Consider the following 114,606-nt stretch of genomic DNA (forward strand, 5'->3'; position numbering starts at 1 on the left):
ACGAGACCCTACACATCCAATCGAGTCGTTTGACATCGAACCCAGCCGTTTCGACTTCTCTGACAGTGAATCTAGTCGTGAGGGCTGAGCAGGCTGGGGGTGCCGTATGTCGGTATCGGCTGAGGCCATCCTGTGACTGCGGATAGCGCCGACGGGCAGCCACGATCCGCGGGCGCTTCCGGAAGGTCGCGTAAGCCCGCGATCTGCCGACTCTGGTGTGGCCGGCGGGATTGCTGATGAGGGAGCAGCGTTCCGAGTCTGCGCTATCGGGGGATGGTGACCAGGATGCGGCCGTGGCCACCGCCGGCGTCGACGTGGTCGTGGGCCTTGGCGATGTCGTCCAGCGCGTAGCGCTCGCGGACGTCGACGGTGAGTGCGCCGACGGCGGCTGCGGAGGTGAGGTCGCGGGCGGCCTGGCGCTTGGCCTCGGCAGGGAAGTCGTCGCTGCCGAGCAGCCGCAGGGTGACGTTGTTGAACAGCAGGGGCCAGAAACGGATCTCGGTGCGGTCCGCGCGGGTGGCGTAGGCGGCGATGACGGCCTCGTTGGCGGCGACGGCGTTGTCGAGGTCGGCGTTGTCGGACAGCGCGACCTCGATGATCCGGTCGACGCCGCGCGACGCGTACGAGCGGATGGCAGCGGCGGGGTCGCCGGTGTCCAGGGCGACGGCGTGGGAGACGACGGCCGGGTCGACGCGCTCGAGGTCCGCGGTTCGGCGGACGGTGGCGATCACGGTGGCGCCGGCCCAGTGGGCGAGTTGGGCGGCCAGGGAGCCGACGCCGCCGAGAACTCCGTGGACCAGGACCAGTTGGCCGTCGACCGGGCCGTCGGCGAAGACGGTGCGGTGGGCGGTGATACCGGGGATGCCGAGGCTCGCGCCCAGATCGTCGCCGAGGTGGTCGGGTAGCGGGACGGCCAGATCCGCAGGGACGACGGTGTACTGGGCGGCGGTGCCGAAGGGGCGGTAGGACTGGGCCCCGTACACCCAGACCCGTTGCCCGACGCGGCGGGCGTCGACTCCGGTGCCCACGGCGTCGATGACTCCGGCGGCGTCGCTGTGCGGGATCACCCGCGGGTAGGGCATGGACGAGCCGAGCCAGCCGCGCCGCTTTTTGGTGTCGCCGGGGTTGACGCCCGAGACGGTGACACGGACGCGGACCTCGCCAGGACCGGGGATGGGATCAGGAAGTTCGCCGACGTGCAGGACATCGGCGGCGGGCCCCTGGTCGTCGTACCAGGAAGCAAGCATGGAGATACCTCCGTGTGCGGTCAGCCCGCGGGAGCGGCGGGCGCATGCGGATCGCTGTCGTTGCATCCGGTGTCGAATGCGGGCGGTGTCTCGCCGAGGGTCTCGCGCAGCCAGGTCCGTTCGGCGCGGCTGGTGGCGCGGGCGGTGAGCAGCATGCCGCGCCGGTAGGGGTCGGCGATCTCTTCGGCACGCAGGGGCCGGTCGTCGTCGTAGAAGAAGCTCGCCGGTTCTTCCAGGAACTCCAGCCGTCTGCGCAGCACCGCGTGCTGTTCGGCCACGTCGGGCAGGTGGGAGAGGAATGCCAGGACGATGTAGAACCGGGTGAAGTCGGTGATCTCGTGGTCGGCGGGCTTGCGCAGGCGCTGAAGCATGTCGGCCCGCCCGGCCGGGGTCAGGCTGAGCACGTACCGGGCCGCCCCCGCGGCCGGGTCGGCGCGCCGCTCGATCAAGCCCGCCTTGGTCAGACGGTTGATCGCCGGATACAGGCTGCCGTCGCTGACCGGCCGAGTGTAGCCGGTCAGCTGTGAGACGCGGCGGCGCAGCTCGTGTCCGGGCATGGGTCCCTCGGCCAGGAAACCGAGTATCGCGAGTTCGAGCATGAGTCCATCTTCGCATGACTGCATCGAATCGATGTAAACATCGATTCGATGTTACGCTCCTGGACATCACCCATCGTCTTTGGAGAGGCACAGCACGATGCCGGCGCAGTCCAGCGAGTCAGTGATGAACCGCTTCGTCGAGTTCATCAACACGGGCGACGAGGGTCTCGCTCGCGAGGTCATTTCTCCGGACGCGGTGTTCCACGCACCCAGTCACCCGGAACCGCTGCGGGGGCCCGAGGGGTACATGGAAGTCCTCGGGATGATGCGCAGCGGCTTCCCGGACGTCCAGTGGACGCTGGAGGAGACGGTCACCGAAGGCGACACGGTCGCCGCGCGGTTCACCATGCGGGGAACCCACGACGGTGAATTCTTCGGGGTCCCCGCGAGCGGCAACAAGATCTCGGTGCAGGCCATGAACTTCTACTATCTGGCCGACGGCCGGATCGTCGGCGAACGCGGTCAGCCCGACCTCCTCGGCGTGATGCTGCAGATCGGTGCCGTACCGGCGCCATGAACCCAGGCGGGCTGCGTACCTTCTTTCGCGCGGAAATACCGCCGTCGGGAAGGGCCCGTACGTCGCCATGGCGGAGGGCGAAGGCACACACGGGGATGCGGGCGCCCGGCGCGGGTTCACCGCAAGAGGTCGGTCTTCTTCGAGTAGCCGGCGGCGGCGCCCACAGAGACAGCGTTGGCGGTGACAATCACGGCGATGGCCAGCCACGATGCCGCACCAAGGCGCTGGTCCAGGACGAGTACGCCGATCAGAGCGGCGAACACCGGGTTGACGCTCATGAAGATCCCGAAGAAGCGGGCGGGGACCCGGCGCAGCGCGAGCAGGTCGGCGAGAAACGGCCATCTCATCCGCCACAACACCCCCACCGGCGGCCTCGCCGAGGGCCTGTGCGACCTGGCCGTCCTCCGAACCCCCTGCGACACCCGCCGCTACGCCCACGCCCTCGTCGGCCACGAACGCCGCTACGTCGCCCTCGCCTCCGACGACCCATGGGCCAAGCGACGGTCAGGGCACCCCGCTCGCCGTGTCCCTGACCGGCGCAAACCGCAACGACGTCACTCGACTGTTGCCCTTGCTCGCGAAGGTTCCGGCTGTTGCCAGCCTGGTCGGCCGCGCTGCCGCCCCGACATGCTGCTGGCCGACCACGGCTACGACCACGGCAACTTCCGCCACCTCGTCTGGGCCCAGGGTGTAAACCGGTGATCGCCCGCCGCAGTGTCCCCCCATGGCTCCGGCCTCAGAGTGTTCCGATGGGTCGTTGAGCGGACCATCGCCTGGCTCTGCACGGATTCCGACGCCTACGCGTTCGATGGGAACGACGAGACGACATCCACGAAGCCTTCCTTGGCCTCGCCACCTGCCTCATCACCCACCGACACGTCCAACGCCCTTGTTAGACCTCTAAAGGTTGGCGCATGTAGTGCCCGGCGAATTACAGGTGAGGTTGCAGGTCGTCGCTGTGTTGCCTTTCGACGAGCCGTAAGGAAGTGGCAGCTGAGCTGCAGGTACTCGGCGGGTCCCCGGTTTCGGTAACCGCGGCCCCGTCCCTAAACTGCCGCCGCCTTACACGCCTTCTTCACGGCTTCGTGCCCCTGAGGAAACAGATCTGCACCGCCCGACGATGCCGATCCTCTAGACGAAGAGGGGAGGCGTCTGGCTTGAAGCTGTTCCACACGAGCGGCGTGAGTGCTGATGGTCAGCGGGCGTTGAGGAAATAGCGGTCCGCATCAGTAAGGGCCTGTCCCAACAGATCGACGATGTGGTCGAGTTCGTCACGGGTGGAGATCAGGGGTGGTGCGATCTGCACGACCGGGTCGCCGCGGTCGTCCGCGCGGGCCAGGAGTCCGAGGCCGCGCATGCGTGCGGGAAGGAACTGCTTGACGAGTTCGTCCTGGCGCTCAGGGGTGAAGCGTCGGCCGTCCGCTCCGGCGACGAGTTCGAGGGCCCAGAAGAAGCCGTCACCGCGTACGTCGCCCACGATGCTCAGATCGGTCAGTTCGGCGAGCCGCTTGTGGAGGTGGCCGGTCAGGCCACGGACGTTGTCCAGGACACCGTCTCGTTCGAAGATGTCGAGATTGGTCAGGGCCGTGGCGGCGGCGACCGGATGCCCGGCGAAGGTCAGCCCGTGCAGAAGGGTCACGCCGTCGTTGAAGAATGGCGCGGAGACCTTGTCGGACACCAGGACGGCGCCGAGCGCGGCGTAGGACGAGGCGAGGCCCTTGGCTGTGGTGATCATGTCGGGGATCGCGCCGTACTTGCTCACGGCGAAGTATTCGCCGATGCGGCCGAAACCGGTGATGACCTCGTCGGCGACCAGGAGGAAACCGTGTCGGTCTGCCATCGCCCGGAGTCCGGCCCAGTAGCCTGCCGGAGGCGTGAAGCAGCCTCCGGAGTTCTGCACGGGCTCGGCGATGAGCATGGCCACGTTCTCCGGGCCGGCCTCCAGTACCGCCGCTTCGGTTTCGGCCAGCAGCCGCCGGGTGAAGGCGTCCTCGTCGGTGTCGGTGGTGCGGTAGCGGTTGGTGTTGGGTGCGTGGATGACTTCGAAGGCCGGCGCGCCGAACGGCTCCTTGAGTGCCGGGATCCCCGTGAGCGCGAGGGCGCCCATGGTCACGCCGTGGTAGGCGGTGCGGCGGGCGATGGCTTTGGTGCGCTGAGGCTGGCCTTGGGCGACGTGGTACATGCGGGCGAGCTTCCACGCGGACTCCACGGACTCCGAGCCGCCGGAGGTGAAGAACACGCGATTGATTCCGTCGGGTGCCAGAGCGGCGAGCCGCTCGGCCAGCTCGATGGCGGCGGGGTGCGCGGTGTTCCACAGAGTGCTGAACGGCAGGCGGTTGAGCTGCTGTTCGGCCGTCTTGGCGAACTCGGGGCCGTAGGAGTAGCCGAGCTGTGCGCAGAACAGGGCGGACAGGCCGTCGATATAGCGGGTTCCGGTCGCGTCGTAGACGTAGACGCCGTCGGCCCGGTCGGGCAGGAACATTCCCTGACCGCCGCGCAGGCTCGCGTGTTGGCCGAAGTGCAGGAGCAGGTGCTTGCCGGCTGCTTCGCGCAGCCGGTCGGCCTGGTGTGTAGTGGCGAGGTGGTCGGGCATGGTGTTCTCCGGGGAGGTCAGCGGGCACATGAGGGGCAGACGGCAGGCCCGGCGGAGCGACTGGGCGGACCCGGGCGCAATGGGCGGCCACATCTCGTGAAGCAGCTGCCGACCGCTGGAGCGGTATCTGAACGGCGGCTCGGGGAGGGCTCGGCAACGGAGACTCGGCGCCCGCTGCCGAGCCGGTCGTCAGGCGCCGGGCTGTCGGTCGCGACCGCGGGACCTCTGGGTGTCTCAGGCTCCTGTCGATCCGGCCCGGGCGGGATGCAGCGGGCCGAGACCGGTCATGATCTGACCCTTGTCGTAGCCCTCGGTGGCGGGCGGGAAGGGGGGCGGGGCGTCGCGCAGTTGCTTCCACAGCGGGTTCAGGCCGAGGGTGCCGCGTTCACGGGTGGTGGCCACGAGGTCGAGGTCGAGGTGGAAGGTGAGGAACTCCTCGCCTGCTCCGCCCTGGGCCAGTACGCGGCCTTCGGGGTCGGTGGCGATGCTGCGGCCGGTGCCGAAGAGGCCGCCGATGTTCGGGTTGAGGACGTACACCTGGTTGGTGATGGCGTTGGCGCGGGCGAGGACCAGTTCCTGTTCGCGGTCGGAGGTGCGTGTGTAGGTGGGCTGGATGATGACCTCGGCGCCCATCCAGGCGAGGGTGCGGGAGATCTCCGGTACCCAGCCGTCGTAGCAGATCGCCAGGCCGAAGCGGCCTACCTGGGGAATGTCGAAGGTGACGTAGGTGTCGCCGGGCACGGAGGTCTCGTACGGCATCCAGGGGAAGATCTTGCGGTACGAGGCCACCACTTCGCCCTGCGGGGAGATGGCGACGGCCGTGTTGTGGACGCCCTTGGCCGATCGCTCCGGGATGCTGCCGGGGACGATCCACAGCCCGGTGTCGGCCGCGAGCCGGCACACCGCGTCGGTGGTGGGGCCCGGGATCGGTTCGGCGAGGCGGTCGAGGTAGCCGGCCGGGTGGCGGGCGTCGAAGCTGCCGAAGGCACTCAGGTACAGCTCGGGGAAGACCACCAGGTCGATGGACGGGGAGAGGGCTTTGAGGGAGCGCACCTCGCGGCTGAACTTCGCGAATGTGGCCTGGGGGTCGCCGGTCACGGGTGCGACCTGGGCGAGGGCGACGCCGAGGATTCGGCTCACTGGAGAGCTCCTTGTGCGGTGGCGGCTGCGGGTGTGCTCGGCGGGGTGTCGTCCGGTGGGCGGAGCCCGGGGACGGCGTCGAGCAGCCTGCGGGTGTAGGGGTGCTGGGGGGAGTCCAGGACCTGGGCGGTGGGCCCGGTCTCGACGAGTTCGCCGTGCAGCATGACGCTGACCCGGTCCGCGATGTGCCGGACCACGCCCAGGTCGTGGGTGATGAGGAGGAAGGCGAGGTCGCTGTGCTCGCGCAGGTCGAGCAGCAGGTTGAGGATCTGGGCCTGGACGGAGACGTCGAGGGCGGAGGTGGGTTCGTCCAGCACCAGCAGCGAGGGCCCGACGGCGAGGGCGCGGGCGATGGCGACGCGCTGGCACTGGCCGCCGGAGAGCTGGTGGGGATAGCGGGTGAGGACAGTGGCGGGCAGGCCGACGCGCGCGAGTTCCGCAGTGACGTCGGTGACAGGCCGGCCGGCTTCGCGCAGTGGCTCGGCGATGAGTTGCCGGACGGTCATCCGGGGGTTGAGGGCGGCGTAGGGGTTCTGGAAGACGATCTGTACCTGGTGGCGCAGCCGCCGCAACTCCTTGCGGCGCAGCCCGGCGAGCGGGCGGCCCGCGATGTGCACGGTGCCGGAGGTGGGCGGGATCAGGCCCAGCACGCAGCGCGCGAGGGTGGTCTTGCCCGACCCCGACTCACCTACCAGCGCGTGTACTTCTCCTGCGGTGATGTTGAGGTCGACGCCGGCGACAGCGGTGTGCGAGCCGAAGGTCTTGACGAGCTGCTGTACGTCGAGGATCACGCGGGGACTCCCTTCGGCTGGGTGAGGTGGCAGGCGCTTGCCCGCGCTCCGGCGGCGTTGAGAGGCGGCGGGGTGGCGCATGCCTCGGTGGTGTGGGCACAGCGGTCGGCGAAGGGGCAGCCGGTGAGGAGGTCGGGGCGGTCAGGCACGCTGCCGGGGATGGAGGGCAGCGCTTTGCCGGGGGCGGCCCGGTCGGGGAGGGCGGCGAGCAGGGCGCGGGTGTAGGGGTGATCCGGGGTGTCCAGTACGTCAGCCACCGGGCCTGATTCGACGACCTGACCGGCGTAGAGCACGTACATCCGGCTGCACAGTTCGCGGACCTCGCCCAGGTTGTGGGTGATGTACAGGACTCCGAAGCCGTGCTCGGCCTGCAGGCGGCGCAGCAGGGAGCGGAACTCCTTGGCCACGGTGACGTCCAGGGCGGTGGTCGGTTCGTCGGCGATGAGCAGATCGGGCCGGCACAGCAGAGCGGCGGCGATCATGACGCGCTGCAGCATGCCGCCGGAGAGCTGGTGGGGGTAGGAGCGTGTGACGCGCTCGGCGTCCAGGCCCACTTCCGTCAGTGCGGTGCTCACCTGCTGGGCCGCTTCGGTCCGGGTGCCGCCCTGGTGGAGGCGTACCAGTCGGTCGAGTTGGCGGCCGAGCGGTGTGACGGGGTCGAAGGAGGCGGCGGGGTTCTGGAAGACCATGGCCACCTTCCGGCCGCGGATCGTGTGGAAGCCGGCGGCCCGCAGGTCCTGGCCCTGGAGCCGGATGGCGCCGGAGGTTTCGGCTCCGGCGGGGAGCATGCCGAGGACACTGAGGGCGGTCAGGGACTTGCCGCAGCCGCTCTCGCCGACCACCCCCACGACCTCGCCCGCGCGCACGCGGAGGGAGACGTCGCGTACGACGGCGGCGTCGCCGATGGTGACGCGCAGCCGGGAGATCTCCAGCAAGGGTGCCGCCTGACCGTCTGCGCGCTGCTTGCCCGGGCCGGGCGCGGTCTCGTCCTCAGTGGCGGGCAGGGGGCTCGCCGCGTCGGTGTCCTTCCCCTCCGGCTGGCGCCGCAACAGAGCGGCGGCCTGCCCGGCCAGTGTGCGCAGGCCACGGCGCGCGGCGGCGGAGCGGGCTTCCGTGCGTGGGTCGAACACGTCACGCAGAGCGTCGCCGAAGAGGTTGAAGGCCAGCACGGTGAGGAGGATCGCCAGGCCCGGGAAGAGCGCCGCCCACCAGTGGGTCTGGAGGTCGCCGCGGGCCTCGGCGACCATCAGGCCCCAGTCCGCCTGCGGCGGGCGGGTGCCCAGGCCGAGGAAGGCCAGTGATCCGGCGGCCAGGATCACGGTGCCGATGTCGACGGTGGCCTGCACCAGAATCGGTGAGACGGCGTTGCGCAGAATGTGCCGGACCATGACGACTCGGTCCTTGAGCCCCAGGGCGCGCGCTCCCTCGACGAAGGGCCGCTCACGCATGGATGCGGTGATGCCCTGGACCAGCCGGGTGTACCAGGGCCACCAGGCGATGGCCAGCGCGAGGGCGGCGTGCTCCAGGCCGGGGCCGAGGGTGGCCACGATGGCCATGGCGAGCAGCAGGGGCGGGAAGGCCAGGAACATGTCGCACAGCCGCATGATCGCCTCGCCCACGCGCCCGCCGCGGAAGCCTGCGATCAGCCCCAGCGGTACGCCCACCAGCACGGCGAGCCCGACCACGAGGAGCGGTACGGTCAGCGCCGGCCGGGCACCGTAGATGATGCGGCTGAGCACGTCGCGGCCGAGGTTGTCGGTGCCGAGCAGGTGGCCGGCGCCGGGTGGCAGGTGGCGGGCGGCGACCTCGGCGGCTCCGGCGCCCTGATCAGGGTGCGGGGCGAGCCAGGGGCTGAGCAGGGCGGCGGCGACCAGGGCCGCGAGCAGCACCAGGCCGAGGACGGCGAGCGGGTCGCGGAGCAGGGCGGTGAAGCGGGCGCTGCGCGGCGGGATGGTCTGCGGGCTGTGGCTCATGCCGGCCTCACTCGCGGGTCGAGGCGCGCGTGGACGAGGTCCACCGCGAGGTTGACGAGGACGTAGGCGACGGCGCCGATGAGGGTGACGCCCATGACCGCCGGGTAGTCCAGGCTCAGCAGGCCGGAGGAGGCGTACTGGCCGAGGCCCGGCCAGTCGAAGACCACTTCGACGAAGAAGGCGCCGGTCAGGGCGTAGGCGGCGGTCAGGCCGAGCACCGTGACGGTGGGTGGGAGGGCGTTGCGCAGGGCGACGCGCCAGACGAGGGTGCGTTCGGGGACGCCGTAGGCGCGGCCGACGCGGATGTGGTCTTGCTGGAGCGCCTCCAGCATGCTGGTGCGGGTCATGCGGGCCACGACGCCGAGCGGGTAGGCGGCCAGTGTGAGGGCCGGCAGGATCAGGTGCGCCGAGGCGCTGGCCAGCGCCGCCCCGTTGCCGGTGAGCAGCGCGTCCACCGTGTTCAGTCCGGTGATCGAGTGGATCGGCGCGGTGAACTCCAGATCGCTGTCGATGCGTCCGGTGGGCGGCAGCAGTCCCAGGCGGCCGAAGACCAGCAGCTGGAGCAGCAGCCCGAGCCAGAAGGCGGGCACCGATACGCCCGCGATGGACAGCAGCCGCACCGCCTGGTCGATCAGCCTGCCGGGCCGCACCGCGGCTATGCAGCCGAGCGTGACGCCCAGCACCAGCGCGACCGCCATGGCGGCGCCGACTAGTTCGAGGGTGGCGGGCAGCCGGTCGCCGAGCTCGCCGAGGACCGGCTGCTTGGTGGCGATGGAGGTGCCCCAGTCCCCTGTCAGCACATTGCGCAGATACGACAGGTACTGCACCGGCAGAGGCTGGTCGAGGCCGAGGGCGTGTGTCACCCGTTCTACTTCCTCGGGCGTCGCCTTGGCGCCGACGTAGGTGAGGGCGGGGTTGGAGGGGATCACCCGGGCTATGACGAAGGTGATCGCGCTGACCCCGAGCAGGACGAGCAGGGAGCCTCGCAGTCGGCGCAGTAGGAAGCGCGGCATCAGCTGGCTCCGCGGTGCAGCTGGTGGAAGGGGATGGAGAAGGAGTAGTTCGGGTTGCAGGCGAAGCCCTTGACCTCGCTGTTCATCACGACGGGGGTGCGCATGTCGTAGAGGAACGCGCCGGGGGCCTGCTCCAGCAGCCGCCGCTGCGCCTGGCCGTACAGAGCGGCGGCCTTGTCCTGGTCGGTGGCGGTGTGGGCGCCGGCCTCGTCGACGAGCTTGTCGTACGTGGCGTCCTTCCAGTAGCTGAGGTTGAAGAAGGGCTTGTCGCTGCTGCGGAAGAGCGAGACCAGGTTGTCCGAGCCGGCGTCGGAATAGGTCGGCCAGTACATCAGCAGGAAGATGTCCTGCGCCTTGGCCGGGTCCGCCTTGGCCTTCTCCCACTGCTGGTTGAACAGGATCGGCTGCAGCTCGACCGACACGCCCACCTTGGCGAAGGAGTCCTTGATCAGCGGGGCGTACTTGGCCTGCTGTGCGTTCTCCGCCGCGTAGCTGAGGGTCAGCTTCAGGCCCTTGCCGCCCTCGTATCCGGCCTCTGTGAGCAGCCGACGGGCGGCCTCCAGGTCGTACGGCGTCTGCGGCAGCTGCTCGTCGTAGGGGAAGGCGCCGGCCGGTACGGCACCGCGAGCCCGGGCGCCGAAGCCTTCGGCGCCCACCTTGACGATGTCGTCGTACGGGATCGCCTGCGCCAGCGCCTGGCGTACCTTCACGTTCTTCAGCGGGCCCTTGGTGGTGTTGAAGAAGGCCGTGTGGCTCTGGAAGGTGGGACACTCGGTGACGGTGTAGCGCTTGTCCTTCTTCAACCGGGCGACGTTCTCCAGTGGCAGCGCGGCGGCGTAGTCGACCTGGCCGGACTGGAGCATCTGCTCCTGCGCGGTCGGCTCGGCGGTGATCCTGGCGACGACCGTGCGGTAGCGCTCGCCCTTCCAGCCGCCCCAGTACTTGTCGTACGCCTTCAGTACGACCCTCTTCTTGGCCTGGTACTCCGAGACCCGGTACGGGCCGGTGCCTGCGTCAACGCCCTTGGCGAAGTAGTCCTCGCCCCTGGCCAGGGCCTTGGGGCTGACGATCCATGCCCCGTACATGGACGAGGCGATCATGTCGACCGGGGCGGCGCTCTTCAGCTTGAGCACGACCGTGTGCTCGTCCGGTGTCTCGATGGTGTCCAGTGTCGACCAGATGAAGGCTGCGCCGCCGTCCTTGGCGGAGGCTTCCAGGGACGCCTTGACCGCCGCGGCGTTCATCGGCTCGCCGTCGTGGAAGGTGACCCCCTTGCGCAGATGGAAGGTCCACGTCCTGGCGTCGGCGGAGGACGCCCAGCGCTCGGCGAGGGCGGGGCGGAAGCGCTCCTTCGAGCCGGGCGGGTTCATCCACAGCAGCGGCTCGTAGACGTTGCTGAGGTAGTAGACCTCGGTGGAGAAGGACTTCACCGGATTCCAGGTCGTCACCTCGGCGGTGGTCGCCACATTGAGGATCTGCCCGGTGCCGCTGTCGGTGCCGCTGCCGCTACCGCTGCATGCGGACGCGAGCAGACCGCAGGCCACCAGAGCGGCGGCGGCGGGTGTTCTTCGGGACGTGGCCATGAGTTCGCTCCTCGGGAAGGCGCATTCGCCGGCTGTTCACAGTGAGGCAACAATGGGCCGGGTGAGCTATAACCTCAAATACTTGATGGGATTGACTTTCATGCCTGTGAGGCATGGGTTGGAGGTTCGCTGTGGAGCTGAGGGTGCTGCGCTACTTCCTGGCGGTCGTCGAGAGCGGCTCGGTGACCAGGGCGGCAGCCGAAGTCCATATCGCCCAGCCCTCGCTCTCCCGCCAACTGCGTGGACTTGAGGCGTCCCTGGGAGTGACACTGTTCGACCGCACGGGCAATCGGATGGAACTCACGGCGGCCGGCCGCCGATTCCTGCCCCTCGCCCGGGACCTGGTGACCCGCGCCGACACCGCCCTCGCCGCGGCCAGCTCGCTGGCGTCCGGGCGGGCGATGCGGCTCACCGTGGCGGCCCCCGCCACCACCATCACCGATGTGATCGCCCCGTTCCTGGCCACCTGGGGTCCAGAGGATCCCCTGGTCACGGTGCAGGCGGAGAACCCGGTACGCGCCTACCAGGCCCTCACCCGGGGCGCCGACGTGGCGATCTCCTCAGCCCCGCCGCGCCACCGCTACGCCGGGCTGCCCGTAGCCCGTCTGCCGCTGTGGGCCTACGTGCCGCCCACACACCCCTGGGCAGGCCGGGACCGGATCACCATCCAGGAGCTGACCGGTGAGCCGCTGATCGTCCTCACCCTCGCGCACGGCACCCGCCGCATCCTGGACCAGGCGGTACAGGACGCGGGCAGCTCCCTCGACATCGTCCTGGAGTGCGACACCCCGCAGGTCGCCCAGGCGATGACCGCCTCCGGTCACGGCATCGCCGTCGTCTCCGACGACCCCCGCTTCGGCCTGCACCCCCTGCTGATCCTCGACCGGCACGGGGAGCCCCTGCAGATCCGGCTGCACGCGGCCTGGGACGCCGGCCACTACGCGCTCCGCACCATCGAGTCCTTCGCCACCGGCCTGGCACGCTTCTGCGTCGAGCAGTACGGGCCGCAGGCAGCGGGGAGCTGAACCTGCCGGCATTGGGCCGTTCTGGTGCGAAAGCCGTTCAGGAGTCGTGGCCGGCTCGGGATGGTGTCTGGTCCAGCCGGCCCCGCGACAGAGGGAGACGGCCGGACCGGAACACAGCGCGCTGCTCGCAGACCCATCGCTCGACCTGATCCACGATTCCGGCACGCGCTGGTCCGTGGTGTCGAGCAGGTGGCTGCACCATCGCCGGTCGTCGGCGCTCCACCCCGTCCAGCGGTGCCGGGCACATACGGACCCGGCTGCCGTCGTCGATGACGGCGTCGGTTCGGGATCGGGAATCCTCCGCCTGCTTGCTGTGCCAGGCGGCCCAGCCGAGGCCGGCACCAACCACCGGAACATCCCCGCGACCCTCGCACGGTGAGCCTGCTCAGGAGGTCGACGTCCCGGTCCTGGTACTCCAGCGCACGACGCACCCGCCTCTCGGTCATGCGGTTGCGCCACCGGCGATCGGCGCCTTCCGGTACACCGAGCTCGTCGAAGACATGCACAGCGAGCCGCCCAGCCGCTTGCCGACCCCGCAGGCCGGCGTGGTCTCGCCCGGACAGCTGGACCCGGCGATTCGAGCAGCATCCGATCTGGGTGGCAGGTCAGCTGTGGCGTTCTCGGCGAGTTCACGCGGACCTGGCTTCTCGTCCACCGACCCGCGATGCGGCGTACTCCGCCAAAGAACCTGGCCCGATGCTTTTAAGACACCATGGCCAGTCCTGACAGGCATTGGACAGCTCTCGCTGCGCGCACCCACCATGCCGCAACAACAGACCCCGCCCGGAAGAGGGACATCCATGACCTCCAGTCCGCCCACCCGCCGCCCACGCGGTATGCGATGTCTTGCAACAGCCACGGCACTGCTCACCGTGCTGCTCGCCGGCGTGTTCACCATTCCATCCCCCGCGCTCGCCGAAAGCGCGGCCCCCGTGCCGGGCGACCCCCTCACCGGCAATGGCGCCGTGCCCCGCGCGGTCCTCACCGCGGCTCAGCTCTCCAGCGCCACCCCCACCGACACCGTCGTAGACAGCGCCTTCGCTCTGCCCGCCGAGGCGGCCCCGCCCGCACACACCTTCGAGGGCACTCTGACCCTCAACGGCACCGCCACGGCCGGCGGCTACCGCAAGCTGAAGGACCCCAACGGCTACTCCCGCACCGAGGCCACCAAGCACCTCCCCCCGTTCAGCGCCACCCTCGTGCAGAACGGCAGCCACCTCATCCCCACCGTGCGCGGGCTGCGCTACACCGGGAACGCCTCCTGGAACCTCGCCGTGGGGGCCGGCCGGGCCTGGCAGGAAGACGGCGACGGCGGCCGCACGCGCGCCGCGCTGCCCTTCGCACTGGTCGAACGGAACGCCAACTGCGTGCACAACGGGGTGCTCTCCTTCCTCTTCGACGCATCCTCCATCTCCCAGGTCCGCTACCAGATCACCGCGGAAACCTGCGCCTACCACCAGTTCGACATGTGGGGCCAGGTGGCCGCCACCTACCAGCCGGGCACCGTTCCCGACGGCGAAGCCGCACGCGCCGCCTACGCGGCCGAGGTCGCAGGCCGGCTGCCCACCAAACCCATCGCGCAGCTCGCCACCGACCACCCCGGCGCCGGCGTGGACACCTCGAAGTTCGGCGCGGGTATCACCCCCACCGCGCTCAGCACCTACGGCTTCTACTACGACGGCGTGAACTACGTCGGCGGCTGCCAGACCAGGCGGGGCCAGTACCCGTTCTGCGGGCAGATGCTGCTGCCCTCCTACTCCACCGCCAAGTCCGCCTTCGCCGGCACCGCCCTGCTCCGGCTCGCCCAGCGCTACGGCACCGGTGTCGCGGACCAGCGCCTGACCGACCTGATACCGGAAACCGCCGGGAAGAGCGCCTGGTCGAATGTCACCGTCGACCACGCCCTGGACATGACCACCGGCAACTACACCTCGGCGCGCTACGAGACCGACGAGGCGGGCAGCACCATGACCGCCTTCTTCCTCGCCGAGCCCTACGCCACCAAGATGGACAAGGCGCTGTCCTTCTCACGCAAGGCCACCCCGGGCAGCAAGTGGGTCTACCACTCCTCCGACACCTTCCTGGCGGCCCGCGCCATGAACAACTACCTCCAGAACAAGGCAGGTTCCGGCGCGGACCTGTTCCACATGCTCCGCGACGAGGTCCTCACCCCGATCGGCATCAGCCCGGACGCCCGCGTCTCCTCCCGTACGGACAACAGCGCGGTCGGCGTCCCCTTCGGCGGGTACGGGATGTTCTGGACCAAGGATGATGTCGCCAAGTTCGCCAAGTTCCTGAACAACGATGCCGGCGCGGTGGCCGGCACCCAGGTGCTGCACCCGGGCCTGCTGGCCGACTCCATGCAGCAGAACCCGTCAGAACGCGGCGCCACCACGACCGGCAGCACACCGATGCGCTACCAGAACGGTTTCTGGGGCCGGGAGTTCACGGCCGCAGACAACCCCGCCTACACCCAGCCGTTCCACGTACCGTTCATGTCCGGATACGGAGGCATCACCATCGCGATGATGCCCAACGGCTCCACGTACTACTACTTCAGCGACAACAACGAATTCTCCTGGATCGCGGCAGTATCCGAGTCCAACAAGCTCGCCCCCATGGCCTCACTGCAGAGTCCTTCCTGATCGACGAAGCCACCTTCCGCGTGAACTGACTGAACACCTCCGGTCAAGGGGCGGACGCCGAGCTCAGACAGCTTGATCGATTCTCGGTCGCCGCACAGTTTCGACCAGTCGTCGCGGCCGAAGGCCGCGTTCCAGTGGAGCTGCGGAGCGGAGCGCCATCGCGGCCACGAGAGCGCCAATGGCGTACTTGTGGCCGTGCAGGCCGCCGGCATCACTCATCAGCTGCACCGCAGTAAAGCTGTCCACTTGGGTGACGTCGTGGACCTGAACCGGAATAGCACCCAGCGCAGCCGGGCGGTACCTGTCTTCCCGAAGACGGCTCCACCACCGTCAGGGCCGACACGAGGACGGGCACGCCTACGCGCCGGGCGGCCTCGATCCGGATGACCATCTGTCGGTCGTTGCGCAGGAGCAGCGACCGACAGCGCCTGGGAGTCCAAAACCAGGGACCTGGCCGCGGCTCCCTTCCTGCGGCGCTGTCGCCGGATGCGTACGGCGCCGGTGCGTCACCGAACAGGTCGCGTTGCCCGGCCTGAACTTCGGTCTCGCTCAGCGGTTCGTGCTCGGCTTCGCAGGAAGCCACAATCTCGGCGAGGCCGTCCATCGCCGGCTGGGGCCGGACTGCTGCGGTCACGTAGGCGGACACGCCGCGCTTGCCGGTGCGCGTGCGCAGAGCACCGAGGAGTTCCGAGGGCATCGAGACGGAGATGCTCGGCAACACCTTCTCGTCAGACCAGCCTTCGTGGTGCCTGGCCGGGAAGACCCGCATACGGTCCGCGAGCCGGGCGGACTGCGACTCACGCCCGCCGAGGCCGGAGTCCTCGTCATCTTCCGGGCGCCGTACCCATGGCAGGTTCCCGCTCCAGCCAGTCTCAGCAGTCCGGTGATGTTGTCGCCTGGCCGTCGTCGTGTACGTCCTGGGCGTACTCCACGGCATGGACCAGGAACGGCGGGTCCAGGACTACCTCATCGCCCTGTACCACTACGACGACCTGTCGACCGAGGAACTCTGGCTCGGCGAGCACGACCTAGCAGTCTGAGCAGCGCCCCCAGTCTCTCCCGAGGCTGGGGCGCCTCTTCGTGCCCGCCGGCATCACTGGTCGGTGCAGGACGCGCATATGGTCATGATCAGAAGCTACTTCGAGGGGAAATCCGGACTGTTCGCTGCGCTGGTGGCAGTGCTAGTGCTGTGACCGGGATGGTTCACCGTGGTCGGAGGACGGCTCACGGGACGAGCGCGTTCCGCGAGACGACTGGTATTACTGGTGCATGCAGGAAGAGACCGCGCGGTCCGCGATCGACACGTTCATCTCCGCGTTCAACGCCTCGGACGACAGCTATGTGACTGCGTTGCTCTCCCAGGCCCTCACCTCGGACGTGGTCTTCTGGGGACCGTTGGGCCGCAGTGAGGGGATCGAGGCGGTCGAGCGGTTCGTGCTGGACATCCGGCGCCACCCCGCGGGGACCGGCACGATGGTGCGCTGTTCGGCGGTGGACATGCCGGACGAGTGGGCCCGGTACCAGTGGGTCTTCACGACGCCGGATGGAGGCCCCCGCCTGGCGGGAACGGACGTCGTCCATCTGCGGCGGAGCCTCATCGACCAGGTCATCGTCTTCGCGGGGGAGATCGAGCCGTCCGCCTCCTGAGCCATTCTCCTCTGGCGCCGTCCTTCTCCTGAACCGGCCCCGTTCGGGGCTCCGGATCTGCCCAGCCGAGATCATCTTCACAACGCTTCGGTCGTCCGCGCTTGGCCACGAGCGGACCGATGATGCGCTGTGGCTGTGTAAGTTCGCGGTTGGTCAGGCTGCGGTGTTGAGGGGGCGTCCGCCCCAACGGATGCCCTTCTCGCTTCGGATGCGGGCGCGTTCACCCGGTCGGGGTGTTTCCGCTCGGCCCAGCCCGAGCTTGCGGTGGGCCGGATCCCGAGTGGGCCGAACTCGTCGAACGCGAAGACCCGGTCGGGGAAACGGTCCAGGACGTGCTCGATCCGGTCCAGCTTCGCCTCGCGGTCGGAGTCGGTGGATTCCTTCCATGTCTTGGTGCGCTGGAAGGTGACTCCGCGGCGGGCGAGCAGGCCGCGTAACGCCTCGCGGCCGATACGGATCACTCGGCCGTGGACTGTGCGCAGGTAGGCGACGAGTTTGCGTAGCGACCAGCGAGTGAAAGGCTGGCCGAGCTTGGTGGGGCGGGTGGTGGCCGTCTGGACAACGAAGTCCTCGTCGTCATCGCTGAGCAGGCGGGGACGGCCTCCCGCCCACCGAGGGCCCAGGCAGGCCAGGCCGATCTCGTTGAACCGGTGGATCACATCGCGCACGGTGTCCTCGTCGGCCGCCACCAGCTGGGCGATCACCGGCACCCGATTCCCGCCGGCCGAGGCCAGCAGCATCATCGCGCGCCGATAGCGCACCGAGTTGGTGCTGCCCCGGCGCACGATCTGCTTCAGCCGCTGCCCCTCCCGGTCGGTCAGTCTGCGCACACGGACAGGCTCGGCCACCGCGCCTCCAGCGGTTGGATCGGACGTCACCGCACATCCAACCGCCACGACAACCAACCCGGCGAACCTATGCGGTCACAGCACTAGCGATCGTCGGTGGTCTCGTTGGCAGCGTGCTGGGGCGAAGATTCAGGCGAATGGTGGTCGGGATCAGGCGAGGGCCGCGATGCAGCATAGATATCCGCCGAGGCTCAATACGTGGCTGCCCTCTGGTCTGTCAGGCAGGCCCAGGCGGCCGACTTCATTCAGTCCGTCCACGCGTCGCATAGCGAGCAGGTACTGCACTCCCGGCGCGCGACGGTTCTGTCCTGGCTCGGCTGGTGCCGAGAGCGCGGCTACGACGGTCCCGCAGTCCCGGCCTGGACCAAGCGGCTGGCGGTGCCGAACTCCGAGACCCCGGCCCGCTCGCGCATGACGATCGACGACGTGCTGGAGCTGGGAGCCGGGCACGGCCGCGACCCGCTGTTCTTCGCCCACAAAGGCTTCACCGTCCAGGCAACCGACTTCAGCCCCGCCGGGCTGGAGCAGCTGCGTAACGTCGCCCGCTCCCAGGGCGTCGAGGAGCGGATGACCACCGCGGTGCACGACGTGCGCGAGCCGCTGGCGCTGCCTGGCGACTCGATGGACGCGGTCTTCGCGCACATGCTGCTGTGCATGGCGCTGTCGACGGCGGAGATCCGCGCCCTGGTCGGCGAGGTCCACCGTGTCCCGCGGCCCGACGGGGCGTTCGTCTACACCGTGCGGCAGGCCGGCGACGACTTCTACGAGCACGGCGGCTTCGCCGTCCATTTCTTCGGCCGCGACCTGGTCGACGCCGTCGCCGACGGCTGGACCCTCGAAGAGATCCACGACTTCGAGGAAGGCGACCTGCCCCGCCGCCTGTGTCGCGTCACCCGGACCTTGCCCCTTTGACCGAGACCCCCGCGCCGCCGGCGGACATCACCGTCGACGGCACCGGTCTGCTGTGCGTCACCCTCTTGCTGAGGCTGCGCGCCCGCATTGCCGACACAGCGGCGGGCACGGTCGTCCACGTCATCGCCACCGACCCCGCCGCCCCGCTCGATCTGCCCGCCTGGTGCCACATGACCGCGTCTCTGACTCAGCGCCCCGTGACAGTCCGATGGCTCCGCAGTTGACGCCGAGCGGATGGGCGAAGAATCGTCGGCCGAGATGGTGTCGCGTGAGGTCGAGAGGGGTCATCGACGAGGGCCTGCTGGAAGGGTGAGGATAGCGATGACGATCTTTCCGTACTCGGTCTCCTCGACCGACCAGGCGCTGGCGAGGCTGTCCACGATGAACAGGCCGCGCCCGCTGGCAGCCACCGTCCCTTCGTCAACAGATGAGTTCGAAGGTCGCGCAGGGACGGCAGTGATGTCGGCCCCGCGGTCGACGACGCCCAACGCCGCACCGAACTCGTAGACCTCAACCCTTATGAGGACCGCACCGCTGCTGTGCTGGATGGCGTTGGCGATGAGCTCGCTGGCCACCAGCATGGCATCGAAGAGCTGATCCTCCGCCTTGCCGTCCAGGACGTCGACCAGGACGGTACGGGCGGCGCGCTGCGGGGTATCGAGTCCGTCGAGCACCACATCACGGTGGATCAACAGGTCTCCGAGGCTCTGGTCATGGACCAGTTCAGCAGTTGTCGTGGACATCCTCGTCTCCTCACATCGGGAGGGAGCTACGCGGTGGCTCTGTCCGTGACCGCGGTGTCGTCGTCGAAGGTCATCTCCGGTGCGGGTCGGCGGAAGCCCTTGGTCAGGACGGCCAGGTAGACGACGCCGATCGCCAGCCAGACGCCGCCGATCTGGAGTGCGACGTCATCGAGCCTCGTGAGCAGGTAGAGAGAGACGCCAACGCCGATGGCCGGCATCACCAGGAAGGAGAAGAGGTTGGGGGTGCGGCCGTCTCTGCGCTCTCGGACCAGGTGGGCGATCACGCAGACGTTCACCAGGGCGAAGCCGAGGAAGGCGCCGAAGTTGATGAACGAGGTGGCTGTGGTCAGGTCGAGTTTCATGGCGATGACACCGGCGGCCGCGGTCAGCAGCAGGTTCAGGACGGGCGTGCCGGTCTTCCCCGACAGCTTGCCGAAGACGGCCTTGGGCAGTGCGCCGTCGCGTCCCATGACGTACATGAGGCGGGCGGCGGAGGCTTGCAGGGCGATACAGGAGGCGATGGATCCGGCGATGGTAACGAAGTTGATCATCTCGGCGTACGTCTCGCCACCGACCAGGACCTTCAGGTGGTAGGCGGCCGCGTCGACGTCGACGAACGTCGCGCCGGGGTGAACCAGTTGCATCACGAAGGACAGCACGATGAAGATCGCTCCGGCGGCGATGACGCAGCCGATGATGCCGCGGCCGATCGTCCTCGCCCCGCCCCTGGCCTCCTCGCCCAGTGTGGAGACGGCGTCGAAGCCGAGGAAGGAGTACGCGGCGATGGCAGCGGCCGCAGTGACCGCGCCGATCGAAGTGCCGGAGTTCCACAGAGCGTCCGTGACGGGGGCGGACGAGCCGTGCTTGCCGAGGAAAACGACACACAGGGTGGCGAAGAGGACCAGCGACCCCAGAGCAATGAACATCAGGACCTTGTTGACGCGGTCCGCGAGCTTCATGCCGAAGACGTTGATGGCGGTGGTGATGCCCACCGAGACGATCAGCCAGACCCACTTGGGTATGGCAGGGAACTGGGCGTTGAAGTAGATCGCGGTGATCAGCCAGCCGACCATCGGGATGAAGAAGTAGTCGAGCAGCATCGCCCAGCCGGACAGGAAACCGATGCGGCTGTCGAGCATCTTGCGGGCGTAGGTGTAGACCGATCCCGCGCCGGGCACAGCGCGTGCCATCTTCGCGTAACTCAGCCCGGTGAGCAGCATCGCGAGGGTGGCGACGGCGAAGGCGGTGGGGGCCACGCCGCCGCTGGTGGCGGCGACCACGCCGAACATGGTGACGACGATGCCAGGGGAGATGTAGGCCAGGCCGAACAGGACGACGGAGAAGAGGCTCAGGTCGCCCTTCAGTCTCATGTTGTTCCCCGTGGTCTCGCTGTTCATCGTGGCTCCTCGGTGGTGGGGGCGGGGTTCCAGGTGGCGGGGTCGATGCGGCCCCCGTACAGCGGGAGGTCGAGGGCTGGGTCGCCGGGGCGGAATTGGTCCCAGATCCGGTTGAGACCGGCGGTGCCGTAGCGGCGGACGTTGCTGACCTCGTCGAGATCGATCACGTCGGTGAGGGTGGAGTCGCTGGCATCGACGGTTTCGGCGCGCACCGTGCCCTGGGGGTCGATGACGAGGCTGCGGCCGATCCCGGAGGGGGCAGCGGAATTGACGCTGGCGACGAAGACCTGATTGGCGATGGCATTGGCGCGGTTGAGGACGACTTCCTGTGCGCGATCGCTCGTCGGCGTGCGGACCACGTTGACGATCAGCTCGGCGCCCATCCAGGCCAGATGGCGGGAGATCTCCGGGAACCAGGTGTCGTAGCAGATGGACAGTCCGATGCGGCCGACCCCGGCGAGGTCGACGACCTCGAACCGGTTGCCGGGTGTGGTCGTCTCGTACGGGCGCCACGGACAGATCTTGCGGTACGCGGCAAGGCGCTCACCCCGTGGCGAATAGACCGGTGTCGTGTTGTGGACGCGGTCGCCGTCTCCTCGCTCGTAGACGCTGCCGGGTACCAGCCAGATGCCCAGATCCCCCGCGAGCTCGGCGAAGACCGCGTCGCGTTTGCCGTCGAGCGGCTCGGCCGCCTGCCCCGGGTCGGCCGGGACGCCGGGGGCGCTCTCGCCGAGGTGCAGTTCGGGGTAGACGACGAGGGCACCGGTTGCGCGTAGTTTCACGCGCCGCTCCACGTCGGCGGTAAAGCCCGCGAGGTCGTCGGCCGGGCGGCCGGGCGCCTGGGCGAGGATCAGGGGCAGGGGGCGGGCCATGCGAGAACACCAGCCAATCGAAGGGTGCATTTTACCCGGAGAAGTCGACGGAGATTCGGGCTCCGATAACCAAAAGTTCCGGTGAAATAAGAATGCGCCCCATCAGCCATAGCCTCAAATACTTGGAAGGGCTGATTACCATGCCCTTGAGGCATGAAGGTGCCATGCTTCCCGCGCCTCCCGAGGGACTACCCCCACGGAGATCCGAGTGCTGCGCTCATTCCTGAGCATTGTGGAGACCGTTCCGCCACCAAGGCTGCCGAGGCGGTCCGCGTCGCCCTGCCCTCGCTGTCGCGCCAACTGCACAGTTGGTGAAGGGCCTCAAAGGTGACGATCTTCGACCACGGTGGCTGGCCAGCACTTCCTTCCCCTGGCCCGCGCCCCGGCCGCCCGTGCGGACACCACCGAGGCCGCAGTCGATGCACTGACCGCCGGCCGCGCCACGCGGATCACCGCGGTGGCGCCGCCCGTCACCATCACCGGCATGATCACGCCGTTCCTGGCCACCTGGGGTCCGGGCGCACCCGCCTCACCATACCGAAGAGTAACGGCTAGATCGCATAGTGTAATCGGTAGCGATCTCAGCGCACACCTTGCGTCACGGCTCGTAACCTCTAGCCTCCGTGCATGGCATTTCTCTCAAGTCGCCGCAGACGGGCACGCCTTTCCCTGGAACTCGACGACGCCGCCCTCGGCCGGCTGCTGAAGTCCCTTCAGTCGACGCCGAATACGGGCGCGATCGGGACGACAGACCTGTACATGGCCCAGATATCCCGTCTCTTGAACCAGAGCCGGGCCGACTGGGACCGCCGCACCCATCAGCTCTCCGTGCTGGCGTACCGCCTGTCGGAATCGCACGGGCCCCGCGCCTGGGCCTCTCGCGAGCCGCGCAACGCGAGCGCGCTCGTCCTCTCCGCATGGGCGCAGCTCGAACGCGGACGTTCCCGGGGGTACTTGGAGGACGCGGCCGGCATCGCCGACAGCTGTCGGCGCGCCGCCGAATTGGCGCCGGAGGACCCCACTCCCTGGGTGGTCATGCTGGGGCTCTCACGGCTGGAGCGCCGCAGTCAGCCGGAGGTGTTCGGCCTGTGGAACGAGGTACTGGCCCGCGACCGCTGGAACCGCGAGGTGTATCTGAGCATGCTGTGCTATCTGGGGCCGGAGGAGATGGGATCGCGCAGCCAGGTACTGGACTTCGTCGACGCGATCCGCGCCCGCGTACCCACAAACGCGCCCTGCGCGGCCACCGAGCTCACCGCCCAGGTTATGCAGTACCACTCCGTCCTCGCCCTGGGCGGAGTCGAGGCGCTGATGGCACGCAACCACTGGTCCCACGCATCGGCCGCCCAGGCCCTCGACCGTGCGGCACACGCTTGGGCCCAGCCCGGGTTCTTCCACCACGCGGCGGCCCTCGCCGACCTGAACGTGCTGGCCTACGCGCTGATGGCCGCCGAGCGGCGCGGCGAGGCCCGTCCGGTCTTCGAGGCGATCAACGGTACGGTCGCGGCCTGGCCCTGGAGCGTCGGAGGTGACCCGGTGTCCGAGTTCGAGAAGGCGCGGATCAGGAGCGGGACCGGCGTGTGAGTTGCAGGGACCCCTCGGCAAGGCGAGCCGGACAGCTCTTGACGGCAGAGCAACGTGGGAGGGAGCCCGGCATCTGCCGGGCCCCCTCCCACGAGTCGCCAGTGGTAGACGTCAACCGCAGATGATGTTCACGGCCTCGAGGGTCCTCCTGGCCGCTGGACGGCACCCGGCCTCGGGCCGGGGCTGGAGCACGCGTCCGCCGAGCTGGTCCGCTCGCTGCGTGACGGCCGGTTCCTGTCCGCCGCGGTGGTGGTGGTGAACTTCGTCGTGGTCCCGCTGGTGGTCGCCGCGAAGTTCACCTTCCTGTCGCCGACCAGGCCGTCCGCCTCGGATTCCTGCTGGTGCTGCTGTGCCCGTGCGTGGACTACGTCATCGTCTTCTCCGGGCTCGCCAGCGGCTCCAGCCGCCGTCTGCCCGCCGCGACCCCAGCGCTGCTGGTCGCGCAGATGTTGCTTCTCCCGGGGTTCCTCTACCTGTTGGGCTTGGAGCTGGCCGACATCGTCGAGGTCGGCCCGTTCGTCGAGGCGTTCATCGTCCTGATCGTCATCCCGCTCGTCTTCGCGTGGGCCCCGCAGGCGTGGGCGGCCCGCCGGGTCGGACAGAAGGTCTCAGACGCCGCGACCACCACGATGGTGCCGCTGATGGCCGGTACCCTGCTGGTCGTGGTCGCCTCCCAGGTGCCCATGCTCGGCGACAGCCTCGCCGATGTCGCCCCGTCGTCCCGCCCTACGCGGCGTTCCTCGTGGTCATGGCGTTCGCCGGCAAGGCAGTGGTCCACCTGCTCCTCCTGGAGGCTCAAAAAGGTTGGGCGATCGTCTTCACCGGCGCGACCCGCAACTCCCTCGTCGTCCTGCCTCTGGCTCTGACCCTGGCCGTCGCCGCTGTCGTTGTGGTCACCCAGGCCCTGGTCGAGGTCCTCGGCATGGTCGCCGATGTCCGGCTGGTGCCCCGCCTGGTCCCCGCCACCTCCCGCGCTGGGGACATTCCCGTCGGGCCGTGACGGTTGGCCGGGCGGGAGACGGCAGACGGCCGCAGGGTTGTAGTGGGCGAACCCACGTCAGGTTCTTCCCCGTAGAGGAAGAACCGCGACCGGTTCCCGGGAGGAGCCCCACGAGATTCAGCGAACTCGTCGGTTTCCGGTTAGCGGTTAGCGGTTAGCGGTTAGCGGTTAGCGGTTAGCGGTTAGCGCATGGTGTGCCCGCAGATCTGAGATGGCCACCTCATCGCCGTCCGACCTCAGCTCGATCTGGCGCGGCTTGGCGGCAGTCTTCTCTGCAAGTACGAAGCTTCAGTGCGCGCTGACCGTGGCCTTCGCCCGCCAACCCGCAAGTGCGCCGTAACTGGTCGATCCGCTTGCCCAGGGCATGCGCCATCCGCGTCAGCTCCAGCCCGTCCCCGAAACGCCCACATCAGCCTCGCGCGTCAGCGCCGGCTCACGGATGCCCTGGGCCCACTCGGCGTCGTGGCGCCAGGGCGTGCCGAGCCCGGTCCGTCGATCGACAACACGAGGAAGTGCCACGTGCGTGAGACTGAGCAGCGGCGCCCTCGGTGTGAGGCAGCGGAAGGAACGGCTGGTCGGCGAGCACGTCCTGTGCCACGAGGGGCGAAACCGTACAACATCCAATCAAGGCGTTTGACATCGACCCCAGTCGACCAAGGCGAGCGGAGCGGGCCCGCATCCGTGGCCTGGTCAGGCCGCGGATGCGGGCCCCGGCGGCAGATGGACGGTCATGATCAGATGGCAGGGCTCGTCGCCCACCCCGCGATAGGTATGGGGGGCGTCACCGTCGAACGTGGCGGTCTGCCCGGCTTCGACGGGGTGCTCCGCGCCGTCGACGACCAGGACCATGCGCCCCGCGGTGACACTGACGGTCTCCACGACGCCGGCCTGATGGGGGTGGCTGGGGTACTCCTCGCCCGGCTCGAGACGCCAGCGCCACACCTCGACCGGAGCGGGGCCCGAGGTCGTCAGCATGAGCCGGGCCTCGCTGCCCCGCTCGCCCGCCCACAGCGGCATCACGGCGCTGGCCGAGACCACGCGGACGCGCCCTTCGGTCGGACCTTCCATTAGCGCGGAGACCGAGACACCCAGCGTGTCGGCCAGCCGGACCAGGGTCGCGAAGTTCGGATTGCCCTGCGCCTTCTCCAGCCCGACCAGGGCCCCCTTGCTGACCTTGGCCCGGCGGCCAAGCTCGTCCAGGGACAGGCCAGCGCGAGTGCGAGCTGAGCGGACGTTGTGCGCGAGCGTGCGCAGGGCCGCGTCTGTTTCGGTCACCTGGTCACCATCCCCATCGGTCGGTCAATGGAATGCATCCCCCGGTCGTTCGGTTGACAGAGGGCGGTCGTTCCGTTGTACGGTCTAGTCGTTCCACTGTAATCGTAAGGGATCGCCTCGTGATAGCTCTACTGCTGGCCCTGGGCAGCTCACTGGCTTACGGATGCGCCGACTTCCTCGGCGGCCTGGGCGCCCGTAAGGCCCACGTACTCCGCACTGTGATGGTCGCCGCGCCGGCCAGCCTGGCGGTCGAGCTGCTGTTGTGGCCCGTGCTCGGTGCCTCGTTCAGCCCCGCCGCTCTCGGCTGGGGCGCCGCCTCCGGCTTGGCCTCGGCCGCCGCGTTCGCCCTGCTCTACAAGACCCTCGCCATCGGCCCGATGAACGTGCTCTCCCCGGTCACCGCGCTGGTGTCCGCCGTGCTCCCGGTCACGGTGGGCCTCATGCAGGGCGAGCACCTGGGGATGGCCGGCCTTTTGGGTCTGCCGCTCGCGCTGGTCGCGGTCGTGCTGGTCAGCGCCGGACACGGGACGGGCTCGTCCCGGCCGTCGCGTACGGCGCTGCTGCTGGCCCTCGGCGCGGGCGCGGCCATCGCGCTGCAGCTGATCTTCCTGCACCAGGCTCCGTCCGACAGCGGCGTGGCGCCGTTGATCATCGGCAGAGCGGTCGCCTCGGTTGTCACACTGACCGCGGCCGGACTCCTGTACCGCAGGCTCGGCCCCGAGAAGCCCGCCTACGCTCTGTCGGCCACCGCCGGTGTGCTGGACTCGCTGGCGAACCTGCTGTTCCTGCTCGCCGCACGCAGCGGCGACCTCACCGTCGTCGCCGTGATCACCGCCCTCTATCCGGCCGGCACGGTCCTGCTCGCCCGCAGCGTGCTCGCCGAACGCATCCACAAGGGGCAGGTCGTCGGCCTGGGCGCAGCCGCGGTCGCCGTCAGCCTCCTCGCCCTCACCTGATCGCCCTGCGCACCTCAAGGAGCCCCGCATGTTCATCCAGCCCTGGGACGCGGCCCTGGACGAGGCCGAATGGCAGACCTGGATCGCCGACGGCCACGACTTCGGACTGCTCAGCGTCAACGGCCTGCTCGGCCACGCGCCAACCACCGTACCCACCCACTTCGTCCCCGACGGCAATCAGCTGCTGATCCATCTGGCCCGCCCGAACCCGGTCTGGGAGTCGATCGAGGACGACCCGAACGTCACCTTCACCGTGATCGGCGATTACGCCTTCGTCCCCGGCCCCTGGCGCGCCAAGCCCGACACGCCTCCCACCGACGGCGTGCCCACCAGTTACTACGCGGCCGTCCAGTTCATCTGCCAGGCCCACATCGTCGACGAGCCGGAAGCCAAGGCCGAGCTACTGCGCCGACAGATGGCCCAATTTCAGCCCGACGGCGACCACGCCCCCATCGAGGTCGACCAGGCGCCGTACGGGCGGATGCTGCCCGGCATCCGCGGTCTGACGCTGGAGGTGACGGAGGTCCGGGCCAAGTTCAAGTACGACGACCACAAGCCCGTAGAGCACCGCGCCACCGTCGCCGAGCGCCTCACCGACCGCAAGCAGGCCCTCGACGAGCCCACGGCCCGCCAGCAGCGGCGCCGCCTGGACCGCATCGGCCCCTGGAAACCCTGACCCCGCCCACCCCGCACCACCTCGGAACGGAGCTCTACCCATGACCGCCTTCCGCATCACCCCCGCCGTCGCCAACGCCTTCCCCGACACTCTCATCGCCGTGGTCACCGCCAGCGGACTGCGCGGCCACGAGCCCTGGCCCGACACCGCCGCTGCACTCGACGGCCTTGAGCAGCAGCTGGCCGCCGGCGCCTGGGCCCCGGCCGACGAGAGCGACCCTCGGATCGAGGCGTGGCACACCGCCTACCGCTCTTTCGGCACCAACCCCCGCCGTATCCGCCCCAGTGTTGACGCCCTGGGGCGCCGCATGGCCAAGAAGGGCACCCTGCCGCGCATCAATCCGGCCGTCGACTCGTACAACGCCGTCTCCGTCCACCACGGCCTGCCCGCAGGAGCCTTCGACCTCGACCACGTCTCCGGCGCCGTCGAGATCCGATACGCGGACGGCACCGAGGAGTTCACCGCGCTCGGTGAACCCGACATCACTGAGAACCCCAAGCCCGGCGAGATCATCTACACCGACGCCGCCGGCGTGCTGACCCGGCACTGGAACCACCGCGACGCCCACCGCACTCGCGTCACCGAGGACTCCACCCGCGTCGCCTTCGTCCTCGAAACCCTCCACGCCACCCGCGACGGCCACCTGCTCAAGATCGCCGCCGAGGAGCTGCACGGCCTGCTGATGCTCCACGCCGAGCAGACGCGCGTGCACTACCTCAGCCCGGAACATCCGGAAGTCACAGCGTGAGCCCGCTAGGACATAGAAGCCGAAACGGCTGGGTTCGCTGTCAACCGCCTCGATTGAATGACAAGGGACAAACTGAATCCGTACGTCGCCTGTAAGGTCTCAGATTTCGATGCACAGCCTCATCCGCGATACTCCCTGGTCGTAATCGCCCCATCGAATCGAACCGTCTGCGACGGTCGGTAGCATTCATCCTGCCGGGATCGAATAAGTCCGGACTAATCTGCCGATTTCCCGTAGTGCCAGTCTGCGCACTTCGTAAATCGGCGGGTACATGCTGTCCATGGTGATCGGCTTATCCAGAGCCTTCAGGCGGTCACGCAGCCCGCGTTTCCATTGCTTCTTGATTCGCACGGTCCAAGCTTTGGCCGGCCACTTGGCGCCGAGGGCTGCATTCTTCGGGAAGAAGATACTGAGGTTGGAAGTCTCATCCAATTGTTGTGCGGTGAGCCGCTTTCCCTTGAACGTCATGGTTCGATCGGGATAGATGGCGGTCAGGCCGCCGACGAGGAAGCGGCCCCGCTGAGCGCGCATGCGGGGGTCAAGGTCGTTGGGGTGGATCACGGCAACCCGGTTCGTCCAGGTGGACTTGGCGTAGTGGGGGCCGAGCGCGGCGCCCTCCCACTCCAGTGCGTCCTGGGCCGTGAGGTCGATGGTGTCGGGCCGACCGTTCTTCACGGCGGGGAGTTCGATGATGAAGAGGCGGCCTTCGGTGTCCTCCGCACGGTCGACGGCGAAGAAGAGGGCTTCGAACAGTCCGGCGGAAACGTCGATGAGCCGGGTGGGGATTCCGTGGTGCTGGAGGACGGCGAGGAGTTCACCGTCTGTCATCAGCCGTCCGAGCCCTTCGCCGTACTTCAGCGCCCTCAGAAGGTGCTGCTCAGCGTTCTGCATTTTACTCTCGGTCACGGCGCGGTCATTCACCCATATTTCCCGGAAGAGCCTGGAGACGAGTGCATAGCCATCATCGGGCTGGCCACGGTAAAATGTCCGCTCGGACTCCGGAAGAAGAGGCACACTTCCCTCTGGGCGGGGAGGCTGTGCGCCTGCTTCCATCCACTCCCACAGGGTCTTTTCGGAGTTGATTCCGACCTTCTCGTTAATTTCACGGTCCCGGAAGAAACGTCCGGGCGAATATCGCTGGGGAGCGTCCATGGCGCACTCCTTACACAGGGTGCCCGTTCCGCTGCGGGCCTGCGTGGATCGAGCGTGGCACATGGTCCGCGGGCGCGCACGGCAGCGGGGCGCAGCCGCGCTCGCGGTACGGCAGGAGTACGACCAGTGGACCCGCGCAGAGCACGCCGTGATCTCGGGAGCCTGACGCCCAGACCCGAACCCCGCCTCCCGGAACTGGTGACGCTCGCCAGCGGCGGCTGGAGGCTGGGCGGCATGAGCGACGAGCAGCAGGCGCTCTCCCACCTACACGGCGGCGACCCCGACGAACCCGCTCGGGCTGCAACTGGGCTGCACCTACGCCGAGCTGACCAGTGGACCGCTAGGCAGAACGCCACGTTCGTGAGACTGAGCGGCTGCGCCATCTACCTGAGACAGCGGAAGAAGTGCTGGCGACGAGCACAACCTGCACCACGAGCTGCGAGAACCTACATCGCCTTGTGGGGCCTCAATTCCGTGACCAGATCTCAGACTGTTTGGCCACGAGTCCGAGACAACCACGTCAGCGGCATCACTCGCTCGAGCGTCACCTGGCCTCGGCTCTTCCCAGCCCCTGTCCGGGGTTCGTCTCGTACATGCGGACCGCCACCACCAGCCCGGAGGCGGCGGTGAGGGCGGCGATGGCCCAGATCGCGGTCGTCAGGCCGTAAGCGTCGGCAAGGACGCCGGCGAGGAGGGCCCCGACGGCGAAGCCGCCGTCGCGCCACAGGCGGTAGACGCCGACGGCGCGGGCGCGCCAGGCGGGGTGGGCGACGTCGCCGATGACGGCGAGGAGGGTGGGGTAGACAAGGGCGGTGCCGATGCCGAGGAGGACTTGGGCAGTGGTCCTATCCGGCCGGGGGGGGAAGGCGTCTGGTGGCCGTCGAGCCGGAACGCGACTGCCCCCATGGACCGGAGGCACCCCATGACCAACGCACAAGACGGGCCCGAGTCCGCCGTCCTCGAAGACCTGACGTCGGCCCACGCATCCGTCACCCTGCTGGAACGCCTGGCAGACAAGCTCGGTGGCCGTGCTTCCGTGGCCGCCGTCCACGGCGAGCCCGCCGTGGGTCAGGGCGTCACCATCATCCCGGTCGCCCGCATCGGCTTCGCCTTCGGCGGCGGCACGGGCCGTGAAGTCAACACCTCAAGAATCGGCGAGGGCGGTGGAGGTGGTGGAGGAGCCGGAGCCCAGCCCCTCGGCTTCATTGAGATCAGGAACGGCATCGCCACATACAAGCCCATCCGCGACCCGTGGGTGGGCGTCGTCGTCCCGCTCGCCGCGCTCCTCTCGGCTATCGCCGCCCCTCGGCTGGCACGTCGCCTCGTCAAGCGCCGCACCCCCTGACTGCCCAGTCCGCATGAAGCCGTTCAGCTGCCGAACCTACGCCGCTCACCAGAGACGGCCGTCGTATGGCATGACGTGAGATGGAGACGAATACCCAGGTCACAGCATCGGGAATCGAGGCCGAGGATCCTACGGTGAGCTGCCACCTCGGCACGCCCAACTCGACTAAACATGTGGAACGTTAGCCACCGCTGGGTGATGCTGTTCTGTTGCCCAGAAGCAAGGAGCGTTCCGTGGAGATCCGGCCGTTGCAGGAACTGCAGGCCGCCGACGAACTGTCGTTGGCCTTCAACCCGTTCGGACTCGGGGGCCGGATGCGTCCGGAGGATGCCGCCGAGTTCCAACAGAGCCAGATCGCCGGGCTCGTGCTGTCGGACCGAGTCGCCGAGGGGACCCGTCGGTCCTTCGAGCGCCTCCGAAACGTCTTCGCCTACGGCGTGCTCTGCTACGACATGTACACGCTGGTAAGTGACGCGGCCCTCCTGGCATTCGAACAGGCCCTGCGCGACCGCTTCATGGAGTGGTGTGCCGGCACTGTCACCTTCTCCCTCGCCGAGCCGGAGGAGACCGGCTCCTTCACCGTCACGTCGTTCGAGGACGTGACTGGCTTGACTAAACGGCTGAGACGACGCAAGCCCCGTCTCCTGGTGAACGGAACGCCCATCGCGTTCAACGGAATGCTCGGCGGCCTGCGGCGGTGGGCGCGTACCGCAGGGCTGCTCCGTGGCAGGCGAAGCATCGGCATCGAGGATTCCTTGGCCGACCTGCGCAACCACGTCGCCCACCCGACGCACCACCAGGTCGACACCCCCGTCGACGCAGCCCGCACGCTTTCCGATCTCGCCGAGTTCGTCAACCAGCTGTGGGGGGAGCCCACCGTCGGGGGGCGGCATTTCCCTGCGCCTCTCCGGCGCGAGATCCTGGCGCTGAGCTGGGGCCCCGATGGGCGGATAGGACTGGAATCAGCAGACGCGCTGCGCGAACAGCCACACTCTGCTGACGGCGCCGAGTACGTGCTGATCAGGGCCTTCCACCGGGACCGAACTGGCCGCCGCCAAGAGCTTCACTGGATGAACTTCGACAGCCGCTATGAGCTCACCCAGTACCCGGTGGACTACCTCTGGGGCCCCGGCAGCCGGGATGAAGCACTCGCATGGCACGCGGAGCATCGCCCTCAGGAGGACACGACCGACTTCGTCGACCGCGTATTCCTGCTCCGCGAAGTCGACGGACGGAGCCAGCACCCGATGCGACCGGAGGTGGCCGCCGGGTTGCTCGGGGACGAGCGCATCGGCACATGGCACGCGCTACGGGCCGACTACCCGAGCGACGCCTTCGTTCACGCCCGCGATCGAGGCGAGTCCGGCGCCGGACACACAGTCCGGCCCGGCGACTGCACCGCGTGCTCCGTCGAGGTCATCGGCTCAGGTGACCTCGACCAACTGCTCCTCGTTGCTGGTGTCGCCCCCGGAGACTTGCGGCCCATTCACCCGCCTGCCCTCCGAAGCCCACTCGCATTGGATGCAGCCCAACGCCTCTGATCCCCCTTGACCGCACCCTCGCCAAGCGTGCTGGCCTCACCCAGGAAGGGCCTCCCGTTGGGTAGGCGCGCGCCTCTGACGGCGCAGGTCCTCCTCGTTTCATGGCCGGTGCGCTTCGCCATGGCCAGCTCGATGTGCGGTCATACGACCAAGAGGCCCCGTGGAACGGTCCACGGGGCCTGCCCTGAGAGCAGGGGGTGAGTCAGTTGGTCTCGCCGGTGGCCTCCTTGCCAGACACAGAGAGCGCGCGACGGCGAGCGGCGACGACTACACCGATGCCGCCAGCAAGCAGGAGTCCGGCTCCGCCGAGAACCCAGGGAGTCACGCCGGCACCCGTCTGGGCGAGAGCACCCGTCGGTGCATCCGCCGAGACGAAGCCGGATCCGGCAGCGGTCGGCGACAGCGCAGAGCGGGTGCCAGCGGTGAGAGCGTCGGGCTTCGGATGCCCCGAGGTGATCTCGGTTGGCATACCGGTAGGTGTGAGCGGTCTGTTGGTGGGCTGGTGCGTCGGCCTCCGGCTCGGGGTGGGCTTGGGGGCCACGGCGGTCTTGGCGTTAGTGACGGTCACGGTGACCGGTGCGCCGAGGCCGGCGGTGAAGATCTTCGCTGGCTTGTAGAGGTCGTAGCCTTCGGGGGCCTTGACCTGCTTGACCCAGAACTCGCTCTTCCTGCTGGCTACTGGCAACTTCGCGGCGGCAGTGCCCTTGGGGCCGGTGGTCAGCGTCAGCAAGACCTCGTTGCCGATGCCGATGTTGACGGTTGAGCCGGGAAGGAGCCTGCCCGTCCTATCGTCCTTGGCACGGAGGACAACCTGGGCGGGCTTGAAGGGGTCGGTGATCGTCAGCGGCGTCGGCTCTGGGGGTGACGATGACGTCCTGGTCAGCGACCACGTCGTGAATCGGGCTGCCGCTGGAGATCTCCCGCAGGCGGTAGATGCCGGCGGCAAGGTCGACGAAGGCCAGCTGGCCCTCTGCGTTGGTCGTGCCGTGGGCCGTCTCTTTGCCAGTGGCGTCGGCGAGGGTGAACGCGGCGCCCGCGAGCAGGGCACCTTCCGGATCCTGCTTGAGAATCCGTACGCCTCCGGTGCCGACCTCGGATGCAGCGCGCGCGGTCGGTGCGGACGGGGCGGGGTCGGTCTGTCCGGTGCTGTGGGCGGTGGCGGACGGGGCCCCGGCAAGGGCGCCGGTGATGGCTGCGGCGAGTGCGATGACCATCGCCGAGATCGAGCGGCGGGGAGAGCGGAACGTCAGGGACATGATGAACTCCTAGGGAATCGACGCAAGTAGACGAGGGATCGTCAGTCGACAGTGCCCTCCATGGCCCGCCGCCGGCGACGGGCGGTCAGGTAAAGGGCACCGCCGATGCCGAGCAGGCTGCCCGCTCCTGCCAGGAGCCAAGTCGTGGTCTCGGCGCCGGTGTGGGCGAGGCTGCCGGACGGCGGGATCGACGGGGGCTGCTCGGTGGCCGGTGCCGGGGGTGTGATGGGCGGCGTACTCGGCGGGATGGCGATGTCCGTGAGGCTGACGGTGACGCGCTCGCCGGGCTTGGCGGTGAAGGCGACGGGCTGCGAATCACGCTGGTAGCCCTTGGGGGCGGTGGTCTCGGTGGCCCAGTAGCGGGTACCGGCCTTGAGGGTGACATCGAGCTTCGCTGTGGCGGTGCCGTCCTTGCCGGTGGTCAGGGCGAGGAGCTGCTTGCCGGGCTGGTGCTCGCCGTTCGGGCCGACCTCGTCCATACGGATGTTGATGACCGCGCCCGGCAGTGTCTCGCCGGTGGCCTTGTCCGTCTTGCGGAGGAGGAGCTCGGCCTTCTTGAAGGGGTCGATGACTACGAGCGGGTTGGCGTGGGCCGTGCGGCTCTCGGTGATGGTTACGTCCTGGTCCGGGACGAGGTCGTGGATCGTGTCGCCCGTGGATGTTTCCCGCAGCCGGTAGGTGCCAGGCGCGATGCCGTCGAGGAGGAGCATGCCCTTCGCGTCGGTCTTGCCCTCGGCGACGACCTTGTCGGCGGAGTCGAGGAGCTGGAAGGCCGCCCCGGTGAGGACGGAGCCTTCGGGGTCCTTCTTGTGGATCTCCACGCCGCCGGGCGCTGCGGTGACGTCCACGGTGGCGGTGTCCTCGGCCGTCGTGGTGTCGCCGGCCAGCAGCATGCGCTGCGCGGCGGGGTTCTGCGGGGTGAGGACCTTCAGCTGGGAGCCGGGCAGGCCGGTGGCAGTGGCCCGCAGGGTGGCGTTCCCGGTCTCCCCTGCAGTGAACTCCCAGGCCCCGGAACCCTGCTGGTCCGTTGTGACCCTGCCAGTGGCGGTGCCGGAGCCGGACTCGGCGAGCTGCACTGTGACGCCCGGGACGGCGGCGCCGGTGAGCGTGGAGGTGACCTTCACCGCCACGGTGACCTTCTGGCCGGTGTGCGTCTTCGTGACCGACGGGCTGATGTGCAGGGCGTACGGGCCGGCGTACCGCTTGGCCTCGTCGATGTACCGCAGCACGAGCGTGCGTGCGGTCGGCGAGACCACCGGGTAGGCGAGGCGCTGCTTGCCCCGGGTGCCGTCGATCCCGTACGTGCCTCCCGCGAGCCACTCGTAGACGGCCGCGTCGACCGCTGCGGCCTGGGCGTGGTCGCGGGTCTGCCCGTACCGGCCGATCACGTACGAGGCGTACGCCAGGTTCTCGCGGGGCATCGGCTTGCCCGTCACCGAGGACGTCCAAGACGTGACCACAGTCGGGTCGCTGTACCCGCCGGAGTCAGCTGGCCCTTGCGCTCGGGGTCCGCGCAGTAGGTCTCGGCGTTGCCGAAGACCTTTGGCCCGGGCGGGCCGTACGCGCCGATGTGCGAGGCGCCGACGTTGCCGTCCGAGTCCGGGATCGTGTATCCGGGGCCCAGCGGACTCGGCGCGGGGGCGGCCTGGGCAGGTGACCAGGCCAGAGTGCCGGCCGCACCTGCGGCGATGGCGACGGCCAGGGATCGGACGGCGACGCGGACGAAACGGGCGTGCACGAAGGTGGTGCTCCTTCATGAGGGAGGCGGGTCGGGGAAGTGGCGGGTCAGCGGACTCGGCTCGTCTGCGGACGTGTGGCTGTGGTCCACCGGGGGACGCTGCGTGTGGTGAGTGCCGGTGTGCGGCGAGCGGCAGCGGCTCGCTGCAGGTCGCGCGGGGTCGGTGCCGGGGACCTGGGCGGCAACACTGGGGTGAGCTGGGCGTGCTCGGGCAGCGAGGACAGGATGCTGTCCTTCCAGCGCGGTACGGGCGACGGGTCGGAGACGCTGTCGGTGATGGCCCTGACGAGCGCGATCGGCGTATGTGTGGACGCTGTGGCGTACCAGCGGGCGTAGCTCGTCTTGGGGCCACCCCACAGGTACCACCGCGCCTCCAGGGTGGTGAGTTCCTTCTCGGCGTCGAGGTCGCCGGTGGTGTACTCGATGCCGGCCAGACCGTCGGGGGTCTGGAGTTCGAGGACGCCCCAGCGTGGGTGCTGGATCTTCCAGCCGCGCTGGATCAGCGGCACCATGGGCTGGAACGCGTCGAGTTCCTCGTTCTCGGGGCGGGGCGGGGCCAGGTACGTGTGCGGGCCGGCTGTGTACGCCTTGGCCAGGGCGGTGGTGAAGGCGGCGACGAACCGTTGACTGAACTAACTCGATCATTTTCGCAGGTCAGACGGCCTATCTGCTAGCTTCCGTGGATGCTTGGACGTGATCCCGAGAGGGAGTTAGCCAACTTCGTGCTGCCCGAGGTCGGACAGCTGGCGGAGACGGGAGATGTCTGGAGGCCGTTTGTCCTCCTGGACACGGACGGTGCCGAGATCGAACCCGTGGCCGCTTTCTTCGTGGAGCTGCTGGCTTGCGGCAAGTCAGCAGCCACGATCCGGTCGTACGGAATGGATCTCCTGCGTTGGTGGCGCTTCCTGTGGGGCTGGGGGGTCGCCTGGGATCGTGCAGCTCGGTCGGACGCTCGCGACTTCGCCCGGTGGATGCAGGTCGCAGACAAGTCCGCACCGCTGCACTGGCGCCACCGGCGGGCCATGCAGACGGGATCCGTGCCGAAACCAGCACCACAACAGCTGCCGGCTGGAATCCCCAATCCGATCACGGGAAAGTCATCTCCCGGTTCGAGGTACGCGCCAACAACGCGAGCACACAGTGAGACCGTCCTGCGGGCCTTCTACGACTTCCACCTCTCCGAAGGAACCGGGCCGATCCTGAACCCGTTTCCTCTGGATCGCTCCCGGCGCCACGGCAGGGCGCATGCTCACCACAATCCTGACGAGCAATTTCGTCACGAACGGCAGGGCCGCTACCGGCCGACCGTCCCGAAGCGAGCCCCTCGCCGGATCCCTGACGCAGGGTTCAACGCGCTCTTCGCAGCACTGAAGCACGATCGCGATAGAGCTCTGCTGGCGTTCTGGGTCTCCAACGGGGCTCGTGCCGAGGAACTACTCACCAGTCGGCAACGCGACGCGCTGCCCGGCCAGCAGCTCCTGGGTGTGGTCCGCAAGGGGAACCGCGCCTATCAACAACTCCCTTGCTCGTCCGACGCTTTCGTCTGGCTACGGCTCTACCAGGAGAGCGCCTGGCGGTCGGGGGTGCCCCGTGGACAGAACGAGGGGCTGTGGTGGACCTTGCGCCGTCCGTGGCGTCCCCTGAACTATGCGACCGCCCGGGCGATGTTCGACCGGGCCAACAGTCTGCTCGGCACGAACTGGACTCTTCACGATCTTCGGCACACCGCCGCCTATCGGTTGGCGAGGGATCCGAAGATGCCGCTGACCGACGTGCAGTGGGTCCTCGGCCATGCGCACCTGTCCACGACACAGCTCTATCTTCCGGCCGATCGGGACGAGGTGATCGAACACGTTCGAGCACACCATGCCCGCCGGGCCAAGACCGCCGAGCGGGTTCCCCCGCCTCCAGCGGCCGGTTACAACCCTGAATCCCTCAACAACCTTTTCGGGACTGCCTAGTGACACCTACAGAGACGATGTCCGTCGCGACGCATGTCGCACCTCCCACGTCCCTGAGCCTGGGCGGGGAGGCATTAAAAGCCGTCGCCCTGCGTTTCCCGCCCAGACCTGCCGAGGACGACTGGGTGGCCACGGCAGGCACGCAGGTCGACATCCTGGCTCGTCTGCAGCAGCCTCCCCTGCGGCCGGCGGACGTGAGGCTCCATCGAGCCCGGATCCGCGGAGCTCGGCAGATCTTGCAGTGGTTGGACACCTTCCCGGGGGCCACCTGGCAGCAGCGGTGGAACGCCAGCCCCGCCAGCACACGTCCTGGCAACGACTGGGCGCGATTGGCACCCGGCTGGATCGGAACCGCCGGCGGCCCCTCGCAACGGCAGACCTTGTCCGGCGGGCTACTGAGTCTGATCTGCGCAGACGTCATCAGGCCGACCCTCCCCTGGCTGCTTTCGCGAACCTCGGCCAACATGACCAGCCTGCGGATCGGGCTCATCCCTACCCGTGACCCGGAAGGGTTCGCACAGCTTGAAGCGATGGTCGAACCTGCCACGTGGTCTTCCAACGTTGGGCGCCATGCCCTGCACGCCCTGGTCAAGATCGTTGCCGCCAAGGGCGGCATCTTGGCCGACATCACCGTCGGCGACGCCGTGGAGTATCTCGCCGCGCTCAAGGCAGCGAATGACAGGTCCACCGGCTACACCCTCTTCTATGCCTGGCTGAAAGAGTTGGGCACCCTCCCCGCAGAAGCTCCCAGCTCGCTGCGCTACCTGGCCAACACCAGCGGGCAGGTGTCGATGGAACAGCTCATCGACCGTTTCGGCGTCCGCTACCGCCCCATCAGAGATCTTTTGGTGGACTACCTCAAAGAGCGGCAGCCCGGTCTCGACTACACGTCCCTGAACAATTTGTCCCGGCACTTGGCCAGTAACTTCTGGGGGGACCTGGAACAACATCATCCGGGAATCGACTCTCTCCACCTGGCACCCGAGGTGAGCGCGGCCTGGAAGCAGAGATGCCGGACCCGCATCGAACGTCGCCGCCAGCCCGACGGCACAGTGCGTGAAGTGGTAACCGCGCGCGTCAACATCGCCAGCATCATGATCTCTGTCCGGGCGTTCTATCTCGACATCGCCCAGTGGGCCATCGACGAGCCGACGCGCTGGGGACCCTGGGCGGTGCCGAGCCCGATCAAGGACGCAGATGTCGCCGTCGTGAAGGACAACAAGCGGCGCAAGGCCCGGATGGACCACCGGACACGGGAACGGCTACCGGCTCTGCCTGCCGTCGCCCGAGCGGCTTCATCATGCCTGAACGAGGCCAAAGCCCGGCTCCAGGCACTGAGGGACACCCCACCAGGCAACCAATTCACCTTCGCGGGCGAAACCTTCGCGCGAGCAGCGAAGGACGGAACGACCTGGGCGGTGAACATGGCCACCGGCCGACGCATCGACCTGCGCCTCGCGGAGAGCCGCGCCTTCTGGGCATGGGCAATGATCGAGTTTCTTCAGCACACCGGTGTCCGCATCGAGGAAATGCTGGAGGCCAGCCATCACAGCCTGATCCAATACAGGCTGCCCACGACCGGTGAGATTGTCCCCCTCCTGCAGATCGCGCCCTCCAAAACCGACGAGGAACGCGTCATCCTGGTCAGCCCAGAACTCGCCGACGTACTGAGCGCGATCATCGCCCGCATTCGCGACCCGCGCACCGGTGCCGTCCCCTACGTCTCCAGCTACGACATGGCTGAGAAGACCTGGAACCCGCAGATGCCACTGCTCTTCCAGTGGCGCCGCAGCGGCGAGAGTTCCCGCCTCTCCCCGAAGTTCTTGCGCGAAGCACTCCAAGAAGTACTGGCGTCTACGAACCTCACCGACTCGGCCGGACAGCCCTTAGATTTCTCGCCCCATGACTTCCGGCGAATCTTCATCACCGACGCCATCCGCAGCGGCCTCCCCCCGCACATCGCGCAGGTCATCGCCGGGCACACCAACATCAACACGACCATGGGATACAACGCCATCTACCCCAGCGAGGCCATCGAGGCCCATCGCGCGTTCATCGCCCGGCGCAGAGCACTCCGACCCAGCGAGGAGTACCGAACCCCAACCAACGAAGAATGGGACGCCTTCCTCGGGCACTTCGAGCGACGCAAACTGTCCATCGGAATCTGCGCTCGCGCTTTCGGAACTCCCTGCATCCACGAACACGCGTGCATTCGATGTTCCATGCTCCGACCGGATCCAGCTCAGAGACACCGCCTCGTCGAGATCCGCGACAACCTGAGCGCCCGAATCACCGAAGCAGAACAGGAAGGATGGCTCGGTGAGATCGAAGGACTTCAAGTCAGCCTCGCGAGCGCAGAGGAGAAACTCACCCAGCTCGATGCAGAGCAAGTCCGTCAATCCCAAGTGATCGATCTCGGCATGCCCCGCTTCAGCCAGATCGCGACACGAATCAGTACGGCAGGAGGACCCTCAAGTTAGCCGAGCCTCATCCACGCGGATAACCCCCTACGGGCGGCGAGCCAGCAAATGAGTGTCGAGGAAGCCCCGCTCGGACCCTGGGTCGTGGAGCAGCCGGGCGAACGTGACGAGGCCAGCCCCGGCCAGCAGCTCGGCGAACCGGTCCGCCGGCCAGCTATAGGCGGGCGCCACCTTGTGGTCGAAGCGGACCGGCTCCGCTTCCTCAGTCCCGAAGAAGGACACCAGGAGCAGGCCCCCTGATGCCAGAACACGCACCTGCTCGGTGAGCAACGCGGGCAATTCCCCAGGTGGGGTATGGATCATCGAGTAGTGGGCCAGCACTCCGCCGAGCGCGCCGTCCTCGACCGGCAGGGCTTCCATCCGCGCTTCGTCGAACCGCAGCGCCGGATGCGCCCGCCGGGCATGGGCGATCATGGCCGGGGAGAGGTCGAGCCCGAAGGCGTCCAGCCCCAAGTCGTTCAGCATGGCCGTCAGATGACCGGGTCCGCACCCGACATCGGCTGCCCGCAGGTTCCCCGTGCCACGCACAAGCTCGGCGAAGGTCCCGATCATGTTCCGCGCGAACGGCCGCGTCTCCAACTGACTAGAGAACATCGACGCATACAGGTCGACGACCCCGTCATAGGCCGCCCTGGTCTCCTCCTGGTGTTTTAACACGGGAAGGAAACTAACACCCGCACCGTTCGCAGTCGTTCTCCGGCTCCATGCCGGCCGACTGATCGTCCCGTCACCTGATCACGGGACCCTCTCGTTAGTTCAGAGAAGAACTCCGTGGGCGCCATGTCGTTGAAACACACGCCCCAGACGGGCGGACCGAATGTGTCGCGGTACGCGCTGATGCGCCACAGTCCGTCGTCCTCCCCCTCGGGGAGGAAGCCGAGCCGGACCTTGCGGTCAGGGGCGTTGACATAGGCGTTGCCGAGGTCGTCATGGCTGAGCTCCCAGCCCAGTACGAACAGGGGCTGAAGAGCGGGGTCCCCCGTCGCGGTGCTTCCGGCCAGGTAGCGGGGCGAGACGAAGACGTCTCCGTCGACCTCCCCTGCATCCTCGGTGCGGAGGTTCATCGGGCCGCCCAGGTCTCGACGGCGACCTCCTCGGCGACCTGGTCAAGATACTCGTTGACCTCGGCCGTGTCTCGGCCGGTGACGATGTAGAAGCCGGCGCGGCCGGTGAAGAGGTCGCCCTCGGGCGGCAGGACGAGCTGGTCGCCGACCTCGCGGATCCACGTCACCTCTCGCAGCCACGGGGTGTGGGCTGCGAACGACTGGGTGATCCGGCGCTCCGTGAGCACACCGGAGGCAGCCGGGTAGAGCATGCGGATGCCTGCGGCCCGGCGGTGGGCCGGCGTGAGGTCGGGGGCGCGTCCGGTGGCGAGGTCGGCGGCGATTCTCGGCAGGTCGATGCCCGTGGCGAGGTGCACGAGGTGGCCGATCATGTCGCCGCCGATGCGGGCGTTGACCTCGATCAGGCGGGGCCGGCCGTCGACGAGGCGTATCTCGACGTGCTGGATGCCGTCGGTGATTCCCAGAGCCTTGATCGCAGCGGCGGCGACAGGACCTACCTGGGGCAGGAGAGGGTCGTGGGCGTCGACGGTATGCCCGGTCTCCTCGAAATAGGGGGCCGGACCGAGGGACTTGCTGGTGACGGCAACGGCGGTGGTCACGCCGCGATGGGTGACGCACTCGACGGAGATCTCCGGGCCGTCGAGGTACTCCTCGACCAGGACCGCCGTGTCCTCCAGGCTCTGGTCGGCCCCGGCTGCAGCGAACTGGAAGGCATCGGGGAGGGCTTCGGCCCGGTCGACGCGGATCACACCGATACTTCCGGCGAAGGCGGCGGGCTTGATGACCACGGGGTACCCGATGGTCATCGTGGCGAGGCCGGCCTCGACCAGGGAGCGGGCCTTCATGGAAGCGGCCGACGGGACGCCGTGGCGGGCGAACAAGGTGCGGGCTGTGGCCTTGTTCCTACACGCCTGCATCACCTCCACCGAGTTCGTGGCGAGGCCGAGAGCGCGCGCGAGCCGGGCCGTGGGGACGAGGTGCCACTCCGACCAGGTGACGATGCCCGCGACCTCGTGGCGCTCGGCCAGGGCGCGGCCGGCGGCCATCAGAGCAGTGGTGTCGTCGAGATCGGCGACGACGTGGTCGACGATGAAGGGCTTCTCCCACGACGGCTCGGTGCCTGTGATCAGGACGATGTCGTACGCGGCCGCGACCTGCTCCAGGCAGTAGCCGCGGTAGGTGCGGTCACCAGGGGCGACGACGAGCACGACGGGACGAGCGGACAAGACGACTCCAGGTGTGCGACGGGAACGGCGTGAACGAGGGGGAAGTCAGGGGGTGCGGCGGCGGCGCAGCTCGAACGCGGAGGCCCACTCGGGGTGCTCGGCGATCAGCTGCCTGACGTAGAGGGCCGTGAAGTTGTTGTTCAGACCGTGCACTCCGAGCGGCAGCCGCCACCGGAGGGCTTCGAAGAGGGCCTTGAGGCTGATGCGTGTGACTCCCGCCGCCAGCCGCTCGCGGGTGAGTCGTTCCAGGGCCCGGTAGACGTGCGGGTTCTGTGCGTCGAAGGCGTGGAACTGCTCGGCAATCGTGAGGTGAGCCTCTCGGCGGCTCGAGGCCAGGCGGGTTACGGGCATCGGGGGAACTCCACGAGGACGGGGTGGGTCAGGCAGCCAGGGCCGGGTCGGTGCGCAGGCGAGCGAAGGCGATGGCCAGGCCGAGGGCCTGCAGGGCGGCGCAGGCGGTGATGACGTGGCCGAGCGCCCAGGACGGGGTCAGGGCGGTCAGGACGCCGGCCAGAGGGAAGGGCACCAGGAGGACGAGGATGGTGGCCGACAGGGTGCTGCCGAACACCACCGGGGGGATGAGGCGGGAGCGCAGGGTGCGCAGGACGACGGTCATGCCGCCTTCACCGGCCATCAGGACGGCGACGAGGACCAGGTAGGAGAGGTAGTCGGGAGCCTGGGAGACGGCGAGGCAGGCGAGCGAAGCGATGGCGGCGCAGGTCGCTCCCACCGGCCACAAGCCGAGGCGGTCAATGGCGAACCGGCAGACGGTGACGGCCAGCAGGGTGGCCCCGGCGGCGGCCGACCAGACGATGCCGACGGCCGTGGTGGACTGGCCGTATTGGTCGACGACGATCACGGGACCGGCGGCTTGGAGGAAGCCGGTCGCCAAGTTGGAGATCGTCAGGCCGGTCACGAGCCAACCGAGGGCGGGCAACGACCGGATGGTCCGCAAGCCGGTGATCAGCCCGGCGCTTGCGCGCTGCTTCGGCGCACGGGCGGGAGCGACCACCGACGGTGGAGTACTCAGGGCGAGCAGGGCGGCGAGCAGCGAAAGGGCTGCGATGACGGCCAGCATCCGGGGTGGTCCGGCAAGCAGCAGCAGCGCGCCGAGCGCCGGTCCGGCCAGCGTCGCGGTCTGGTCGATGCCCAGCAGGACGGCCTGGACACGGTGTGCACGCTCCCCAGCCACTCGGCCGGCGGCGGCACCCGCGGTCTCGGCGGCGATGTAGCTGAACTCGGTGAGCACTCCGGTCGAGGCGGCCAGGGCCATCACCGTCACAGTCGCCACGATGCCGACGGGGTGGAGGACGAGGATGATCGCGCCGGCGGCGATGACCAGGGCGCGGCCGAGGGAGGCGAGGAAGAAGACGACCGAGGCGCCACGGCGGTCCACGACCGCGCCCGCCCATCCGAACGCGGCCAGGCGGGGCACCCACTCCAGGGCGAACGCGATACCGGTCAGCGCGGCCGAGCGGGTGGTAGCGAGAACCAGGAGCGGGATGCCATACGTGGACATGGCGAAGGCAAGAGCGTCCACCGTGCGCGGCAGGTAGATACCGCGTAGCAGTCCTGCCGTGTGGAGGGCGTGCCGGGGTCCGGCGATCAGGTCGGTCATCGTCGCTTTCGTCAAGGAGCGCAGCCCGCCTCAGCGGGATGGAGGAAGAGAAGAGCCAGCCGGTCAGGCGAGGGACTGACGCATGCCCTGGGCGTATGCCACGCAGCTGCGGAGGCCGTCTTGAATCCGAGGTCGGAGCCCGTGTCGCTGGCCGGGCTACGCGGCCTGCCGTGCGCCGTCGAACGCCCCCCCCTGGCCGAGAGGTCGGCTCCGCCATGTCCGGCGATCCATGACTCCACGGCGGTCTTCGGACCGGTAAGGCTTTCGACGGCCGCCGGCGAGACCCCGAAACCGACCTCTCCGTTCCGTTCCTGGCACCGCCCGGATACGTCGCCGATGACCAGGAGCTGGAGGGTGGCCCGTACCCGTGTCACGAAGGTGCTGGTGACGCCCGGGTAGTTGTGGGCACGGGCCCAGCTGGCGGCTTCGTCGTAGACCTCGGCCAGCTGCGTACCGGACTCGGTGAGACTGAGGCCCTGTCGTGCACGGACGAGGCCGAGAGTGTGCGCCTGTTCGGTGGCGTGCCGGAGCTGATGCGGCGAGAGATCCGGGAGGGTACGTGCCAGGCCGCGGGGCGGGATGGAGCCGTTGTCGTCCATCTCGGTGATCAGTCGGATCAGTTCGGGTGAGGACAGGGCCGAGCAGGAACGCTCGAACTCGTCCCGGCGCGGTGTGGAAGTCATCGGCGCGCACCTCCCGCCCTGAGTGCCGTCTGCATGCGAGCCGGGTTGGCGTGGGAGAACAGGTCGCCATAGGCAGGGCGTGCCGGTCGGGTCGGCACGGCCGGCTGGGGAATGCGGGGCCGATGGCTGGTCCAGTGCTTCGGGGCCGTACGCGAAGCACGCTCCGCGTTCCCCCAGACCGGGTGCTGAGCGCCGGAGTCGAGGGTTCGACCGGCGGACCAGGCCGACAGCGCCCCGAAGACGCGCCCCAGGCCCTCGCCGGAGGTCGACAGCCGATAGGGCTGACCGGGACCGGCGCTCACCACGAGCCCGTCGTCAGCGAGCTGCCGCAGGGGCGGGTAGATGTTCGTCCAATACCCGTCGGGCATCACGATCCTGGCGACGGTCCGCGCACTGCTCTCCCCGCGGGACTTCAAAACCCACAGGATCGCGGCGGCATGCCGACGGGTGAACAAAGTGAGGCTGTCCTCGACGTGCTCGATCGCGGACAGGGGCTCGTCCGGCTTCTCCAGGAACTCCTCGGCCCAGGCGGCGATTACGGGCAGCACCGGCAGCAGCGCTGCGCCCCGATCGGTGAGACCGTACGTGACGTGCCGCGACGTGTGCTCCGTGCGCTCGGCGAGCCCTGCATCGCTGAGCGCCCGGAGCTTGGGGTGGAGCTGGCCGCTCAGGAGCCAGGGCATCTTGTCCGAGATCTCGGTGTAGCGGAGGGGACCGGAGCCCAGCGTCAGCAGGATCCGGACGTTCCATCGCGGGGTGATCATGCCGAGGGTTTCGGTGACGCGGGCGATGTCAGCGTCGCTACCCGCGGGCAGACCGGTGGTGGCCAAGGGAGTACTCCAGGGGTGAAGGGGCCGTGCCCGTTCGGCTCAGCGGCTCGGGGCTGTGGTCGCGGTCGCCGTCGGCGGCGCGGGAGCCACTGAGACGGCCGGGGGCTCGCAGGCGCGGACTCGTCCCAGGCTGTTCAGGACCGCTGCGGCGGTCTTGGCCTGGGCGTCCCGGGCGGCAACGGCTTCAGTGATGCGGCGAGCGCAGTCGAGAAGGTGGGACGCCTCATGGGCGCCGATGCCACGCTCGGGTTGGACCAGCTGCAGGAGCCGGTCACGGTGAAAGGTGATGGTCCGCTCGGCGAAGGCCAGGTCGTGGCGGCTACCGAGGAGGGCGGCGAGCATGCCCGGGAGCTGGGTCTGAGCGTGGGCTTCGAGTGTGGTGAGCGGGGCGCCGTACAAGTCCTCGATCCGTACGGCAAGCTCGGCGGACGTGAGCTTGGTCCGCACGCTCAGCGGACCGCCATCCGGGACGGCAGAGACGCACGTGCGGAACGCGTCGGCGGGTTGGTCGGTACGGCCGGTCCACGCCGCGTCGGGCGTACCGCCTCCACATCCTGCTTGCCGTCAGTGTTCGGCTCCAGCAGGAGTCGGAGGGCCACGGCCCGTCCGTCGCGGATCGTGACGGCGGCGTCGACGCGGTGAGCGAGATTCAGCGTCGGGTCGTCGACCTCGCTGGGCTGGGTACCCAGGGCGGCAAGGAGGTCGTCCTCCGCCCGCTCCAAGGCGGCCTGCGACTCGGTGAGCAGCCCATGCCAGCGCACGACAACGGTGGCCTCCCGACGGGCATTCGGAGCTGCTCCGACTGCGGCCGTGAGCGCGTCGATACTCAGGCCGAAGCGCTGCTCTATCTGCTCGGTGATCGAGCCCACGACATCCCCTATGTCGTCGGACACGGGCAATCCCTTCTGAAGAGAGCGGAATTCGACAGAGAAGGTCAGTCGAGGCACATGTAGACGTCGCGGTAGACGTAGGTGCCCGACACCCATCCCTTCACGCCGGTGGTCCGGTCGGTGATGTAGTGCCAGCCGCCGCTGCTCTTGTGGACGGTGAAGGATTGGCCCCGGTAGAGGATTCCGACGGCGGTGGACTTGGTGGTGGCCTTGGAGCGGATGGTGACGGCGCGAGCGCCGATGACCCATGGTCCGGGCCGGTCGCAGTCACGGATCGACGGCAGAGCGGCGTGCGCGTGGCTGCCGAGTGCCGCCGGTGCGGCGGTGACCGAGGCCGCGGCTACGAGTGGCAGAGCGACTGCTCCGAGCATCGCGGTGGTGATCGCAATTCGGGTGGAGCGCATGCGGAATGAACCTCCATGGAGGAATGGGAAAAGAGAGGGGCAGCGCGGGAGTTCCTCCCTCAGCGCCGGTACAAGAGTCCGCAGAATCGCCGGTTTGGCTAACCGGCGATCGTCGGCTATCTTTCGCCCGCCCCGGCCCGTGCGACGTCAACGGCGGCGGCTCGACGGGCGGCCGGCTGGGGCCGGCGGTACGGCTCCCCGCGTCTGGAGGGTGCGGGCCGTTGGTGTCACTGACGGCAGTGGGCCGGCGTTGCCGGCGAGGCGGTCCTCGTACCACTGCAGCGCGCTCTCGGCGGTGGCGAAGCCTCCTTCGCGCAGGGTGTGTGTCCAGGCGTCGGTGTCCACGTCCTCGTGCAGCAGGCGGAAGGGGGACGGGACTCGTTCGTCGAGCGCACGCAGGACGACGAGGGTGAGCATGGAGTCGGGGTCGTCGTTCGTGTAGCTGGCCAGGAGGGCAAAGCGGTCGCCGTCGCCCATGACCCGCTCTTCCAGCACGCGGGTCGTCTCGTCGGCCGGTGCCGTGCCTGTGCCGGGTGGCAGGCGGATGACGTCCGGCGGGCAGCCGCGGGAGATCAGCCAGGACTGGGCCATGACCGGCAGAGGAACATGGGTGTGCTCGAAGCGGAACGTCCTCGCCGCGAGATCGCGCTGGAGGTGGAGGGCGACTACCTGCGGCTCGCCGGGGATTCCGTAGGTGACGGCTCCGTTGTGCAGGACGTAGTAGCTGGCTGAGTCCTCGTCCGTGTGGTGCTCGGCGAGCACGGTGAGCATGTCCTGCTCGATCTCGATCGCGTGCCAGAACGCCTCGTCGGTCTGTTCGTCAGCGGCCTCGAAACCGTCGAGGCGGAGATCCAGTTCGAGTGGGGGCATCGGGCCTCTCGGTGAATCGGGTGAGGGTCATCGACGGCTGCGCGCCGCGCTCGGCCACGTCCCGGGCCGGGGTGCGGGCGACACTGCCGCCGCGCTGCTGCGGTGGCTGCTCGCCAGAGCCGCGCGGCCCGGCGCGGTGAGCGCGACCGGTTGTCCGGTGTGCACCGGGTGGCTCGTGTCTCGGGAGACAAGGCCCAGGGATTCGAGCTGCTGGAGCTGCGTGTACGGGATCCGGGTACCTGAGGCTGTGGCCACCGACATCCGGCCCGTCAGGAGGTGCTCGTGCAACTTGGCGCCGCCGGCGATGGCCAGCAGCGCGGCGTAGTCGGCGGCCGGCATCGGTTCACCGGCGGCCGGCTGTGCAGTGCGAGCGGAGCTCTCGATGGGCTCCAGGTCGGCGAGTACGAGCCGCGCGGCGGCCGCGTGCTCGTCGGCCGCCTCTTCCAGCTGGTCGACCGTACGGTCGATGCGCTGCAGCAGAGCGGCATCGACGGGGAATTCGCCGCTGGAGAGCCGATGCAACAGCGTGCGGTGGAAACTTACCGCGGTCTCGGCCTTGACCAGCGTGCGATGCCGGTCGACGAGAGCGGTGTGCCGCTCGTCGAGGATGCCTCGGTCGCGGTGGGCCCAGAGCGTGGCGACGCCGTGGCCGGTGGCTGCTTCGATGCGCAAGTCGAGCGACGAGACCGCACGTCGTGTCGCTCCCGGTGGAAGGTCAGGGGACATGAGGTTCCTGTCGTCATCGGACGTAGTGCTGCGTGACACCGAGGGCGGGGCGGGGCAGGCCCGGCATCGCGGAGGGCAGCGGCGCCGGCACACGTACGGGACCGCGGGTCGCGAGCTGGGGCGAACGCGAGCGGGAGGCGTGGGTCCGGGCACTCAGCGGCCGGCGAACCATCCCAAGGCGGTGCCCGACGGTGTCGTAGATGTCGTTGCGGACTCGTGGCCGTACGGCGACGACATGGACCTCGCTGGGGTGCTGGGCAGTCGATGGGGCCGGCCGCACGGCGTAGACAACCCTCCACTCCTTGCGGGAGTCGACGAGGAGCTTCCGGTAGCCCGACAGGTCGCCGGTCAGCTTCGTACCGAACAGCTGGGCGTTAACCACGTCTTGCAGCTGCGCCAGGGCGAGGTCGCGGATGTCTCCGGGGGCCTGGAGAAGGTCGGTAAGGGCGCGCGGGTCGAAGGACAGGCCGAAGGCTGGATGGTGCTCGGGCCCGGCCATCACGCCGCCAGGTCCAGGTCACCGCCGGGCTCGTCCGACTTGTCCGCGGTACGGGCCGAGGGCTTCGGGCCGGGCAGGAGACGGTGCGAGGGTCGGTCCGGGGAGGTCATGCAGGCCGACAGCGGACCGCCAGGGCCTCGGATCGCGGCGATGGCGTGAGTCAGGCAGTCCCGGTGCCACACGAGCATGCCGGACAGCCCGGTCTCCGGGTCCTTGTGCTGCTGGTAGGCGAGCCAGAGCGCATGGAGCCAGGCGACGACGTCGTGGTGCTCCTGCCACTGGAGGCACCACGGCGCCGCCGTGGTGACCTCGGCGCCGTAGACAGGAAGGAAGAAGTCGTCCACCCAGTCCGACAGCGCGTCGAGCTCATCCTCGTACGACTCGCCCTCCAGCTCCAGGATCGGCCGTGGCTGCGGCAGGAGAGCCGGTGCCGACCCGCTTGGTCCGGGCATCCCGAAGGCAGCGAACGGCGACGGCGTGGGCTCGGAGGCGAGGTCGTCGAGTTGCCGGGCCTGCTGCGCCGACTGCTCCATCAGCTTCCGGACGCTGGCCTCGATTCCTTCGAGATGGGAATCCGGAACGCGTATCGGTTCCCTTTCTCCGGCCTCTTCGGGGTACGCAAGTTCGGGCATGGAAGGGCGGCTCCTTGAAGGCCTCGACGAATAGCTGGAGTTGAAGGCGTCAGGCGGTCAGGCCGACGTCGTCCTTGGTGAGGGTCTGGCGGACGGTCTCGGCCAGACGGTCAGCGGCGATCCCCGCGTAGTGCGGGGTCTTCTCGACGCCGATGAATGCGCGGTCTTCCAGCACAGCGGCCACGCCCGTGGAACCGGATCCGGCGCAGAAGTCGAGGACCGTGCCACCCGGCGGGGCAATCTTGACCAGCTCCCGCATGACCTCGACGGGCTTCTGCGTGATGTGCTGCCGGGCCTTTCCCGACGGCTGCGACGCGCTGTACAGGCCCGGCAGGTAGACCGGGTTGCGAGAGCCGTCGATCGCTCCCTTCGATGCCCACACGATGAACTCGCAGTTCTGCGTGAACCGACCCTTCTGCGGCCTGGCCTGCGGCTTGTGCCAGGCCAGCACTCCGCGCCACAGCCAGCCGGCCGCCTGGATCGCATCCGTTGTGACAGGGAGCTGACGCCAGTCGGTGAACAGCAGCGCGGTCCCGCCGTCCTTCGTCAGCCGGTGGGACTCGGTCATGATCTGCGTGAGCCAGAAGCCGTAGCTGCGCTGGTCCATGTTCTCGCCGGTGAAGTCGGCGAGGGCGTGCGTGGCGTCGGCGGAGGTGTACTTCTGCTTCGCACTGCGGCTGGTGCGTTCCTTCGCGGTCCGGCCTCCGCTGTTGTACGGCGGGTCGGTGATGACGGAGTCGACGCAGCCATCCGGCAGACCGGCGAGGACGCTGAGAGCGTCGCCCTGATGGAAGGAAAAGGACAAAGGGGTACCCCGATTCGAGTGCGGTGAATGGCGAGATCACTCGCTCAGAGAAGGTCCCGCGGGGCCGGAGTTGGGCATGCAGAAGCCCAGGGCCACGGAAGCAGGAGGAGCGAGGAGAGTTCCAAAACTGTAGGTGCAGAACGCCGGTCGACCAAGAAGAGGATGGACGAGGGGTCGCGTTCCGACCCCTTGTTGCCGACTTTTTGGCCGACCGGTGTTTCGGCCCTACTGTTTTGGAACCGCCCGGCGCACACCGCCGATGGCCGCCCCTCCCTCATGCCTCCTGGGCTCTCCCTGCTCCGGCGTGCCTGAACCGATTCCGGCGCGTGCGAGCGGCAACTCGCCCGCACGCCCGGTCTCTCCTGATCATCCGCCTCCGGCCGCCGCGCCCCTTCCGACCGTCATCAGGCGTGCGCAGCAGGCCGGACCCTGCACCCTCAAGGACCGCTCTGTGACGCCTCGTTACCCGCCCACGCCCCCAACCCGACTCGGACGAGAGAACCGCTCCGGGTGAAGGTCGTCGCCGCCGGCATCGGCGTCGTCTTCCTCTCCCCTCTCCTCCTCGGTGGCACGGCCATGGCGATGGCCGCCTCCAGCGATGCCGTCCAGAGCACCGGCTCGATCGGCCAGTGCCTTCCTGACCTCGATACGGACAAGATCGCCGATCAGGTGACTCGCGTCCTCGACGGCGCGGACGCCTCCCACGTCCGCATCAAGGGCCTCGACCTGCCTGGCGAACAGATCCCCCACGCACAGACCATCGTCGCCACCGGCATCAGCCTCGACGTGCCCAAACGCGGGCAGATCATCGCCCTCGCCACCGCCATGCAGGAGTCCCGGCTGCGGAACCTCGCCTACGGCGACCGGGACTCGCTGGGGCTATTCCAGCAGCGGCCCAGCCAGGGCTGGGGCACCGCCGAGCAGATCCGCGACCCCGTCTACGCCTCGGAGCAGTTCTACAAGGCACTGCTGAAGGTGAACGGCTGGCAGCAGATGACGGTGACGCAGGCCGCACAGGCCGTACAGCGCTCTGGCTATCCGGACGCGTACGCCCAGTGGGAGCCGCTCGCCACCGCGCTGCAGAAGGCCGTCGCCGCCACATTCCCCGGCGCCGACCGCGACCGCCCCGGCAAGGGCACCGACGACAAGGGCATCCTCCCGGGCTGCGCTACGGCGGACGGCTCGTCGTTCGGGCCGATCCCCGAGGGTTCCGTCCCGAAGGGCTACACGATCCCGAAAGGCACCGCCCCGCGGGCCCGCACGGCAATCGTCTGGGCGATGCACCAGCTCGGCACGATGTACCAGTGGGGCGGCTCGTGCACGGCCCCGCACGGCCCCGACCCGATGGGCCGATGCGACTGCAGCTCACTGATGCAGCAGGCGTACGCCAAGGCTGGCCTCAAGCTGACCCGCACCACGTACACACAGGTCAACGAGGGCAAGCCTGTCTCGGCGAAGAGCCTGAAGCCCGGTGACCTGATCTTCTCCCGGGGCCCCGCCGCCCGGCCCGAGCACGTCGGCATGGCGATCGGCCAGGGCCTCGTGATCGAAGCGCCGAAGACCGGCAAGCCGGTACGGATCACACCCCTCGCCGACTGGGACGTCCTCGCCGTGCGTCGCGTCCTCTGACGTCGCGCCCGCGGTGTAGGTTCCGAATAGAGATGTCGTTGTCCAAGTGATTTGTCATCAACTTGTCGTCCCGACTCGTCCCGCTGAGTCTCTACTACGGCCTGGCCCGTGATCCGGTGACCGGGTCTTGGAGCCAGATGCGGATCGAGGCGACGCGAACGGTGCCCTGGCAGATGAGCTGGTGTTTGTCACCCCGCTCTAGGGGAGGCGGGCCAGCAAGTGGGCGTCGAGGAATCCCCGCTCGGAGGCCGGGTCGTGGATCAGCCGGGCGAACGTGGCGAGCCCAGCCCCGGCCAGCAATTCGGCGAACCGGTCCACCGGCCAGCTATAGGCAGGCGCCACCTTGTGGTCGAAGCGGACCGGCTCCGGTCCGTCGGTCGCGAAGAATGAGACCAGGAGCAGGCCCCCAGGCGCCAGGACACGCGCCTGCTCGGCAAGCAGCGCGGGCAGTTCCCCAGGCGGGGTATGGATCATTGAGTAGTGGGCAAGGACGCCGCCGAGCACGCCGTCCTCGACCGGCAGAGCCTCCATCCGCGCCTCGTCGAACCGCAGCGCCGGAAGGGCCCGCCGGGCGTGGTCGACCATGGCCGGGGAAAGGTCGAGTCCGAAGGCGTCCAGCCCCAAGTCATGCAGCATGCCCGTCAGATGTCCAGGTCCGCACCCGACGTCGGCCACACGCAGGGTCCCCGTCCCGCGCACCAGCTCGGCGAAGGTGCCGATCATGTTCCGCGCGAACGGCTGCGTCTCCAGCCGATTAGCAAACATCGACGCATACAGCTCGACGACTCCGTCGTAGGCCGCCCTGGTTTGTTCCTGGTGCTCCACCATGGGAAGGAAGCTAACATCCGCGCACCTTCATAGCTTCTCCGGCCCCGTGCCCCCGACCCACTGACTGCCCGGCACACGATCACAAGTCAGGCCCTAGGCACGGCGCCAGCGTCACGCTGGCAGTCCGCGGTCCAGCCTTTCGTTTGGTTTGTCCGCCTTCCCGCACGTTAGCGCTGGTGGTGGCCAGTGTCCTGGTGTCGGCAACATCGGGGCACAAAGGGGCGACCATGGGGACTGGTGCAGGCGACGCGGACGCGACAGATTGCCGGACAGTCCGGGTCACGTATCGGCGGGCCAACGGACGACTAGCCGAGGCTGAGCTCGACCGGATTCCGGTGGACGAAGTCGCTGGCGGACTTCCGGTACGCGAGTTCCGTTGGTACCGGGGCCGGAAGCACTATTCGGGCTGGTACCACGCCTCGACAACGGGCCGAATGGTGGCCTACGAGAGCCGGTTGGAGCTCGCCCGCATTCTGATCGCCGACTTCGCTGGTGACATCGCGGAGATCGCGGCCCAGCCCTTCCAACTGGTCGGCTCGGACGGTACGCGCATCCGCCGCCATGTTCCCGATCTGTTCCTCGTCCACGTCGACGGTCTGGTGACCGTCGTGGACGTCAAAGCCCCCTCTCGCATGAAGGATCCCAAGGTGATCGCACAGTTCGACTGGACACGCCAGGTGTGTTCGCGTCGCGGCTGGGTCTATGAGACCTGGTCGGGGGCCGAGCCTGCCGTCGTGGAGAACGTGCGCTTCCTAGCGGGCTACCGGCGCCGCGACCTGGTGGAGACCTCTCTCATCGCGCGTGTGATGGAGGCCGCCGCGGACCAGCCGACGATCGGCGGTGTCGAGGCCGCGCTGGCCGGACACCCGCATGAGATCGTCCGTCCGGTCGTCCTGCACCTGGTCTGGTCCGGCCAGCTCGTCACCGACCTGCGTTCTCCGCTGACCCGTGCGAGCCGCATCCGGGTGGCGGCATGAGTGCGTACGCGATGACCCTGTTTCCGGGGGCCCGGCTCTTCTTCGGCGGTGACGTCGTTGAGGTCGTGGACGTCGAGGGTCTGCACACGACGGTCCGCAACGAGCGGACGGGCGAGTACAGCTCCGTTCCGCTCGGCCGGCTGGCAGCCGGAGCCCGATCGATCGGTGCTCCCGCGCCGACCTCCTCAAACGGGGTTGGCCTGCTGCTGGCGAGCTTGTCGGCAGACCAGCGTCAGCGGCTGGAGGAACGGGCGGGGCACGTCCGGGAGGTGCTCAGCGGCTACCGGTCCGGGCACCCCGGCTGTGTTCTGCCGAGCGAACCCAGGCCCGCTTACGACCCCGATCTTCCGCTGAAGGACCGGACTGCGGCCAAGGCCGCTGACCTAGGTGTTTCGGCTCGCACGATTGAGCGGTGGCTGACCGCCTACCGGGAAAGTGGCGAGGCCGGTCTCGTCGATGCCCGCGCAGGGAGGGTCTCCAGCGTCGATCCCCGGTGGGAGGAGGCGGTGCGCCGGGTGATGGCGGACTCGGTGACCGGCTCGACCCCCACGCGGTCGGCTCTGCTACTGCGGGCCGAGGAACGGCTGACCAGCGAGTACGGCAAGGGGACTGTTCCGATTCCGTCCCGGAGCACGGCCTACGCCCGGCTCGCCTGGCTGGCCAAGGGCACGAACGCGGTCTCCGGCAGCGCCAAGGCACGCCGCTCGATCGCGGAGAGGCCGCAGGGCACCTACGGGCGGCTGCGGGCCACCCGGCCCGGTGAGTACGTCGTGCTCGACACCCAGGACCTGGACATCTACGCCATGGAGCCGGTGACCTGCCGCTGGGTTCCGCTCCAGCTCACCATCGCCCAGGACTTGTTCTCGCGCTGCGTCGTCGGCCTGCGGGTGACGGCCTGCTCCACGAAGGCGGTGGACGTCGCTGGCGTGTTGTTCGAGGCGGTCTGCCCTCCGCTGGAGGACACGGTCCGGCCCGCGCTCGCTCCTTACCACGGGCTGTGGGACGAGGTGGTGTTCACCGAGGACCAGCTCGTGCCGGGCGCCGGGCTGTGTCCGCCGGAGACGCTGGTCATCGACCATGGACGGGCGTTCATGTCCGCGCACGTGATCGGGGTCTGCACCCGGCTGGGGATGTCCATTCAGCCGGCCCAGCCGAAGAAGCCCACGGACAAGCCGACCGTCGAACGCTTCTTCCGCACCCTGCGGGAGGGGCTGATCCAGCACCTTCCTGCCTACAAGGGACCCGACGTCCACAGCCGCGGCCAGGCGGTCGAGAACACCGCGTTCTTCTTCATCCACGAGGTGGAGGAAGTCATCCGTGAGTGGATCACGGAGGTCTACCACCGTCGCGAGCACGACGGACTGGTCATCCCGCAGTGGCCGAAGCTGTCGGTGTCCCCGTTGGAGATGCTGCGCATCGGCCTGGCCCGCGCCGGGCGACTGCGCATGCCGGCCTCGGCGGACCTGGCCTTCCAGTTCCTCGCGGTCAAGCCGCGCACGATCCAGCACTACGGGGTCGAGGTCGATGGCCTGCGTTACAACGGGCCCGCGCTGGACGGCTACCGCAACGCGCCCAGCCCCTACGCCGGCCTCGGACGGCAGTGGCCGATTCACGTCAACCCTGACGACGTGCGGTTCGTCTACTTCCAGGACCCGGCCGACGACTCCTGGCATCCGCTGCACTGGGAGCACGCTCCTGCCCTGCAGATGGCCTTCAGCGGGGAGGCCGCCGCCTATGCCCGTCGTCTGGCCGCACGCGAAGGCCGGCACATCGACGCCTCGCAGGCCCTGTCGGATCTTCTGGCCCGCTGGGACCAGGGCATGGTCACCGACCGGCGCGAACGCCGCATCGCGGTGCGGCTGTCGGCAGAACGTGACGCCCTGTCCTTGCCGGTGCTGCCCGAGCAGTCCGGCCCCCTGACGCCTCCGGAGCTGAGGCTGGTGCCTGAGCTGCCGGTCGGGGACAGCGATGAGGAGGACGAGCTGTTCGACGCCCCCGAGGGCGACGACTTCTACGCCGACGCCTTCGAGGTGATCGAGTGAGGCAGCCCAACCTGTTCAGCCTCTCCCGCAAGGAGGGCTGGCGCCGCTTCGCCGACGCCGCACCGCGACTGCGGCCCGAGACACTGACCCGGACCCAACTGGCCGCGCTGGGCGAGGCGGCAGCCGAGGACTACAACGATTCCCGGCACGACTGGCACGCGAACTTCGGGATCGTGCAGACGCCGCAGCTCGCGGGCATCCACGACGAACTCGAACAGATCGTGGCCAGCAACCGACAGGACGGCGACCGCATTCGTTCCGCCGCCGTCATCGACGCGCTGCCGGGCCTGGGCAAGACCACGATCGCCAACCTGTTCGGCCGCGACTTCGACCGCCAGCAGATGCGCCGCCTGTCCACGGTCACCGAGGCCGGACACGAACGCATCCCCGTCTTCCGTGTCGGCCTGACCTCCAACACCACCCTGCGAACCCTGAACCGGATGATCTGCGAGTACTACGGCCACCCGGCCACCGACCGCGCGAACGCCGCCGCCCTGGCCAGTCACGCCCTGGACTGCGTCCTGTCCTGCGAGACCCAGCTCGGCATCATCGACGACATCCACTTCATCGACCTGGATCGACGCGACGGCCTGGCGGTGTCCAACCACCTCAAGTGGCTCGCCAACGAACTGCCGGTCACCTTCATCTATGTCGGTGTCGGCCTGGCCGAGCGTCGGTTCTTCGCGGACGGCCTGACCGGCAAGAACGTGGCTCTGGCCCAGACCGCCCGCCGCTGGACCCGACTGGGTGTCGATCCGTTCCGTCTCGACACCGACCAGGGCCGACGCCACTGGCGGAGCCTGATCAAGTCCACCGAACGCCAGCTCGTCCTGGCCGAGCACCGACCCGGAATGCTGCTGCGCAACGCCGACTACCTCTTCGAACGCACCAGCGGCCACATCGGGTCGTACTTCACGCTGCTCATGCGCGGCTGCTACCGCGCGATCCGCACCGGCACAGAATCCATCACTCGCGAGGTCCTCGACGGCATCCGCCTCGATGAGGCATCCGAGCAGGCACGCAAGCAGCTGGCCGCCACCATGGCCCACGCGAAGAACACCCCCGCGCTCGGCGATGCCTCGTGACCGAGACACGAGTGCTGCCCCTGCGGATCCCGATCCTGGACGGCGAGAGCCTGGACAGCTGGCTGGAGACGCTGGGCCGCCGCAACGGCCTGACCTTCTCCGCGTTCCTGCGCATCCTGGGCCTGCCGGGGAACTACTTCACCCGCTCGATGGTCAGCGACCTACCCGTCACCGTGCTGCGCGAGCTGGAGATCCGCACCGGCCTTCCAGCCGGCCGTCTCGATCAGGCGGTGATCGGCAGCGGATTCCCCTTCGGCCCCAGGCGGCAGCGACGATGCCGGTTTTGTCCCCAGTGCCTGGCCGAGCAGGAGGGACGCTGGCTGCTCAAGTGGTGGCTTCCCTGGACATTCGCCTGCACCACCCACGAAGCCCTGCTGCACGACACCTGCCCCGGCTGCGGCGAAGGAGTACGCGTCAGACTCCCCGGACACACTCTCCGGTTCCCGGCGGGAACCTGCACCATCGCGTCCCGGCTGGCGTCCGTCTGCGGCACCGACCTGACCAACGCCAAGCGTCTGCCGTTGGCCGCCGATCACCCGTTGCTCGCCGCCCAGCACCACGTCGACGTCCTGCTCGCCGACCCGTCCACCGCCTACACGGTCCTGGCCGACCTGAGCCAGTGCACGTCATGGCTGATGCACACGATCGACGACGACGACCTCCAGTCGATGGGCCGGGCGGTCCGAGAATGCTGGCGCCGCAGGCCGCTGGCCACGCGGACTCCTGCCGACCGGGTCAAGCCGCTCGGCGCCGCCGTGAGCGGTGTCGTCGCCCACGCGGCTCTGCCCTTCCTCGTCACACCCGACGACGCTTTGGCCGCCCATGCTGTCCACGGCCTGCGGGCCCGGCGCGACACCCCGAACAAGGTGATCCCCCGGGGCATGACCGCCGAGCAGTGGTCCCAGCTCTCACCAGGCACGCAGCGCCGGTTCCTGCAAGCCGGCGATCGGATCACGGGCGCCCTGGACCGCGTCCGCTTCTCCTCGTCCACCCCACGCGCCCGCGTTCCCGAACCCGGGGAGCACAGCGCGAGCGCACGCATCCGGCATCTTCCGCAGCTCCTCTGGCCTGGTTGGACAGTGCGACTCATGCCCCGGGAGGGAATGCAGGAGAACCTCTTCCGCGGCATCGCCGCCGCACTACTGCTCCTGCCCGGGGAGCCCGAACTACGGGCACGCGGCATCACCGATCGACTGGGACCGCACCTGCCGAGCGCCATGACCGTCACCTTGCAGCGAGCCCTCAAGTCCGGGCACCCGGACGTGCTCACCGCACTCTGCAACCTCGCCCACCATCTCGACGACCACGGCAGCCCCATCGACTACGAGCGCCGACGGCACCTCATCCCCGCGGCCCCGATCAGCCCCGACCAGTGGCGCGAGCTCTGTTTCCGCACGGGCACCCAGCCCGGTGAACAGCTCAGCACCAAGACCACGCAGGCCCCCCGCTACCTCAACGCCCAGCGCTACCTCCACCAGCTCCTCACCGGCGCCGACCTCACCGACCCCCGCCACCCCCTCGCCCTGCGATCGGCGCCCGACCGCTCCCGGTACTTCGCCTTCCCACCCTCCCTGACCCTCGACCAGCGAGATGCCCTCCACCAGCACGCGATCGGCATCCTGCACGACCTGAACATCAACGAGCCCCTGACCTGGGAACCGCCGCAAGAATGCGCCGACGGACTCGACCTCCCCGGCCGGCACCTCGGCGACATCGACCTGGAAGAAGTACGCCGCATCGTCATCACCGAACAACGCGCACCACGAGAAGCGGCCAAGGACCTGGACACCACCCTGACCCACATCCGGTTCACACTCGAACAGGTTCTCCGCGAGCCCCGCGAGTGGGCCAGGTCATCGAGCCTCGGCTCCTGGCGCCTCCACCAGCAGGCCAAAGAGGTCCTCACCACCACCTTCCTGCAACGCGAGTACATCGACGGCGACAAGACCCTGGCTCACATCGCCCAGGAAACCGGCATCCCCCGCCACATCGCCATCGCCCACGCCCGCACCCTCGGCTTCAGCATCCGCCGGACCCGCAAGCCCTTCCCCATCGACGAGCCCTGGCTGCGCGAGCAGTACCTCACCCGCAAGCGCTCGACCTACGACATCGCCGAAGAACTCGGCACCGAAGACGAGACGGTCCGCCGACGCCTCAAGCACCTGAAGATTCCCCTGCGGCCCCCAGGAGTGCACAGCCGCACCGTCATGACCAAGATCGACACCAGCCTCCCCCGCGACGTCCGATCCGCCGTCGAAGGCACCCTCCACGGCTGGCTCCGCCTCCACCGCTTCCAGATCGCCATGCGCTTCCCGTCCCTCGACAGCGCCGCCCGCCACCTGAAGACCGAACCCAACGCCCTGGTCACACAGTTCCGGCGACTGGAACGCGACATCGGTAAAAGCCTCTTCACCAGGGCGGCCTTCGGCCGCCCTCAACAGCCCACCCGGCAGGGCCGACGACTACTTCGAGACCTCGAAGCCGACCGCGTCGAGGCCCTGATGACCGCATCACTCCCGCACCACCACACCCCTGCCCCGCCCGATGACCACGTCCTGGAAGCCGCCCATGCCAAGTTCCAGACCCGCCGCAACCCCGGCCCGCCCACCCCCTTCGACGACATCGCTGTCGAGCGCATCCGCATCACAAGGCCAATGCTCGCCCTCCTGCACGATCTGCTCGCCCGACCGCAACAGGAGTTCTACGGCGCCGAGGTCATCGCACGCACCGGACTCGAACCAGGAAGCGTTTATCCCCAGCTCAAGAGGCTCGAACGAGCGGGCTGGCTCACCAGCCGACTCGAAGACGACATCACCTGGATGAACAGAGCCACCCCAGGCCGCGGACCCGGCAAACGCCGCACCTTCTACACCCTCACAGCCGAGGGCCACCGCGCCGCCCGACACGAAACCCAACACCGCACCGCAGCCTGAAGAATCCGACAGATCGGCCGGACAAAGCCCCGACAAGAAGCCTGGACAGCACCCCGAAACACCAGGTCACGTTGCCACCGGCCGACAGCTGAAATCGGAACCTACACGCGGCCGCCCTTCCGCTCCACGGGCGGCCCGGCCTCCGCGTGCGTCGCGCCTCTCCCCTTCTCCTTCCGCCCCCTTCCGGGCCCTCGGCCTGCGCCCTCAAGGAGCTTCCCCATACCCATGCCGTTCGCTGACCGCTTCCTCCACCTCGCTTACGACCCCGGCATCACCCCCAAGGGCGGCGGACTGCCCGGCCTGTCCGTCCTGAAGAACGTCGTCTCCAGCATCAACATGTTCGGCCTCATCGCCGTGGTCGGTGCGCTCGCCGTCTCGCTCGGCGTGTGGGCCTGGGGCCACCACACCGGCGGCCACCAGGCCGAGGCCAACGGCAAGAAGGGCGCGCTCGTCGCGGCGGGCGCCGCCCTCGGCCTGGGTGCTGCCAACGGCATCGTCACCTTCTTCAGCGCCCTGGGGTCGCAGGTCCACTGATGCTGAAACGATCCCTCTCCCGGTCGGCCTACGGCACGGGCTGGTCGTCCACCCGCAGGGCCCTGCTGATCGCCGCCATACTCCTCACCTTGATCGCCGTCTCCGGCCTGGCCGCCACGCTGACCGGTCAAGGCGACCGTCACTCCGATTCCGCCGACAGCCCCGCCCCGGCATCACCGAGCAGCCCGACGGCCCCGGCCAGCAGCGCGAATCCGCAGGCCGGTACGGGTTCGGTCCCTGCACCGCCACGGATCGCCGATCCCGTCGCCTTCGCCAAGCGCGCCGCAGCCATGCTCTGGTCCTACGACACCCGCGACACCAGCCGCGATGAGCAGATCGCCGGCATGGAGCGCTGGATGACAAAGGAGTCGCAGTACAGCGACTGGTTCTCGGTCTCCGCGCAGGTGCCGGACCCGACCCTTTGGTCGCGTATGGCCGACCAGCAGCAGCGCGCCAGCGCGGCCCTGGCCGAGGGCCACTATCCGGCGGCGTTCAAGCAGGCCCTCGCGGAGGATCCGGCCGCGATCACCAAGGCTTACATCTACGCCGTGACCGTCACCGGCAAGCAGCGGATCACATGGGCCAAGGGCGGCGGTGGGGCCGAGGACCGCTCCGTAACCCTCGCCGTGCAGTGTCGGCCGTCCCACGACTGCTCCTTGGTCGCCATCGCCCCGCGCGTCGCGCCCTGACCAGCCCTGACAGAAAGGAGGGACCACTTCCATGGGCTTTTGCGATCTTCCCCTCGCAGGCACCGTCTGCGCGGTCGGCGATGCGGTCGACTTCGCTTCCGACCCAGGCAAGGCGATCGGCGACTGGATGGCGAAGTCCGCCGGCGAACTCGCCGCCACCGCAGCCGACCTGGCCGCCAAGGCCGTCAATGCCACGACCAACGTGGACATTCGTGCCGGGTGGTTCGTCGACAACTACGAGCTGCTGCTCCCCATCGGCCTCGTCCTGTTGGTCGCCACGTTCTGCGCCCAGCTCATCCGGGCCGCGATCCGCCGCGACGGCCAGGCCCTCACCCAAGCGTTCACCGGAACCGCGAGCGGCGTGCTGTTCTCGTTCTGCGCCATCGCGTTCACCAGCGTGGCCATCGAGGTTGTCGACGCCCTCTCCGACGGCTTGTTCAAGGCAGCCCATCTGGACATCGAGTCCGCGGTTCGGCGGATCGTCAAGGTGGGTCAGATCGCTGCCCTTTCCGGGCTCGGCTGGCTCGTCACCGCTCTCGTCAGCCTCGGCGCCGCTATGGGTGCGCTCCTCTACTGGTGCGTGATGATGACCCGCAAGGTGGGCATTCTGCTGATGGTCACGCTGGCGGTGTTCGCGGGTGCCGGAGGCGGTTGGGAGGTGGCCCGCCGCTGGCGGCGCGGGTGGATCGAAGCCACCGCCACCCTCGTCGTCTCCAAGCTCTTGATGACGATCGTGTTCGTCCTCGGCATCGCAGCGATGGGCAAGACCGAAGCGGACGACGGCCTGGCCGCGCTCGCCGACGTCATGGCCGGCATCGTCATCATGGTGTTGATCCTGTTGTGCCCCTACGCGACCTTCAAGTTCGTCCACTGGGCCGCAGAGGGATCGGACGGAGAATCGCTCCATCGCGCCGGCGGAGCTGGCGCCCAACTCGCCAAGCAGCACGCGGAGAAGGCCACGCGCAAGGCCGCCCAGGTGGCGGCCACCGCCGGAACCGGTGGTGCCGCGGCCGGGGCAGGCGCTGCTCCTCAGGGGCCTGATTCAGTCCCTGGTGGGGGCGGATTCCCCGGCGACATCGCCTCCGACCCAACCGGCGGTCAGGAAGGCTCGCAGAGCAGCGGATCGGGCGTCTCGCTCGGTGGGGATGCCGCGCTGTCCAGCCTGGAGAAGGCAGTACAGCCCCCGCCGACCAGCGTCTCCGACGACACCGGCGGCCAGTTCGGCGGCAGCACGGGACCGCATGGCTCCGCGGCCGGCGCCGCAACCGGCCAGGGCGGCGGGTGGCAGTCCACACCGCCGTCGACCAGCCCGCCGCCACAGGGCGCCCCGTCCACGTCCGGCTCGGCGGCCGGGGCCGGATGGTCGGCTTCCCCACCCCCTCCGGCCGGCCTCTGAGCCTCTGATCCGCTTGCCTCGGGGCGGGAGGCATCCCACGCCTCCCGCCCCGGGGCGACCACCCCGCGCACGTCTGGACCGCCCACTTGTCTGATCTCTCCGTCGCCCCGGTCACGGTCAAATTCCCCCACCGGTCCCGCCGAGGCATTCTGCTCGGCCTGTCCCTTCCCCAGCTCGTCCTCGTCTCGGGAGCGCTAGCGCTCCTGCTGGTGACCGTGCTCTCCACCGGGCTGGTCGGCGCCATCGCCCTGGCTCCGCTGTGGGCCGCAGTCGCTGCCTTGGTCGCGGTCCGCCGCGACGGCCGGTCGCTCATCGACTGGGCCCCGGTCGTCGCCCGCTACGCTCACCGACGTCGTGCGGGACAGACGCTCTGGCTCGCCCGGCCCGTCTCCCGCCCCCGGCCGGACGGCGTCCTGCACCTGCCGGGCACAGACGCTTCCCTTAAGGTCGTGACCCCTGGTGACTCCGCCAACGGCGCCGCCGCCGTCCACGACCCCCACGGCCAGACCCTGACAGCCATCGCGCGGGTCTCCAGCCGCGCCTTCGCCCTGCTCGACCCCGCCACGCAGAACCACAACGTCTCCGCATGGGGCCGCGCGCTCGCCGGTATCGCCCGAACCGGTCATGTCGCCACCGTGCAGATCCTGGAGCGCACCGTGCCGGACTCGGGCGACACCCTCGCCCGTCACTGGGCGCAGTACGGGCAGGCCGACACCCCGGTCGCCGGGCAGGTGTACGCCGAGCTCGTCGCTTCCGCTGGCCCGGCCGCCGCCCCGCACGAGGCGTACCTCGCCATCTCCCTGGACCTCAAGGCCGCCAAGCGCCTCGTCTCTCAGGCCGGTGGCGGTCTGAACGGCGCTTTCACCGTCATGGAGCAGACCACCTCCTCGATCGCCCAGGCCGCCCGCAGCGCGGGCCTGACGGTTACCGGCTGGCTCAGCGCCCGGGAGATCGCCGCTGTCATCCGTACCGCCTACGACCCCAAGGCCCTCGGCGCCCTCCAGCAGTGGTCCGAGACAGGTCGCGCCGAGGCGGACGCCGCGGCCTCCGGCCCTGTCGTTCAGGTCGAGGAGTACGACCGGATCGCCACCGACTCCGCCCGTCACGCCACCTATTGGGTCGAGGACTGGCCGAGGACCGAAACCGGCGCCGGGTTCCTGCACGGGCTCATGTTCACGGCCGGAGTGCGGCGGACCCTGTCCCTTATCTACGTGCCGCAGGGGCTCGAGTCCGCACTGCGCGACGTCCAGCGGAAGAAGGCCGCGATCATCGCTGACGCCAGCGAGCGTTCACGGCGCGGGCAGGTCGACTCCGAGGCCGACTCCGTCGAGTACGCCGACGTCAAGCAGCGCGAGCGGCAACTGATCGCCGGACACGCCGATGTCGCTCTGACCGGACTGCTCACCGTCACCGCCGAGACTGACGCCCTCCTCGATGCGGCCTGCGCCCAGGTCGAAACCGCCGCCGTCACCGCCGGAGTAGACCTGCGCCGACTCCTCTACCAGCAGTCCGACGCCTTCGCCCTCGGTGCCCTGCCCCTCGCACGCACCGCCCTCTGACAGCGACGGCCTCGAACCGTCGCCGTTCCCTCGCCCTGTCCCCCGCCCGACAGGAAGGAATCCCTCTTTGCGCACAAGCTCGCGTCCCGACGACGCGCACCCCTACCTCCGGGCCGCCAGCGCGGGCGTCCGCCATCACACCCGCGCTCTCGCTCGGACCGTGCAGACGGCCGAACCCAGGACGGCGGTGGACCGCGCGCACCTCGACGTGCTGCACGCCCACCTCGCCCAGGTGCACCAGCTGCTCGACCAGCTGTCCGATGCTGTCCGTCCCCCGCACCCGGCAGCCGGCCGTCACCTCGCCTCCGCACGTACCCGGCTGTGGCAGGCCGTCGCCGAAGTCCACTCCGCCTTCCACCTCCTGCCCACCGTCTCCCGCGACCGCACCGACGCGTCGGAGTGCCACCCCGACCGTCTGCCGGAAGGCCCGCCGGTGCTGACCATCTGCCAGCGTCACCTCGCCGCCGGGCACAGCGTGCGCCGCAAGACCACCCCCACCGACCTCAGCAACCCGCTCCCCGCTCACACCACTGCGTGCGCTCGGTGAGCGGAGCACGCCGGAAAGAGGCCCCCGATGAACCACCGGCCCGCACGCCGAGCCCGCCGCGCCTCCGCTTCCCCACTGTTCACGCCCCACGCCGCTGACCGGGCCAGCCGCAGGACGGCACGTCGGCAGCTCGCCGAGGCTGCCGCCAAGGCCCGCGCCGAAGCGAGCTCCCACCCTGCCGGTACCGAGCCCGCCGAGCAGACGATGCCGTCTCCGCTCTATCCGCCGAGCGGGCGTCCAGGTCTCGCCTCCGCTCGTGGCGGGAAGCTGAAGCTGTCGGCGCACCGCATGACCACCGCCACCGCCTCCGGGGCATATCCGTTTCTCGCCGAGGGCGGTCTCGGCGCCGAGGGCATCTACATCGGCCGGGACGTCCACGCCGAAGCCTCCTTCGTGTTCGACCCGTTCGCCCTCTACGGCCGCGTCGAAGGCTTCACCAACCCGAATGTCCTTCTCGCCGGCGTGATCGGCCAGGGCAAGAGCGCCCTGGCGAAGAGCTTCGCGCTCCGGTCGGTCGCCTTCGGCTACGGGGTCTACGTCCCGTGTGATCCCAAGGGGGAATGGACGGCTGTCGCCTCCGCGCTCGGCGGTACGTCTGTCGCCCTCGGTCCTGGCCTGCCCGGCAGGCTCAACCCCCTCGATCCCGCCCCCAGACCGGCCTCCGTCCTGGAAGCAGACTGGGCGGGCGAGATCCGTAAGCGCCGCCTGCTGCTGCTCGGTTCGCTGGCCCGCACAGTTCTCGGGCGGGACCTGCTGCCGATGGAGCACACCGCGCTGGACGTCGCCCTCGACGCCGTCGTGGCACGAGCCTCTGCCATCGGACGGTCCCCGCTACTAGGCGACATCGCCGCCGCCCTCAACAATCCCGACCAGCTCGACTACGTGGCGGGCGTGATGTCCGGGCGACTCGGGGAAGCAGCCCGCGACCTCGCCCACGCCATGCGCCGCCTCGTCCACGGCGATCTGGCCGGCATGTTCGACGCCCCTTCCACCGTCGTCTTCGACCCGAACAGTCCGATGCTCACCATCGACCTGTCCCGGCTCGGCGGATCCGGCGACGACACCGCCCTCGTCCTCGCCATGACCTGCGCCTCCGCCTGGATGGAATCCGCCCTCACCGACCCACACGGCGGCAGGCGGTGGATCGTCTACGACGAGGCGTGGCGTCTCATGCGTCACCCCGGGCTTCTCCAGCGCATGCAGTCCCAGTGGAAACTGAGCCGCGGCCTCGGCATCGCCAACTTGATGGTGATCCACCGGCTTTCCGACCTGTTGGCCGCCGGCGACGCCGGATCCCAGGGCCGCGCCCTCGCGGAGGGCCTGCTGGCCGACTGCTCCACCCGCATCATCTACCGGCAGGAATCCGACCAACTCCGTGCCGCTGCTTCCCTGCTGGGCCTGACCAGCGTCGAGACCGAAGCCATCGCGCACCTCATTCGCGGGCGCGGCCTGTGGAAGGTCGCCGGCAGGAGCTTCATCGTCCAGCACCTCCTGCACCCCCATGAACGGGCCCTGTTCGACACCGACGCCCGCATGCACTGAGAACCGTCCGAGCAACACCCGCACTCACGAGTCCCGAGAAGTTCCGATCACCCACGGAACGAAGCCGGCTTCCCTCGCCGACAGCACCGCAGCCGAACCGGATGGCCGTACGTCTACGGTCGGGCCATCCTCGCCCTCACCGACTCAGATCCTCCAGCTCGTACGAAGAATGGCTTTGTCCACGAGAGCGGGCCTGGCTCCACAACCTGAGCCAGAACCCGTTCTCGTGAACGAAATCCAGACCCCAGACCCCCAGGCGAGAGTGACGGCTATGCGGAGCGTAGAGAGTCTTCGTCATCGCCGGCGGCTTGAGACTGGCGCCACTCTTCGATCGCCGGCTTCAGCAGAGCGCCGAGCAGGTCCCCGATCCACAGCCCCTTCGCATACGCCATCCGCTCCAGGTCTTCGTGATCAGCCTGGGGCAGCGTAAAGAACTCCACCCTGGAGCCCTTTTGGTGGTACCCGCAACACAGGATGCGCATACAGTGCTTCTCCGAGTGCCTGGCCTCCGGCGACTCCCACGGCGGGTAGGGAAAGCGCGTCAACGCCCTCGTGCACCGTGCGACCTCCTCGTGCTTCTCGCGCCGAAGTCGCGGTGTGCTCATGTGTCCGTAGTGACGTTCGAACCATGTACGCCGGGCAGCGTCCTGTATCTCGCGCTGGACCTGGGCTATGCGGTTCTTGATCCCTTCGACGGCGTGAAGCGGAAGGGCGTTGCGTACGAAGCCGACCTTCGGATGGTCGTGATGCAGCTTCATGTCGGCCGCCCACCTTGTCGCACTCTTCTTGCTCTTCCAGCCGTTGCACCGGTCGCAGGCAGGCACGAGGTTCCACCAGATATCCCGTCCTGCTTCGCTCGCCAACGGCGCCTCGTGCTCCAAGGTCTCCGACGGCTTCTCGTCGCAGTACACGCAGCGACCGGCATGGGCGGTTAGGACCATGAGCCACACCCACAGCGGCTGGCTTCCCCGGTCCCTACTCAGCGCTTCCTGCTCGGCTACTGCCACATCCACCCCTTTGTCGCACAGTCGGACGACATCGTATGGAGAGGCACTGACAGTCCTGTGCGGCGCCAAGTCGCTTGGCCGACAACGTACAGAGGGCCAGCTACGCAGCCCGCGGACCGTCAGGCAGGAAGAATCTACCCAGGCTCCTCTCTCCTGGTGTGGCGCCTCGCCCCTCGGCCCGCTACCCGAGGGGCTCGACTTCGGCGGTGGCGTTCACGGGCTCAGCGTCGCCGGATCAGGATGCGTCGCCAGCCTTTCCGTTCACGGCGCTGCTCTTCCCAGACCCGCCGCTCCTGGGCGATGGCGGCGATCTCCGGGTCCGTGCTCATGGCCTTCGCGAAGGGCTCCAGCCCTGCGGCGATGTTCTTGGCCGTCTTCTCCAGATAGAAGAGCTGGGTGTTGTACTCGTGGCTCGGCTCAGGCAGGCGGTCTCCACGTGCGGCGGCCGCAAGACAGTCGAGGGCATCCTGCGTCCACACCTTCTGGTTGTGCCGCGGTTTGGTCCTGCCCACCATCAGCGGCGCGTCTTGCACATAGCCCAGGTCGTCGACCACGCGCTTGCGGAGTTTGGCGTCGCGCAGGAGGACGGCCTGGCCTTCCAGCTTGCTGGCCTGCTCTCCGGCCTCGTGCCAGGTTCCCTCCCAGTCCCGCAGGCTGAGCAGTTCTGCGTGGAGCGCCTTTATCTGTGCAACGTCGTCGGTCTTCTGTTGCTGCTTGTGTGTGAACCTCTCCTGCCCGACATGCCCGAGGTACCCAACGGCTCCCGCCACGACCGCTACCACCAGTTCCATCATGAGGCGTGATTATCCGGCAGTCGTGACGCGCCACGGAGGTGATCGCGGGAGCACGTGGACCTGTACCCAACCGTGAGGACGACTTCGCGCGTCCCAGGTCACGCAAGGGCAGCGACCAGCAGTCGGTGACCAAGGGCGAGATGAGGCCGGTCAAGATCCCGAGCGCGGATCGCGACTGGCACCCGATCGCGCGCCGGCTGTGGGACTCCCTCAAGAGTTCCGGCCAGGCGGACTTCTCCAGAACTCCAACTGTGCGTTCGCGTACTCGCTGTGCGAAGACCTCTCCCGCTGCAAGAAGTCGGGCAAGCGGTCGAGGCAGACGCTCCAGACGATCTATTCCGCCGTCGAACGGCTTCTCGTCGCGGAAGGCGATAGCCGCCGTGTGCGCATCGAACTTCAGGAACCGGAGCTCGAAACGACGTCGGCCTCGGTTCTGGCCATCGCGGGCCACAGGAAGGATCTCGGGCTCTGGTAGTGAGCCCCGCTGGGGGGTCAGGGCTCCCCCCAGCGGGGCTCTCGATCACTCCCGACTGGCCTTCACTTCGTCGCGCACTGCGCGAACAGACCGAATCGCAGTGATCACTTTTGGAGAGAGCGCAGAGACCTGATCGACGAGGTGCCCCACAACAGTGAAGCCCCCGACGACCGCAGCGGCACCCACGGTCACCCATCCCGCCAGTTCCATGTAGCTCCTTTCAGAGAGGTACGGCGAAGGCACCGAGGTACCCGCCCCCGGCCCCCTTAACAGGGGCGGCGCTCACCGCGGTATCGCCTTATCAGCGCCGCGCTCTCATCACGAACTACACAGCCCTTAGGGCAACTTGAGTCTAGCGGCCTCGCCCCCGCCCTGTCCTAATCCCCTCGGAGGTGAGCCGCGGCTGCATCGCCGCTCACTCCGGAGGACACGCTGCCCCAGCCGCCGTACTCCGGGCCCCGATGTTTGTCACCTTGTCGTTCACGTACACCGACAGCACCGCCACGTCCGCACGGGACGGGAACAGCAGCTCCTCCAGCGGGAGCAACGTCCCTTCCACGACGCCGCACTGTCGGCCACACCAAGATCGGTACTGGTCATTTTCAGGCAAGTTCCCGAAGGTCGATCCGAGCGTCAGCCGTCACTCAGCATGACCGCTTCACGGAAAGCGAGCCAGAACCTGTTCTCGTGAACAAAGCCCCTGTGTTTCCGACACCGGCCGTACGCACTGAAGCGGCGGCAAAAGAGCCCGCCCTGCAGGCCCCCGGCCCCGTCCGCCGCTGGACCTCTGCTCCACGCGAACGAGGGCCCTACCGCCAGCCCGTGCGCCCCGCCGCTGAGCTACATCGTCGAGAAAGGCCCGCCCCCTTTTTTTGGATCCTGGCACCCACTTCATCTTCGGTACGCACGACGACCACGGCTTCGTCGCCTCGTTCACCTCGTCCGTGCCCTCGCATCTCGCTCACTGGTTCCTCGTCCGGGAGCAATTCGAGCCCGTGCCCGGTGAGCCCAGGCTCTTCCGGCTCACGGATCCCGAGCACGACGGATCGCGCCGCACTCGCCAAGCCGTCCACGACCTGCGCCGGGTGGGCTACGCCGTTCACGCCGACTTTCTCCTCGACCCTGCAGCCTCCGCCTCCCCGCCGCATCCGGCCCAATCTCACGGGCTAATGAAGCGGCGCAGCAGAGTCGCGCAAGCCGCATCGGCCCGCTCACCGCACCGCCCTCCGTCGCCCACTACGGCCCGGCCCGACACGCGGCTGATCCCTCCGAAGCCCGACTACGCGCCGACCGTCCACCTGACGGCGTCGGGTGGGGCAGGGCGGAGCCGATGATGCCCAGCAGCGAACCGATCGGCATCACCCGTGGTCGAGGCGGCGAGGTCGAGGTGAACGGCGGGCCCGTCGACTCCTTCGCCGCAGCAGTCCTGCGACGGGCCGGATTCCTCTTCGAACCGTCCCTGCGCGGGCCCTGGGTCCGACTGCCGTTCGACATGGGTGAGGCATGGGAGAACGAGCACGCGACCTGGGCCGCCGACATGCTGACCACCGCCAGGTACCACGTGGAGCTCGACCCGTCGCTGCACGCGTCTCTCACCAGTGCCATTCCGCCGCCAACAGGCCGCCGTACCACGATGATGAAGGCGTCGCAGCCGTCGCCACTCATCGCAGCCCACCGCCCCCGCCGTTGACCACCCGGCCCAAGGAGACCGCGCCCTGACTTCCGTCACCACCGTCACGCTTCACCTCAGCGGGCAGAACACCATCGTCGGCCTGGTCGGTGGAGACGGCCACCGGTGGGCCGAAGCCGCCCTGGCCGTCGCAGGCTTCCCCCAGGACGCCGACGGTCTGCACCGCCTCTCACTGGACGACCCCGACAGGGCGCGAACCTGCCTGAGCAGCCTCCAGCAGGCCACGTCGGACCTCCATGTAAAGGTCGTCACCAGCCCGCACCAGTTCCTCGGGGACATCGCCTCCGGGGTGGCCGACCACCTGCCCGGCGCCTGGGAGGCCACCATCGAGCGGTTCCCTCAGAAATCGAATCAGGACAGCCTCGCCTCCTGGCTCTGGAACACGGGACCTCTGCTAGCCACGATGACGGACTACCGCGTGCCTTGTGCCGCGATACTCCGTGACGGCTCCGGCACCGAACTACTACTGGCCCAGCGTCCTTGGGACGGCCGGTACCTGGCCGGGGCGCTCCTCCCGAGCCCCGATCACCTCAACGTCACCGCTCCGGCTCCCCGCTGCGTCGCCGCGCGGACCGTCACCGGCCTCGCGGCCATGATCGGCGCTTCTCTTCTGCCCGAGTACGAGCATGCCGTGCTTCTCTCACGTCTGGATGAAGCCGAGGAGGACCTGTGCTGGGTGAGGAACCTCGAACCCGGTACCGGCGCCGACAGCGACCTCAACGCCGCACTCGACAGATTCCTGATGCACGCGCGGTCCGCCATCGACCTTCTGCGCCGTACGAAGGGCCCGTCCCTGTCCGGCGGCCAGGCGGCCCTCGTAGACCGTGTCGAAGCCCGCCTTGACGCGGCCACTGCGAACGAGGGGGGCGCCGCCATGGCCGTCTGGCTCGAAGACGGCCCGAACCTGATCGAACTGGCCCGCATCACTGCAGCCCCGCCTGCCAGCGGCGCGGACGGGGGCATCTCGACTCCCGTGGCTCCTCCGACGCCACCAGCCGCGAGCGGTGCGGTCCGCCGCCGCTGACACACGACCATCAGGCTCGTGTTGCTGGGACACCAGCTCCGCTCCGTCACCGCGAGCTGTATGAGGCCAGCGTCGCCCTCGGGGTCACCGTCGCTGTCCTGTAGCCACACCGCGCCCCAGGCTGCGCCAGCGCACGAGTGCCCCTGCTTCTCGCCCGTCCTCGCCCGGGCCGAGCACCACGCCCCGCCTGACCCAACACCGCCGCACGCGCCGCAGGGAACCGCACGCCCTGCGCCCCGCCCATCCGTACAACTGACGCCCTTCGAAACTGACTTGAGGAGTGCACCCATGACTGTCCGCACGAAGTGGAACGTCGATCACCATTGCGGCCACCAGGTGATACACGATCTGTCCGACCGTCCGGCCGACCGACGAGCAGGTTTCGTTCGTTGGCTCGCCGGCACGGACTGCACGGACTGCTGGAAGGAGGCCCGCGACGCCGACGCCGCGTCCAAGGAGCAGTGGCTGGCCACCAAGCGCGCCGAGGAGCAGCAGGCCGCCGCCGAATGGGATCAAAAGTTCGACATGCCGGCTCTGGAAGGGACCGAGCGTGCCCTGGACTGGGGCGAGCGCTCCCGGCACGGGCTGATGACGGCCGCGCACACAGCGCTCGTCGTCGAGGGCACGTGGGACGAGACCGACTGGATAAAGCTGGAGGAGAAGGCTCGCACGATCACCCGGGCCGGATGGTGGATAGACCAGCGCGACGCGGAGGGCGCTGACCTGCTCGAACTCCTCGACGCCGCGGCCGACGACGACCGAGGAACGGAGAACCCGTACCGATGACGGCGGCGAAATATAGGCGCCGAACGCCGGTTGGCCAAACCGGCGATCCTCCGGACCCTTGTTCCTCCCACCGCCGCCCGCACCGTTGAGAAGGACCTCGCGTGACCGATCCCAGCCCGCCCTCGCGCACCCCGGCACTCGCGCCGACTCCCGACCCGATCACCCCGGGCCGGGACGTGACGCACCGGCACTTCCAGGCAGGCGAGCAGGTCGTCGTCCTCAAGGGCGTGGCTGACGGGGATCTCTGGGGGGACGCCATGCGTGTCATTGCGCCGTCCTGGCACACTCCGACCGACGAGGACGGGTGGCGGCTACGCGATGCGACCGGCGGTCGGCAGTCGTACATCACCGCCCACCCCCGGTACATGGTCCACCTCTCGCGCCGGTGCCCAGACTGCCTGATCTACCTGCGCGCCCTGGAGGACCACCTCCTATCGAGGCATCCCTCCCCCGCCCTGATCGACTGCGACTGGTACAAAACCACCGAGCTGAACCAGCTCGTCCACATCAACGACGCCCGGGGCGGGCGCTGATACCCCGCGCCAACGAGCGCGCGCTGTACTCCGCCGAGCACCTCTCAGCAGCGCTCAGCTGTCCAGCGGCGAGATCTGACCAAGCGCACCGTGAGTGCCGCCGAGTCCTGACCTGGCGCCTGCGATCTGTACGGCGCCGCAGCTCGCAGGGGTGCTGAGTCACCTGGCCGACGAGGCAGCCGGGCCGCCGGCGACCGTCCGCGGTCCGGTCGAGTACGCCGCCCGGCGCCTCGGCTCGCTCCCGCAGCTGACCGCCCCGCACGACGGCGTTCTGCCCACCCTGGTCGACGCGCTCGTCTCGACCCCCGAGTTCGTCCAGGACCTCGACCGGCCCACGGACCGTGCCACAGCAGAACGACTGCGGTACCTCGCAGACGGTCGTCGCCTCGTCATCTGCTCCAACCGCCCACTCCCGCAACAACCTGGCGGTCCGGCACCAGCCCGACCCACCCGGCAGGAGTGCGCCCCAAAGGGCCTCGGACGAGACCGAAGCCTCCGCAGTGTGTGCGCTCACCACCGTTCTTGATCGCCACCGCCCTCCCGTCACCGCTGCCCCGCTCTAGCCGGCCGCAGGCAGTGACTCCACCGCTCTCCCGAGGTGACCATGCCCGACCCCGAAGAATCCCTCGCCTCGTTCGCCTCTGTTCTCGCCGGCGAACTGCCCGGAAGGTGGACCAGCGAGTACCACCCCGACCACGGAGGCCACGCCGACTACGACGACCTCACCGTCGACGTGTGGGACATGGACCAGGTCGCCGAGACGACAGCCACGTACATCGTCGACCACTGTGCTGTCCTGACCTGTGACGACGGCACACGGCTGTTCGTCATGGACCGCAAGGGCCATGACGAAGGCTTCCTCATCGCCGCCATGGCACCTGGCTCCCTCCCCGTCGCCGCGTACCAGGGTGTCCGCGAACCCGACGGCATCGCCGTGCCCGAGGATCCCTTCCGCGCGGCCGAGGACGTCATCCACAGCCTGCTGTCCCGTTACAACAAGGCCCTCGCCCAGGTGCGGCACAACGCCCCCCGCCTCGCCTCCGCCCGGTCCCACGGTACGAACGTGGTGATGACCTGGTCCGGCGACGCCCTCGTCGTCACGCCGCCCGAGCGGCCCGACATCGCCGATGTCCTCGCCGACCACGGCTTCGTCCGCGACGCGGACAAGGGCCTGCTCGTGCTCGCCGGCGATGACTCGTCCCGGCAGGCAGCGTCCGTGCGAGCCGCCGGTAGCCGCCTGGCCGAGCTCGGCATCGGTGTCGTCCTGCGGCAGTCGCCCCGCCCCACCCTCGGTACCACGGCCCCCAGGCCCGCCTCCCCACAGACGCCGGCCCCGCAGCGCAGCCGGTGACGCGTCCCGTCTCGCCCCAACCCCGTCGGCCCCTTCTTGGAGTCCCCGTCAGCCTCGCAGCACGTACCTCTCCGCCGCTCACGGCGACCCGCAGGCCCCGCCTCGCCGCCATTCTGATCCGCCGCTACCTGCATGCCTGCGTACTCGGCGGCCCCGAGCGGCCCACGCCACTGGCCGGCGGGCGTCCCGAGGCAGCCCTAGACGAATCCCGCCGCCTCGCGCAGGTCGGCTGACCACTCCGCACCACACCGTCCCGTCCCTGGAGACCCATGCACGACCCGACGCCCTACGCGATCCACTTGGCCGACAGCATCGCCATCCAGCTCGGACAGCTCAGCGAGCTGCTCGCCCAAGCCTCGCCCCAGCAGGCCGCCCAGATCCTCGGCCAGGTCCTCGACCTCGACGACGGGATCCTGGGGCGGATCACCGGTCTTATGAGCACCGGGTCGCGGTTCGCCAAGACGCACTCCGAGCGGGGCATCCTGCCGCCCGCGGTATGGCTCGCCGTCGGCCGCGCCGCGAATGAGCTCGACGCCGTCGGCCGTGACCTGGACGAGCACGTCGGCACTCTCCGCGCCCTCGCCGAAGCCCCTGTGTCCACTCGCTCGGCGTCGCCGGCACCAGTGGCCTCCGCTCTGGTCGTGAGGCGGCGCCGATGAGCAAGAAGCAGCATCCCGGCTGGGGAGCGGGCGAGCAGGCCGAGCAGTACTACCTGACCGAGCCCCGCCACCTCGCAGGAGGCGGAGACATCCGGCATGTCTCGGAGTTCCTCCGCGCAGCCGGATGGACCGACCAGTCAAGGACCGGCGGGCCGCTGGTGTTCGAGAGCCCGGACCGTATGGTCCGCGTCGCCTACAACCCCTTCGTCCGGCCGGGTGGCTGGACGATCGCTGGCAAGGCCGACGGCCATGAGCCGGAGTGGCACGTCACCTTCACCCCGCAGACCCCCGTGGAAATCGTCGCCGGATTCACCGACGCCCTCACCAAGTCACGTTCCGCGCACGCCCCCAACCCCTGGGCGCCGCTCCAACAGCACGGCTGGGAGACCGAGCGGGCCCAGCACTTCACCGCGGTCAGCCCGGACCGGAACGCATGGTTGCAGTTCCATCAGGCCGGCGAGGGCCAGGCCCACTGGTGGGCAGGCGCCCGGACAGAGCACGGCCGGACCTGGGACGCCGTGCTCACCCCGAGCACACCGATGCATCTGATCGAGGCGTTCTCAGCCGCGCTGGCCGACCCACAGCCGGTGATGCGCCCCCGCGGAAACATCCCGCCCTCCCGGTGGATCCGCACGACCTCGGTGTCGGTGCGGCCCTCGGAGATCGGCGCGTGGCAGCAGGCCCGGATAGCCGCCGCCCGCGCCGCAACCTGGGCCCGCAACTCCTGGGCGTCCTCCAGCCCCCGCGCCCGCACTCCCCTGCCTCATGCGTACGCCGCAGCGGCCGGCTCCACCCATGGAACCCGCTGACCGCCAGAACAGGAGGCGACTGGCCTAGGCCCGCCGCCACCGTCCCCACCAACAAGCCGGCCACGGGCACACGGCAGCTCACCCGGGCGCCGGAGCCGCGGCCCGCTCGAAGCCGCCGGGCCATCGCCCCCACGTCACAGGAGGACCTTCCCTGCCCCCGCCGACCCGCCCCCCTTCCGAGATGCACGGCCTGCTCCTGCAACAGATGGAGCTGTTCCTGTTGGAGAGCCGGGAGATCCTCGCCGCCTGGGACGCCTACTCCGACGAGCACACAGACCCCGATGGCTGGCCGCACGACCCGCTCGCATACGGCCGACGCATGATGCGGCGTGACGCCGACACGTGGCGCTCGTTCAATCGGATCCGCTACGCGGCGCGCAAGATGCTCGCCACGTCCGAGGTCCAGCTGCAGCAACTCAACCCCCTGGTCATCCAGACCCGTTGGGCGTGGCAGCTGTCCGAGCTCGCCACAGCACTCACCCAACTGGAGCAACTGCAGGACGCGTGGCTGGAAACCCGTGCCGCGTTGCCGAGCAACGCCGGCCCTGGGACCGAGGAGTTCGACGACGCCCTCGCCGAGCGCAACGAGGAGGCGTGGTCCTCCCTCGACACCTGGTCCGCCCAAGGCCAGGCCCTCATCGAAATCCACGCCGTCGCCCTTACGGCTCCGTCCCGGATCCTGACCTCCGCCCCAGGCCCCGCCCTCTCGCCGAAGGGCGTTGGTCGGACGTCGGGGAGGCACGGATGAGCAGCCGCGTCGAGCAGGCATTCATCTCGCCGCGCTACCTCGCCGGCCCGGGGGATCCGGCCTGGGTCACCGTTCCGCTCCACGAGGCCGCCGGCTGGAGCCACGGCCACGACCCGCTGATGCCCCAGGTCGTTCTCAGCAGCCCCGACCAGAAGACGCTGCTACGCCTCGAACCCACTCCGGACAAGCCGTGGTGGCGCCTGACCCACTCCGGCGGCTCCAACGGGCTCAGCTGGTACGCATCTTTCGGCGCCCGCACCCCGGTCGAGCTGATCGCGGCGGTCACCGACACCCTCACCGACCCTGGTTTCAATGCGAGAACAGGCTTGGATCCGAACGAGCCGTTGTTGAGGGCCGGATGGGGCCGGGCCAAAGAGGGCGGGCTCGCCTCGCCGGACGGCATCGTCCGAGCCGAGCGCTTCAATTACAGCGGCAGCGCCCACTGGTCGATCCAGACAGCAATTGGCCAGGATCCCGAGAACCAGATCTGGCAGGCCCGTTTCGGAGGGAGCGCCCCCGTCCGCCTTGTCGCGGCCTTCACCCGGGCGTTGTCCGATCCCGAACCGCTACGGCGCTCGCCCGAGCAGCGCCCAGCCCTCGGTCGAAGCCGGATCACACTCCGTTGGCAGGAATGGCCGGCCGAACAGGTCGGCTACGCCTTGCGCGAGCGCGTCAACCTCCTCGCGTCCCGTCACGCCGGCGCTCCTCCGCCGCCGCCCGCCCGGCTGCCGACGCCTCGCCGCCTCGTCCGCTGACACCACCGCACGCCCCGCGCCCCGAGCCAGCCCCCGTTCTAGGAACCGCCGCCACTTGCCCTCTTCCTCCTCGTCCAGTTCCGACGGTTACGACATAGCCCTGAAGATCCTCATCGGCGCGTTCGCCCTCGGTCTTCCGCTCGCCAACATCGCCTGGCTGGCCGGAAATCTCACCGCTTGGGTAACCGGGTGCGGACCGTGGGCGCCGTACCAGCCGACCAACGCACTCTTGCATCCCGAACAGCTCTGGCCGGCCGCCGGAGAAGCGTCCCTGCTCGTCGGTACCCGAGTCGTCCCCGTCGCCGTGACACTCTTCCTCGCCGCCACCTTCGGCGTCCTTTGGCTCCAGTACAGGAATTCCTCCGGTGGCCGGAAGAAGAAGGTCGAGGGAATGGCGAAGGCTCGCGACATCGAGCCGCTGCTGGCGAAGGCGATCGAGGCCAAGGCCCGCTCCCTGCGCCCGAGCCTGAGGAACGCCAAGAGCCTCGCCCCGTCCGACACCGGCATCCTCCTCGGCAATCTCGCCGGCACTCGTCGCGAAGTGAGGATGGGGTTCGAAGACGTCGCCGTCGCCATCATGGCCCCACGCTCCGGCAAGACCACGTCCCTCGCCATCCCCTCCATCCTCGCCGCGCCGGGTCCGGTGCTGCTGACCTCGAACAAGGCTGCCGGCGACGCCTTCACCACGTGTCTGGACGCTCGGCTCCAGGTGGGACGGGTGTGGTCGATGGACCCACAGCAGATCGCCCACGCCGAGCGGACCATGTGGTGGAACCCGCTCGCCGACGCCAAGACCCTGGACGGTGCCGGGCGGCTCGCCGGGCATTTCCTCGCCGCGTCTGTCGACGCCTCCCAGCAGGGCGATTTCTGGTCCAAGGCCGGCAGCAACATCTTGTCGCAGCTCTTCCTGGCCGCCGCCCTGGACGAGCGGCCGATCACTGACGTGATGCAGTGGCTCGCCTTCCCCGCCGACCGGACCCCGCTCGACATCTTGCGGGACCACAAGTTCACCGCCGTCGCCTCTCAGCTCAAGGGCACCGTCGAAGGTCCGCCGGAAACCCGCGACGGCATCTACGAGACAGCGAGGCAGTACGGCTCCGCCCTGCTGAACGCGGAGATCGCCGCCTGGGTCACCCCGCAAACGGACATCCCCGAGTTCCGCCCGGGCGAGTTCGTGACCTCGAACGACACCCTCTTCCTCCTGTCCAAGGATGGCGGCGCCGGAGCGAGCGCTCTGATTGCAGCGTGCGCGGACTCCGTCATGCGAGCCGCGACCGCTCAGGCCGAGCGGGCCGGTGGTCGTCTCGACCCGCCGATGCTCGCGATCCTCGACGAGGCCGCCAATGTGTGCAAGATCGCCGACCTCCCGGACTTGTACTCGCACCTCGGCAGCCGTGGGATCATCCCAATCACCATCCTGCAGAGCTACAGGCAGGGCCAGCGAGTCTGGGGCGACGCCGGCATGGACGCGCTGTGGAGCGCGGCCACGGTCAAGGTGGTCGGCAGCGGCATCGACGACCCGGACTTCGCCGACAAGCTGTCCCGGATGATCGGCGACCACGACGTGGAAACCACCTCCACTTCGATCTCCGACTCCGGCAAGTCGAAATCGGTCTCGATGCGGCAGGAACGAATCCTTCCCGCAGACGCCATCCGCGCCCTGTCCAAGGGCTCCGCCTTGTGCCTGGCCACCGGCATGCGCGTCGCGATGCTCGACCTCCGCCCCTGGTATCTCGAACCCGGCGCAGACAAGCTCGCTGCTGCCTCCGCCCGCGCGTCCCAGGCCATCACAGCCCGCGCGGTCGCCAAGAACGCCCCGCAACAGGACGACTACGGCCGAGCCGCGTAGCAGGCGAACGCCACTTCTGCGACGACGGCTCTCGGTGACACCGGTCGCGCCGTGGACAGACCGGCGCACACGGCATGCCACCCACTTGCCGTCAAGTTTGCAGATCAAGGAGTTCTCTTCTTTGGCTCACCCCTATCCGCTCGGCCCAAGCGACGAGGAGCTCTGGGCCCTCACCCGGTACCTGCTGGCCTCCGGCGATCAACTCGACGACCTCAAGCGGCGCGGCACGGCTCCCAAGCGGCTGCAGGACGCGGTTCGTACAGGCGGCGCGCTGCACCAGACCTCACTCCATGCCGCCGGGCTGCTGGCCAAAGCCGCCCTGAGCAACGCGACGACCACCGTCGACGGCCTCGACGCCGTCTCACTCCTCCGTCGCCTGGCCGAGGCCACAGCCACCGCCGCGTTGCGGGCGGCCGACAGCATCGCCGCCCTCGCCCACGGCGACACGACTACAGCCGATCGCCTCCTGGAGCAGGCACGAGTCCACCTGCACCGGGCACCGGTGACCTGCCAGGAAGTCGGCTCTGCACTACTGCGGCACGACGGATACCTCTACGCCCAGGCGCGCGCCGCACGGGAGAACCTCGCTCCGGGCGGCGGCGCGGTCAAGGTCAGCGAGGCCCAGCGGAAGGCTCTCGCCTCGCTGGCGCGGGGGGACGGCGTATTCCGTGATGCCCGCCGCAGCGTCCGTGAGCTGGAAAGTCCTCTGAACGCCTCCGTGCGGACCGCCACCATCGATGCGCTCGCCGCCAGGAAGTTGCTGACCCTCACCCCGCTCACGGGCCAGGAGGGCCGGTCCGCCATCCGGCTCACCTCCGAAGGCATCCAGGCACTCCTCGCCGCCCCTCCCCCGAAGCCCGGCAGCCCCGCCATCGCGACGTCGGTGCCGATCAGGCCGAGGACGGCTGCCCGGACGAGCGCTCGGCGGTGACGCCACACCGAGGCGGTCGCCCAGGGCCGCCCGACTGCCACCCTCGGCGCCCGGCGAGACACCCCCGCCCTTCCCGTGTCTCAGCTATACCGGTCCCCCCGCGGACCCGCGTCGCCGATGCCCCCGACGATCCAGCACAAGGACATTCCCTATTACCGCCACGCCCCAGTTCCGTGCCATCTCTCTCGGTGCAGAGATTCAGTCCAACACCATGCTTGCCTGCCCCGCCGAGCAACTGGAGCGGGGTGTCGACAACGGCTGCTCCCCCTGGGCCTTTCGCAATGAAGTCAAGCCGGTCCAGGACGACTTCGGGATCACGGCGTGAGGAACCTTGTCCTGGACCTGTTCGCGGGCCCCGGCGGTTGGAGCCACCCGCTGCGCGTCCTCGGTGTCCGGGATATCGGCCTGGAATGGGACGAGTGGGCCTGTCGCACCCGAGCCGCAGCCGGCCTGCTGACGATCCGTACGGACGTCGCCGCCTACCCGGTGTGGCCGTTCGCCGGCCGGACCCACGGGTTCATCGCGTCGCCGCCCTGCCAGGCATACTCCATGGCCGGGAAGCGCCTCGGCCTGCTCGACAAGCCCCTCGTCCATCAGGCCGTCGCCGACCTCGCCGCCGGACGGGACACCCGCGAGAAGCTCCTGGCCGCCTGCCGCGACCAGCGTTCCCTGCTCGCGGCGGAGCCGATGCGCTACCTCCACGCTCTGAACTCGGTCGGGGAGCCGGAGTGGATCGCGATGGAGGAGGTACCCGACGTCCTACCGCTGTGGAAGCAGTACGCGGCGATCCTGCGCTCGTGGGGGTTCTCCGTCTGGTGCGGGATCCTCAATTCAGCGGACTTCGGTGTCCCGCAGACCCGGAAGCGGGCAATCCTGCTCGCCTCCCGCGTCCGCACCGCCGAGCCGCCCACGCCGACGCATGCCCGGCAAGCCGAGCCGGAGTCGTTGTTCGGGCCGGGCCGCAAGCGGTGGGTCTCCATGGCCGAGGCCCTCGGCTGGGGCGCCACCGACCGTCCCGTCCCCACCGTCTGCGCCGGCGGAGGCCCGGGCGGCGGCGCCGAGCCTTTCCCTTCCGGCGCCCGCAAGGCCCTCGCCGACGCCCGAGACCGAGGCGCCTGGGCGCCCCGAGCGGACGGGGTCGTGCTGCGGTCCCGGATGAAGGGATCCGACTGGGCCGCTCGGCAGGGCACGCGCGAGAACCGGTCCGCCGATGCCCCGGTGTCGACGTCTACCGCCGAGGCGCACCGCTGGTCGTGGTCGCTGCGGAGCAACAACCAGGCCAACGCGACGGTCCGTTCGATCGACGAACCTGCCGGGACCCTCTTCTTCGGGCACCGAGCGAACGAATGCACGTGGGTCGCAGCCCCCTCGCCCGGCAAACTGGGTGGCGACGAGTCGACCGCTCCGGAGCCGATCCGGATCACCGCCGCCGAGGCCGGCATCCTCCAGACCTTCCCCGCCGACTACCCCTGGCAGGGAACCAAGGGCCAGCAGTTCTCCCAGATCGGCAACGCGGTCCCACCCCGGCTAGCCGGACACCTGCTCGCCCCTCACCTCGGCGTCGTCTTCAACGCCGAGCAGTTCACCCTGGCCGCCTGATGCAGCACGCCACCGACCCGCACGGCGACGAGGTCTCGTACGACCCGCCCGGTCCTCACCTCGTGTACTACGCCGAGCAGGCCCTCCTCGGTGCCCTCCTGCTCGAACCAGCCCTACTCGCCGACCTTCAGCAACTCGAGGCCGATGCGTTCTCCAACGCATCGCACGGAGAGCTGTTCTCCGCGATGCTTCGCGTGCCGGCCCCTGATCCTGTGCGTCACCAGGCCGGTCCGTTCTGGGTGAACGCGGTCCTGGAGACGGCGCTGCCGGACGCTCCGGGCCTGACCGTCTCCTACCTGCACACACTCATCTCGGCCTGTCCTCATGCCAGGCACGCGCCCGCGTACGCCGCGATGGTCCAAGCCGAGCACGCCCGCCGAACCATCCACCTGCATTCCGAGCACCTCGCGCGGGCCTCAGCCAACACGGCCCTGCCGGACCGGGCAACGGCCGTCCTCGCACGGGCGGACACGCTCGAACGGCACCTGGCCGAGCTCTCCGGGCGTTTCCCCTCCCATCCCGGTTCTCTGCCCCGCACCACCGTGCCGCCGGCACCGACGGGTGACACGGAGGAGGAAGTCCTGGATGAGGAACGGATGCTGCTCGCGAGCGCCGCAGTGTGGCCGTCGGCCATCAACGAGATGCGCTGGCTGACCGCCGACGACTTCACTCTGTCGGCTCATGGCGCGCTCTGGCAGGTCTTGAACTCCCTGTCCCACCGCGGGGATCCGGTCGATCCGATCACCGTGCTGTGGGAAGCACAACACCGCGGGATCCTTGCCTCAGGGCTCGCGCCGGATGAGGTGATCGCGCTCATGTCCGCGCCGGCGGCCTCCCCAGAGCACTGGGGTAGGAGGGTCATCGAGCGGGCCCTGCTCGCGCGGGCCGCTGAGGTCGCCCACCGAATCGGCGCCTACACCGACGACCCAGCGACCACCGTCCACCAACTGATCACCGGCAGCCGCCGCGCGCTCGCCGACCTGACCGCGATACGGACCCGCTGGCACCGGGCCATCGCCCCGCTGGCCGCCCCGGCACCTGAGGCCAGAGCTGGGGTGTCCACCCGGGCCGGACCGCACCGCCCGAGCACAACCGCCGCTGCCGTCCGCCCCCTGTCTCCGCCAGCCGGACGTCCGCAGACAGGAGCGCACCATCGCTGACTCTGCGGAGATGGAGACACTTCCAGAGGGACTGTGGCAGACCTAGGCCAAAGGGCTTGGTCATCTCGAGCGACCAAGTACTTCAAACGAACGGTCAGTGTCCTCGCGTACCGTCGAAGGGCAGGCACCGACCACCTCCCGCATCGGGACGTGAAACGCAGGCTGCGTAGTCGCACCGTACGCACTGAGGAGACCCACATTGAACGTCGACACCCCGCCCGCCGCTGACGGCGGTGACGCCTTCTGGCAGGAACGCCGGGTGTGTTTCCTCACCACCCACCGGCCTGACGGCACCCCGCACCTCGTGCCCGTCGGCGTCACGTACGACCCCGAAACCCGGATCGCCCGAGTCATCAGCGACGGCGCCAGCAGGAAAGTGCGCAACATTCGCGCCGCCGGCCCTGCGGCCCGAGCTGCCGTAGCCCAAGCCGACGGACGGCGCTGGTGCACCTTGGAAGGCACGGCAGTCATCAAGGACGATCCCGAATCGGTCGCGGAGGCCGAGCGCCGCTACACCGAACGCTACAAGCCTCCGCGGGTCAACCCGAACCGCGTGGTCATCGAGATCACCGTCACCCGCGCCATGGGCACTGCCAAACCCGCTGGTTGGTGACGAACGTGGTGGTCCGGGTCAAGAGGCCGAGCCGCTTATGGTCAGGCGACCGATGCCTTTTCATGCTGCCGCGTAGCTCGCGCGGAACAGGTCCTGCGCTCGCTCAAGGTCTCGCTCGGAACGCAGCTGCACCTCCAGGTCGCCCGTGCCATGGTGCCCGAGTCCCCTCACATCCCGTGTGAGGCCGGGGATGATGTCGACCGTGCTCGGGTCGACCTTGAGGTAGACGAGGAGCTTGGTCTTCTGTGGCGGGCAGACGCAAGCGAAGTTCCGCAGGCGCTGGTAGGCGCGGTACTGCTTGCGCTGGACTCGGGTGATGCCGTCGCCGAGGCCAAGCAGCATCTCGTCGACTTCTGCTGCCAGCGCACCGAGCTGACCGTTGCGGGGCGGCTGCGCGTCAGCACCCCGACGCACACGATTCGATGCGGACGTTCGAGCCGAAACGGAGGCCACGGTCTCCAGACCGATGAGGCTCTTGCCGAAGAAGCGATATCGAACCAGGTCGATGCTGCGCCGGTGCTCACGCACCGCGTGCACGTCGTAGCGCGTGAAGTCGCCGGCCACGCACACCAGTCTGGGCGTGCTCCAGAGGACCTGCGCGGCGGCCGAGGCCCCGAGGCGGTCGCGGACCAATCGCCTGAACTCCTCTTTGTGGTCCACGAGCCACGCCAGGTAGAAGAGCCCCTGGTTGATCACACCGGGGTCAGTCCCCCGCTTGTACTCCACGATCACCGGAGAGCCGTTTTCGTCGAGCCCGACCGAGTCGATCCGGCCGCCATGGACCGGCCCAGTGCTGTACTCGCTCGCCAGGAAGCGAACGCCCAGCATCGTCTCCATGTGCGTCTCAACGAGGTGCTGCACATCCGACTCGACCTCGGCGAGACGCGGCACGACCTCGGTCATGCCGCTATTCGTCGCGCGAAACAGTTTCAGGTCCGACACCTCCCCCTTCTCGGCTAGGAGATCACTAACGCCGAAAGAAGGCTGAATTGTTTCCGCGAGAGACCTCGATGCTGTGAAGAAGGCGTGAGGATATGTCGCCGCAGGTCAGGCCCTCCACGGTGGGCACGCCGTCATGCCGATGGTGAGGCGGGGCGCGACACTCGCGCTACGGCCGGTCATATATAGCGGCAAAGCCCCGGTTAGGGAAACCGGTGCTTCCAAGGACGATTGATTGCCCTCGCCCATCCACGGAGCACCTTCGGATGACCTCGGGAAGAAGTTCGAACCGACGGGCTCACCCCCGCCCCACGGTTCGTTCTCCCTTCGCGAACTGTGCCGTTCGTCTCTGGACTCTCGCACGAATCCGTTTAGTGTTCCGTCCCCCGGAGACCATTCGCCCTTGCCCCACGAGCCCACATCCCCCATGGACTTCGCCGCACCGAACGCCGACATGGAGGCCGCCGCGCACCCCACGCTCCAGTACCAAGGTGACCCGGCCAACAGTCGTCCACCTCTCCTCGCCAGCGCCTGGTACTCGACCAAGGACCTCGCCATCCGCCTCCGCATCGACGCCTCGACCCTGCGGCGATGGCGAACCGCCCAGCCGCCCCAGGGCCCCCCGTTCGTCTCCATTTCGGAACGCGTCGTCATGTACAGCGCGGCTGACATCGAGGAATGGCTGCACAGCCGCCGCATAGCCCCCAGCAAGGCGGCTTGATGGCCCATATAGAGACCGTTCCTGTCGGCGTACGCCTCTCCACGGACGTCGAATACAGGCCCAATAGAGCCAACCCGTACCGTGCCCGCGTCCGCTGGTTCGACCCCACGACCAAGCGCCGGAAGTCCGTGTCCGAGGGAAAGGACAGCGAAGAAGAAGCACAGGCGTGGATCCAGACCATCATCGAGGCAGCGGAGGCCGGCCTCTCCCCCTCGATGGCTACCATGAAGCTCGCCGACTACGGCGAAACGAACATGGAACTCGCCCTACGCGGTCTGGAATTGAAGACGCGCGACCCCTATCTCTCAGGATGGCGAGTACGCGTAGTGCCGGCCCTCGGGCACCTGCCGGTCCGGATGATCACCAACGGTGCCATCGACCGCACCGTGCAGAACTGGATCGCCGACGAGCACGGTCGCTCGACCGTCAAGAACACCATCGCCGTCCTGGTCCGCGTCATGGAGCAGGCGGTCCGGGACGGCATCATCAAGGTCAACCCGGCCCGCGTGACGGGCTGGCAGAAGCTCTACAAGCAGGCCGAGGACGAGCTCCTCGACCCGCGAGCTCTGGCACTGCCCGGCTGGGAGGCGCTCGTCGAGCTGGCCGAAGCGCTCGTGGCCGCCTCCCACGGCGAGTACCGGGGCTGGGGCGAGGTCGTCCTCTTCGCCGCATGTACGGCCGCGCGTATCGGTGAGGTCTCTGGCTGCCGGGTCGGGGACATCGACACGACCAACTGGATCTGGACCGTCCGGCGCCAGACCACCCCCGCTCCCGGCGGCCTCGTCGACAAGGGGACGAAGGGTAAGCGGGCCCGCCAGGTCCCCATCATCGAGGAGATCCGCCCCCTCGTCGCGCAGCGCATCCTGGCCGCCGGCCCCGATCCCGACGCGCGCATGTTCACCGGACCCCGGGGCGGCCGCATCTCCACCGCGGTCCTGCGCGACGCGACCCACTGGGACGACGTCGTCCTGAAGCTCGGCTACGAGCACCTTCGCCGCCACGACCTCCGGCACACGGGACTCACCTGGTTCGCCGACGCCGGGGTCCAGGTGCACGTCCTCCGCAAGATCGCCGGCCATGGCTCGCTGACCACCACCCAGCGATACCTGCACCCCGACGTGCACAAGATCACCGCAGCCGGCGCCGCACTCTCGGCACACCTCAGCGTGCTCCGCGCGCCCCGGTCCCTGGCAAGCCCGATTGTGGTCGCCCGCTGACGCGGTCAAGGCGAGTTGGTCCCCAAGTGGTCCCCAAAAACGAGTCAGGGGCCGTTTCAGATTTCTCTGAAACGGCCCCTGACCTGCGACTTCGAAAAGTCGGGACGACAGGATTTGAACCTGCGACCCCTTGACCCCCAGTCAAGTGCGCTACCAAGCTGCGCCACGTCCCGATGCGCGTCTCCCGCGGGTTATCCCCGCGTCGGCGTGCAGGAGAAACACTACCTCACTCCGGGGGGTGGGCTGACGCACGGGCTGTCACCGCTGCCGCGGCGAGGGCGTCTGCGCCGCAGGTGGCGGCCAGGGTGGCCGCTCGGGCGAGGGCGGCGGGGGAGCCGGTGGCGTGGCCGAGGTCGAGGTGGGCACGGGCCTCCTCGTAGCGGGACGGGGAGGCCGCGAGGTGGGCGACGGCCCGGGTGAGGAGGTCGCGGGCCTCCGGCGGGTCCGCGAAGAGGGCGGCGCAGCGCAGGGCCTCGCCCAGGGCCGTGGGGGTACCGAGGCGTTCGGCGTGGGTCAGGGCGTCGGCGGCGATGCGCGCCGCGCGGTCCGGGTCCTGGTGGGCGAGGGCCCGGGCGAGGTCGAAGGGCCAGGGGGCCCAGACGACGTGGTGCCGGCCGCGGGTGGTCAGCGCCTCGGCGGCCTCTTCGAGGGTGCGTACGGCCTCCTCGGCGCGGCCTTCGGCGAGCAGCAGCCGGCCGAGGACGCTGGGGCCGTCGGGCAGCACGATCGCGCCCGGCCAGGGCGGGCCGAAGGCGTAGCGGTCGGCGATGCTCCGTGCCTCGGCGGTACGGCCGCGGGCGAGGAGGGTGTCGACGAGGAGGCAGGCGGTGTCCCAGTGGACGGGAAGCCCGTCGCCGACCCGGTCGGCCAGGCGCAGCCCCTCCTCCAGGTGGTGCTGGGCGCGCGGCAGGTCGCCGCGGCGCCGGTGCACCAGGCCGAGGAGGGTGCGGGCGAAGGCGAGGTGGGCGCCGCTCCAGCCGGAGATCTCGAAGGCCCGGACCGCCTCGGTGAACAGGGCCTCGGCCCGGTCGGGCCGGTCGGCGAACACGTACGCGATGCCGGTGAGGGCCGGGATCTCGAAGCCCCAGGTGGGGTTCGTCCAGCCGAGGCCGCGGGCGGGCAGGCCGTCGACGAGGGCGCGGTCGCAGAGGCGTACGACCTCGGCGGCGGGTTCGCCGCGGAGCATCGCGTCGAAGGCCCGGACGGCGAGGAGGGCGCGTTCGGAGTCGTCGGCGCCGGTGTAGTCCGCGGTCAGCGCGGCCAGGCGGCGGGAGCGGTCGGGGCCGTCCTCCTCGGTCGCCTGGAAGCCCTCGTACATGAAGTGGGCTGCCTGGAGGCGGCGTCGGCCGGTGCCCGGCGGGGTGCGGGCCGCCTCGGCGGCGACGGCCCGCGCGGCCTCGTGAAGCTGGTTGTTGTGGGCGAGGGCCTGCGCGAGCCGGTAGGTCGCGTCGGTGCGCAGGGCGTCGTCGAGGCCGGGCAGGTCGAGCGCGGAGCGCAGGTGGAGGACGGTGGCGGCGGGTGCCGTGAGCAGGGACGCGCAGCCGAGTTCGTACAGGACTCTGGCGTACGTGGCGGGGCCGGGCGGCTCCGCGAGGGCCCGTTCCAGGCAGCGGCGGGCCGCGTCGGGGGCTCCGACGACCAGGTGCTCGACGGCGGCGGCCCGTAGCCGGCGGACGACGTCCTCGTCGTCGTCCGGGTGGACTTCGAGGAGGTGGCGGGAGGCGGCCGCCGGTCCGTGGCCTGCTTCGGTGAGGGCCCAGGCGGCACGCCCGTGCAGGGCGGTACGGACGGCCGACGGCACCGAGCCGTAGACGGCGGTTCCGATGAGCGGGTGCGCGAACTCCAGCGGCGGGCCGGCGGGCGGGTTCCGTGGCGGCGGGGCCGTGACGATCCTGGCCCGGCGGAGCCGTTCCGTGTGGTCGGCGAGCTCCTGCGCGTCCATGCCCGTGAGCTGCGCGAGGAGGTCCGGGGTGCTGTCCGCGCCGAGGACGGCGACCGCCCAGGCGAGGCGGGTCGGGCCGCTGCCGAGCGCTTCGAGGCGGGTGACGAGACCGCCGCCGCGGGCGCCCGCGGCGAGGCCCCGGAGGAGGCCCGCCGTGCTCGCGACGGGTTCGAGCGTCCGGTCCCTGACCTTGGCGAGGAGTTCGACCGTCTCGTACGGGTTACCGGCGGTCACCGTCCAGAGCTCCCGGCAGAACTGCTCGTCCGCGTGGGCGCCGAGCGCCTCGCGGGCGAGCTCGTCGGTGGCCTCGCGGGTGAGGGCGTGCAGCCCGAGCGTCAGGAGGGCGCGGTCCGCCAGTCCGGCGAGCGGATGCGTGTCGCCGTCCCCTTCGCTCCCTTCACCCCCTTCGCCTCGGTCGCCCCCGTCGCTCGGCAGCGTGCGGTGGGCGAGGACGACGAGGACCGGCAGCCGGCGGTCCTGTCGCGTGCGCGTGAAGGCGTCGAGCCAGGTCAGGGTCTCCGTGTCGGCCCAGTGGGCGTCGTCCACGAGCAGCACCGGGGGCCGGTCGCGCAGCCCGTCCGCGAGGCGGTCGAGGAGCCGGACCAGGCCGTCCTGTACGCCCTGCGGGTCGGCGGGCGCGGCCGACGGCGGGGGCGGCGGGGCGAGACCGAGGGCGGGGGCGACGAGGGCGAAGTGGTCGCCGAAGAGGTGGTGGACGCCGTCGGGGCCGTAGCCGTCCAGGGCGGGCTGGAGGAGCTGGCGGGTGAGGTGGAAGGGGACCGGGGTGAGGGTCTCGCCGCCACGGGCGGTCAGGACCGTGCACCGGTCCCGGGCCATGCGGTGGATCTCGGCGAGGAGGGTCGTCTTGCCGACGCCCGGGTCGCCCCGGAGGACGAGGACGCCGCCCTGGGCGGGTCCGCCGGCCGCGGCCCCGGCGACGAGCGCGTCGACGGCGTGGAAGGCCGCGGCGAGCTCCGGTCCGCGTTCGAGCAGGACGCCCCGCCCGGGGCGGGCGGCCGCGGCCAGGGTCGTGAACGACCCCACGGGCAGCGGCTGTTCGGGTTCCGACGGCACCGGTGACTCACTCCCCCACAAGAGCTACGGGCACGACGCGACCCGCCCGGCCCGTGCGACCCGCACGGACCCGGGAAACGTCGGACCGACGAGCCTACCGCCCCTGATCGTTCCGGGGGCGACAATGGACGGGTGAACGGGACGACGAGGGATCGCGACGAGGAGGGCCGGGCGCGGAGCGCACGCCCCCGTGACGGGCTCGGCCGCCCCTTGCCCTACGGGGTGGAGGGAGTGCCCCGGCAGCCCGAGGGCGTCGTGCGCACCCCCGCCGAGACCTTGCGCGAGGCGCAGCGGCTCCTGGACGCCGGGATGCCCTTCCACGCCCACGAGGTCTTCGAGGACGCCTGGAAGTCGGGCCCCGAGGCGGAACGCGACCTGTGGCAGGGGCTCGCGCAGCTCGCGGTCGGCCTCACGCACGCGGCGCGCGGGAACCGGGAGGGCGGGGCGCGGCTGCTGCGCAGGGGCGCCGACCGGCTCGTCTCACTGGGGAGGTCGCACGGCGGTCCGCATTGCAGTGCGGACGACAGTCCGTACGGGATCGATGTCGGCGGACTCGTGGCGTGGGCGCGGGAGTTGGCCGACCGTTCCGAGGCGGCCCGCACGGAGGTCGACGCGGCGGCGGAGGCGCCGCTGTTGCGCGGCCCGGGCGCGTGAGTCCCGCTACTCCCCTGCCTGCGGGGCGAGTTCGCGTTCCAGTACGGACGTGTGGCTGACCGACGGGTCCTTGGCGGCGGTGAGCAGCGTGACGGTGTCCCGTGCGGCCAGCTCCCGGAGCCGGTCGAGGGCCGCGGCGGCCTCGGGGGCGGCGAGCTCGGCCTCGTACCGCCGGCAGAACTCCGCGTACTCCCCCTCGGGGCCGTGGTACCAGCGGCGCAGTTCGGTGGAGGGTGTCAGGGCCTTGGGCCACTCGTCGATGCGGGCGTCCGTCCTGGCGAGCCCGCGGGGCCAGAGCCGGTCGACGAGGACGCGTACGCCGTCGTCGGACGACGGGGTCTCGTAGATCCGGCGGACGCGGACGCGGGCGTGGGGGTGGGGGTGGGCGTGGGGGTCGCTCGGCGGCATGTCTCCAGGGTGCCGGACGGGCCGGGTGGTCACCTCTCGGCGCGCAGCGCCGGAAGGAGGACGCCGTCCACGAAGCCGCGCATGGTCGAGGTCTCGGCGAACCGCTCCTCGAAGATCCGCTCGATGCGGAGCATGCCCATGAAGCAGGGGGCGACGAAGGCGATCGCGGGGTTGTCGGCGGCGATCTCGCCCCGCTCGACCGCGCGCGCCACCACGGCGTCGATGGCCGCGACCTCGGGGGCGATGACGGTCTCGCGGAGCGCGGCGCGCAGGTCGGGGTGCTGGATGAAGGCCTGGGCCACGGCCTCCATGAGCTCGGCGTCGCGTTCGCGGTGGGAGGCGGCGATCCGGGCGGCCTCGCGCAGGTCTCCGGCGAGGGAGCCGGTGTCGATGCCGGTGAAGACGGTGCAGCGGCGCCGGGCGAGGGCGGCGGTGACGAGCTGCGGCTTCGTGCCCCACTGGCGGTAGAGGGTGGCCTTGCCGCACTTGGTGCGGGCCGCGACTCCCTCCATGGTCACCGAGTCGTAGCCGCCTTCTCTGAGGAGGCAGATCACCGCGTCGTACAGCTCCGTCTCACGCTCCGGCGTGATCTTGCTGCGACGGGCTGCGGCGGTCGCGGCCTGTGTGGACATCGAATCCTCCCGGACACCTCTGCCTCTGCACATACGAGAGTAGGGGGTGCACAATCGAGACGCAAACGTATCGAGACGCTTGCGTCTCGATGAAAACGGATCTAGGCTCACTCCGTTTGTTACCGGTTTGACGGATTAGAGGGGCCGCGCGATGGCTGCCGGGATACGCGGGACACGAGGACGACGTCCTCCAGGACCGGGGACGACGGCCACCCCCGGCCCCGGCGAGCCCGAAGGCCGCGAGGATCACGAAGGCCCCGAAGCCCGCGAGACGGCCGCGCGACCACCGCTCCTGCGCGAGTTCCTGCTCGTCACCGCGCTCTTCCTCGTCTACAAGCTCGGCCGGCTCGTCGCCAACGGCCACGAGACGCGCGCCTTCCGCAACGCCGACCTCGTCTGGGACGCCGAGCGCGCGCTCCACCTCCCCGGCGAGGGAACGATCCAGCAGCTGCTGATGCACGGCGAACCACTGATCCGGGCCGCCAACACCTACTACGCGGCCGTGCACTTCCCGGCCACCCTCGCCTTCCTCGGCTGGCTGTACTGGCGCCGCCCCGCCCACTACGTGTGGTCGCGCCGCGTCCTCGCGCTCCTCACCGGCGCCGCGCTCGCCCTGCATCTGCTGATGCCGCTAGCCCCGCCGCGCATGCTCGCCGCCACCGGCCTCGTCGACACGGCGCGGGTCTACGGCCCCTCCGTGTACGGGGCCACCCCCGAGGCGGACTCGATGGCGAACCAGTTCGCCGCCATGCCGTCGCTGCACTTCGGCTGGGCCCTGATGGTCGCGATCGGCCTGATCGCCGCCACCCGCTCCCGCTGGCGCGTGCTGTGGCTGCTGCACCCGCTGATCACCCTGCTCGTCGTCGTCGGCACCGCCAACCACTACTGGTTCGACGCCCTGGCCGCCGCCGCACTCCTCGGCCTCGCTCTGCTCGCCTTCCGGGCCCCGGACCGCCGCGGTACGCCGCCGCCGACCGTGCCGGGCCAGCGCCGTACGAGTGCCCTCCCGGCCGGGGCCCTGCGATGAGCCCCGTCGCCGGCACCGTCCTCGCGGTGCTCCTCTCGCTCGTCTCCGCCGCCGGGTACGCGCTCGCCGCCGTCGCGCAGTCACGGCTCGCCGCTTCCTCGGCCACCCCCGCCGGGCGCGGGGCGCTCCGCGCGCTCCTCGCCCGCGGGCAGTGGTGGTGGGCGGTCGGCCTGAACGCCGCCGGGGCCCTCGCCCATGTGGCCGCCCTGCACTACGGGCCGCTGACCCTCGTTCAGCCGCTCGGCGCCCTGACGCTCGTGGCGGCGCTGCCGCTGGGCGCGTACTGCGCGCGCCGACGCGTGACCCGGACCGAGTGGCGCGGAGCGCTGCTGACCCTGGGCGGGCTCGTCGGCCTGGTCGCGATGACCGGACCGGCGGAGCCGGGCGAGGCGCTCAGCCTGCGCGAGGCCCTGATCGTCGCCGCGGCGACGGCTCTCCTCATCGCCGCACTGGCCTCGGGCCGCGTGTCGCGGAGGCGCGCCGGCACGGGAGGCAAGGGCGGCCGCGGGCTCGGGCACGCGACCGCCTCCGGCCTCGCGTCCGGCGTCGGCTCCGCCCTGACGCAGACCCTGACGGCGGCTCTCGCGCTCGAACTGCCCGGCAGGGAACCCGTCTGGTGGCAGACGGCGCTGCTCGCGGTCCTCATCTCGGGCTTCGCCGTGGGCGGGCTCCTGCTCTCGCAGGCGGCCTACCGGGGCGGGCTCGCGGCGCCGCTGGCCGTCGTCAACCTCTCCAATCCAGCGGCCGCCGCGATCATCGGAGTGGCCCTGCTCGGCGAGACCTTCCGGGCGGGCGCGTGGGGGTGGCCGGTCGCGGCCGCGGCGTCGCTGGTCGCGGCGCGGGGCGTGGTGCTCCTGACGAAGGGCGGCCCGCAGTCCCCCGAGTCGCCCTCGACCTCCTCGGCCTCCTCCACCTCCACCGTCGTGGCGGGGTCCCGGCCGGTGCCGCCACCCCGGGTCACCGACCTCCCCGCACCCCTCCCCCTCCCCCTTCCCCTCTCCGTTCCGGAGGTGGAGCCGGCTTCCGCGTCGCTGTCCGGGTGATCACTTTCGTCATATTGACGAAAACAAGCGGGACCCCCTATCGTCAACATGACGACAAGGGGGTTTCCATGGCTGACATCACCCGGCGGTCCGGCTGGCGCCATCTGCGCTCCGCGCCCACCGCCCACATCCGCCACCAGCGCCGCGGACAGCTCGTCCACGACGGCGAAGGACTGAGTTTCTGGTTCCGGCCACGCACCGCCGCCCTCTCCGAAGTTCCCGTGAACGACCGGGAGCTGGCGATGGCCTTCCACGCCCGCACGGCCGACTTCCAGGACGTGAGCGTGCAGTCCACCGTCACGTACCGGATCGGCGACCCGGGCGCGGCGGCCACCCGCCTCGACTTCTCGATCGACCCGGACACCGGCGCCTGGCGCGGTACTCCGCTGGAGCAGATCGCGACCCTCCTCACCGAGACCGCCCAGCAGCACGCCCTCGACGTCCTCGCCCGTACGACGCTGGCGGCGGCGCTCGTCGACGGGGTGGCGGCCGTACGCGACCGGATCGCGGCCGGCCTCGCGGACGAGCCTCGCCTGCCGGACACGGGCATCGAACTGGTCGCCGTCCGGGTGGTCGCGATCCGGCCCGAACCGGAGGTCGAACGCGCCCTGCGCACCCCCGCCCGCGAGCAGATCCAGCAGGAGGCGGACCGCGCCACGTACGAGCGCCGGGCCGTGGCGGTCGAGCGCGAGCGCGCCATCGCCGAGAACGAGCTCGCCAGCAAGATCGAGCTGGCCCGCCAGGAGGAGCGGCTCGTCGAGCAGCGCGGCACCAACGCGCGCCGCGAGGCCGAGGAGAGCGCGGCCGCCGACGCGGTACGCGCCGAGGCCGAGGCCGTACGGAAGGTCCGGCTCGCCCGGGCCGAGGCCGAGGCGGCGCAGCTGGTCGGCGAGGCGCGGGCGGGTGCGCAGTCGGCCTGGCTGCGGGCGCACGCGGAGGCGGAGCCGGTGACGCTGCACGCCCTGGCGGTGCACCGGGCCGCGGAGAACCTGCCCCGCATCGAGCACCTCACGCTCTCCCCGGACGTGCTGACCGGGCTCCTCGCGAAGCTGGGCGGCGGCGAGGGCGGGGCCCGGTCGTGAGCCTCGCGCCGCGCGCGGTCCTCGTGCACCGGACGACGGAGTACGAGGAGCTGCTCGCCCGGCACGGTACGCACGGCCAGGCCGCGTTCTTCCTCTCCGCGCGCGGCCGCTCGGTCGAGGCCGTACGGGAGCGGCACGAGCGCGCCCACCGGGCGCTCGCCGACGTGGCGGGCGCGGTCCCGCTGTCGTGGCGGCAGACCCGGGTGGAACGCGCCGACCTGGACCGGTTCCTCTTCGGCCCCGAGGACGTCGTCGTCGTGGTCGGCCAGGACGGTCTCGTCGCCAACGCGGCGAAGTACCTGACCGGTCAGCCGGTCGTCGGGATCGACGCGGACCCCGGCCGCAACGCGGGCGTCCTGGTCCGGCACCGCGCGGCGCACGCGCGGCGGCTGCTTCCGTACGCGGCGGGGGCCGGGGCGACGGCCGACGAGCTGACGATGGTGGAGGCGGTGACCGACGACGCGCAGCGGCTCCTCGCGCTGAACGAGATCTACGTCGGTCCGCCCGGCCACCAGACCGCGCGCTACACGCTGGGGCTCGACGGTGCTCGTGTCGCACCGGAGCCGGATCCGGAGCCCGAGCCGCAGGCCTCGTCGGGCGTCCTCGTCGGCACCGGCACCGGGGCCACGGGCTGGTTGCGCTCCCTGTGGGAGCAGCGCTCCAGCGCGCTCACCCTGCCCGCGCCGGCCGACGACCGGCTCGCCTGGTTCGTCCGCGAGGCCTGGCCGTCGCCGACGACCGGCACCAGCCGCGTCGAGGGCCTCCTCGACGCGGGCCAGAGCCTGCGCCTCACCGTCGAATCGGACCGCCTGGTGGCCTTCGGCGACGGCGTCGAGTCGGACGCTCTGCACCTGACCTGGGGCCAGACAATCCGCCTCACCACGGCACAAACCCGCCTCCGGCTGGTGGGTTGACGGGCCTCTCACCGCGACGCGGCCCCGCCGCCGAGCGCCCCGCAGGGACGCGCGGCCGGAATCGATCGGCGTGTGCCGGAGGAGCCGTACGGCGGCACTATGCTCGGCGCGCTCCGCCCCGTCCCCCGACGCCCGACGTCCACCCGTTCCGCCGCCCGCCCGGCTCCGGCTGTAGAAGGAACCCTCATGGCCCCCGCCTCCTCCGGTTCGCTGTCCGTCGCCCCCGCCACGCCCGAGGACTGGGCGCTCGTGTGTTCCTGGGCCGCCGACGAGGGGTGGAATCCCGGGCGCTCCGACGTGCCCGCCTTCTTCGCGCAGGATCCGGACGGCTTCTTCCTCGGCCGCGTCGACGGGGAGCCGGTATCCGCCATCTCGGTCGTCAACTACAGCGACGCGTACGCCTTCCTCGGCTTCTACCTCGTCCGCCCCGGGCTCCGAGGGCTCGGCCACGGCCTGGCCACCTGGCGGGCCGCGCTCGCCCACGCCGGTGACCGGACCGTCGGGCTCGACGGGGTGCCGGCCCAGCAGGACAACTACCGGCGCTCCGGCTTCAGCCCGGCGTACCGCACGGCGCGCTTCGTGGGCGAGGTCCCGGCGCCCGACCGCCCTGTGGCCGGAGTGGTGCCGGGCGAGCTGCTCGACCCTGCCGCCATCGCCGCGTACGACAGCGCCTGTCACCATGCCGACCGGCCGCGTTTCCTCGCCCGATGGCTCACCACGCCCGGCCATCGCGTCCTGGTCCGGGTCGTCGACGGCCGACCGGCCGGGTACGGGGTCGTCCGCCCCGCACAGGACGAGGCGCGCGTCGGGCCGCTGTTCGCCGACACCCCGGCGGACGCGGCGGCCCTGCTCGACGCGCTCGCCGCCGAGGCGCGGGACTTCGGCGCGGTGCGGATCGCCGTCGACATGCCCGAGGCGAACCCGGCGGCAGCACGTCTGGCGCTGGAGCGGGGTCTTGAGCCGACGTTCGAGACGGCCCGCATGTACACGGGTCCGGTCCGGCCCGTGGCGCGGGAGCGGGTCTTCGGCGTCACGACGCTCGAACTCGGCTGAGGACGCCCCCGGATTCGCGCCGAGCGCCTCCGTACCACCCCGCCCCACCTGCCGAAACACCGCCCCGCCGCGCCTCTTGCCCGGCCGATTTCCGGGCTGGTCTCCGACCGAAAGCCCGTCGGCTCTTCGCCCTTCCCCCGCCGTCCCCCGTCACACCTCTCCCGGACCCCCGCCGCCCGGTGAGGGGTGACAAGGGTTTTCCCCGTATCGGGTTCACTCCCCCGTTCCCTACTGTCCTCCGCACCGGCAGATATCATCCCCCGAGCTGCACCTGACAGGTGCATGCGGAGGGTGGTGTCCGCCGGGGACGGCCTTGACCCGGGCCGTCGCGCCGGTGGCGGCGCACGGGCTTCCCCAAGCCCAGGGACCGACGGACAGCGACCCCACTTCGCCCCGTGAGTCCCGCGCCGCCGCCACTGCTCCGCAGTTACGTCGTACTCGAAAGGGCCACACCTTGAACGGTTCCAGGCGGAGAGTCATATCCGTGGTCGCGAGCGCCGCGATCCTCGGCGCCGCTGCCACCACCGGGGCGTTCGCCGCCGCCCCGGGCGCTGCCACCCCGAAGCCGGCTCCGGCTTCGCAGACGATGCGGGCGCTGCCGAGCGCCCCGGTCGAGAAGGTCATCGTCACCTACAAGAACCAGGCCGCCGAGGCCGGTTCCAACACCGCCGCGAAGAGCGACACGGCCGAGAAGGCCGCGAAGACGGGCGAGACGCTCTCCTTCGAGCGCCGCCTCGCCGGCGGTGGCGCCCTGGTCGACCTGGGCGACAGCGCCACCAAGCAGGACGTGACGGAGGTCATGGACGCGTTCCGCGCCGACCCGTCCGTCGCCTCGGTCGAGCCCGACATCCGCGCCTACGCGATGGCGGCCGCGCCGAACGACACCGACTACGCCAAGCAGTGGGACCTCTTCGAGGCCACCGGCGGCATGAACGTTCCTGCGGCCTGGGACAAGACGACGGGCTCCGGCGTCACCGTCGCCGTCATCGACACCGGCTACGCCGCCCACTCGGACCTGGCGACCAACGTCGTCTCCGGTTACGACTTCATCTCCACGTCCGCCGACGCCCGCGACGGCAACGGCCGTGACGCGGACCCGAAGGACGAGGGCGACTGGAACGCCACCGACGGCGAGTGCGGCACCGGCTCCCGGGCCTCCAACTCCTCCTGGCACGGCACCCACGTGGCCGGCACCATCGGCGCCGTCACGAACAACACCAAGGGCATCGCGGGCATCGCGTACAACGCGAAGATCCAGCCCGTGCGGGTGCTCGGCAAGTGCGGCGGCTCGTCCGCCGACATCGCCGACGCCATCACGTGGGCCTCCGGCGGCACCGTGCCGGGCGTCCCCGCCAACGCGAACCCGTCCAAGGTCATCAACCTGAGCCTGGGCGGCGCCAGCTCCACCTGCCCGAGCGTCTACCAGACCGCCATCAACGGCGCCGTCTCGCGCGGTACCACCGTCGTCGTCGCCGCGGGCAACAGCAACGCCAACGCCTCCGGGTTCACTCCGGCGAACTGCGCCAACGTCATCAACGTGGCGTCGACCAGCCGCGAGGGCAACCGGTCGTACTACTCCAACTTCGGCACGATCGTCGACGTGGCCGCCCCCGGTGGCGAGACCCGCCGCTCCACCGACACGCCCGGCACCGTCACGACCCCCGAGAACGGCATCTACTCCACGCTGAACTCGGGCACGACGACCCAGTCGGCCGAGAACTACAAGCCCTACCAGGGCACCTCGATGGCCGCGCCGCACATCGCCGGCCTCGCCGCTCTGCTCAAGTCGGCCAAGAGCACCCTCACTCCGGCCGAGATCGAGTCCGCGATCAAGACCAACGCCCGCCCGCTGCCCGGCACCTGCACCGGCGGCTGCGGCACCGGCATCGCGGACTCGGCGAAGACCGTGGACGCCGTCACCGGCACCACCACCCCGCCGACCGGCACCGTCTTCACCAACGCGAACGACGTGACGATCTCCGACAACACCACCGTGTCGTCCTCGATCGCCGTCACCGGCCGCACCGGCAACGCCCCCGCCGCCCTCAAGGTCGGCGTGGACATCAAGCACACCTGGCGCGGGGACCTGGCCATCGACCTGGTCGCCCCCGACGGCACCGTGCGCAGCCTGAAGGCGTCCTCCTCCTCGGACAGCGCCGACAACGTCCTCGCGACGTACACGGTCGACGCGTCCAGCGAGGTCGCGAACGGTACCTGGAAGCTCCAGGTCCGCGATGTGGCCTCGGGTGACACCGGCTACATCGACTCCTGGAACCTCACCTTCTGATCCACCGCTGAATCCCTTCTGAACCACCCCCCACATCAGCATCCTTGCTGGTCAGCGACGCGCTCGTGGTCTATACCACGGGCGCGTTCTGGCGTGCCGGGACGGAACCGGCCGGGGGTGTCCCGTCCGTATGCCGGACAAGGGGCCTGGACTCCACGGGTGGGCTCCGTATTCTCTGCCCACGGGGCTCATGGGCCGGGGCCCGAGCGCCGGAGGTGGTGGACAGTGACGACAGCATCGCACCGCCCCCTGCGCCCCGCCGGTGTGGGCGGACCGCCGGCGCCCGTCGGCCGGGAGGAACTCCTCGCCCGGCTGGAGCGCGTCCTGCACGGGCGGGGCCGCGCGCTGCTCACCGGACCCGCCGGTGTCGGCAAGACCGAGCTCGCGCTCGCCGAGGCCGCCCGCGCGGAGGCGCGCGGCGAGACCGTCCTGTGGCTCGCGACCCTGCCCTCCGACCGCGAGATACCCGGCGCAGCGGCGGCCGCGCTCGTCGCCTCCGTGGCGGCGACGGTGAACTGGCCGGGCCTCGGCACACCCGTACCCGACCCGTCCGCCGCGGACCCGCACCCCGCCCGGCCGTCATCCATCGCCGAACCCGCCTCCGCCACAGGGCCGTCGTCCCCCGCGGGGCCGTCCCCCGCGGGGCCGTCGCCCGCCGCACCGTTCGCGCCCGGCGCACCGTTCGCTCCCGCCGGACCGTTCGCGCCCGGGGTGCTCGCCTCCGGGGTCTTCGACGAACTGCCCGGACCCCAGCGCACCGCCGTCGCCATGCTCTGCCGCGAGGCGCCGATCGACGCGGGCGGCTGGGACCCGATCGCCCTACGCCTCGGCATCGCCCGGATCCTGCGCGCCCTCGCCTGCCGCGGCCCTGTCCTGCTCGTCGTCGACGGGGTGCAGCACATCGACGCGGACAGCGCGGACCTGCTGCGCTTCGCGCTCCATCTGGCGCCGCCCGCGCTGCGGGTCGTCGCCGTCGAGACACCGGAACCGTACGGCGAGGCCCACGAGCCGTACGGCGAGAGCCACCGGGCGGCCTTCCGCCCCGAGGACCCGCACGCCACGCACCTCTGGGTGCCGTCGGAAGCGGACGTGCTGCTCGTCCCCCCGCTGCACGCCGACGAGATCGCCGAACTCCTCATCCACCACCGTCTGCCCTCCCGGATGGCCGGCCGCATCCACCGGGCCAGCGGCGGCAATCCGCGGCTCGCGCTCGCCGTCGGCCGTTCGCTCGCCGACGCCCGCACCCCCGTCCACCACGCGGAGGCGCTGACGCTCTCCGGGCGCGCCCGCGACCTGGCCCGCCAGCTCCTGGGCGCCGCGCCCCTCCCCGTACGCGAGACGCTGCTGCTCGCGGCGCTGGCGCTGCGCCCCTCGGCGACCCTGGTGCGCCGGGCCGGGCGGCCCACCGCGGAGGCGGACCTGGCGGCGGCGGAGCGGGCCGATCTGGTGTCGCTCGCCGAGGACGGCTCGGTGACGTTCACCGCCGGGCTGCTGCCCTCGACCCTGGTGCACGACGCCTGCTGGGCGGAGCGGAGCGCCGGGCACGCGGCCCTCGCCGAGGTCGTCGACGACCCGGTGGAGGCGGTACGCCACCGGGCGCTCGCGACCGACAGCCCCGACGAGGACCTCGCCGCCGAGGTCGCGGCCGCCGCCGATCTGGCCCGGGGGCGCGGGAACAGCGCGCTCGCCGCCGAACTGGCCCTGCTCGCGGCCGAGTCGACGCCGGGCCGGCACGGTACGCGGCGGATCGCCCGGCTCGTCGACGCCGCCGAGGAGGCCGCGCGTGCGGCCCGCGCCGACCTCGCGATCCGGGCCGCCACCGACCTCCTCGCCCGGGACGCGGCACCGGCCGACCGGGTCAGGGCGCGCCTCGCCGTCCTCGACACGGCCGGCCAGGGGCTGACCGGACTCGACGAGATGTACGTGCACGCCATGGAGGACTCGGAGGGGGACACCGCGCTGCGGGCCGCCGTCCAGCTCCGGCTCGCCGTCAAGTACGTGCTCGCGGACGGCGATCCGGAGCGGTCTCGGGCGGCCGCCGCCGAATCGGCCGCACTGGCCGCCTCGACGGGCGATCCGCGCACGGCGGCGCAGGCGCTGACCGTCCAGGCGCGGATGGACCGCGCCCTCGGTTCACCGGACGCGGAGGCCGTGCTCGCCCAGGCCCGCGCCCTGGAGCTGGCCGAGCGCCCGCTCGGAATCCGTAACGCCGCACAGATCCTGACGATCCGTCACGCCCTCTTCGACGGCCGGCTGACGGACGCCCGTGACGAACTGGGCGCCCTCCTCCCGCTGGTGCAGCGGCGCGGCTCGGTCGAGGACGCCATCGAACTCCTCAGCACGCTCGCCGAGATCGAGTCCCGGATCGGTCCGTGCCCGGCGGCCATCGCGCACGCAGGGCAGTCGCTCGCCCTCACCCTGGAGGCGGGCCTCTCCCCCGGTCCTGCGTGGTACGCGCTGGCGCTCGCGGAGACCGCGGGCGGCAGCTTCGCACGGGCCGCGAGCTACGCCCGCCGCAGTGTCCAGGCCTCGGAGGAGGAGGGCGACCGGGTCTTCCTCTCCCGCAGCCGCTACGCGCTCGGCCGGGTCCAGCTCGTCAACGGTGACGTGGCCGCCGCGCTGGAGACGCTGCGGCGCGTTCAGGCCAACGAACGGGCCCAGTCGAACGTGGATCCGTCGATGCTGCGCTGGCACGAGGAGCTGGCCGAGGCCCTGCTCGCCAACGACGCCGGCGACGAGGCCCTCGCGCTCCTCGCGGAGGTACGGCCGGTGGCGGAGCGGCTCGGCCGTACGACCGTCCTCCTCGGCTGCGACCGGGTGCACGCCCTCTGTCTGGCGGCGGAGGGGCGGACGGACGCGGCGGCCGAGCTGCTCACGGGGACGGCCGAGCGCTTCGGCCGCGCCGGGCTGCCGCTGGAGCGGGGCCGGGCGCTGATCGCGCTGGCCCGGGTGGAGCGCCGCAGGCGGCGCAGGTCGGCGGCGCAGAGCGCCCTGCACGAGGCCGCTTCGGTGTTCGAGCGGGCCGGAGCGGCGCCGTGGCTGGCCCTGGCGGGCGATGCCCCGGCGGGCGCGGTGGGCGAGAGCTCCGGCGGCGCTTCGGGCGGCGAGGAGACACTGCCCGCGCTGTCCGCGCTCACGGAGGCGGAGCTGCGGCTCGCCCGGCTGGTGGGCCAGGGGGCCAGCAACCAGGAGGCGGCGGCGAAGCTGTACCTGAGCGTGAAGACGGTCGAGGCCCGGCTGACCCGGATCTACCAGAAGCTCGACGTCCGCTCGCGCGCCCAGCTGGCGACGGCCCTCAGACCGTGAAGGGCCGCTGGTGGAGGAAGTCCGAGGCCGGCGCGCCGGTCAGGTAGAGATTCGGGCTCTGGGTCGGCGGCAGTCTGCGCTGGATCGCCCGGTGGAAGTCCCGGTAGCCGCCCCGGAAGGCGCCCCCGTCCCACACCCGGAGGAGGGCCGCGGTGAAGGCTCCGTTGACGTCGCCGTCGGCCGCGGTCTGGTTGTCCTGGCAGGCCGAGACGAGCAGCGCGTCGGGGTCCGTCCCGTCGGCGGACGCCTCCTCCGCGAGCGACTGCCGCAGCTCGTCAAGGAAGGTCCGGTCGCGTTCGTACAGCTGCCGCTGCTGCGGTTCGGGCAGGTAGCGGCCCCGGTCGCCGTCCGTCACGCCGGGGAGCTCGATGGTGCTGCCGCTGTGGCAGCAGTCGAAGAGGGCGACGATCCGTACGTCGTCGGCGAAGGCGCGGAAGGTCCGCTGCACCTCGTCGTCGAGGAACTGGCGGTCGTACAGGACCAGGGTCTCGTCGAGGGCGTCCGGCTCGTCGTCCGTACCGGACTCGTCGGGGACCTGACCGCCGTGGCCCGAATAGGTGAAGAGCAGGATGTCGCCGGGGGCGAGCCGGGCGGCGGCGTCGCCGAGGACGGAGGTGACGTTGGCGACGGTGCCGTCCGGGGTGAGCAGGACGGTGGTCTCGAATCCCGCGGTGCGGGCGATCCGTGCCATGTCGTGGGCGTCGTTCTCGCAGGCGATCAGGGTCCCCGCCCAGCCCTCGTAACGGGCGGGGTCGACCTCGTTGAGTCCGACGTGCAGGGAGAGTCCGGTGGCCATGGGGTGCCTCCTCGTTCGGAGGAGAGGGCATGCCGGGGGCGACTGCCGGAGGCGGCTGATCGAGTGGCCTGCGGTCCGGCGCCGAGCGCGACCCTCTCCACGCGGTACTTACATCGTATGAACCCATCCGATGCCCCGCCCTCCGCCGGTGGCCCTCGCGGCGACGCGCTCGCCGACCGCACCGGCTACGACGAGGCCTTCCTCGGCCCGGTCGTACCTCTCCCGCTCCCGGTCCGCGACACGGTCGGGACGGTGGTCCTGCCGTACACGCACTTCACGGTCGTCTTCCGGCCGGACCGGCGGCTCGCCGCCTCGACGGCCGTGTGCATCGAGGGGCGGGAGCTCCAGGAGGACGTACCCCGGGACGACGTCTGGGAGTTCGATCCGCGGCTGCCCGAGGAGCAGCAGGCCGGCGACGCGGTCTACCGGAACAACAGTCTCGACCGGGGCCATCTGGTGCGCCGCCTCGACCCGGTGTGGGGGCCGGCGGCCGTGGCGGCACAGGCGAACACCGACACCTTCCACTTCACCAACGCCGCGCCACAGGCCGACGTCTTCAACCAGGGCAAGCAGCTCTGGCAGGGACTGGAGAACTACCTCCTCGACCACGCCGCCGACTTCGACCGGAAGCTGACCGTCCTCACGGGGCCCGTGCTCCACGACTCCGACCCGCCGTACCGGGGCATCCAGGTGCCGCTGCGCTTCTGGAAGGTCGCCGCGTTCCTCCAGGACGGGGCGCTCGCCGCCGCCGCGTACGTCCTCGACCAGAGCCCCGATCTGAGCCGGGACGCCGAGCGGGCGCTCGCGGGGGCGACGGCGGGGGCGCCGCCACCCCTGGGGCCGTTCCGTACGTACCAGGTACCGGTCTCGGACATCGCGGAGATCACGGAGCTGGAGTTCGGGCCGCTGCCGGACGTGGACGTCCTGCCGGCGGCGCGCGGGCCGGAGGAGCGCTGGCGGCGGCTCGAGTCGTACGGGGACATCGTGCTGCACTCCTGACCTCCGCCGCTCGCGCCGCCGGGCCGCCCTCCGGACCAGCGATTGCGACGGGTACGGCCCGGTGAAACGATGAGAAGGACCAGCCAGTTCGCCGGACAGGTGCGGTATGCCGCTGACCGAGACGGAGTGGGGGCTCGTCGCCAGTTGGGTACGGGCCCATCTCCTGGACACGCCAGAGCCACGGGAGAGCATGCTGCGCGCGGGGCTGCCCGCCGACTTCGTCCAGGACCTGCCGCTCACCCCGGACCCCGACCGGAACGCCCTGCTCGTGGTCGGGGCCGCCCGCAGGGACATCGCCCACCAGCGCCGGCTGCTCGCGGTCCTCGCCGGGCTCGACGCACTGGCCGCGATCGACGATCCGCACTCCTTCGAGCAGGGCGCGGAGGCCCGGAACCTGCTCACCCGGCTCCGGGAGGACGAGCGGCTCGACCGCTCCCCGCGGGACCCGTTCGAGAGCCGGCTCCTGAAGCACGGCACGGTGGCGTTCCTCGACCGGTCCGAGCTGCGCGAGAAGCTCCGGGGCTTCCTGGCCGACCCGGAGCAGACGGTCCTGGTCGTCGACGGCCCTCCGGACAGCGGTCGCTCGTACACGTACGAGCTCATCCGCCACCTCGGCCAGCACTGCGGCTTCCGGCCGGTACGGGTCACCCTGTCCCGCACGTCGACGGCGGCGCGGCTCATGGAGCGGCTCGGCGCCTTCGTCGCGGGGCCCGGCGCAGGCGTAGGGCTCGGCGCCGACGAAAGCTCGTTGAATCCGACACGGTTGAACGATCCACTGCCTTCGTACGAGGACGCCGCGCACCGCATCGTCGGCCGGGCGACCGCCGCCGAGGAGAGCTTCTGGATCGTCCTCGACGACTGCGACCGGCTCGACCCCAACTCGGACGTGTGGGACTGCATCGGCGTCCTCGCCCGGGCGGTCTACGAACACACCCCGGTACGGCAGGAGACGGCACCCCGGCTCGTCCTCCTCGGCTACTCGACGACGATGCGCCAACTCCCGTACGAGATCCGCAAGAACGAGTGCCGTGACACCACACGCCTGCTGGACGAGGACGATCTCCGCGCGTTCTTCCGGGAGTTCTTCGGCGAGTTCGTCACCGTGACACGGGACCCGGAGGACGAGGACGTCGTCCGTGACCTCACCGAGACGGCCGTCTCCGAGGTCCTGTGCGCTGCCGACCGGCCCGGGGCGGAGGACAGTTACATGCGGCGGGTGTGCACGGCCGTGGAGGACGTCGTACGGCTCCACCGGGTGTTCCCCCCGCTGCCTCCCGCACCCGGGGACGCCGGCCGGCTGCTGCGCGACGCCCTGCGCACGAGCCACGCGGCACCCGCGCCCACCCTGCCCGACCTGCGCAGGTCCTACCGCGAAGCGGCCTGCCTCCTCCAGGAGTTCGACCCGGCGCTGCTACGGCTCCCCGACGAGGAACGGTCCACCGGCCGGGCGGTCCTGGAGCTCGTCGACGACTGCACGGCCCTGCCCTCCCCCGGGGCCACCGCCTGGACGCTGAAGCCCGAGATCCGCGAGACGGCCCTCGCGAGCCTCGTGGGACCCGACGCCGCGCTGCGCGCCCTGCTGACGAACATCGGCCTGCGCCCCGAGGGCCCCGGACCCGAACACACCGCCCTCGCCCTGCTCACGGGCGCGAGCACGGGCGCGGGCGCCGTCGACGGCATCGGCCTCCGTACCGGCGGAGCGGACGCCGACGCGCTCTGCGACACCCTCCAGGCCGTCCTCTGGCTCGGCCGGGTCCCCGGCATCACCGGGCTGCCGCCCGTCGACGACGTCCAGCACCGGCTGGAGGAGGCGCGGCTGCTCCAGCCGATGCATCGCCTGCTCCACGGGACCTTCCACGGCCGCGCCGCCGAACTCGACTCCCTGCACGCCTATCTCGCGCTCCCTGAGGAGCCCGCGGAGCCCCCCGTCCTCATCCACGGCGTGGGCGGCATCGGCAAGAGCATGCTGCTCGCCCGGTTCCTCGTCGACGCGCTGGCCGCCGCCCCCGCCCGATTCCCCTTCGCCTACCTCGACTTCGAGCGGCCCACGCTCTCCATCCACGAACCCGCCACCGTGATCGCGGAGATGGCACGCCAGCTCGGCATCCAGCACCCCGGACACCGCGCCGCCTTCGACGCCCTCGCGGACGAGTGCGAGCGGACGGCGGCGGTGCAGCGCGGCGAACGCAACGAACTCGACGAGCTCTACCAGCTCTCCACCACGCGGGCGACGATCGGCCGTGACTACTCGGCGGACTTCCACGCCCGGGCCAGCGCCCGCGAGCAGGAACTCGCCCGCAGGATGGCGGCCCTGGTCGCCGAGGCCGTACGGCCTCCGGCGGGGGGTTCGGCCCCGGCGGACGGCTCGGGCCCGATTGACGGCTCGGCCTCGGCGGGCGGTTCGGCCCCGCCCCTCCTGATCGTCATGGACTCCTTCGAGGAGGCCCAGTACCGGGGTTCGCCGGTGATCGCCCGCATGTGGGCGATCTGGACGGCGCTGCGCGCCGCGTACTCGCGCCTGCGCTTCGTCGTCGCCGGACGCGCGCCCGTCGACCACCCGGCACGCGTACTCACCCCGCGGACGATGGAGCTCACCGAGCTGGACCAGCAGGCCTCCGTCGAGCTCCTGATGTCGTCCGGGGTGGACGACGAGACGGTCGCCGAGCGGCTCGTGGACCGGATCGGCGGCCATCCGCTGAGCCTCAAGCTGGCCGCCCGTACGGCGGTCGCCCTCGGCGCCGACTCCGCCTCCCTCGGCGAGCTGCTGCGCGGACTTCCGTACCGGCGGCGCTACTTCGACAGCCAGGTCGACCAGATGCTCATCCAGGGCACGCTGTACGACCGCATCCTCAAGCACATCGCGGAGGACGACGTCCGGGCCCTGGTCCAGGCGGGCCTCGCGCTCCGCTTCATCACCCCCGAGCTGGTACAGCACGTCCTGGCCGGACCGGCCGGGCTCCGGGTCGACACCCCTGCGGAGGCCCGCCGTCTCTACGGTCTGCTGACCTCCCGGGTCGACCTGATGGAGTCGGCCGGCCCGGGGGCCATCAGACACCGGACCGATCTGCGCGCCATCATGCTCCGCCTGTCGGACCGCGCGCGGACCGACCTGATGCGGGCCGTCGACCGGAGCGCCGTCGCGTACTACGCGGCCCGCGAAGGGCCGCGGGACCGTGCCGAGGAGATCTACCACCGGCTCCGGCTCGGCGAGAACCCCCGTACAGTGGAGGAACGTTGGGAGACGGGCGTCGCCGCGTACCTGGGTGGCGCGACCCACCGCGAGATGCCGGACCGGTCGGCCGCCTTCCTCCTGGGCCTGATCGGCGGCCACGTCCCCGACCAGATCATGACCGGGGCCGAGCAGGAGGACTGGGAGCGGATCGCCGCGCGCGAGGTCGAGGACCTGCTCACCCAGGGTTACGTGGAGGCCGCGGCGCTGCGGCTGTCCGAGCGGCGGCCGTGGACGCCGTGCAGCAGGCTCCACGCGCTGCTCGCGGAGACCCTCGCCCGCTCGGGGCGGAGCGGGGAGGCCCGCGACGGTGCCGAGCGGGCCGTGGGCCGCGCGGCGGAGGCGGGCTGCGCGGAGACCCAGCTCGAACTGCTCCAGCTGTCCGCGCGGCTCGCGCAGGACGCGGGCGACTTCGCCGATGCGGACCGGGACCTCCAGGAGGCCGAGGAGATCGCCGACGGCCTCGGCCTGCGGTACGAGTCCCTGGGCGTCCTCGTCGCACGGTCCCGGCTCGCGGCCCTGGCGGACGGCGACGCCGCTCCGGCGGAGGCGCGGCTCGCCCGGACTCTGCGCGGGATGCCCGACGCGGAACTGGCCCGGCAGCCGTCCCTCGCCCGCACGGCGGCCGCCACGGCCTGCCGGGCGGACCCCCAGCTCCTGGAGCACACGCTGCGGCTCGTGGGGCTCCCGGCGGACGAGGACGCGGTCGTGGGCGAGCTCGCCCACTGGATCGACACGACGATGACCGACGAGCCCCGGCTGCGCGAGCCGCTGGCCCGCATCCTGGACACGGCGGCCGGCGAACCCCCGCGCGCGGAGCCGGGGACCGGCGCGGCGGGGACGACCGCGCTCCGCATGGGCCGCGAGCGGATCGAGCGGGCGCTGCGCGAGGCACGGCGGCGCGGCACGCTGGACAGCGTCGCGCGCCAGGCGCTGACGCTCCGCGACGGCAGCGGGGACCTGCTCCTCGGCGTCGCCTCCGCCATGGACGCGGGCCCGTCGGCGCACGGCTCCACGCCGTACGAACCAGTCCCGCACGAACCCGGCGCGTACGAACCCGGTGCCTACGACCCGGGCGCGTACGAACCCGCCCCGCTCGAACCGGGCGCGTACGACCCCGCCCCGCACACCCCCACGGCTCCCGTCCCGCCGCCTCCCGGCCCGCCTCCCCCTCACCCGCCCGGCCACCCCCTCCCCGACTCCGCGACGGGCTCGTGGGCGACTCCCCGCATGGCCGCGCGCCCCCGGCGCGGGAGCGTCGGTCTGTGGACGCAGCCGCCGCCCGACGCCGCCGGGGCCGCGCTCCGCAAGGAGCCGTTCCTGCCCCAGGAGGAGCTCGTCCGGGTCCGCAACGCCGCCATGGAGGCGGGACTCGCCGACCCCGTCCTGCGCCCCGCCCTCCTCAAGGGCATCCCGGCGCACTTCACGGCCACCCTCCAACGGCTGAGCGGCCCGCTGCAGCAGGTACACGCCGACCTGAACACGATGAACCAGGTCGAGCGCCTCATCGACGGCCTGGTGCCCCTGGAGATCTGGCTGCACAACGCGATCGAGCAGACCCACGAGCAGGGCCCGCGCGCCGTCCTGCAGGGCGCGCTCGACACGGTGGCCCGGGAGATCACCGGCGAGGCGGTCCTGCCGGCGGACATGATGCCCGGGGAGTTCAAGGAGGAGATCGTCCTCCAGGACGACACCGTGCCGTACGAGTTCCTCCACGGCGGCATCCGGGCCGGCGCCTCCGTCGCCCTGCTGAGGATCCCGCCGTACGAGTCGGGGGCCCCGCTCCTCCCGTCGTACCCGCACGGCGGCACGGGGTGGATGGTCGCGCCCGGGCTGCTGATCACCAACCACCATGTGGTGATGGCGCGTTCGTGGGAGGCGGGCGTCCGGCCGTTCGTGAGCGACGAGGACCTGCGGCTCCAGGCGCTGATGTCCCGCTCCCGCTTCGACTTCGTCGAGAACGCGTCGGCCTCGCCCGAGGTGACCGCCGGCGAACTCGTCGCCTGGGACGAGGCGCTGGACTACGCCATCGTGCGGCTCACCGCCGAGCAGGCGCCGCGGCCGACGCTCAGGGTCGCCACCCGGCCGCTGCTCGTCCGGGAGCGCCAGCGGGTTCCGGTCAACATCATCCAGCACCCGGGCGGTCTGCCGAAGCGGGTCGCCCTGCGCAACAACCTGGTCTACCGGGCGGACGAGCGGGACATCCTGTACTTCACCGACACGCGCGGCGGCTCCTCCGGCTCGCCCGTGTGCCTCGACGACTGGACGGTGGTGGGACTGCACCGTGGCACGCAGAAGGTGGACGAGGTCGAATTCCAGGGAGGGAAGACGAAGTTCGTGAACGTCGGCACCCAGATGAGCAGCATCATGACCCATCTGCGGGAGTCCCGACCGGAGTTGTACGACGAGATCGTGGCCGGCCAGTCGGGCCGGCCCGCCCCGGGGGACGGACGCACGGGTAGCCGAGGTGAGTGACCATGCCGAACGGATCACGCGGCGGAGCACGACGCGGGGCAGGGAGCGGATCGCCCGTCGCGACCGGCGCCGAGCAGATCTTCGGGGACCTGCGGGAGGTCGCCGCGCGGGTCCGGGCGGATCTGGAGGCGGAGATCGCCGAGTCGTCGCTCGAACTGCCCGCCGACGTGGCGCCCGCGGTCGAGATCTCCCGCTTCGCCCGCGAGGAGCGGGCGCGGGTCCTGGAAGCCGGGGTCAGCGGTCTTGAGAAGCTGGCGGCGCACCGCGAGGACGAGATCGACGAGAACGAGTCCTTCGGCGTGGAGGCGATCGTCCTCCTCCAGGGCCGCCCCGCGATCCTCGTCCAGCGCCAGGACTTCGCATCGCAGCGGGACGAGTGGGCCGTCCTCGACGGTCAACGGGCCGCCATCAAGGAGACCTTGGCCCGGGTCGGACGGGTCGAGGTCACCGGCCATCCCAGCCTGGACTGGATCGGCACGGCGTTTCTCGTCGGCCCGCGCACGGTGATGACCAACCGTCATGTCGCCTCGGAGTTCAGCCGCTTCGAAGCGGACCGCGACCGCTGGACCTTCGCGTTCGGCATGTCGGCGCGGGTGGACCCGGCCGAGGAGCTTCCCCTGGAAGGCGACCCTGTCACCGCTCCGTCCTTCGCCCCGTACGAGATCACGGAGATCATCGGCATCCACCCGGACGTCGACATGGCCCTGCTGCGGATCGAGCCCTCGGCCTCCGACGGGCTGCCGACCCCGCTCGCGGTCGCCGCGGACGCTCCCGCGAGCGTGCCGGGCCGCCCGGTGTACGTGGTCGGCTACCCGGCCTGGGACGGCCGGCGCAATGAGCCCGAGTCGATGCGCCGGATCTTCATGGACGTGTACAACGTGAAGCGGCTCCAGCCGGGCGCGGCCACCGAGTTCACCCCCGGCAGCCTGGTGATGAAGCACGACTGCTCGACGCTGGGCGGCAACAGCGGCTCCCCCGTCCTCGACCTCACCGACCACCGCGTCCTCGGCCTGCACTTCGGCGGCCGCTACCGCAGCGGAAACCTCGCGGTCCCGCTGTGGGAGCTGATCGACGACCCCCTGCTCGCCCGGGCGGAGGTCAACTGGGTCTAGGGCCTGTCCGGCGGATCAGGGTCGGATAGGTCGCGGCGTCTGGTGCGGTGCATCGCAAGGCGCCGGAGCGCACTAATAGCGGAGCTATTCGGGCGTTTCGGCAACGCGGCGAGGTGCCGTGCCAGACGCCGGGGCCCCGGCCATGATCCGCCGGACAGGCCCTAGGGGGCGTCCCGCCCCCTAGAGCACGCCCTCCACCACGGCGAACGCGCCCCGGGCGGTGGTCCCGTCCGGCCGCGTCCACTCGGCGGTGACGCCACCGAGCCCGGAGCCGCCGTCCGACCCGTCCGAACCGCCCGCGCGCAGCACGCGCCGTACACGCAGGGCCAGTCGGCCGGTGTCGTCGCCGGACGTCCGTACCACCACCTCAGTGTGGTCGGCGCCCTCCGTGACCCGTACGAGCTCCGTGTCGCCACCCGGGCCCTCCGCACCTCCCCCGGTGAGGGAGACGGAGACGGTGAGGTCTGGCGTGTCGTTCACGGACTGGTCCTGCGCCACCGCGTGCCCCCGCAGCAGGGCGTACAACTGCCCGACGAGAGCGGGGTCGTGGGCTCCGTCATAGATCCAGCGCGTGCCCAGGACGCCGTGCTCGGACGTGCCGATGAGAGCGTGGTCGGCGCCTTCCAGTGGAGCCCCGCGGTAGGTCATGGGCACCAGGTAGGCCGCGGCCCCCTCCTCCGCCCCGTCGGTCACCACCATGAACTCGATCCCCACCTCGCCGGCCGGGTCGTCGAGCCGGAACCCTCCGGCCTTGGCCGGGCTCGGCCCGCCCTCCCGACCGTCGTACCAGTCACGGGTGGGCAGCCACGAGGCGAGCAGCTCCATCTTGGTGGGCTGCATCGTGGTGTGGTGGATGACGGCCATCGTGCGACTCTTCCTCTCGACCGGGCGAACTCACGGGCCAACGGAACCTAACAGACGGTTCCCGGGTCGCCGCGCGGGGCTGCCGGGCCGGACCTAGCCTGGAAGGTGGAGTGTCGTCCCCGGCCGCCAGGAGGCCCGCCGTGAGGTACTCATTCAGCCGTCGGCGGCGCGTATGTGCCGGTGTCGCGGCGCTCGGGATCTTTGCGGCCCCCCTCGGTATGGGCACGGCCGTCGCCACCGAGCCTCCGGGCCCCGCCCAGTTCGTCACGTCCTCGGCGCAGGTACAACAGGCCCACCAGGCACAACAGGCACAGACGGAGTTCCCGGAGCTGACCCCGGCCGTCGCCGCCAAGCTGGACACGGCGATCCGGGACGTCATGCGGGACGGGGACGTGCCGGGCGTCGTGGTCGCCCTGTCGGCCCCGGACAAGGGCACGTACATCCGGTCCTTCGGCGAGGCGGACACCGCGACCGGCGCGGCCATGAGTCCCGGTCTCTTCATGCGGATCGGCAGCGAGACCAAGACGTTCACGGTGACCGCCGTCCTCGAACTGGTCGACGAGGGCAAGGTCGGCCTGGACGACCCGATCTCCGACTACGTCGACGGCGTGCCGAACGGCGACAAGATCACCCTGCGCGACCTGGCGGCCATGCGCAGCGGGCTCTTCAACTACACCGGGGACGAGGACTTCTACAAGGCTCTGACCTCCGACCCCGACCGCCCCTTCACTCCGCAGCAGTTGCTGGACTACTCGTTCAAGCACCCGGTGGAGTTCCAGCCCGGCGAGGAGTTCCAGTACTCCAACACGAACACGATCCTGCTCGGCCTCGTCGTGGAGAAGGCCGGGGGCATGCCGCTGCACGAGTACATCCAGAAGAACGTCCTGGAGCCCGCGGGCCTGCGGCACACCACCTTCCCGACGGACGCCGCGTTCCCCCGGCCGCACGCCCACGGCTACACCGAGCAGACCGCGTCGGGCGACGTCGAGGACGCCACCGACTGGAACCCGTCCTGGGGCTGGGCGGCCGGGGCGATGATCTCGAACCTCCAGGACATGCGCTCCTGGGCCGAGACCGTCGCCACGGGCACGCTCCTCACCGCCGAGACCCAGGCCGAACGCCTCAAGGTCTACCCGTCGTCCACCAGCGGCGACGGATACGGTCTGGGCATCTTCGACATCCAGGGCTGGATCGGGCACAACGGCTCCCTGCCGGGCTACCAGTCGCTGACGATCTACCTGCCCGAGGCGCAGGCGACCCTCGTCGTCCTCCTCAACACCGACATCACCAAGGACGGCGTCGCCCCCAGCACCCTCTTCGGGAAGGCCGTCACCGGCATCGTGACCCCGGACCACGTCTACGACATCCCGGCCCCGGCAGCTCCGCCGAGCCCGGAGTCTCCCCCGAGCCCGGGCTACGGCTGACGGCTGACGGCTGACCGCTGACAACCCGGGCGGTCAGCGGTAATACCCCTCCACGACGGCCCGTACCTCGTCGAGCAGCGCGGGGCCGTCCTGCGGTACGGGCGGCTTGCCGCCGGCCGGCCTGATGTCCAGGAGCTGTTCGCCGGAGAGGGCGAACACGACCCGCCGCAGCCCCGCCAGCCGGATGACGGGCTCGCACATCCCGCAGGGCTCGCAGCTGGTGTACATCGTGGTCTCCGCCGCCGTGGCCGCGTCCAGCTCCCTCGCGGCCCAGCGCGCCAGCTTCAGTTCGGGGTGCGCGGTGATGTCGCGGTCGGTGAGGGTGGTGTTGTACTCCTCCGCCAGCACCGTCCCGTCCGGTGCCGCGAGCAGCGAGCCGAAGGGCGGGTCGCCGCCGTCCTTCGCCTTGGCCGCGAGCGCGATGGCCCGGCGGAGGAGGGTGTGGTCGTCGTGAGTGATCATGCGATGGCTCCGTTCGGCAGAGGGACAGGGACAGCGGTCAGTCGTGGGACAGGGAGAGGGACCCGGCCACGGCGGTGAGTGCCTGCCAGGCCTTTTCCGGGTGGTGTGTCTCGCTCGGGTTCCCCGCATACGGGTCGAGGACGACGGACTCGGCGCCAAGGAGCCGCAGTCCGTCGAGGTCGTCGAGGATCTGGTCGAGCGTGCCGTGCCCCGCGAGCCGGTCCGCGCCGGTGACCGGTGCCGCGGTGACCTGGAGGGCGATCCGCGGAGCCAGCGCCGGCACGGGGAGCCGCAGCTCGTCCGCGGCGGCCTTCAGCCGGTCGGCGCCCTCGCGCAGCCACGGCAGGGTGGGGCGCAGCGGGTGCCAGGCGTCCCCGAGCCGTACGGCACGCCGCATCCCCGCGTCGCTGTTGCCGCCGACCCACACCGGAATCCTCCTCTCCCCGTAGTCCGCGGTGTTCGCCCACGCCTCCCGGACGCCCCGCAGGTGCTCGTCGGTCAGCCGGCCACGGCGCTCGAAGGGGATGCCGAGGGCGGCGAACTCCTGCCGTGCCCAGCCCACGCCCATGCCGAGGACCAGCCGCCCGCCGCTCAGCTGGTCGAGGTTGGCCGCCATGCGGGCGGTGAGCAGGGGGTGCCGGTAGGGGGCGATGAGCACGGTCGTGCCGAGCCGGACGCGGGTGGTGAGGCCGGCCAGCCAGGAGAGGGTGGTGAACGGCTCGTAGAAGGGTGCCGGATAGCGCTCGGCGACGTCGGGTGTGACGGCGATGTGGTCCGAGACCATCAGGAGGTCGTAACCCAGGCCTTCCACGGTCCGAGCCCAGTTCCGCAGGACTCCGGGGTCGGTGCCGGGTCCGAAGTTGAGGATGTTGACTCCGATCTTCACGAGAACGAGGCTAGTCAGGCGGCAGGGTCCCGCAGAAGGGATTCCCGCCTGTTCCGAGGCCCTTCGGCCGTGGATCCGCCGGTAATCTGGCCGGATGACCGAGACCCTCGACGCGACGGACTGGGCGATCCTGAGGGAACTCCAGCAGGACGGCCGGATCGCGTACACGGAGTTGGCGCGGCGGGTGAACCTGAGCGCGTCGGCGACCAAGGAGCGGGTGCGGCGTCTGGAGGACGCCGAGGTGATCACGGGGTTCCGGGCGGAGGTGGACCTGGAGCGGACCGGCCATCCGGTGCTCGCGGTGGTCCGGCTGAAGTACCCGGGGACACGGCACGAGCCGTTGCGCCGGCTGCTCGGTGAGCGCCCGGAGTACCTGGAGTGTCTGCGGACGACCGGGGACGACTGCTACGTCCTGAAGGTGGCGGCCACGTCGATGTCCCATCTGGAGGAGCTCGTCGACGCGCTGGCCCGGTTCGGGAGTACGACCACGAACCTCGTCCTCAGCCGGACGCTGCCGTTCCGGGGACCGGCCGAGCCGCGAACGGCAGCGCGCGCGGCTCGCTGAGATCCGGAAGGGGCGCGCGACATCTGCCGTGCGCCCTCTCAGTCCGACCGCGCGCTCCGGCGAACGGGTCAAACGGTGCTGGGGGCTTCCCGACCAAGATCAATAGCCTGACGTCCGGCGCGTGACCTCGCGTCTGTCGGACAGAGAAGGCAAGCGACTCCCGTGAAACTTCCGATGTTGCAGCGCATGGCGTGGCTCACCGCGGCGACCGCGCTGCTGACGACGCCCGGCTCCGCCCCGGCGGGCGCCGCCGACACATGGCAGAAGGCTCGCCGCCCTGTGGGCGGACCGGGGCGCGGGGCCCGACCGTCCCGCCACCCTGTACGCGGCGCCCCTGACGTTCGCCGCGTGGGGGCAGCCGCTGTTCGGCGCGGTGACGAACCGGACCTACCGGTCGACGTACCCGGACGACGCCGGCACGCGGCACATCTCCGACATCGCGGTGACCGCCGCCGGCCGGCTCGTCGTGGGTTCGGCGGCGGACGCCGGTGACGGCGGCCCGTTCGACTCCGCGGTGAGCGACGCCGGCCGGGTGACGATCTCGGCGACGGGCCGGGTCCGGGTCTCCCTCGCGGCCTCCCCGACCGTGCTCGGGACGTACCCCCAGTACAAGATCGAGGCGGTGGAGTGCCTGCCCGACTCCACGGACACCCTGCTGGGCACCGACGACGAGAACCTCGGCGGCTACGTACGGACGGTGTCCTTCTGCGGCGCCTGAGCACGACGTGACCTGACGGACTCCGGGGCCTGCTGGGGCCCCGGAGTCCCCTTGCGTGCAAAGACCGCGAGGACCGGGCTACGCTGCGGGTGCAGCTGGTTCGCCCCCGTCAGCCGGACGGGATGCGTCGTAAGAGGGAACCCGGTGGGAATCCGGGACTGCCCCGCAGCGGTGAGCGGGAACGACCGCCGTCATCAGCACTGGACCCGGGAAGGGTCTGGGAAGCGACGGCCATTAGGTGTCCTCCCCCGTGAGGACGTGCCCGCGAGTCCGAAGACCTGCCCGTTGCCCGCACGCGGACGATTCCGCGCGCGGATGTTCCGGTGACCTCGTGGGCGGGTCGGCGTACAGAGCGAGAAGGACGACCGCGTCGCACCGCGCCGGGTCGCACCGTCCGTTCCGTCACCCTTCGCGCCCTCGTCCCGTCACCGGGACCTCAGGGATTCATCTCGCGAAGGAGATCTCCGTGACCACCAAGTCCGCAGCCGCGGCAGCGCAGGCCACCCTGCACGGCTACCCCCGCCAAGGCGCCGACCGGGAACTGAAGAAGGCCGTCGAAGGCTACTGGAAGGGCCGCGTCAGCGCCGACGCCCTCCGGACGACCGCCGCCGAACTGCGCCGTACCACCTGGCGGCAGCTCGCCGCCGCCGGTGTCGACGAGGTCCCCACCGGCGACTTCTCGTACTACGACCACGTCCTCGACACCACCGTCATGGTCGGCGCGATCCC

The 114,606-nt window shown here is 70.2% G+C and carries 104 protein-coding genes, 1 tRNA gene, 7 pseudogenes and 1 riboswitch (1 of these 113 cut by a window edge); of the genes and pseudogenes, 61 read left to right on the plus strand and 51 right to left on the minus strand.

The window, feature by feature from the left end; translation table 11 throughout:
• Nucleotides 1–263 precede the first annotated feature (263 nt).
• Both OG357_RS05580 and OG357_RS05585 read right to left on the minus strand, forming a co-directional pair.
• Nucleotides 264–1,247: an NADPH:quinone reductase gene (locus OG357_RS05580; protein ID WP_329620072.1), complete on the minus strand. Its 984-nt coding sequence runs from the start codon at nt 1,245–1,247 to the stop codon at nt 264–266.
• A 20-nt stretch (nt 1,248–1,267) separates the two neighbouring features.
• Complete coding sequence (locus OG357_RS05585; RefSeq protein ID WP_329620073.1) at nt 1,268–1,846, minus strand: PadR family transcriptional regulator; 579 nt, start codon at nt 1,844–1,846, stop codon at nt 1,268–1,270.
• A 124-nt stretch (nt 1,847–1,970) separates the two neighbouring features.
• Here OG357_RS05585 and OG357_RS05590 point away from each other — a divergent pair, with 124 nt between their 5' ends.
• Nucleotides 1,971–2,363: an ester cyclase gene (locus OG357_RS05590; RefSeq protein ID WP_329620074.1), complete on the plus strand. Its 393-nt coding sequence runs from the start codon at nt 1,971–1,973 to the stop codon at nt 2,361–2,363.
• Between the two features lie 116 nt (nt 2,364–2,479).
• Here OG357_RS05590 and OG357_RS05595 read toward each other — a convergent pair whose 3' ends face one another.
• Nucleotides 2,480–2,710, minus strand: coding sequence for an EamA family transporter (locus OG357_RS05595; RefSeq protein ID WP_443066633.1), 231 nt, complete (start codon nt 2,708–2,710; stop codon nt 2,480–2,482).
• Here OG357_RS05595 and OG357_RS05600 point away from each other — a divergent pair.
• Nucleotides 2,703–2,870, plus strand: a pseudogene (locus OG357_RS05600) (LysR family transcriptional regulator); the annotation flags it as partial. The gene OG357_RS05595 and the pseudogene OG357_RS05600 overlap by 8 nt on opposite strands.
• A gap of 688 nt (nt 2,871–3,558) precedes the next feature.
• On the opposite strand, the gene OG357_RS05605 reads toward OG357_RS05600, so the two are convergent.
• The 6 genes from OG357_RS05605 to OG357_RS05630 all read right to left on the minus strand — a co-directional run bounded on the left by OG357_RS05605 (nt 3,559) and on the right by OG357_RS05630 (nt 11,456).
• Entirely contained in the window at nt 3,559–4,956 is a 1,398-nt protein-coding gene (locus OG357_RS05605; protein ID WP_329620075.1) for an aminotransferase class III-fold pyridoxal phosphate-dependent enzyme, read from the minus strand.
• Nucleotides 4,957–5,190: 234 nt separating this feature from the next.
• A complete protein-coding gene (locus OG357_RS05610) occupies nt 5,191–6,096 on the minus strand; it encodes a carbon-nitrogen hydrolase family protein (protein ID WP_024758428.1) in 906 nt (301 codons plus the stop codon).
• The gene (locus tag OG357_RS05615) at nt 6,093–6,887 is read right to left on the minus strand and encodes an ABC transporter ATP-binding protein (protein ID WP_024758429.1); all 795 of its coding nucleotides are present in this window, start codon (nt 6,885–6,887) and stop codon (nt 6,093–6,095) included. Before OG357_RS05615 ends, OG357_RS05610 begins: the two co-directional genes overlap by 4 nt.
• A complete protein-coding gene (locus OG357_RS05620; RefSeq protein ID WP_329620076.1) occupies nt 6,884–8,860 on the minus strand; it encodes a dipeptide/oligopeptide/nickel ABC transporter permease/ATP-binding protein in 1,977 nt (658 codons plus the stop codon). Before OG357_RS05620 ends, OG357_RS05615 begins: the two co-directional genes overlap by 4 nt.
• Complete coding sequence (locus tag OG357_RS05625) at nt 8,857–9,873, minus strand: ABC transporter permease (protein WP_024758431.1); 1,017 nt, start codon at nt 9,871–9,873, stop codon at nt 8,857–8,859. Before OG357_RS05625 ends, OG357_RS05620 begins: the two co-directional genes overlap by 4 nt.
• Complete coding sequence (locus tag OG357_RS05630; RefSeq protein WP_329620077.1) at nt 9,873–11,456, minus strand: ABC transporter substrate-binding protein; 1,584 nt, start codon at nt 11,454–11,456, stop codon at nt 9,873–9,875. Before OG357_RS05630 ends, OG357_RS05625 begins: the two co-directional genes overlap by 1 nt.
• A 131-nt stretch (nt 11,457–11,587) precedes the next feature.
• Between OG357_RS05630 and OG357_RS05635 the strand changes: the two genes are divergently transcribed.
• Both OG357_RS05635 and OG357_RS05640 read left to right on the plus strand, forming a co-directional pair.
• Nucleotides 11,588–12,481, plus strand: coding sequence for a LysR family transcriptional regulator (locus OG357_RS05635; RefSeq protein WP_329620078.1), 894 nt, complete (start codon nt 11,588–11,590; stop codon nt 12,479–12,481).
• Nucleotides 12,482–13,281: 800 nt separating this feature from the next.
• Complete coding sequence (locus OG357_RS05640; protein WP_329620079.1) at nt 13,282–15,126, plus strand: serine hydrolase domain-containing protein; 1,845 nt, start codon at nt 13,282–13,284, stop codon at nt 15,124–15,126.
• Nucleotides 15,127–15,197: 71 nt separating this feature from the next.
• Here the strand turns inward: OG357_RS05640 and OG357_RS05645 are convergent.
• Nucleotides 15,198–15,572: pseudogene (locus OG357_RS05645) on the minus strand (DNA-binding protein); the annotation flags it as partial.
• 23 nt (nt 15,573–15,595) lie between these two features.
• Nucleotides 15,596–15,823 (minus strand): annotated as a pseudogene (locus tag OG357_RS05650) (hypothetical protein); the annotation flags it as partial.
• Between the two features lie 572 nt (nt 15,824–16,395).
• Between OG357_RS05650 and OG357_RS05655 the strand changes: the two are divergent.
• Nucleotides 16,396–16,773, plus strand: a complete 378-nt coding sequence (locus OG357_RS05655; protein WP_024757633.1) for a nuclear transport factor 2 family protein — start codon at nt 16,396–16,398, stop codon at nt 16,771–16,773.
• Nucleotides 16,774–16,988: 215 nt separating this feature from the next.
• Here the strand turns inward: OG357_RS05655 and OG357_RS05660 are convergent.
• Nucleotides 16,989–17,621, minus strand: a pseudogene (locus tag OG357_RS05660) (helix-turn-helix domain-containing protein); the annotation flags it as partial.
• Between the two features lie 198 nt (nt 17,622–17,819).
• Here OG357_RS05660 and OG357_RS05665 point away from each other — a divergent pair.
• Nucleotides 17,820–18,533 carry a class I SAM-dependent methyltransferase gene (locus OG357_RS05665; RefSeq protein ID WP_329620080.1) on the plus strand — a complete coding sequence of 238 codons (714 nt, stop codon included), beginning with the start codon at nt 17,820–17,822 and terminating at the stop codon, nt 18,531–18,533.
• The gene (locus OG357_RS05670) at nt 18,530–18,757 is read left to right on the plus strand and encodes a sulfurtransferase TusA family protein (RefSeq protein WP_329620081.1); all 228 of its coding nucleotides are present in this window, start codon (nt 18,530–18,532) and stop codon (nt 18,755–18,757) included. Before OG357_RS05665 ends, OG357_RS05670 begins: the two co-directional genes overlap by 4 nt.
• Nucleotides 18,758–18,817: 60 nt before the next feature.
• Here the strand turns inward: OG357_RS05670 and OG357_RS05675 are convergent, their stop codons facing one another.
• The 3 genes from OG357_RS05675 to OG357_RS05685 are packed head-to-tail and all read right to left on the minus strand — an operon-like array spanning nt 18,818 to nt 21,545.
• Nucleotides 18,818–19,276 carry an ATP-binding protein gene (locus OG357_RS05675; RefSeq protein ID WP_024758438.1) on the minus strand — a complete coding sequence of 153 codons (459 nt, stop codon included), beginning with the start codon at nt 19,274–19,276 and terminating at the stop codon, nt 18,818–18,820.
• A 26-nt stretch (nt 19,277–19,302) separates the two neighbouring features.
• Nucleotides 19,303–20,673, minus strand: a complete 1,371-nt coding sequence (locus OG357_RS05680; protein WP_141297511.1) for an APC family permease — start codon at nt 20,671–20,673, stop codon at nt 19,303–19,305.
• Nucleotides 20,670–21,545, minus strand: coding sequence for a carbon-nitrogen hydrolase family protein (locus tag OG357_RS05685; RefSeq protein ID WP_329620082.1), 876 nt, complete (start codon nt 21,543–21,545; stop codon nt 20,670–20,672). Before OG357_RS05685 ends, OG357_RS05680 begins: the two co-directional genes overlap by 4 nt.
• 627 nt (nt 21,546–22,172) lie before the next feature.
• On the opposite strand from OG357_RS05685, the gene OG357_RS05690 reads away from it, so the two are divergent.
• Together OG357_RS05690 and OG357_RS05695 are read left to right on the plus strand one after the other, a co-directional pair.
• Complete coding sequence (locus tag OG357_RS05690) at nt 22,173–23,129, plus strand: hypothetical protein (RefSeq protein ID WP_329620083.1); 957 nt, start codon at nt 22,173–22,175, stop codon at nt 23,127–23,129.
• 156 nt (nt 23,130–23,285) lie between these two features.
• A pseudogene (locus tag OG357_RS05695) lies at nt 23,286–24,129 on the plus strand (arsenic resistance protein); the annotation flags it as partial.
• Nucleotides 24,130–24,819: 690 nt separating this feature from the next.
• On the opposite strand, the gene OG357_RS05700 reads toward OG357_RS05695, so the two are convergent.
• Complete coding sequence (locus OG357_RS05700; protein ID WP_329620084.1) at nt 24,820–25,404, minus strand: helix-turn-helix domain-containing protein; 585 nt, start codon at nt 25,402–25,404, stop codon at nt 24,820–24,822.
• A gap of 119 nt (nt 25,405–25,523) precedes the next feature.
• Here OG357_RS05700 and OG357_RS05705 point away from each other — a divergent pair, with 119 nt between their 5' ends.
• The 3 genes from OG357_RS05705 to OG357_RS05715 are packed head-to-tail and all read left to right on the plus strand — an operon-like array spanning nt 25,524 to nt 27,784.
• Nucleotides 25,524–26,360, plus strand: a complete 837-nt coding sequence (locus tag OG357_RS05705) for an EamA family transporter (RefSeq protein WP_329620085.1) — start codon at nt 25,524–25,526, stop codon at nt 26,358–26,360.
• A 28-nt stretch (nt 26,361–26,388) separates the two neighbouring features.
• Nucleotides 26,389–27,036, plus strand: coding sequence for an FMN-binding negative transcriptional regulator (locus OG357_RS05710; RefSeq protein ID WP_329620086.1), 648 nt, complete (start codon nt 26,389–26,391; stop codon nt 27,034–27,036).
• Nucleotides 27,037–27,076: 40 nt separating this feature from the next.
• Nucleotides 27,077–27,784: a B3/B4 domain-containing protein gene (locus OG357_RS05715; protein WP_329620087.1), complete on the plus strand. Its 708-nt coding sequence runs from the start codon at nt 27,077–27,079 to the stop codon at nt 27,782–27,784.
• 186 nt (nt 27,785–27,970) lie between these two features.
• On the opposite strand, the gene OG357_RS05720 is transcribed toward OG357_RS05715, so the two are convergent.
• On the minus strand, nt 27,971–28,936 hold the full coding sequence (locus OG357_RS05720; RefSeq protein WP_329620088.1) for an FRG domain-containing protein: 966 nt from the start codon (nt 28,934–28,936) through the stop codon (nt 27,971–27,973).
• Between OG357_RS05720 and OG357_RS05725 the strand changes: the two genes are divergently transcribed.
• Nucleotides 28,935–29,102, plus strand: coding sequence for a hypothetical protein (locus OG357_RS05725; RefSeq protein WP_329620089.1), 168 nt, complete (start codon nt 28,935–28,937; stop codon nt 29,100–29,102). The genes OG357_RS05720 and OG357_RS05725 overlap by 2 nt on opposite strands.
• Before the next feature lie 378 nt (nt 29,103–29,480).
• Here OG357_RS05725 and OG357_RS05730 read toward each other — a convergent pair whose 3' ends face one another.
• On the minus strand, nt 29,481–29,855 hold the full coding sequence (locus OG357_RS05730) for an MFS transporter (protein WP_329620090.1): 375 nt from the start codon (nt 29,853–29,855) through the stop codon (nt 29,481–29,483).
• 3 nt (nt 29,856–29,858) lie between these two features.
• On the opposite strand from OG357_RS05730, the gene OG357_RS05735 reads away from it, so the two are divergent.
• Nucleotides 29,859–30,281 (plus strand): spore germination protein GerW family protein, encoded by a 423-nt coding sequence (locus OG357_RS05735; protein ID WP_329620091.1) that lies wholly within the window; start codon nt 29,859–29,861, stop codon nt 30,279–30,281.
• 233 nt (nt 30,282–30,514) lie between these two features.
• On the plus strand, nt 30,515–31,822 hold the full coding sequence (locus OG357_RS05740) for a hypothetical protein (protein WP_329620092.1): 1,308 nt from the start codon (nt 30,515–30,517) through the stop codon (nt 31,820–31,822).
• 202 nt (nt 31,823–32,024) lie between these two features.
• Here OG357_RS05740 and OG357_RS05745 read toward each other — a convergent pair whose 3' ends face one another.
• Genes OG357_RS05745 through OG357_RS05765 form a run of 5 tightly spaced genes read right to left on the minus strand, consistent with a single transcriptional unit; the run spans nt 32,025 to nt 35,328 of the window.
• Complete coding sequence (locus OG357_RS05745) at nt 32,025–32,552, minus strand: LPXTG cell wall anchor domain-containing protein (RefSeq protein ID WP_329620093.1); 528 nt, start codon at nt 32,550–32,552, stop codon at nt 32,025–32,027.
• A gap of 55 nt (nt 32,553–32,607) precedes the next feature.
• Nucleotides 32,608–33,078 (minus strand): MSCRAMM family protein, encoded by a 471-nt coding sequence (locus OG357_RS05750; protein ID WP_329620094.1) that lies wholly within the window; start codon nt 33,076–33,078, stop codon nt 32,608–32,610.
• Between the two features lie 41 nt (nt 33,079–33,119).
• A complete protein-coding gene (locus OG357_RS05755) occupies nt 33,120–34,514 on the minus strand; it encodes an MSCRAMM family protein (RefSeq protein WP_329620095.1) in 1,395 nt (464 codons plus the stop codon).
• Nucleotides 34,511–34,816 (minus strand): hypothetical protein, encoded by a 306-nt coding sequence (locus OG357_RS05760; protein ID WP_329620096.1) that lies wholly within the window; start codon nt 34,814–34,816, stop codon nt 34,511–34,513. Before OG357_RS05760 ends, OG357_RS05755 begins: the two co-directional genes overlap by 4 nt.
• A gap of 47 nt (nt 34,817–34,863) precedes the next feature.
• Nucleotides 34,864–35,328, minus strand: coding sequence for a DUF317 domain-containing protein (locus tag OG357_RS05765; RefSeq protein ID WP_329620097.1), 465 nt, complete (start codon nt 35,326–35,328; stop codon nt 34,864–34,866).
• Between the two features lie 171 nt (nt 35,329–35,499).
• Between OG357_RS05765 and OG357_RS05770 the strand changes: the two genes are divergently transcribed.
• A complete protein-coding gene (locus tag OG357_RS05770) occupies nt 35,500–36,777 on the plus strand; it encodes a tyrosine-type recombinase/integrase (protein ID WP_329620098.1) in 1,278 nt (425 codons plus the stop codon).
• Between the two features lie 17 nt (nt 36,778–36,794).
• Nucleotides 36,795–39,257, plus strand: coding sequence for a tyrosine-type recombinase/integrase (locus OG357_RS05775; RefSeq protein ID WP_329620099.1), 2,463 nt, complete (start codon nt 36,795–36,797; stop codon nt 39,255–39,257).
• A 27-nt stretch (nt 39,258–39,284) separates the two neighbouring features.
• On the opposite strand, the gene OG357_RS05780 is transcribed toward OG357_RS05775, so the two are convergent.
• The 15 genes and pseudogenes from OG357_RS05780 to OG357_RS05850 all read right to left on the minus strand — a co-directional run bounded on the left by OG357_RS05780 (nt 39,285) and on the right by OG357_RS05850 (nt 49,504).
• The gene (locus OG357_RS05780) at nt 39,285–39,914 is read right to left on the minus strand and encodes a class I SAM-dependent methyltransferase (RefSeq protein WP_329620100.1); all 630 of its coding nucleotides are present in this window, start codon (nt 39,912–39,914) and stop codon (nt 39,285–39,287) included.
• Between the two features lie 92 nt (nt 39,915–40,006).
• A pseudogene (locus tag OG357_RS05785) lies at nt 40,007–40,321 on the minus strand (DUF317 domain-containing protein); the annotation flags it as partial.
• Nucleotides 40,318–41,547: an ATP-grasp domain-containing protein gene (locus tag OG357_RS05790; RefSeq protein ID WP_329620101.1), complete on the minus strand. Its 1,230-nt coding sequence runs from the start codon at nt 41,545–41,547 to the stop codon at nt 40,318–40,320. The gene OG357_RS05790 and the pseudogene OG357_RS05785, both read right to left, overlap by 4 nt.
• Nucleotides 41,548–41,592: 45 nt before the next feature.
• Entirely contained in the window at nt 41,593–41,898 is a 306-nt protein-coding gene (locus OG357_RS05795; RefSeq protein ID WP_329620102.1) for a hypothetical protein, read from the minus strand.
• A gap of 28 nt (nt 41,899–41,926) precedes the next feature.
• Complete coding sequence (locus OG357_RS05800) at nt 41,927–43,165, minus strand: MFS transporter (protein ID WP_329620103.1); 1,239 nt, start codon at nt 43,163–43,165, stop codon at nt 41,927–41,929.
• 11 nt (nt 43,166–43,176) lie between these two features.
• Entirely contained in the window at nt 43,177–43,848 is a 672-nt protein-coding gene (locus OG357_RS05805; protein WP_329620104.1) for a hypothetical protein, read from the minus strand.
• The gene (locus OG357_RS05810) at nt 43,845–44,678 is read right to left on the minus strand and encodes a winged helix-turn-helix transcriptional regulator (RefSeq protein ID WP_329620105.1); all 834 of its coding nucleotides are present in this window, start codon (nt 44,676–44,678) and stop codon (nt 43,845–43,847) included. The genes OG357_RS05805 and OG357_RS05810 overlap by 4 nt, the downstream gene beginning before the upstream one ends.
• A 39-nt stretch (nt 44,679–44,717) precedes the next feature.
• Nucleotides 44,718–45,125, minus strand: coding sequence for a hypothetical protein (locus OG357_RS05815; protein WP_329620106.1), 408 nt, complete (start codon nt 45,123–45,125; stop codon nt 44,718–44,720).
• 2 nt (nt 45,126–45,127) lie between these two features.
• Entirely contained in the window at nt 45,128–45,571 is a 444-nt protein-coding gene (locus OG357_RS05820) for a hypothetical protein (protein ID WP_329620107.1), read from the minus strand.
• A gap of 41 nt (nt 45,572–45,612) precedes the next feature.
• Nucleotides 45,613–45,972 (minus strand): SH3 domain-containing protein, encoded by a 360-nt coding sequence (locus tag OG357_RS05825; RefSeq protein ID WP_329620108.1) that lies wholly within the window; start codon nt 45,970–45,972, stop codon nt 45,613–45,615.
• Nucleotides 45,973–46,119: 147 nt separating this feature from the next.
• Complete coding sequence (locus tag OG357_RS05830) at nt 46,120–46,842, minus strand: hypothetical protein (RefSeq protein ID WP_329620109.1); 723 nt, start codon at nt 46,840–46,842, stop codon at nt 46,120–46,122.
• Between the two features lie 27 nt (nt 46,843–46,869).
• The gene (locus OG357_RS05835) at nt 46,870–47,514 is read right to left on the minus strand and encodes a hypothetical protein (protein WP_329620110.1); all 645 of its coding nucleotides are present in this window, start codon (nt 47,512–47,514) and stop codon (nt 46,870–46,872) included.
• A gap of 67 nt (nt 47,515–47,581) precedes the next feature.
• Nucleotides 47,582–48,067, minus strand: coding sequence for a hypothetical protein (locus tag OG357_RS05840; protein WP_329620111.1), 486 nt, complete (start codon nt 48,065–48,067; stop codon nt 47,582–47,584).
• On the minus strand, nt 48,067–48,600 hold the full coding sequence (locus OG357_RS05845) for a DUF4913 domain-containing protein (RefSeq protein WP_329625495.1): 534 nt from the start codon (nt 48,598–48,600) through the stop codon (nt 48,067–48,069). The genes OG357_RS05840 and OG357_RS05845 overlap by 1 nt, the downstream gene beginning before the upstream one ends.
• A gap of 148 nt (nt 48,601–48,748) precedes the next feature.
• Nucleotides 48,749–49,504: a DNA-methyltransferase gene (locus OG357_RS05850; protein WP_329620112.1), complete on the minus strand. Its 756-nt coding sequence runs from the start codon at nt 49,502–49,504 to the stop codon at nt 48,749–48,751.
• A gap of 510 nt (nt 49,505–50,014) precedes the next feature.
• On the opposite strand from OG357_RS05850, the gene OG357_RS05855 reads away from it, so the two are divergent.
• A complete protein-coding gene (locus OG357_RS05855) occupies nt 50,015–51,133 on the plus strand; it encodes a C40 family peptidase (RefSeq protein WP_329620113.1) in 1,119 nt (372 codons plus the stop codon).
• A 198-nt stretch (nt 51,134–51,331) separates the two neighbouring features.
• On the opposite strand, the gene OG357_RS05860 is transcribed toward OG357_RS05855, so the two are convergent.
• Nucleotides 51,332–51,961, minus strand: a complete 630-nt coding sequence (locus tag OG357_RS05860; protein WP_266976483.1) for a class I SAM-dependent methyltransferase — start codon at nt 51,959–51,961, stop codon at nt 51,332–51,334.
• Nucleotides 51,962–52,188: 227 nt separating this feature from the next.
• Here OG357_RS05860 and OG357_RS05865 point away from each other — a divergent pair, with 227 nt between their 5' ends.
• From OG357_RS05865 to OG357_RS05910, 10 genes are all read left to right on the plus strand, one after another.
• A complete protein-coding gene (locus OG357_RS05865) occupies nt 52,189–52,938 on the plus strand; it encodes a TnsA-like heteromeric transposase endonuclease subunit (RefSeq protein ID WP_329620114.1) in 750 nt (249 codons plus the stop codon).
• Nucleotides 52,935–54,980 (plus strand): Mu transposase C-terminal domain-containing protein, encoded by a 2,046-nt coding sequence (locus OG357_RS05870; protein ID WP_329620115.1) that lies wholly within the window; start codon nt 52,935–52,937, stop codon nt 54,978–54,980. Before OG357_RS05865 ends, OG357_RS05870 begins: the two co-directional genes overlap by 4 nt.
• Nucleotides 54,977–56,065, plus strand: coding sequence for a TniB family NTP-binding protein (locus OG357_RS05875; RefSeq protein ID WP_329620116.1), 1,089 nt, complete (start codon nt 54,977–54,979; stop codon nt 56,063–56,065). Before OG357_RS05870 ends, OG357_RS05875 begins: the two co-directional genes overlap by 4 nt.
• Entirely contained in the window at nt 56,062–58,998 is a 2,937-nt protein-coding gene (locus OG357_RS05880) for a TniQ family protein (protein ID WP_329620117.1), read from the plus strand. Before OG357_RS05875 ends, OG357_RS05880 begins: the two co-directional genes overlap by 4 nt.
• Nucleotides 58,999–59,217: 219 nt before the next feature.
• A complete protein-coding gene (locus OG357_RS05885) occupies nt 59,218–59,532 on the plus strand; it encodes a DUF6112 family protein (RefSeq protein WP_329625496.1) in 315 nt (104 codons plus the stop codon).
• A complete protein-coding gene (locus OG357_RS05890) occupies nt 59,532–60,221 on the plus strand; it encodes a hypothetical protein (protein WP_329620118.1) in 690 nt (229 codons plus the stop codon). Before OG357_RS05885 ends, OG357_RS05890 begins: the two co-directional genes overlap by 1 nt.
• A 31-nt stretch (nt 60,222–60,252) precedes the next feature.
• Nucleotides 60,253–61,617, plus strand: a complete 1,365-nt coding sequence (locus OG357_RS05895; RefSeq protein WP_329620119.1) for an SCO6881 family protein — start codon at nt 60,253–60,255, stop codon at nt 61,615–61,617.
• An 86-nt stretch (nt 61,618–61,703) separates the two neighbouring features.
• A complete protein-coding gene (locus tag OG357_RS05900) occupies nt 61,704–63,176 on the plus strand; it encodes an SCO6880 family protein (RefSeq protein WP_329620120.1) in 1,473 nt (490 codons plus the stop codon).
• A gap of 67 nt (nt 63,177–63,243) precedes the next feature.
• Nucleotides 63,244–63,723 (plus strand): DUF6238 family protein, encoded by a 480-nt coding sequence (locus OG357_RS05905; protein WP_329620121.1) that lies wholly within the window; start codon nt 63,244–63,246, stop codon nt 63,721–63,723.
• A 27-nt stretch (nt 63,724–63,750) separates the two neighbouring features.
• Nucleotides 63,751–65,265 (plus strand): ATP-binding protein, encoded by a 1,515-nt coding sequence (locus OG357_RS05910; protein ID WP_329620122.1) that lies wholly within the window; start codon nt 63,751–63,753, stop codon nt 65,263–65,265.
• A 269-nt stretch (nt 65,266–65,534) separates the two neighbouring features.
• Here the strand turns inward: OG357_RS05910 and OG357_RS05915 are convergent, their stop codons facing one another.
• Both OG357_RS05915 and OG357_RS05920 read right to left on the minus strand, forming a co-directional pair.
• A complete protein-coding gene (locus tag OG357_RS05915; protein ID WP_329620123.1) occupies nt 65,535–66,272 on the minus strand; it encodes an HNH endonuclease in 738 nt (245 codons plus the stop codon).
• Nucleotides 66,273–66,493: 221 nt separating this feature from the next.
• Nucleotides 66,494–67,066, minus strand: a complete 573-nt coding sequence (locus tag OG357_RS05920) for a hypothetical protein (protein WP_329620124.1) — start codon at nt 67,064–67,066, stop codon at nt 66,494–66,496.
• Between the two features lie 38 nt (nt 67,067–67,104).
• Between OG357_RS05920 and OG357_RS38805 the strand changes: the two are divergent.
• Together OG357_RS38805 and OG357_RS38810 are read left to right on the plus strand one after the other, a co-directional pair.
• Nucleotides 67,105–67,242, plus strand: a pseudogene (locus OG357_RS38805) (hypothetical protein); the annotation flags it as partial.
• Between the two features lie 23 nt (nt 67,243–67,265).
• Complete coding sequence (locus OG357_RS38810; RefSeq protein ID WP_443066634.1) at nt 67,266–67,541, plus strand: phage terminase small subunit; 276 nt, start codon at nt 67,266–67,268, stop codon at nt 67,539–67,541.
• Nucleotides 67,542–67,586: 45 nt separating this feature from the next.
• Here the strand turns inward: OG357_RS38810 and OG357_RS05925 are convergent, their stop codons facing one another.
• Nucleotides 67,587–67,751 (minus strand): hypothetical protein, encoded by a 165-nt coding sequence (locus tag OG357_RS05925; protein WP_190104730.1) that lies wholly within the window; start codon nt 67,749–67,751, stop codon nt 67,587–67,589.
• Between the two features lie 1,120 nt (nt 67,752–68,871).
• Here OG357_RS05925 and OG357_RS05930 point away from each other — a divergent pair.
• From OG357_RS05930 to OG357_RS05995, 14 genes are all read left to right on the plus strand, one after another.
• On the plus strand, nt 68,872–69,231 hold the full coding sequence (locus OG357_RS05930) for a hypothetical protein (RefSeq protein ID WP_329620125.1): 360 nt from the start codon (nt 68,872–68,874) through the stop codon (nt 69,229–69,231).
• 403 nt (nt 69,232–69,634) lie between these two features.
• Nucleotides 69,635–70,255 (plus strand): hypothetical protein, encoded by a 621-nt coding sequence (locus OG357_RS05935; protein WP_329620126.1) that lies wholly within the window; start codon nt 69,635–69,637, stop codon nt 70,253–70,255.
• 288 nt (nt 70,256–70,543) lie between these two features.
• Nucleotides 70,544–71,041, plus strand: a complete 498-nt coding sequence (locus tag OG357_RS05940; protein ID WP_329620127.1) for a hypothetical protein — start codon at nt 70,544–70,546, stop codon at nt 71,039–71,041.
• Nucleotides 71,042–71,142: 101 nt separating this feature from the next.
• On the plus strand, nt 71,143–71,574 hold the full coding sequence (locus OG357_RS05945) for a hypothetical protein (RefSeq protein WP_329620128.1): 432 nt from the start codon (nt 71,143–71,145) through the stop codon (nt 71,572–71,574).
• Between the two features lie 604 nt (nt 71,575–72,178).
• Complete coding sequence (locus tag OG357_RS05950) at nt 72,179–72,925, plus strand: hypothetical protein (RefSeq protein ID WP_329620129.1); 747 nt, start codon at nt 72,179–72,181, stop codon at nt 72,923–72,925.
• 269 nt (nt 72,926–73,194) lie between these two features.
• Nucleotides 73,195–73,584: a hypothetical protein gene (locus OG357_RS05955; protein ID WP_329620130.1), complete on the plus strand. Its 390-nt coding sequence runs from the start codon at nt 73,195–73,197 to the stop codon at nt 73,582–73,584.
• Nucleotides 73,581–74,393: a DUF317 domain-containing protein gene (locus tag OG357_RS05960; protein ID WP_329620131.1), complete on the plus strand. Its 813-nt coding sequence runs from the start codon at nt 73,581–73,583 to the stop codon at nt 74,391–74,393. The genes OG357_RS05955 and OG357_RS05960 overlap by 4 nt, the downstream gene beginning before the upstream one ends.
• 181 nt (nt 74,394–74,574) lie before the next feature.
• Nucleotides 74,575–75,141 carry a hypothetical protein gene (locus tag OG357_RS05965; RefSeq protein WP_329620132.1) on the plus strand — a complete coding sequence of 189 codons (567 nt, stop codon included), beginning with the start codon at nt 74,575–74,577 and terminating at the stop codon, nt 75,139–75,141.
• Nucleotides 75,138–75,896 (plus strand): DUF317 domain-containing protein, encoded by a 759-nt coding sequence (locus OG357_RS05970; protein WP_329620133.1) that lies wholly within the window; start codon nt 75,138–75,140, stop codon nt 75,894–75,896. The genes OG357_RS05965 and OG357_RS05970 overlap by 4 nt, the downstream gene beginning before the upstream one ends.
• Before the next feature lie 55 nt (nt 75,897–75,951).
• Entirely contained in the window at nt 75,952–77,745 is a 1,794-nt protein-coding gene (locus tag OG357_RS05975) for a type IV secretory system conjugative DNA transfer family protein (RefSeq protein ID WP_329620134.1), read from the plus strand.
• A 121-nt stretch (nt 77,746–77,866) separates the two neighbouring features.
• Entirely contained in the window at nt 77,867–78,676 is an 810-nt protein-coding gene (locus tag OG357_RS05980) for a hypothetical protein (protein WP_329620135.1), read from the plus strand.
• A gap of 321 nt (nt 78,677–78,997) precedes the next feature.
• Complete coding sequence (locus tag OG357_RS05985) at nt 78,998–80,275, plus strand: DNA cytosine methyltransferase (protein ID WP_329620136.1); 1,278 nt, start codon at nt 78,998–79,000, stop codon at nt 80,273–80,275.
• A 62-nt stretch (nt 80,276–80,337) separates the two neighbouring features.
• On the plus strand, nt 80,338–81,435 hold the full coding sequence (locus OG357_RS05990; protein WP_329620137.1) for a DnaB-like helicase N-terminal domain-containing protein: 1,098 nt from the start codon (nt 80,338–80,340) through the stop codon (nt 81,433–81,435).
• A 199-nt stretch (nt 81,436–81,634) separates the two neighbouring features.
• Entirely contained in the window at nt 81,635–82,048 is a 414-nt protein-coding gene (locus OG357_RS05995) for a TIGR03618 family F420-dependent PPOX class oxidoreductase (protein ID WP_329620138.1), read from the plus strand.
• A gap of 60 nt (nt 82,049–82,108) precedes the next feature.
• Here OG357_RS05995 and OG357_RS06000 read toward each other — a convergent pair whose 3' ends face one another.
• Complete coding sequence (locus OG357_RS06000) at nt 82,109–82,990, minus strand: DUF5655 domain-containing protein (protein WP_329620139.1); 882 nt, start codon at nt 82,988–82,990, stop codon at nt 82,109–82,111.
• 400 nt (nt 82,991–83,390) lie between these two features.
• Here OG357_RS06000 and OG357_RS06005 point away from each other — a divergent pair, with 400 nt between their 5' ends.
• Together OG357_RS06005 and OG357_RS06010 are read left to right on the plus strand one after the other, a co-directional pair.
• Nucleotides 83,391–83,708, plus strand: a complete 318-nt coding sequence (locus OG357_RS06005; protein WP_329620140.1) for a helix-turn-helix transcriptional regulator — start codon at nt 83,391–83,393, stop codon at nt 83,706–83,708.
• Nucleotides 83,708–84,925: a tyrosine-type recombinase/integrase gene (locus OG357_RS06010; protein ID WP_329620141.1), complete on the plus strand. Its 1,218-nt coding sequence runs from the start codon at nt 83,708–83,710 to the stop codon at nt 84,923–84,925. The genes OG357_RS06005 and OG357_RS06010 overlap by 1 nt, the downstream gene beginning before the upstream one ends.
• Nucleotides 84,926–85,024: 99 nt before the next feature.
• Here the strand turns inward: OG357_RS06010 and OG357_RS06015 are convergent.
• Together OG357_RS06015 and OG357_RS06020 are read right to left on the minus strand one after the other, a co-directional pair.
• A tRNA-Pro gene (locus tag OG357_RS06015) sits at nt 85,025–85,098 on the minus strand.
• A gap of 53 nt (nt 85,099–85,151) precedes the next feature.
• Nucleotides 85,152–87,911: an AAA family ATPase gene (locus OG357_RS06020; protein WP_329625497.1), complete on the minus strand. Its 2,760-nt coding sequence runs from the start codon at nt 87,909–87,911 to the stop codon at nt 85,152–85,154.
• A gap of 162 nt (nt 87,912–88,073) precedes the next feature.
• On the opposite strand from OG357_RS06020, the gene OG357_RS06025 reads away from it, so the two are divergent.
• Entirely contained in the window at nt 88,074–88,595 is a 522-nt protein-coding gene (locus OG357_RS06025; RefSeq protein ID WP_329620142.1) for a DUF309 domain-containing protein, read from the plus strand.
• 6 nt (nt 88,596–88,601) lie between these two features.
• Here OG357_RS06025 and OG357_RS06030 read toward each other — a convergent pair whose 3' ends face one another.
• Together OG357_RS06030 and OG357_RS06035 are read right to left on the minus strand one after the other, a co-directional pair.
• Complete coding sequence (locus OG357_RS06030; protein ID WP_329620143.1) at nt 88,602–89,003, minus strand: DUF488 domain-containing protein; 402 nt, start codon at nt 89,001–89,003, stop codon at nt 88,602–88,604.
• A 29-nt stretch (nt 89,004–89,032) separates the two neighbouring features.
• Nucleotides 89,033–89,635 (minus strand): TetR/AcrR family transcriptional regulator, encoded by a 603-nt coding sequence (locus tag OG357_RS06035; protein WP_329620144.1) that lies wholly within the window; start codon nt 89,633–89,635, stop codon nt 89,033–89,035.
• Nucleotides 89,636–89,786: 151 nt separating this feature from the next.
• Here OG357_RS06035 and OG357_RS06040 point away from each other — a divergent pair, with 151 nt between their 5' ends.
• The 7 genes from OG357_RS06040 to OG357_RS06070 all read left to right on the plus strand — a co-directional run bounded on the left by OG357_RS06040 (nt 89,787) and on the right by OG357_RS06070 (nt 100,347).
• Entirely contained in the window at nt 89,787–90,662 is an 876-nt protein-coding gene (locus tag OG357_RS06040; RefSeq protein WP_329620145.1) for a phosphatase PAP2 family protein, read from the plus strand.
• Nucleotides 90,659–91,705: a DMT family transporter gene (locus OG357_RS06045; protein ID WP_329620146.1), complete on the plus strand. Its 1,047-nt coding sequence runs from the start codon at nt 90,659–90,661 to the stop codon at nt 91,703–91,705. The genes OG357_RS06040 and OG357_RS06045 overlap by 4 nt, the downstream gene beginning before the upstream one ends.
• Nucleotides 91,706–91,773: 68 nt before the next feature.
• Nucleotides 91,774–92,787 (plus strand): SPFH domain-containing protein, encoded by a 1,014-nt coding sequence (locus OG357_RS06050; protein WP_329620147.1) that lies wholly within the window; start codon nt 91,774–91,776, stop codon nt 92,785–92,787.
• Nucleotides 92,784–93,701 carry a hypothetical protein gene (locus OG357_RS06055; protein ID WP_329620148.1) on the plus strand — a complete coding sequence of 306 codons (918 nt, stop codon included), beginning with the start codon at nt 92,784–92,786 and terminating at the stop codon, nt 93,699–93,701. Before OG357_RS06050 ends, OG357_RS06055 begins: the two co-directional genes overlap by 4 nt.
• A 186-nt stretch (nt 93,702–93,887) precedes the next feature.
• Nucleotides 93,888–94,754, plus strand: a complete 867-nt coding sequence (locus OG357_RS06060; protein ID WP_329620149.1) for a GNAT family N-acetyltransferase — start codon at nt 93,888–93,890, stop codon at nt 94,752–94,754.
• A gap of 586 nt (nt 94,755–95,340) precedes the next feature.
• Entirely contained in the window at nt 95,341–97,041 is a 1,701-nt protein-coding gene (locus tag OG357_RS06065; RefSeq protein ID WP_329625498.1) for a S8 family serine peptidase, read from the plus strand.
• Nucleotides 97,042–97,266: 225 nt separating this feature from the next.
• Complete coding sequence (locus OG357_RS06070; protein ID WP_329620150.1) at nt 97,267–100,347, plus strand: helix-turn-helix transcriptional regulator; 3,081 nt, start codon at nt 97,267–97,269, stop codon at nt 100,345–100,347.
• On the opposite strand, the gene OG357_RS06075 is transcribed toward OG357_RS06070, so the two are convergent.
• On the minus strand, nt 100,337–101,143 hold the full coding sequence (locus tag OG357_RS06075) for a caspase family protein (protein WP_329620151.1): 807 nt from the start codon (nt 101,141–101,143) through the stop codon (nt 100,337–100,339). The two genes, OG357_RS06070 and OG357_RS06075, sit on opposite strands and share 11 nt — an antisense overlap.
• 117 nt (nt 101,144–101,260) lie before the next feature.
• Between OG357_RS06075 and OG357_RS06080 the strand changes: the two genes are divergently transcribed.
• The 3 genes from OG357_RS06080 to OG357_RS06090 all read left to right on the plus strand — a co-directional run bounded on the left by OG357_RS06080 (nt 101,261) and on the right by OG357_RS06090 (nt 108,958).
• The gene (locus tag OG357_RS06080; protein WP_329620152.1) at nt 101,261–102,142 is read left to right on the plus strand and encodes a DNA/RNA non-specific endonuclease; all 882 of its coding nucleotides are present in this window, start codon (nt 101,261–101,263) and stop codon (nt 102,140–102,142) included.
• Between the two features lie 106 nt (nt 102,143–102,248).
• On the plus strand, nt 102,249–107,846 hold the full coding sequence (locus OG357_RS06085) for a trypsin-like peptidase domain-containing protein (protein WP_329620153.1): 5,598 nt from the start codon (nt 102,249–102,251) through the stop codon (nt 107,844–107,846).
• 2 nt (nt 107,847–107,848) lie between these two features.
• Nucleotides 107,849–108,958 carry a trypsin-like serine peptidase gene (locus tag OG357_RS06090; protein WP_329620154.1) on the plus strand — a complete coding sequence of 370 codons (1,110 nt, stop codon included), beginning with the start codon at nt 107,849–107,851 and terminating at the stop codon, nt 108,956–108,958.
• 180 nt (nt 108,959–109,138) lie between these two features.
• Here OG357_RS06090 and OG357_RS06095 read toward each other — a convergent pair whose 3' ends face one another.
• Complete coding sequence (locus OG357_RS06095) at nt 109,139–109,822, minus strand: maltokinase N-terminal cap-like domain-containing protein (RefSeq protein WP_329620155.1); 684 nt, start codon at nt 109,820–109,822, stop codon at nt 109,139–109,141.
• A 218-nt stretch (nt 109,823–110,040) separates the two neighbouring features.
• Here OG357_RS06095 and OG357_RS06100 point away from each other — a divergent pair, with 218 nt between their 5' ends.
• On the plus strand, nt 110,041–111,246 hold the full coding sequence (locus OG357_RS06100; protein ID WP_443066798.1) for a serine hydrolase domain-containing protein: 1,206 nt from the start codon (nt 110,041–110,043) through the stop codon (nt 111,244–111,246).
• A gap of 33 nt (nt 111,247–111,279) precedes the next feature.
• On the opposite strand, the gene OG357_RS06105 is transcribed toward OG357_RS06100, so the two are convergent.
• Both OG357_RS06105 and OG357_RS06110 read right to left on the minus strand, forming a co-directional pair.
• Entirely contained in the window at nt 111,280–111,708 is a 429-nt protein-coding gene (locus OG357_RS06105; RefSeq protein ID WP_317601043.1) for a nucleoside deaminase, read from the minus strand.
• Between the two features lie 37 nt (nt 111,709–111,745).
• On the minus strand, nt 111,746–112,594 hold the full coding sequence (locus OG357_RS06110; protein ID WP_329620157.1) for an LLM class flavin-dependent oxidoreductase: 849 nt from the start codon (nt 112,592–112,594) through the stop codon (nt 111,746–111,748).
• Nucleotides 112,595–112,688: 94 nt separating this feature from the next.
• Between OG357_RS06110 and OG357_RS06115 the strand changes: the two genes are divergently transcribed.
• From OG357_RS06115 to metE, 3 genes are all read left to right on the plus strand, one after another.
• Nucleotides 112,689–113,159 (plus strand): Lrp/AsnC family transcriptional regulator, encoded by a 471-nt coding sequence (locus OG357_RS06115; RefSeq protein WP_329620158.1) that lies wholly within the window; start codon nt 112,689–112,691, stop codon nt 113,157–113,159.
• A 373-nt stretch (nt 113,160–113,532) separates the two neighbouring features.
• Nucleotides 113,533–113,877, plus strand: a complete 345-nt coding sequence (locus OG357_RS06120; protein WP_329620159.1) for a hypothetical protein — start codon at nt 113,533–113,535, stop codon at nt 113,875–113,877.
• A 79-nt stretch (nt 113,878–113,956) separates the two neighbouring features.
• A riboswitch (cobalamin riboswitch) is annotated at nt 113,957–114,177 on the plus strand.
• Nucleotides 114,178–114,343: 166 nt separating this feature from the next.
• On the plus strand, nt 114,344–114,606 hold the 5' end (the start) of the coding sequence (gene metE, locus OG357_RS06125; RefSeq protein WP_329620160.1) for a 5-methyltetrahydropteroyltriglutamate--homocysteine S-methyltransferase. Its footprint extends 2,056 nt past the window's final position; the window shows 263 of its 2,319 coding nt (coding positions 1–263); it begins with the start codon at nt 114,344–114,346; its stop codon lies off the right edge, out of view.

The organism is Streptomyces sp. NBC_01255 (genome assembly GCF_036226445.1).
Classification (GTDB): domain Bacteria; phylum Actinomycetota; class Actinomycetes; order Streptomycetales; family Streptomycetaceae; genus Streptomyces.

Bases quoted from the DNA above. Each gene is read 5' to 3' on its own strand.
- OG357_RS05580 (WP_329620072.1), bottom strand. From the start codon at position 1,247: ATGCTTGCTTCCTGGTACGACGACCAGGGGCCCGCCGCCGATGTCCTG.
- OG357_RS05585 (WP_329620073.1), bottom strand. From the start codon at position 1,846: ATGCTCGAACTCGCGATACTCGGTTTCCTGGCCGAGGGACCCATGCCC.
- OG357_RS05590 (WP_329620074.1), top strand. From the start codon at position 1,971: ATGAACCGCTTCGTCGAGTTCATCAACACGGGCGACGAGGGTCTCGCT.
- OG357_RS05595 (WP_443066633.1), bottom strand. From the start codon at position 2,710: ATGAGATGGCCGTTTCTCGCCGACCTGCTCGCGCTGCGCCGGGTCCCC.
- OG357_RS05605 (WP_329620075.1), bottom strand. From the start codon at position 4,956: ATGCCCGACCACCTCGCCACTACACACCAGGCCGACCGGCTGCGCGAA.
- OG357_RS05620 (WP_329620076.1), bottom strand. From the start codon at position 8,860: ATGAGCCACAGCCCGCAGACCATCCCGCCGCGCAGCGCCCGCTTCACC.
- OG357_RS05625 (WP_024758431.1), bottom strand. From the start codon at position 9,873: ATGCCGCGCTTCCTACTGCGCCGACTGCGAGGCTCCCTGCTCGTCCTG.
- OG357_RS05630 (WP_329620077.1), bottom strand. From the start codon at position 11,456: ATGGCCACGTCCCGAAGAACACCCGCCGCCGCCGCTCTGGTGGCCTGC.
- OG357_RS05640 (WP_329620079.1), top strand. From the start codon at position 13,282: ATGACCTCCAGTCCGCCCACCCGCCGCCCACGCGGTATGCGATGTCTT.
- OG357_RS05655 (WP_024757633.1), top strand. From the start codon at position 16,396: ATGCAGGAAGAGACCGCGCGGTCCGCGATCGACACGTTCATCTCCGCG.
- OG357_RS05675 (WP_024758438.1), bottom strand. From the start codon at position 19,276: ATGTCCACGACAACTGCTGAACTGGTCCATGACCAGAGCCTCGGAGAC.
- OG357_RS05680 (WP_141297511.1), bottom strand. From the start codon at position 20,673: ATGAACAGCGAGACCACGGGGAACAACATGAGACTGAAGGGCGACCTG.
- OG357_RS05685 (WP_329620082.1), bottom strand. From the start codon at position 21,545: ATGGCCCGCCCCCTGCCCCTGATCCTCGCCCAGGCGCCCGGCCGCCCG.
- OG357_RS05690 (WP_329620083.1), top strand. From the start codon at position 22,173: ATGGCATTTCTCTCAAGTCGCCGCAGACGGGCACGCCTTTCCCTGGAA.
- OG357_RS05710 (WP_329620086.1), top strand. From the start codon at position 26,389: ATGTTCATCCAGCCCTGGGACGCGGCCCTGGACGAGGCCGAATGGCAG.
- OG357_RS05715 (WP_329620087.1), top strand. From the start codon at position 27,077: ATGACCGCCTTCCGCATCACCCCCGCCGTCGCCAACGCCTTCCCCGAC.
- OG357_RS05725 (WP_329620089.1), top strand. From the start codon at position 28,935: ATGGCGCACTCCTTACACAGGGTGCCCGTTCCGCTGCGGGCCTGCGTG.
- OG357_RS05720 (WP_329620088.1), bottom strand. From the start codon at position 28,936: ATGGACGCTCCCCAGCGATATTCGCCCGGACGTTTCTTCCGGGACCGT.
- OG357_RS05735 (WP_329620091.1), top strand. From the start codon at position 29,859: ATGACCAACGCACAAGACGGGCCCGAGTCCGCCGTCCTCGAAGACCTG.
- OG357_RS05750 (WP_329620094.1), bottom strand. From the start codon at position 33,078: ATGTCCCTGACGTTCCGCTCTCCCCGCCGCTCGATCTCGGCGATGGTC.
- OG357_RS05765 (WP_329620097.1), bottom strand. From the start codon at position 35,328: ATGGTGCCGCTGATCCAGCGCGGCTGGAAGATCCAGCACCCACGCTGG.
- OG357_RS05770 (WP_329620098.1), top strand. From the start codon at position 35,500: ATGCTTGGACGTGATCCCGAGAGGGAGTTAGCCAACTTCGTGCTGCCC.
- OG357_RS05775 (WP_329620099.1), top strand. From the start codon at position 36,795: ATGTCCGTCGCGACGCATGTCGCACCTCCCACGTCCCTGAGCCTGGGC.
- OG357_RS05795 (WP_329620102.1), bottom strand. From the start codon at position 41,898: ATGCCCGTAACCCGCCTGGCCTCGAGCCGCCGAGAGGCTCACCTCACG.
- OG357_RS05800 (WP_329620103.1), bottom strand. From the start codon at position 43,165: ATGACCGACCTGATCGCCGGACCCCGGCACGCCCTCCACACGGCAGGA.
- OG357_RS05805 (WP_329620104.1), bottom strand. From the start codon at position 43,848: ATGACTTCCACACCGCGCCGGGACGAGTTCGAGCGTTCCTGCTCGGCC.
- OG357_RS05825 (WP_329620108.1), bottom strand. From the start codon at position 45,972: ATGCGCTCCACCCGAATTGCGATCACCACCGCGATGCTCGGAGCAGTC.
- OG357_RS05830 (WP_329620109.1), bottom strand. From the start codon at position 46,842: ATGCCCCCACTCGAACTGGATCTCCGCCTCGACGGTTTCGAGGCCGCT.
- OG357_RS05840 (WP_329620111.1), bottom strand. From the start codon at position 48,067: ATGGCCGGGCCCGAGCACCATCCAGCCTTCGGCCTGTCCTTCGACCCG.
- OG357_RS05845 (WP_329625495.1), bottom strand. From the start codon at position 48,600: ATGGAGCAGTCGGCGCAGCAGGCCCGGCAACTCGACGACCTCGCCTCC.
- OG357_RS05860 (WP_266976483.1), bottom strand. From the start codon at position 51,961: ATGGTGGAGCACCAGGAACAAACCAGGGCGGCCTACGACGGAGTCGTC.
- OG357_RS05865 (WP_329620114.1), top strand. From the start codon at position 52,189: ATGGGGACTGGTGCAGGCGACGCGGACGCGACAGATTGCCGGACAGTC.
- OG357_RS05870 (WP_329620115.1), top strand. From the start codon at position 52,935: ATGAGTGCGTACGCGATGACCCTGTTTCCGGGGGCCCGGCTCTTCTTC.
- OG357_RS05890 (WP_329620118.1), top strand. From the start codon at position 59,532: ATGCTGAAACGATCCCTCTCCCGGTCGGCCTACGGCACGGGCTGGTCG.
- OG357_RS05895 (WP_329620119.1), top strand. From the start codon at position 60,253: ATGGGCTTTTGCGATCTTCCCCTCGCAGGCACCGTCTGCGCGGTCGGC.
- OG357_RS05910 (WP_329620122.1), top strand. From the start codon at position 63,751: ATGAACCACCGGCCCGCACGCCGAGCCCGCCGCGCCTCCGCTTCCCCA.
- OG357_RS05920 (WP_329620124.1), bottom strand. From the start codon at position 67,066: ATGATGGAACTGGTGGTAGCGGTCGTGGCGGGAGCCGTTGGGTACCTC.
- OG357_RS05925 (WP_190104730.1), bottom strand. From the start codon at position 67,751: ATGGAACTGGCGGGATGGGTGACCGTGGGTGCCGCTGCGGTCGTCGGG.
- OG357_RS05930 (WP_329620125.1), top strand. From the start codon at position 68,872: ATGATGCCCAGCAGCGAACCGATCGGCATCACCCGTGGTCGAGGCGGC.
- OG357_RS05935 (WP_329620126.1), top strand. From the start codon at position 69,635: ATGACGGACTACCGCGTGCCTTGTGCCGCGATACTCCGTGACGGCTCC.
- OG357_RS05940 (WP_329620127.1), top strand. From the start codon at position 70,544: ATGACTGTCCGCACGAAGTGGAACGTCGATCACCATTGCGGCCACCAG.
- OG357_RS05950 (WP_329620129.1), top strand. From the start codon at position 72,179: ATGCCCGACCCCGAAGAATCCCTCGCCTCGTTCGCCTCTGTTCTCGCC.
- OG357_RS05955 (WP_329620130.1), top strand. From the start codon at position 73,195: ATGCACGACCCGACGCCCTACGCGATCCACTTGGCCGACAGCATCGCC.
- OG357_RS05960 (WP_329620131.1), top strand. From the start codon at position 73,581: ATGAGCAAGAAGCAGCATCCCGGCTGGGGAGCGGGCGAGCAGGCCGAG.
- OG357_RS05965 (WP_329620132.1), top strand. From the start codon at position 74,575: ATGCACGGCCTGCTCCTGCAACAGATGGAGCTGTTCCTGTTGGAGAGC.
- OG357_RS05970 (WP_329620133.1), top strand. From the start codon at position 75,138: ATGAGCAGCCGCGTCGAGCAGGCATTCATCTCGCCGCGCTACCTCGCC.
- OG357_RS06010 (WP_329620141.1), top strand. From the start codon at position 83,708: ATGGCCCATATAGAGACCGTTCCTGTCGGCGTACGCCTCTCCACGGAC.
- OG357_RS06030 (WP_329620143.1), bottom strand. From the start codon at position 89,003: ATGCCGCCGAGCGACCCCCACGCCCACCCCCACCCCCACGCCCGCGTC.
- OG357_RS06035 (WP_329620144.1), bottom strand. From the start codon at position 89,635: ATGTCCACACAGGCCGCGACCGCCGCAGCCCGTCGCAGCAAGATCACG.
- OG357_RS06040 (WP_329620145.1), top strand. From the start codon at position 89,787: ATGGCTGCCGGGATACGCGGGACACGAGGACGACGTCCTCCAGGACCG.
- OG357_RS06045 (WP_329620146.1), top strand. From the start codon at position 90,659: ATGAGCCCCGTCGCCGGCACCGTCCTCGCGGTGCTCCTCTCGCTCGTC.
- OG357_RS06050 (WP_329620147.1), top strand. From the start codon at position 91,774: ATGGCTGACATCACCCGGCGGTCCGGCTGGCGCCATCTGCGCTCCGCG.
- OG357_RS06060 (WP_329620149.1), top strand. From the start codon at position 93,888: ATGGCCCCCGCCTCCTCCGGTTCGCTGTCCGTCGCCCCCGCCACGCCC.
- OG357_RS06065 (WP_329625498.1), top strand. From the start codon at position 95,341: ATGCGGGCGCTGCCGAGCGCCCCGGTCGAGAAGGTCATCGTCACCTAC.
- OG357_RS06075 (WP_329620151.1), bottom strand. From the start codon at position 101,143: ATGGCCACCGGACTCTCCCTGCACGTCGGACTCAACGAGGTCGACCCC.
- OG357_RS06080 (WP_329620152.1), top strand. From the start codon at position 101,261: ATGAACCCATCCGATGCCCCGCCCTCCGCCGGTGGCCCTCGCGGCGAC.
- OG357_RS06085 (WP_329620153.1), top strand. From the start codon at position 102,249: ATGCCGCTGACCGAGACGGAGTGGGGGCTCGTCGCCAGTTGGGTACGG.
- OG357_RS06090 (WP_329620154.1), top strand. From the start codon at position 107,849: ATGCCGAACGGATCACGCGGCGGAGCACGACGCGGGGCAGGGAGCGGA.
- OG357_RS06095 (WP_329620155.1), bottom strand. From the start codon at position 109,822: ATGGCCGTCATCCACCACACCACGATGCAGCCCACCAAGATGGAGCTG.
- OG357_RS06100 (WP_443066798.1), top strand. From the start codon at position 110,041: ATGGGCACGGCCGTCGCCACCGAGCCTCCGGGCCCCGCCCAGTTCGTC.
- OG357_RS06105 (WP_317601043.1), bottom strand. From the start codon at position 111,708: ATGATCACTCACGACGACCACACCCTCCTCCGCCGGGCCATCGCGCTC.
- OG357_RS06115 (WP_329620158.1), top strand. From the start codon at position 112,689: ATGACCGAGACCCTCGACGCGACGGACTGGGCGATCCTGAGGGAACTC.